Source organism: Planktothrix prolifica NIVA-CYA 540 (assembly GCF_963864145.1).
Classification (GTDB): domain Bacteria; phylum Cyanobacteriota; class Cyanobacteriia; order Cyanobacteriales; family Microcoleaceae; genus Planktothrix; species Planktothrix agardhii.
The window spans coordinates 3208957-3292975 of record NZ_CAWLTW010000001.1 but is presented as its reverse complement, the minus strand read 5'-3'; the positions used below and the strand labels follow the sequence as shown (position 1 = coordinate 3292975).

Here is an 84019-nt window from a genome sequence, read left to right as displayed (position 1 = left end):
AGGGCTAGGGTGGGGTTCTATATTCTGATCGCAAATCATTTAAGATTGCTATATAATCAAAATATACTCTTGAAAATCTAAGCCTGAGAAGCGCGTAATTGTCCACAAGCTGCATCCGCTTCTAACCCCCTGGAATATCTCACACTCACGGCGATATGACGCTCTTTTAAGATATCCATAAAATCATTAATTCCTTGGGTATTCGGTCGTTTATAATCAACTTCGTGAATGGGGTTATAGGGAATCAAATTAACATGACTTTGAAATCCTCTTAACTGACTGGCTAATTCTATGGCGTGTTCGGGTAAATCATTTAATCCCGCTAAAAGGATATATTCAAAACTAATTCTTCTTCCAGTTAATTTAACATAATCTCGACATTCTGCAAATAATTGGGATAGGGGATAAGTCTTGGCGCTGGGAATTAATTCTTCTCTAATATTTTGGTAGGAAGCGTGTAAACTAACGGCTAAAGTTACTTGTAAATCATATTCTGCAAATTCCCGAATTTTTCCCCGTAAACCAACCGTAGAAACGGTGATCATTCGTTGTCCAATTCCCACATCTTGATTCAAGGATTTAATCGCCGCAATCACGTTTTCTGTATTTAATAAAGGTTCTCCCATTCCCATAAATACAATATTACTAACTCGTCGTTGGAAATCCTCTTGGACTGTTAACACTTGGTCTATAATTTCATGGGGTTCTAAATTGCGAGTAAAGCCGCCTTTTCCCGTCGCACAAAAATCACACCCCATCGGACAACCAACTTGGGAAGAAACACAAACCGTTAAGCGTTTTTCGCTAGGAATTCCCACCGCTTCAATAATTTGACCATCGGCTAATTTTAATAAATATTTAATGGTTTTATCAGGAGCGATCGCTTTATAATGAATAGTAGAGCGACCAATATTAACATCACCAACTGTCTCCCGCCATTGTTTAGAAAATACCGTAATCTCCCCTAGGGATTTCGCGCCTTTGTGATAAATCCAATCATATAATTGCTTCCCTCGATAAGCAGGTTGTCCCTGCTGTTTTACCCAGTCGGTGAGTTGTTCCAAAGATAACCCTAGTAGGGGAATTGATGCGGAGTTTGTAGTAGTAATCATAACAGTTAATAATAACCAGTATAGGAAAATTAGACAGAAATAGATATCAGATATTATATCTGATCTTTTAATATTTGTTCGGGTGTTAGTTCCAGATTGGGAAAAGTTTTTGATTGAATTTGATCACCTCCAGTAAACTCCAAGCTATCATACCATTCATCAACTAATGTCAGAATTGTGACTTTATTTTCCAAAGGATCAACTATCCAATATTCAGAAATTTCCAAAACACTATATTCCGCTTTTTTGGCGCGGTAATCCGTTCGTTTAGTAGACTCACTCACCACTTCAACAATTAATAAAGGTACGGGTTGATTCAGTGTAATCACCGCTTCTTTATTTTGTAATTCTCGCCATTGTTCTAGTGGTAAAATAACAACATCAGGAATTCTAACTGTATCCCATCTTCCCCCACGGGGAGATTGAATACCAATAATCATTTGTTTAGAAACCCACGCTTGTTGATTGCGTTGGATTTCTGCTCGAAACACGCTGTTAAGAAAATCAGCAATTTCTCCGTGTTTTCCTGTTCCTAAACTCATGGGAATTAGTTCTCCGTTAACCAGTTCATAGCAAGTATCTGTACCATCGTTGTAATTGAGATATTCAGCTAGGTTTAGGGGTTTTGTGGTTAATTCAGACTTTACAGTTACCATAAAAGATTGTAATATGGATATGACTCATACAATTATGACATATTTTGACAATGACTGATCAACATATTCTACAAGAAACCTTCGATTCCCTTCCCAAATTAGATTATATTCCCTTATTAGATGCTATTCTAAAAGAACTTAAAACAACAAATACCCCTGTTTTTCAACTTTCTCCCGATCAAAATCGTCTCCTAATTCGTGCTTATGATTTTGCTGATAAAATAGCAACTGAAAATAAAACCCTCAATCCCTTAACCCAAACCACTGGAATTCGCGCCGCTACCGTTAATTTTGAGGATGCGGCTAAATTCTGTGATAAAATTAGACAAATTCAACAGTTATTAAAAGAAAAATTAAATCTAGCTTGTCAACCCGAATCTCCCGAAAATATCCTAGTTAAGATTTGTAGCGATCTGGGAGAATTTAATCATGAAAAAGATTCCCTTCCCTTTAACTATGATTTTAGCAAACAACCCCCATTTACCTCCAAACGCCTAACCCTTGAAAATAGTTTTACCCCCAATCGTAGCAGTGGAAGTGATGCGATTATTAAAGCACATCATTTTAATATTAGATTTACAGGATTAGCAGATTTTCAAGACAATTTATGCGCATATATTCGACATCATATTAATACTATTACCGATGAAAATTCATCAGAAAGACAGGATCTCAATGGGTTATTGAATGAACTATCAGATCGACCCGACTCCAGTTTAAATAACCTCAGAAGCATTATCGATCAAGAAGCGTTACCTCGTCTTTTACGCGATCTGAAAATCGACTATTTAGAGTATCTCAAAAAAGGATGGCAAAAAACTCATTCTAACGCAAATTCTCCTGATTTAATGCTATTACAAACCTTAATTAATCGCTTAAAAATAGTGATTGAATATATCAATGATCCCAATTTAGATAACGCCCATTATGACATTACTTATTTAGGAGAAACCGTTAATCTCAGAACCGTATTTTCTCAATCCGATGCGTTTGATAGTTTACCCATTATTCCTAATTATGAAGGAGTAATTGGTGAAAGTTATAACCGCAATAGTAATAATTTCAAAGAATTTAATTTGGGAATCCGTTTAAAGCTGAATGGTTCAGTTAGTGCTTATAATGAAAAATCTTCCTTAGATTATCATATCGCAGAAATCGATCCCACCAGTCCGCGACATCGAGAAGATTTACAAAATTCTAACAAAGCAAAAAGTTTTAAAACTAGAGTTTTAAAAAACGTTTGTTTGTATTATCTGATTTTTGCGATTGATGAAACAGGAAACACACCCGACGAAGAATATAACCCTATTGTTCAATTTGAACAGGAAGTTTTAAGAGGTTTTCAGTCCAATCAAACCAACCCAGAAGCAATTACTCAACTCTTATCGACCATCAAAAATAAAATTGCTGATTCTGCTTGGGAAGTCAATCGCAAAGTCAATCGTTTAAAATCATTTTTGAAAGATTTTTTAATCCAAAAAACAGTTTTAAATTATGAACAAAAAACAGTTAAATTGCGTTTACACAAGGATATTCTTCACCAAAAACCGATAGATATTATTAATAGTCAAAACTTTTTTAAAATTAACCTAGAAGATGATGATACCAGTCGTTCACGCTCATCAGCGAGGGAAGCATTAGCTTATTTAAAAGTCGGAGAAAATCAACTAAGTCAAGACTCTTTAGCATCTTTAGAAGTAACTTTTACCTTTGATGATGTTCGTTATTTTACCGTAGAGGAAGAACAGAAATTTGCTCTCAGGTATAATATTGATGGGATTAAAGCACTACCTGTGGTGTTTTATCCGATCCGAGAATTAAACGCTGAAGACATAAAAAAACCAGGCGAAAAATTCAAACCTCTTTCTCTATACGAGGAACATTTTAAAGAGAAAAAACTAATAGCAATTTATTATAATATTACCAAGCTGAGAGCAACTATATTTAAAGATAATCAATCTCCTGAAGCAAGAATTTATCGCCAAGTCTTTAGTTTATTAACCTATTTGTGTATTAGCGTTTGTCAAAATCCCCTCAAAGACCAAAATTTGTTTATTCCTATCTTACGATTTCATGTACAAAGTACTATTGATGATAGCGAAGATGAGAAATATTTAAGGACTTTAACTCGATCTTTAGCACATATTTTAAGACGAGATTGTTTAGCAAATGATCAGGGATTAAATACTAAGAATAGGGAGGATAAAGGTTTTAACTATCGAGTTAGAAATGCTTTATCTTCCCTCTATTCCCTACTTCCCAAACGGTTTAAATTTAATAGTGATTTTAAACCACAATTAGATAAATTAGCAATTGTTGTTGTTTCCAGTTGGGTGAGTGATGCGGTTTGGAATGAACCGGATAAAAACCAACGAATTTCTAATATTTACGGTGAGATTGTTTTAATTGAAAGAGATCCCGATAAATCCGATATCATTCAAATCAATAACTTTAAAACCTTTTCTAGTAACGAAAAACATGAACAATTGTATCAACAACCAACCGTAATTCGAGATGAAATCACTAAATTATATGAAGAAAAAGGATACCGACACTTCTTATATGTTGCGAAAGCACCCTACAGTAGACGTTTAGGATTAATTCGCTCAGAATCTGACCCTGATTCCCTATTTTTTATGTCGGAAACGGTGATTAAATACCTGAAAGATGGAAAACCCGATCTCAAACTGTATCCGATTTTTATGGATACCTATCCTGCTTTGAATTTAAAAACTAAAAATCAAGAATCTTTCTATATTCCCGATGTAGAAGAATTGAAAAAACTCTCTAATGATCCCAGTCAAAGGACTAAAGTATTTTTAAATTTGTTTACCGGAGTTACGGTTGATCAAAACCGAACCTTTTTTAATAGTGTAGTTTGCTATAGCACCCTGTTAAATATGTATGATGATGAACATACAAGAGATGTGATTTCAGGATTATTAGATGATTCTTCTCCTCTCCAAAAAACGATTTTAAACTATATTCTCTTGTTTCATTTTTCCCGTTATGAAAAAAGCTATAATAAAAATACTAATATCGTCTTAAAATTAAATCCTTATAGTAAACTCATCGGAGATGAAGGATTAGGAACACTTTCAAACTTTACTTACTCCCCCAAAAATATTAATTTTAATACTTTAGCATTTTTAACCGTTGTTAGAAGTGCGATCTATGATTCATAAACTATCAATAATTGAGGAATAATCAATGAAATCTTCATTGGGAATACAACTCGGAATACAATTAGGTCGAATCTTTGAAATTGGGTTTAATTTAGGAATTTTAACCTATTTTAAACAAAGACAATTTAAACAATCCTATCAGGATATTTATGTCACTCCCCTAAGTCAGATTTATCTCTATAAAATTAGTGAAAAATTAGCGAATGAAAATCATTATTTTGATCGATCAGATCGCCAAACGATTTCGACTTGGGTGAAATTATTTTTGCAAAAAGGTTGGACTTCCGGGGTGACTTTTATTCGAGAATATAGGGAAGCAACGGGATGGAAATATGATCGAGAAATTGAGATTGTCTATTTTCAGTGCGATTTTTATAATGATAACTGTCTTAATCTGATCGAAAAGACTGAAAATGATGCTTATCGAGATGTTTTAGAAACTCAAGGGTTTAATAATGTTGATATTATTCACTATAAACGCACAGGAGAGTTTTTAAGAGCAGATACGTTATTATTGACTCGCTATCGTGATCAATATCGAATTTTAGTGGTAGATTTATCAACTTTTACTACTTCTGCGATCTATGCGATTCAGGATATTAAAAATATTGATACTCTGAAAAATTTATTAAAAAAAGAGTTGAATTATATTCGCTCAAAATCTCAATTTTGTGGGTTAGAAATTGATATGGGAGAGAAAAATAACTATCAGGTTTTTTCTCAAAAGTTATACCAATATTTTTCTGCTTTTTCGACCAAAGATAAAGAAGGGGTAAAAGTTGTTCAATCTTGTAGTTATGCTTGGAGTTTTTATAATTTTTTGTTACAAAGTCGTTATTTAAAATCTAGTGATATCGTAAAATTTAACTGTTTTGGATATAGCGATCGCCTGATTAATGGAATTTCTCTGAATTCAGAATCATCATTAAAGATTTTAAAAACTTGTTATGATATCTACCGAGGTAAAGTAGAAGTCAATATTAAAGAAAACCGACTAAAGGTTTTGAATGTGATCAAAAGTAATGGGTCAAAAAGTTTTAAAAATGCTGGTGATTTTGTTAGAAAAATTATTGAAGCACAACCTAATCAAATTACCTCTATTGCTCATCAAGAAGTCTTAAAAGTTGGGGAATCAGACTTTTTTAATACTGCTGATAATATTCCTGAAACCTTACAGCGATCGCTTAATTTAACCCAACCAAACTTATCTCTAAGAGATGCTCATGCTGAGTTAATTCAGCGATCGCTCTCCGACCCCAAAATCCCCTATTTATTCCTAACTGGAAACCCAGGAATTGGTAAAACCACAGCTATTGCTAACTATATTTTACAGCATTTAGAAGCAGGAACACTATTATTTTATGTCAGTCCTCGGATTCAAGTAAATCGGGATATTATCGAAAAATTTTGCGACCCTGTTACCCATAAATTAAAAGATCACATTATTTGTTTAAATACCAATGCGATGATTTTAAATGATCAAAAAGGCGGTTGTGCGGTTGAATCTTATTATCATCTATTTTCCGAAGATGTACAAATCGGAAAAGTTAAGTTTTTAAATGCTAGTTTAGAGCGAGATTATCAGTATAAATCCTCTCAACGATTTGGGCGAAATTCCGAAGAAGTTTTAGAAGTAAAACCGCGAAATCAAGCGGGAGTTTTAGCGAGTTTATCGGAAGCAATTCATACTTGTTTTATTCATCCCGATCAATTTCCTAATAATATTATTGCGACCGCATCAATTCAAGCGTTAAAAGAAACAAGATCAGGAAATACCTTAAAACATTTAAAACGAATTTTTAGCAGTGTTTATAATTCTTCTACCCGTCGTGTCATTCCTGAAAAAATCAAAGCATTATCGCAACGGTTGAGAAATATTTTTATTATGATTGATGAAATTACCGGATCATCAGAAGGGGTTGCTTTTTTACATGGAATTAAAACTTTTATCGAAGAATACGACTTATTAAATCCTGATTATGGGTTTAATATTAAAGTGATTACTGCGGATGCTTCTTTAACCCTAAAAGATGTTGTTGAAAGTCATTTATCCGATCAAAACGTCCAAGCAGATAAAATTTTTGTTCGACAGGTTTCCGAAACCCAACAACAGTGTTTATGGGTGGATCAGTTTAAATTTTTAAATCAATACCCAGCAACTTTAATTAATGCAAATTCCTATCCCGCTTCCCAATTAACAATAGATTATCAGGTTTTGATTCACTCAGTAAATGACCAAGAGAATAACGAAGATGATTCAACGTTAATTAATCAAATGATCGATAGGATTAAAACCGATATTTTGCAACGGTTAAATCAAAATCAAGGTCAAATTATTGTCTATATTCAAAATAAGGATAAACTCAAACAACTGATTGATCTAATTGCGAAGCAACTCCCTACGTTTGAAGTAAAAAAAGATTATTTAGAAATTCATGCGAGTCTTTCCGAGGATGAAATCGCCAATATTCAAAAATATAAGGATAGCGTTAATGTCATTTTTATGACTGCTTCCGCATCTCGCGGTTTATCTTTCCCGAATACCCGATATATTTTAGTAGAAATTCCAGGGTTTCAAATCGAACAAAATTTAATGGAAATTATTCAAGTTATCTATAGAGGTCGCGGGGGAAATTTAGATCAAGGGGAAAAATTCATTAAGTTTTATCTATCGGATAAAGCAATCTATTTTACCCCTAAAGTTGATCAAGATAATCACCCTTTATCTCCAGCAGAATCTCAGGAATTAGCCAAAATTTCTTTACAAGAATCCTGTTTAAGTGCGTTAAATATTCTGATTATTTTAAAAGCATCAATTATGACTCGAATTGTGGGATTGGGTCAAATTGGATTTCAAAGTTATGTAATGATTCCGATTGGGGGAAAGTCGATTAAACAAGGAGGAGATAGTTTTTTAGGGTCAATGGTAACTCTATATCAGGAAGTCCAAAAAGAGTCTAAAAAGCGTCGTCAAGATCAACGCTTAAAGGAGATTTCCCAACGGTTATTAAATTTATTATCTGCTCAAAAAATAGAAATTTATCGTCCTCCTGTCACCTCTAAAACTCAACAGGAAGTTTCTTATTTATCTTTGGGATGGGAAATTTTATCTAAATTGGAAAAAAGTTTAGATCAATTTTTGGATCTTCCCCCATTAGAAAAAACCTATGTGCGCGGAAGTTTATTGATTATTCCGTTATCAGAAAAAACGGTTAGGGAAATTAATTATATTGATTTATCTCGGATTTTTACTTTAGAAAATAGCGATTTTCTTCAACAACTCTGGGGTTTAGCAAAGGGAAATTACCCCAAACAAATTAAGACACTGGTTGCTTCTGCTTTGGAATTAGTCTACAGTTTAGGGGAGGTTAAAGAGCGATCGCAACAAGTAATACAAACTTCTAAAAGTTGCGATCGCTATTATGCGTTTCCCATTCAAACTTTTTTAACTTTTACCGAATTAGAGGAGTATTTTTTAAGCGATCACAAATTGTTACCTCCATCCTTTCAGGATATTTTAAGACGCTTAGTTTATTTTCTCGCTTCTGCGGATAATATTCTACCTGCTGATGGTAATTATAAAAATCTTCCCTATGTGGTTTTTAATACTAACTCGATGGACAAACTGGGTAAAAATTTATTTAATGAAAATCAACTGTTTCACTCTAAAGAAATGAATATTTTAAACTTAATTTTGTCTCAAAGTGATTGACAATCCCAAAGACTTATGATATAACGATTAAAAATCGAACTTTCTCCAAGAAATGCTAACAATCAATTTTTCACAAACCCTTTAAATCCGAAACAGTAAGATAACCATGATTCAACAAATTACTATTAAAAACTTTAAATCCATTGATCAATTGAAACTTCCACTGGGAAGGGTAACGGTTTTGATTGGTGAAAATGGTTGTGGAAAAACGAATATTTTGGAAGCGATCGCATTAAGTTCAGCCGCAGCAAGTGATAAACTCGATCATGAGTTTTTAGCATCCAGAGGAATTAGAATAACGGAACCTCAATTCATGCGATCCGCTTTTAATTCTGATGATCTTAACAAAGAAATTGAAACATCTTTCCAGTTTCAAAACGATAAGATTATTACCTATAATTTACAACATGATGGTAAACCCTACTCTAGTTGGGTTAGTAAGATTTCTGAAATTTCAAAGGAAATCCCTGAAATTGAGAGGATGAGCGAGGGAATTTATCTAGCTTATGAACAAAATACCGATATTTTTTCAAGTTTATCAGAAGCAGATTTTGTTCAACAAAGCGTAAAACGGTATATTATCGAAAATCCTGATAATTTAACTTTAAAAAACTTTTTGATTTTTTCTCCAGAGAACTCAAGTTTACGAATTTTTAAAGAAGAAGGTCAAATCCAACCTTTGGGAATTCATGGAGAAGGATTATTGAAACTATTAACGGTTTTAAATGCAGAAAAAAATCAAGAAAAAATTCAAGAGATAAAAGAAAAAATGCAGCTTATAGATTGGTTTAAGGATTTCAGTATTCCTGATGAATTATCGCTGAATCAAAAAACCCTTAAAATTGCTGATCGATACCTTATTTCACGAAAACAAAAATACTTTGATCAAAATAGTTCTAATGAAGGATTTTTGTTTTTACTGTTTTACTTTTGTCTGTTTATCAGTGATAATACCCCTAAATTTTTTGCTGTAGATAATATTGATGTTTCCCTAAACCCCAGATTGGGACGTAGATTGGTTCAAGAATTAGTACAGTTAGCAAAAAAATATGAGCGACAAGTTATTTTTACCACTCATAATCCTGCTATCTTAGATGGATTAGATTTGGAGGATGATGAGCAAAGACTTTTTGTAATTTCCCGTAATCAATTAGGTTATACTAAAGCCAGAAGGATTTTATCTCCAAAACCTCTGGACGGACAGGAACCTGTGAGATTATCAGAAGCATTTTTACGCGGTTATATTGGGGGACTACCTAAAAATTTTTAGTTATGACTACTTTTGGATTAATTACTGAAGGACTTACAGATCAGATTGTCATTGAGAATATTTTAAGTGGGTATTTTAAAACAAATGATTTAATGGTTAATCCTCTTCAACCTGAAAGAGATAAGGATAATGATAATAAATCAGGTCATGGAGGTTGGACACTGGTTTTTAAATATTGTGAGTCCGAAGATTTTAAAGAAGCTTTTCAATTTAATGACTATGTGATTATTCAAATTGATACTGACCGTTCACCAGATACTAATTATAAGATTCTTCATCAAGACGAAAATGGTAAATTATTGAGTCCAGAACAATTAATAGAAAAAGTCCAAGAAAAATTCAAGAGTTTAATCGGGGAAGATTTTTATAGGGACTATTCTAATAGAATTATTTTTGCTATAGCTGTTCATTCTACTGAATGTTGGTTACTTCCTCTTTACTGTAACGAAAAAGCGCACAAGCAGAAAATAGTAAATTGTTTAGAGACGTTAAATCCAGCTATTAATAAGAAAAAAGGATTTACAATTGATGAGAACGCTAAAAATCCTGACTATTATAGAACCCTTTCTAAGCCTTACAGTAAACATAAAAAATTGATTAAAAATTACCAAAATAATCCTAGTTTTAAAATTTTTATCCAAGAAATTCAAACCAAAAATATTGTGATAGATTCTGATGATTAATCATACAATTACTGATTATGATTATCTAATTTATCACAATTATTTATGTTAGAGGTTTTAGGATTAGCAATTAAAGCCTTTTTATCGGTTTTATAACCAACTAAGTTTGGGGTTGATTTTTATTAACTAAAAAATCGCGTAACCGAATTAAATTGAGAGTTTGACCCAAATTTAAAGGTAATATAGAAATCCCTTCTAAGCGAGATTGTACCCAACCTTCCCCCCAATACCATTCATGAAATCCATCAATTCCCTGACTTAATAATAGTCTTAAACAATTAGGTTGGCTGACATCAACATAATGTTGAATTGTCACCGGGCCAAGGGAACTGGTAAAGGTTAATCCTGGTTGGAATTGTTCAGGAAGTCCGGGGTTAAACTGTTGAGGCCATAACCATTTTTGCAACTGACTCGGACGTAATAAACTGTCTCGAATATCAGCTTCTTTGGCGTTGACTTCAATACGGATACTGCTTTCTTGAAACGTACCGAGCATAATAATTTTACTTTAATAACGGTATATTTTTTTATTGTAACATTGGTTATGAAAAATCTGGGTAATTAGATCAAAAATTTTAGTTTCTATACACTTCCCGTCTATGACCTACTTCAACAATTAGAACAATGAGAAGGTCATCTTCAATTTGATAAATGATTCTATAATCGCCTGCTCGTAAACGTAACAATCCTTTTCTTCCTTGTAAGGCTTTTATCCCAAAAGGTCTAGGATTAATTGATAAAGCGTCAATTTTGGGTTGAAGCTGTTCTTGAACAAGTTGAGGCAAAGCCTTGAATTGACGCTGGGCTTTTTTAGAAAACTGTATTCTGTACATCGACACTTAATCCAGTCCGGCTTTAATATCTTCCCAAGAAACGGTTCCTTCTGTTTCTGCTGATAATAGTCCCTCTAATCCATCAATTGTATCTAACAAGTCTTCCAATTTTTCCACTTCAATCACAATCAATTGCTGGGAACTAATTTTTTCTAAAAGTTCAGGAACAGAAACTTCTAAACTTTCTGCAACAGACTGAACTCCTAACCAAACTTCATCATTGAGAATTAACGGATCACAACTGGGAAAGGAATTACTAATTTTTTGACTCATAATCCTTGGGATCTAAATTATCTTTAATGATAGATTTAAAGGTTTTGCTGGTCATAACTAACGCAATTATGATTATCCATTCTATCAAATCAAAATCAATTTTGACTGACCCCTAACACCTGATCCCAGAAAAAATTAAAATGGGAGCAGGTACAAATTGTTAAAAATTGTAAGCATGGCAGATCAACTGATTCGGGCAACGGCGGCAGAGGGCGGAATTCGGGCTGTAGGCGTGATTACCACCCGTTTGACGGAAGAAGCCAGACAACGACACAAACTCTCCTATGTGGCAACCGCAGCCCTAGGACGCACCATGGCCGCCGGGTTGCTCTTGGTATCGAGTATGAAACGGGCCACATCCAGAGTCAATATCCGCATCAACGGCGATGGGCCATTGGATGGGGTTTTGGTGGATGCGGGGTTAAATGGGACTGTCCGGGGTTATGTGGGCAACCCCGATGTGGAATTACCGCCCAATTCCCAGGGCAAATTGGATGTCGGTGGGGCTGTGGGCCAGAATGGTTATGTGCGAGTGGTGCGAGATGTGGGTTATGGCTATCCCTATACCAGCACAGTTGAATTAGTTTCTGGTGAAATTGGTGATGATATTACTAACTATTTAGCTAATTCTGAACAGACACCTTCGGCTTTAATCTTAGGGGTATTTGTTGATAAACAAGGAGTGCAAGCGGCGGGGGGTTTATTATTACAAGTATTACCAAAAGCCGCAACGGATGAAGAATTAATTACTAAATTAGAATCCCGGGTTGCTAGTTTATCTGGGTTTACTCCTTTATTGAGAGCCAATAAAACCTTACCGGATATTTTGCAAGAATTATTAGGAGATATAGGATTAGTAATTTTACCCGAATCTCAATTAGTTCGCTTTGATTGTAGTTGTTCTTTTGAACGGGTATTAGGGGCTTTAAAAATGTTCGGGACGGAAGAACTTCAAGATATGATTGAAAAAGATAACGGTGCGGAAGCAAAATGTGAATTTTGCGGGGAAATGTATCAGGCTAATTCCGATCATCTCCACCAACTGATTGAAGATTTACGCATAAAACCAGAACCGGAAGAAGTGCGGAAAAATTCGATTTTATTTTAAAAATGTTTCCTACACATTCTCCGGTAGAGACGTTGCATGGAACGTCTCTACTACTTATTTTATAGCTGATTTAAGCCGTGGCTTGTTGGGGGAAAAGTTGGCTGAGATTTTGACGGGATAATGGTTTAACCCAGGATAACCAATTGGCTACGGGTTGAAAACCAACGGATTCATAGAGTTTAGTTGCTCCGGTCAAACTATCGGCATCTACGCTCAGTTTTGCGGTAGTTGCTCCGGCTTTTTGGAGTTGGGATAAACCGGAAAAAAGCATAGCTTTTCCTAGGCCTAATTTCCGAAATCCTCGTCGGGTTCCTAACCATTCGATCCAACCGATTTGATCAGAATTTAACTGACATTTACAGAAGGCTGCAAAGTTGCCATTAGGCGCAATGGTAACTAAATCTAATTCCGGTTGATAGTTGGGTTGATTGTGCCAATATTGGGCTTGTTCCAGGGTTAATTCATGATGATCCCAATGGTCAATAAAGGACTCATTAAATAAATCTACCCAAGCCGAAATATCTTGTTTTCCTTGAATATGAGATAACCTAAAATCCGAAGGAAGTTGGGGAATAGATAAGGGAGATTCTAAGGATTTCGCCATGGTAATAAACTGACGATCAACTTTAAATCCTTGTTTTTTCAGGAGTTGATTTTGTTGGCTTTGATTTTCTAAAGTATAGGTTCGTAGTTGTACCATTTGTTGTTTTTGTTGTCCGATTTCTCGCAGGCGAGTTTCACACCAGCGCAACATTTCTTTTCCTAAATTGCTAGATCGGATACTCGGATGAATATATAGACCAAAATATCCATCAATTACCAGTTTAGAGGCTAGGGGTTCAATGCCAATTAACCCTAAAAGTTGATCCTCTGTGTCTGTCCACAGACGGATATCTTGTTGGGGATTAACATTAGGAGAAGATAGACCTAATTTTAAGTCGGCTAAACTTTCATCTTCGCTAAGATGATCAACGGTTTGACAGGCTTTAAATAAATTAGCGATCGCCGACCAATCTTTTTGACCTTCGTAGGATTTAATCATTAAGGTATTCATAATCAACTGTTCCGAATATTCGGAGGATTTTGACTTAATCTTGAACTGAAAAATTTGTAGCAAAAACTTGAGGTTGTTGTAGGAATACAACCTTTGATTCTTTTCCATTAATATTAATAACGGAAAGTTTTAAACTAAACCTAAGTGTCGCTGGAAACATCTCAATATTGAGGTTTACCGACTTCAATTGATATAGTTCTAGGGTTAAAAATTAATGCTGATGATAAAACTCTGCTCTGTGTGGGTAACACAGTAATAGTCAGGTTTTATCGAGTTAGACACTCATAAAAATGGGTTAATAAATTAATTAAATTTTGTTCTCTTAATCAACTTTATATACAGGTTAAATGGGTGTTGCCAGTTCGACCACTGGCCCTTGGAAAGTCACCAAACCCGATACAAAAGTCGCGATAATTAGACTAAAAAAGTGTTGTCCCGCTAGGTAAAGAAGAATTTCACCCCCAATGAGGTTTGATTTTGCTCTCCTCTGAGACCCGACAAAGACAGGCTGGATGATTCCATTTGAGAGCGAGAGACTGAGTACAGGTATTTGTGTCTCAATCATAGCTTATTACCCCAATCGGTTGTCAAGGTTTCCCAGGTTAAACTTTGGTTATGCTTTTGTAGTGAGGCGTTTACGCCTCAAATCTTGTAGTGAGGTGTTTACGCCTCAAATCTTGTAGTGAGGTGTTTACGCCTCAAAGCCCTGAAGGGCTTACTACGTTGGGATTAATTCTTAATGCGATAATCTGGGTGGTTTGTAAACTCATAAAGTTATTATCACTAATTAGAATTAGCGATCGCCCTCCTTCGGGTAAGGGAGAACCCCAAGTTAATCCTTCAATATTATCGATCAAAATATTTAAACTGTTTAAATTGAGTAATAACGTTTTTTCTGCGGGTACAATTTCTGAATTTGCTAGTTTTATACTCTCCAATTCTTGAATATTATCCGCTTGTTCTAAATTAACTAAAAATAATTTAATCGTATATCCTAAACCCAAGGAAAAAGACCGTTCTAAACTAATTAAATGCTCCTGATCAATTGCCAATAAATCAACTAAACCCTGTCTATTATACTGTTCTGCAATAAAAGAAGAATTAGCTAAGGTATCGGTAAAATATAAAAACTCTCGATCAGGTTGATTGGTTTGTAAATTATATCGCAAAATTCGACTAGGAGTTCCCCGATCTAAATTCGCTATTTCTCCATCCTGAATTAAGGCATTTTCACTAGCTGTAAACAAATAGTTTTTATCGGGCGTTATGGTTGAACTTTCTAAGGATAAATTAGAACGAACCCCTTGATTTTTACTCCAATTTTTATCTCTAAATTTTTCAGGAATAGGTAAAGAACGTAATAGTTTACCCTGCAAAGAAAACTCCTTAATAAAAGCTGGAATATTTCCATAAAAATTCCCTTCCGAAGCAATAAATACACTATTTCCAGAAAAAGCAATTCCTTCAGGATCAAGACTATCTTTAGTAAAGGTTTCTCCGGTTTCTGTTAATAACTGAGTCACACCAATTACACTTACTCCTGTTTCTGGGAGGGAACCGGAACTTAAATCAATCTTCAGGGTGTAAAATCGAGCTTTATTTTTATTGCTGGAGTCATCGGATATGGCGTAGTAAACCTGTTGTTCAGGGTTATAGGTAATTCCTGATAAACCGCCGACTTCTGTGTTATTATAGAGTAATTCTGTGGGTAAATTAGCTTGTCCCATAAAGTCAATAATCGTTGAAATTGCCACACTAGAAGTGCTGAAGATAAAAAATAAAGTCAAGATTAAAATTACCTCAAAAATTGATAAAAAAATTCGCATTTAATTGACCTATACTTTGATTTTTGCGAGATAATCTAAGGGTTATAAAATCAATATCTAAACCAAACTAAAAAACTAAATCTAATCATTAAGAAATTCCGTTAACCATTCTTTAATATGAAATGTAGCCCGACAGTCATCCTCATTATATTGAACAATGGCATCTAATAAACTGCGATCGCCTGTTTTTAACCATTGTTCGTACCAACAAACAGATTGAGCACCATTAGCTGTCGGATCACGCCATTCAAACCCCAGCCATTTCGCCACGGGTTTCAGGGCATAACTTTCCACCGGAAGGGTCACAGTTTCTATCATTTTAGCATGAAGATCAATAAATCGGTTTAATACAGGTTTCCACAAATAATCAGGGGTATGATAGACCATAGCTAATCTTTTAATGGTCTTAGGTTCATAGTCACAAAAATGAAAAATAGGAGCGATAGGATACATCCAAACCAATTCTAAAAACTGTTTCCAAATTAATTCTTCTTGGGTCTGATTTTCTGCTAAAAATGGATAAAATTTTTGTTGATTTGAACGGTGATCGATGACCAATATTCCATGAAGATAATCCAAGTTTAATTCTGGTTGGGCTTCAATATCAAAATAAATTTCAACGGGAAATTTTTTTAATTTATTTTGATAATTGTCTTGAAAAATTTTAATCCATTCGCTAGAATTAAAATGTTTTTCAAAACTGATAAATTCTTCCCAACGTTTAATGGCTTTATTATCTGAATTTGACTCAGCTTGCTTAATAATTTGTAAGGCAATTCCTTCAGCAAATTCGGGATAAACTTCTAATTGTTCTGGGGTGGCTTTAGCTAAGGTTTGAACAGTGGTTAAATTAATTTCTTGTAACCGCAAATAACGAGTTGGAGTCACCCCTGGAATTAAAGAAATATGATTTTGCGATCGCGCTACATCCAAACAATAACTATGCCATTGACATAAATTACATTTTTGTCTAGCAATAAAAACCTCCGGTTCTTGACGAGATAAAACCATGTTTAAATAATTATTTAAAACATCGTGCATTTTCGGAAGACGTTGTTCTAAATCAACTGAATAAGGCGCTTTACCGCGTAAAATCAACCAACTTGTTTCCGGCTGTATTCCTTGAATATCTGCTAATAAATAAGCATGAAACGCAGAAATAATTTGATAATCAAGTTTAGGACGTTTTCCTAATTTAATATCCTGGGAAACATAAACCCAATCACCAAATTTAGAAAATCCAGGTTGTTTAACTAATAATTCAGGACTACTAAGTAATTTAATTTCAATTATTTGATCAGATTCTGATAAATTATCCCTATTCCCTAAAATTTCAGATTGATTAATTACCTCTATTTTTAACAAAATCCCTTGATAAATTCGCTCAACTCCTTGCTGCATTAACTCTAGGGTTTGTTTCGCGCCTAAGTCCCAATTTCCAAAAAAAGAACTCAGTTTAGAATAGGGATATTGAGATAAAATATATTTCTGATAAGCCGAACTATCGCGGATCAATTTCAGTAAAAAATCACTGGGAGGATCTTGTTGAGAAATATCGCCATAACGGTCTAAAAATGCCCGCCTCTGACAGCGTTGATAAAGTAACAGTTGTTTATCGGTGATTAACATGATTCTTTAGTGTCAATGATTAATTGTACATCAGATATCCTATTCAGATTAAACTAATTAGAGTAAAGACGTTCCATGGAACGTCTCTACTTAACGAAAAATAACTAACCTTCAATATTATGACAATTTCTTCCCTAAAAACCCATCGCCAACAGTTTCCCGCCTTAACCAATAAAGCCTATTTTAATTATGGCGGACAAGGGCCATTAGCACAAATATCCATGGATGCTATTTTTGAAGGGTATAAATATATGCAATCCCATGGCCCTTTTTCGGGGAAAGTCAACCAATGGCAAAACCAAGAAACCCAATTAACTCGTCATTTACTGGCTACGGAATTAGGAATCTCACCGGAAACCCTCACCTTCACCGAAAATGTTACTGTAGGCTGTAATATTGCCCTCTGGGGAATTGATTGGCAACCCGGAGATCATCTGTTAATTTCCGATTGTGAACACCCAGGAATTTTAGCAATTATTCAAGAAATTCAACGTCGTTTTCATCTGGAAGTTTCATTTTTTCCCTTAAGAGAAACCTTAAACCAAAGCGATCCCGTAGGGATGATTTCTGAATATTTAAAACCCCATACTCGTCTATTAGTGATCAGTCATATTTTATGGAATACGGGTCAAGTATTACCTTTGACAGAAATTGTTAATCTTTGCCACAATAATTATAACACAAAAGTATTAGTAGATGCGGCTCAATCCGTAGGAGTTTTACCCCTAAACTTAACAGAAACCGAGGTTGATTTTTATGCCTTTACAGGTCATAAATGGTTTTGTGGGCCAGATGGATTAGGGGGGTTATATGTTAGCGCTGAATCTCGATCAGAATTATCCCCAACCTTTATCGGATGGCGCAGTATTATCGGTGATGAACAGGGAAAACCTATCTCTTGGACACCGGATGGAAAACGCTATGAAGTGGCAACTTCCGCCTATCCATTATATGCGGCTTTACGCCATGCGATCGCTCTCCATCATCAATGGGGAACGGCAATAGAACGTTATCAACAAATTTGTCAAAATAGTCAATATTTATGGCAAAAATTATCAGAAATTCCTCAAATTCAATGTTTAAAAACCTCTCCCCCGGAAGCGGGTTTAGTTTCCTTTCAACTCACTAATGGCAAATCCCATAAATCCTTAGTCAATACTTTAGAAAATCAAGGCATTTTCCTGAGAACTCTCCTCGATCCTAATTGCGTTAGAGCTTGTGTTCATTACTTTACCCTCTCCTCAGAAATTGATCAACTTATAGACGCCATTAACCAGTTTATTGCTGTTTCTTAAACCTCCAGGGTGCGTCACTATCAAAGAAACCGGGTTTCTGCTTAAAGACTGTTGGGGAAAACTAGATATTGATAGAAACCCGGTTTCTGACTTTTGGGGCGATTCAGTTGCGGATGATAAGTTATAATAGAAGCCAAAGTCAGCCCAAAAATCAACTTGAACAAAAATAATAACTCAAAATGGTAACTACCTATCGTTTAAAAGCTAGTGAACTCGATCAGAGCTTTTTAGAAAGATTAAAAGCCACTTATGGAGATCAAGAAATAGAAATCAGTGTTTCTAACTTAACAACACAACTAGAAGCAATGGCAAACGATCCATTCATTCAAGCTGAGATTCAGCAAATAGAACAGGAATTTAAAATTACTGAAATGGATGGTTTAAGTGATTTATGACCATTCAAAGAGGCGAGATTTATTTTGTTAATCTTAATCCTGTTCAGGGACGAGAACAAGCAGGACAAAGACCTGTGTTAATTTTATCATAAAAATGGGTTTAAAACCCCGTCGTTCCACGACGGCTTTTTATTCAATTGTAGTGTATAGTGAAGAAGAAGATTTTAAGCGCAAAGAATGAAGTTAAGGTATCGCTACCGAATCTATCCAACAGACCAACAAAAGGGGCTAGTATCCCGATTGTTTGGTTGTTGTCGGGTGGTTTTTAACGATGCCTTAGCCTATTGTCAAGAGCAATATCGTGCTGGTAATAAAAAACCTTCCAGTAATGAACTTTCCAAAAGACTTACGGAACTCAAGAAAACCCAGGAAAAAGAATGGTTAACAGAAGTGTCTGCTATCCCCTTACAACAAAGTTTAAGGGATTTAGAGCAGGCTTATTCAAACTTTTTTAAATCCTGTAAAGGGCAAAGAAAAGGTAAGAAAGTTAAGCCACCTAAATTTAAGAAACGTAAGTCTAAACAGTCTGCTAAGTTCACTGATAATGGTTTTAAAATCTATCCCAATTCTGATTACATTTACTTAGCCAAAATTGGTGAAATTAAAGTAATCTGGAGTAGAGAATTACCGGCAATTCCTTCTAGTGTTACCTTAATTAAAGACAGTGCTGATCGATACTTTGTTAGTTTTGTAGTTGAGTTTAATCCTCAACAATTACCTAAAAACGGACGAAGTGTTGGAATTGATTTAGGAATCACTGATTTTGCTACATTAAGTAACGGTGAAAAAATTAAATCTCCTAAACCTTTAAAGAAACAATTAAAGCGTTTAAGGAGATTACAGCAAAATTTGTCAAGAAAACAGAAAGGGAGTAAAAGAAGGGAAGTTGTTAGAAAGAAACTAGCTAGACTTCATGCTAAGATTTCTGATACCCGAAACGATTTTCTTCATAAACTGTCAACTAAGATTATTCGTGAGAATCAAACAATAGTCTTGGAAGACTTGAATATTTCAGGGATGGTTAAGAACCGAAAGTTGTCTCGCGCTATTTCTGATTTAGGTTGGCGGTATTTCAGAACTATGCTAGAGGCTAAGTCAGTCATGTACGGACGTGATTTTCGAGTAATTGATAGATGGACTCCAACTTCTCAAACTTGCTCTTGTTGTGGTTTTCGCGGTGGCAAAAAAGAGCTAAATATTAGAGAGTGGATTTGTCTTAATTGTGGCATTTCTCACGACCGAGATATTAACGCCGCAGTAAATATTTTAGTCGCCGGAGGGCATTCGGAGACTCTAAACGGACGTGGAGAGAAGGTAAGACTTTCTGCAAAGAGAGCATCGTCTCGGCGAAGCGTCAACCCTTCCAGAATTTCAACAATTGTCAATCTTTGATTTGTTGAAATAGATGGAATCCCCGCCCGTTTTACGGCGGGGTGGATGTCAACTCGCCTAAAATCGCTAGAACAAGAATTAAACAATTGTACATCATTAACGATGATAGCTCATCCAAACTGGACACAACACCCGCAGAAGAACTCCAGAGGTTCCCGAATTGTGCAATAATGATCCCGCAGTCTCCCAACCCAACGTGCGTCCAATGGCCGACAGTCCCCAAATCCCCGATGAACTGATCCAGGTTTTAGCAGAATTTCAGGATCTGCATTTTGAACTCCCTGATCCAGAAGCGGAAATTACTGAATTGGATTTTGAACAGCAAATTGATGTCGCTTGGAAAGTTTGCGATCGCTTCGACTTGCAAACCGAAATCTGGCGCGGCAGAATATTAAGAGTTGTCCGAGATCGAGAAAAAAAAGGCGGCGAAGGACGGGGTACAGGCTTTTTAAATTGGTTAAAAGAACGGGAAATTAGCAAAAGTCAGGCCTATGCTTTAATTGAATTAGCTAATAGTGCTGATGCCCTATTACTTCAAGGTCATCTTAATCCCGATGCGATTAATAATTTTAGTAAAAGGGCGTTTATAGAAACGGCAAAAGCACCCGCAGAAGTGCAACAAATGGTTAGTGATGCGGCTTGTAACGGCGATCGAATTACTCGCCGTGAAGTCCGACAACTGAATGATGAATGGACGGCGATGAGTTCCGATTTAATTCCTGATAGCATTCGAGAAAAAGCCACGGAAGGGGCTATGCCGCCTCGTTATTTAGCGCCATTAGTGCGGGAAATGGAAAAATTACCCGAAGCACATATTACGGAATTAAAACGGGAAATGATCGAAAATCCCGATGTTGATACGATTAAACAGTTAACATCGGAAGCCAAAAATTTATCGAAATATTTGGATGCGGCGGGTCAAGTTCAAGCCTTAAATCAGTCTTCTGTAGATATGGAAATGGCGTTAGAAGAAGCGCTGCGGGTGGGATGTTTAAATACGGCTTCTGATTTAGTTAAACAAGCCACTGTCCTCGAACAAACGATGGTTAAACTCCATAGTAGTTGGAAACGAGTTGGCAGTTTGGCTGATAGATTATATGTGGATACGGGGGCAAGTACCCCCCATTTGCGATCGCTTTTAGGCTGTTTAGAACAGTTAGCAGGTCAAATTATTGAAGTGCAATTAGGCGATGGTAGCGAGGGCAAAATTCGCTTACAAATTCTATCGGATAACGATTAATTAAAACAAAGCAGTGCGTTGGGGTCAGCCCTGTGGTAGCAGCCCCTCCTCGCTCGCTATCACTTCCTAACCTTATCCAAGCTATTTATTTCCCAAAAGCTATCATTTCCCAAGCTGTAACTGCATTTAAACCATACGTCCTAGCGAGCGAGGACACTCCCACCACCGCAAATATTGCATCAAAAACTTAGTTATTATAGAAGGTAACTGATCTGATACAGGATTCTATATAATTGAATCAATCAGGAACATCATATCTTTACAAACAAAATGAAAATTGTATGCTAAGTTCCAACCGATTTGAGCTATATAACCTTTGTTCTAACTCTACTTCTATCCCCTATTCTGATTTATCACCAACCCTTGAAGATCAATTCTTATATGATTGTCAAGTCGATATTTCAGAAAGGGGAGAAGTTGTGGGTAAATTTTTCAACTCTAACCCTTTATTACCGGGAGTCATTCTAACAGAAAATCAAGAGTTTTTTGGCATGATTTCTCGACAACGATTTTTACAAAGGTTAAGTCGCCCCTATGGAATTGAACTGTTCTCAAAACGTTCTTTAAAAGTATTATATCGCTGGGAAAATAAAGAAATTTTAATTCTCGAGGGTTCTACGCCAATTTTAGAAGCGACTCAAACCGCCTTACAACGCTTACCAGATTTAGTTTATGAACCGATTGTAGTTAAGTTTGAACCCCATATTTATCGATTAATTGATATGTACCAACTGTTACTAGCTCAGTCAAAAATTCATCAATTATGGAATAAAATTCTACAGCAATTATATCAGGAATTGCAAATTCAAGCCAGCTTAGATGGATTAACTCAAGTCGCTAACCGTCGTTTTTTCGACCAATATTTTGATCAACAATGGTCAGAACTGAAATCTACTAAATTTTCCCTGTCTCTGATTTTTATTGATGTCGATTACTTCAAAGGCTATAATGATACCTACGGACATCAAGCTGGAGATGATTGTCTTAAACAAGTAGCTCAAGTCATCGCTCAAACTTTGACATCAGAACAGGGTTTAGTAGCTCGATATGGTGGGGAAGAATTTGTCGTTATTTTACCCAAAATTGATCAAGAACAAGCGATTAAAATCGCTGAAAAAATTCGAGATAATCTCAAATCCCTTCAAATTGATCATAAAAGTTCTTTGGTCAGTTCCTATATCACCCTAAGTTTAGGAATTGCTACCGCAGAATTTGGAAATCCAGAAACTATAAAAACGATTAAAACACCCGGAGATTTAATTGTTCTAGCGGATCAAGCCTTATATCAAGCAAAAAATCAAGGACGAGATCGGGTGGTTTGTTCGAGTTTCAAACATCCCTATCTTTGGGTAACAAATCCCCCAGTTCTATTTAAAAATTCCTAGGAAAACAGCTAAAATCACGAAGTTATTCTCTATTTTTTTCAGCCTGTATTTTGGTTGATAGGAGTATCTATCCCAAATAAGTTTAACAATAGGTAAACAGATTAATAATAGGTTAAATTTAAAATTTTGCTTCAAATTATAAATTATAGAATAGAATAGAATCAAGACTTTTCAGGGTGAAACGGTATCCTTTAAGCTGTTAAGCACTTGAAAGACACTACCCCAGTTATTAATATAGCAACCGCCAAGGCAGTTAGGACACCAGACGGATATTGGAACCCAGACGGTGAAGTATTTCCCCCCCAGATCCGGCGTTCCCTGTTCCCTGCTATATGACTGAATTACAAGGATTTGACGGTTTTTGAATAGGTAATTTAGATGCACTAACAGCTATCCGGTCAATTAAACTTCACAATCTATTTATTTTGGCATAATTATGCTCAATACTTACTCTATGAAAACGTCATCCTTAATGCTTCCTTTTTCATCCATTAATCAATTAAATTTAGAGTCAACCCTTAAAGATTTATCTTTGTATGATGATCAAGTTGATATCAACCAACCTGGGATAATTCTGACTCAAAAGTTAGAAGAAAATCCCCTGATTCCTGGGGTGATGCTAACTCAAAATGGTCGGTTTAGTGGGATGATTTCTCGACGAATATTTTTAGAATGTTTAAGTCGTCCCTATGGACGAGAATTGTTTTTACAACGTTCTATTCGTTCATTACAAAGGTTTGCTCAAAGCCAATTATTGGTTTTATCAGGAGATACGTTAATTGTAGAAGCAGCCCATCGAGTTGTCAAGCGATCGCCTGAATTATTATATGAACCAATTATCGTTCAGTTAACAGAAAACCAGCATCAACTTCTCGATATTCAACAGTTATTATTTGCTCAATCTTCTATTCATCAATTAGCAACTGAATTATTACGTCAACAGACTCAATCTCAATTAATTCAAACTGAGAAATTAGCCAGTTTAGGAAAAATGGTCGCTGGAGTTGCCCATGAAATCCGAAATCCTGTCAGTTGTATTTTAGGAAATTCTAGCTGTCTCTTAAATTATTATCAAGATTTAATCAAGTTGATTCAAACCTATGAAGAAAATATCGAAAAACCTTGTCCTGCGATTGATGATGTTAAAGCTGAAATTGATTTTGAATTTTTACAACAAGACTTAGGAGAAGCAGTTAAAAGTATTTTAGTCAGTTCAGAACGTCTGAGTCAACTGGTTAATAGTTTGCATAGTTTTTCTCACATGGATGGTAGTCAACGGCGAGAAATTAATATCCATGATTGTCTGGATGGAACATTATTAATTTTAAAAAATCGTCTAAAACATGGAATTGAAGTTGTTAAAAACTATGGTGATATTCCTTTACTCAAGTGTTATTCTGGGCAACTGAGTCAAGTGTTTATGAACCTAATTTCAAATGCTATTGATGCCTTAGAAGAAAGGGAAGAAAACGGTCAACAATTCCCAAAAATTGAAATTAATACCCAGGTTAAAATTCTATCTCAAGATCAAATATATCCGGCGCAGTTAGCCCAATTTTCTCAAGGAAATCGGTTATTATATTGTTTACCAAATGACCAAAAATCCTTATCTTTAGTTGAGCAAGATATTTTTGATATTGATGTGGAATCAGAATGGCTATCAATTTCTATTCGGGATAATGGAATGGGCATTCCCCAAGAAATTCAAACTCAAATTTTTGATACTTTTTTTACAACTAAACCCGCCGGAAAAGGAACTGGATTAGGATTAGCTATTAGCTACCAAATTATTAGCGAAAAACATGGGGGTCAACTGAACTTTATTTCTAATTTAGGGGTGGGGACGGAATTTGAGATTTTACTCCCAATTCTTTAAAAACTGATCAGTACCTAAACAAAATTAATTACACATCCTCTACCCTGTTCCCTCCCCCCCTAGCCCCCCGTGCACGGGCGGGGGCTGTTCCCTCTCTCAACTAGGTAATTTATTTTGTGCAACTACTTAACTGATTGTTTCAGGGTCTCTAATAAACTCAGAGGTAAATTAAACTGATTTATTTCTCCGATTCCATGATAATCACTCCCTCCCGTTTTTAATAGATTATGTTCTTCACAAAGTTTTTCTAACCGTTGAATTTGTGATAAACTATGATGGGGATGATAAACTTCTAACCCCATTAATCCAGCTTCTAATAATTCTTGAAAAACCGTTTCAATCTTTCCCCCTTGATATAAATAAGGATGAGCCCAAACGGGAATTGCACCACAGGATTTTAATAATTTAATCCCATCAATACTCGAAAATCTGTCATACTGAACAAATGCGGGTTTATGTTCTCCTAACCAGCGATCAAAAGCTTCTTTAGTAGACTTAACATAACCCGCTTTTAACATCGCCATGGCAATATGAGGACGTGCCACCGCCATTCCTTCCCCCATAGGTTCTAACTCAATTGGATAACCAAGTTCAGCCAGTTTTGCTATGATTTCATTGGCTCTATTTTTGCGTCCATTTAAACGTTCTTTAAGAGGATTTTCTAATTTATTTCTATCAGGATAAAACCCTAAAATATGTAATGATCTTTCGTTATGAACTGTTGATAATTCCACACCTGGGACAATTTCTATATCATAGAATTGCGCCGCCTGAAATGCTTCTTCCCAACCGGATAAAGTATCATGATCTGTAATTGCTAATGCCTTAACTCCAGCCTCGGCGGCGACCTTTACCAGTTCCGTTGGAGTCAGTTGACCATCGGAGTAAGTGGTATGACAGTGCAGTTCTAACATGGGTTAATAAAATCTTCAGGGGACTGTTTTCTTAGAGTATACTCCGATGAATCCTGAATTGGATATTAATCATACTATAGTTTTAAGATTAAGGTGTAGATAATGTCAATAAAAATGCTAAATTAGACTCTGCTTTTAAGGCATGGGGGGCATTAGCATCCATGACAATAAAAATTCCTGGTTCTAATCTAATATCTTCCCCATTTAAGGTTAAAATTCCTGCTCCTTCTAATACCTGAACCGTTGCATTTCGACTAGAGGTATGTTCAGAAATATCAGTTCCTTTTGCTAAACAAAATAGGGTATATTGGCAAATTTCATTTTTCCAAAGCACTGAACTAAAAATCCCAGCGTCCGAATATTGAATTTTATCCTTTAAATTTAAAATAATTTGAGTCATTGTTAAATCCTTTTACCAAATTTTATGGGTTTGTAAAAAATCCTGAATGGTTTGATAGAGTAAATGAGCTTGTTCTGGAGAAAATCCCCCATGACCTGCCCCTGGTATAGTTAATAATTGATTAGATACACCTAATTCATCTAGCTTTAGATGGAGTTTAACCGCTTGTTGGTGGGGAACTAACCCATCTTGATCACCATGAATGGTTAAAATTGGAGGTAGTCCGGGGCGAACATAATTAATCGGGGAAATTTTAGTAGCTAATTCCTGAATATTAGGTTGTTGACCAAACCACATCAGAGCATAATCTTGGCGGTTAACTCCAAATAAAACATCATTAACATCCATAATCCCAAATAGATTAATAATCGCTGCAACTTTTAATTCAGGTAGATTTTTATCATCAGCCGTTTCTGTCAATAAATCAAATCCGGCAGAATTTGGTAAAATACTACATAAAGTTGCTAAATGTCCCCCGGCTGAACCGCCAATAACTACAATTTTATTTAGATCAAATTGATATTCAGAACCATGGGAAAAGACCCAACGCAAAGCACACCTAACATCTTCAACCGCCGCCGGAGCTAAAGCCACATTCCCTAAACGATACTCAACATTAACAATCGACCATCCTTGAGTCAAAAATGGGAACAGTTGGGGCAGAACTTCCTCTTTGCTTCCCGATATCCAACCCCCTCCATGAACCGCAACCAAAGTTTTATTTACTCTTTTTAGGTTCCGAGGTTTATAGATGTCCAGATATACCACAATATCATTAATCTGACGATAGGGAATATTGGGGAAAACTTCGATTCCTTCAAATAAGAAACGTCCGAGGTCAGCAAAATTGGACATAAATTTAGTTAGGCTTTGAGGCCGTGATCAGGGGACAACAATCCGATACAATAAACCTTAACTATCATAAATGGAGTTGTAATACATGACTGGCGAAATTTTCTCAACCGCGTTCCTGTGCTTCTCTCTGATTCTTTTGGGTTTGGGGGGTGGCTTTCTGTTACTGAAAATCTAAGGCGGGGAATAGGGAGAACTGGAGGCAGGAGCAGGGGTGCAGGGATCAAACTTTTATATTCCTTTATTTTTCTTGGTCTTTGGCTTGTACGTTTGTTTCCTCTGTTTCCTCTGAATCTGCAACAGTTAACAGTCTAACTGGAATAGTGAGCATTGTTCGGTGGGTGGAAAATGTCTTGATAAAACCTCCCACCCAATCAATAACCTCGCACACTTCAGCAATTATCGCCTTTGCTGCGTCTAAATCTTCTGCCTGAGACGCATGATAGTGCGCTCTGATTAGTGGTTTAATATCCTCAATATTTTGCCACTCAGATTTAGGTTTGAGCGGGATATTGATATAATAATTATAGGCTTGATGATGGGCTATGCTAACATTTTCAGGATTTTGATTTAACAAGCGATCGCCTTTTTCTTGGACTAGGGGATGCAATTGATAGGATTCGCGTTGGTAATCATAATATAGCAATTGCCGACGCTTGAGAGCCAGGATAATATTTTCTTTGAGTTCATATTTACTCACTTCCGGCATTTGAGTAGCAATTGCAGCAAAAGATAGGGGATATTCTAAAGTTTGATAGACAGAAATTCGGCCCAGACAAGTTTGCTCTATTTCACTAAGACGCGCTATCATTTCATCAATTAACTTTTCAATATCTCGGATTAATAACCAGTCTCTATCCTGCAAAAATTTCCCTACATTTCCTTGAAATTCAGCATGATCTCGAATCAAGACGGCTACCAATTGCAAGGCTTTAGGATATCCTTGATAGCGTGCTGATAATTCGGCTAATTCTTCTTCATTCCCTGTTAGATTAAAAGATTGTAATAGGCTAATTGCTGCATCTTGATTGAGTCCATTTAGCTGGATTTCACGGGTAAGAGTTGGCGGTAATTCCGCTAAACTTTCACGACTGGTAAATAGGATTTTGCTTTGATGTTCTGTTTCTAATAGTTGTTTGAATAACCAAGCATATTCGGCACAATTGTCGGCGAAATAACCAGCAGCTTTTGCCTCTCCGGTTTTCAAAAGTGTTTCGGCGCGATCGAAAACGAGCAAGCAAGGTTTTTCTCTGAGGATTTTGAGCAGATTTTCAGTTTTTTTACCACAGTCATTTTACTCATTCAATTTGCTGTTGGAATTTGACTTTTCACCCACTTACGAAATAAGCCAATCCAAGCATTTTCCCTAGTCGTTTTCTTGAGTTCCAAAAAGTGCATAATGTCACTTTTAGAAAGAAAGGGAAAAGTAGGAGAGTTATCGGTTTCTCGGTAAGCTTCTCCTTCTAATTGATAGAATATTATATTTTTTCCATCATACCGCCAAACTTCCGGCACACGAAAAGCTTTATAAAGTTCTAATTGATTAATAGAGCTACTGGTAATATCAATTTCAATAATTAAATCAGGTGGTGGGTCTTGTTGCAGGTCAATTTGCTCTTTATCCCAGACTAAAGATTCATTTTGAATGTAGTAACATTGATCGGGTTCAAAACCTCTGTTTAAATCTTGACGTTGGCAAGTTCTCGAACCCAAACTCCTGACTTCAATATTTAATTCTTCAGTCAGAGTTTCTACCAAACGGCCTAATAGTTTTTTGTTACCTTCGTGGGGATCTAAAGGTGTCATAATTTCTAGTAAACCTCGGTCATAAATCAAGCGAATCCCCGGCTGTTCCGCTAAATCTTCTAACAGCAATTGATAGGTTTGCCAACTAATATTTTTCAAAAGAACATGATCCGCAAGGGGACTTTGTTTCTCTTGGGGTGGCTGGATCAGGGTGGCTGTCATCTTGGATACCTGCCCGATAATGAGCGATCGCCCTTGATTATATCATGCTTTGGTGGCAAAAATGAACCAAATGATCTAAATGAGCCAAAAGAGCCTTTTATATTGAGCCAAATGGTGAGCCATTGAGCCGATACAGTGTAGGGATTATAGATTATTTTTATGGATAAGTTTGTTTTTTATCTACAGCTTAAGGGTGAAGCCAAGCTGCATAAGCATTTACCTTGCCGTTAGGTGTCGCTTTCTCGGTTGTTGGGTAAAGGGTAGTTATTGATACTGTTTCCCCTGTAAGAGATGAGATCCCGATCCAGTTTAGTTATCAGTTTTTTCAATAGCTTAGTTCAATATTGATATTCAGAAGGAGTTGAAATCATGCCACAGGCTAGTTTTGGAGAAGTTAACTTTAATACATGGGGTAATAACGGTTTCCAGTCACGACCCATTGATCCCAATCAGAATACTCATGTAATCATTCATGGATGGAATAATACAGGTGGTAACGCAGCCAATAATTTTACACCTGCTGATTGGATACCAGACATGGCTCAGGCGATCAGAGATAATGATCCTAATGCTAATATTGTCGTGATGGACTGGGAAAGTGGTGCTAAGAAAAACTTCAATAATATTAATTACTTTTCTGCGGCAGAAAAAACGAAAGAAGCAGGCCAAAAGCTCGGTGAGTACCTGAAAGAAATTGGTGTTAACCCTAACAAAACCGAACTAATAGGTGACAGTTTAGGGGGTCATGTTGCTGGTTCTGCTGGAGCTAAGTATCGAGAACTAACAGGTAATCTGATCAATCTTATCATTGGTCCAGACGCTGCTGGGCCTGGATTTACATTTAGAGACATTGTACGAACAGTTACAGATGAACTGCCATCAGGTGGAATGTTTGGTTCAACTGTGAGTAAGGAGCCTGTCCCTCCAAGCGATCGCCTAGATCCGACTGATGCTAAACAAGTAATTCCGTTGCATGCCAGTATATTAGGACACCCAGATCCCATAGGAACAAAGGACATTTTTCTTAACTCCAAGTCATTTACGCAACCAGGAAAAACACCTATTAGTAGTCATGGCACCCCTCACGAATTGTATACAGATCTTCTAAAGGGAGCCTCTTTTCCTCAATCAGATGGAAGTAAATTCGATTTGAATCGGTTGCTATCTCCAGAAACAGGTCGTATTGATATTGATACTACCAATCCAACTTTCACTGGATCAATAACTGGTACTTTTGGAGGTGGCAGCAATAAATTCAGTTTAGGAACACCAGAATTTGCAAGCTTTGTCCAGTTTGACGGTAATACTTTTAGTACAGGAACAGACGCTCGTTTTGAGCTTGGTACATTGACTTATAGGAATGGAGAAACTGAAGCAGGTTCTGAACCCACAGGAGATATTCCTCTTGAAATTACTCTGTCAGTTACCCAACCAGAAAGCAGCCCCCAAACCTTTAATTTTGCAATCAAAAATCAAGTAACAGAGAACACAACTGACAATGCAGTTTTGGATGCAGATCGACTTCTTTTTTCAGATGCAGGATTATCTAAAGAGAGAATTAAAGTTGCAGGTGCTGAATATACCCTCGATTTGTTTGGTTTTACTTCAGACGATGGTAAAAGCACTATAGGTCAATTTGACTCACCAGAAAATACCATTGCTACCGCTGCTTTACTTGGTATAATTTTCCCTGTGAGTATTTTTACCTCTGATATAGAGGTTGATAGATTTACTAGCAATAAGTTTAAAGAGGCTGTTAATGGCTTTAGAAACACAATTGCTGATGCAGGAAATGGAATTTTGAGAGATCTAGTTTACCCGTTGGCAGAGGCTGTAGTAGGTGTTCCAATAGGCGCTCCAGAAATAAGAAGTGCCAGGCAAGTTAATTCCCCAACAGATACAGAAACTATATTTCAGATTACTGAAGCAATAATGGCTGAAAATCCGGGGGGTGTGCTAGGTTCTGATAACAATGAGAAAATCTTAGGATCGCCCGTAGCTGATGTAGTATTCGCAGCCGGAGGTGCTGATACTATCGAAAGTGCTGTCGGCAATGATTATCTACGAGGCGGAAAAGGAATTGATCGCATTTTAGGTGAGGATGGTAACGACATTATTAACGGTAATGAAGGTGATGATTTCATCTCAGGAGGCCCTGGCAATGATTTAGTGCGGGGTGGACAAGACAATGATGAAATTTTTGGCAATGACGGAGATGATATTTTAATCGGTGAAAAAGGAACTGATCGCCTGACTGGTGGAGTTGGAAGCGATGTTTTTATCCTGAGAACAGATACAGGTATAGAAGAAACCAATGCTGCTACTGCTGATTGGTTACTTGACTTCAATGCGAGTGAAGGCGATCTAATTGGCATCAATGGAGGCGTACCGATAGACATTCTTACCTTCACTCCTACTGATGTCAATCAAGATGGTATTGCTGACACGATTATTCAATACACAGAAACCAACGAAATTATAGGTGTCTATACAAACATCTTTGGTGTCGTCATCAACACGCAGCCAGACATTGTGAAAAATGCCTTATTTACTATTCCTTTGAACGATCCAATCGTTCAGATAGGATGACGCTGTGGCCTAGTTATCTATTGTTCCGTCTTAGTAATATTCAGGAGTGCGATCGCCTTTTCTCCAAAAAGAGCGATCGCCCTTTATTCATCCACGTCGATCTGTTGTTAAAAAAGCGCGATCGCGCTCCATAAACTTTTGGCTACTTTTGCTAATAATTTTACAATTCTGCTGTTGAGTTATTGAGCGATCGCCTGACTCGCTTCAATCTTTGTTCGCGAAGCTGTTCTGCCAGCATCGCATTAATTTCTCCTAATTCTAAATTCACTTCTTGAACCTCCATCCGAGATCGGCGGAGGTTAGCAAGCAAGCGTTTAGATGTTTCTGGATCGGGGATATGGGGTTGTTTATTCATGGCAAGTTATATTCCATTTTAACTTCTTCAATACTACGCTCCAACGCCGGAATCCTTGCTTGGGTTCGTGCTATAGCTCGTTCTAGTAATTGTAGCATATCAGGAGAGGCCTGATGTTGAGCTTTGGCAATTTGAAGCTGGATATTAGACAGTTGAGAGTAGGAAGATTCAGCATCTTCGGCGGCACTTTTCATTTCATCTAGTGCCGGAATCGTTACCTCTGTCTCTCCAAATAGCTCAAAAATAGTTAATTCCAAGGCTGAATCTTCATTAACAATGTCTAACGCCTGCTGTTTTAATTGATTGATAGTTTCAGTTGTTCTTGATGGTAAATTAGCCATAATTACACTATTTTATAAGTTATTACAATTGAAATTTAACATAAAATAGTACAATTTTTTGACAAGTATCGCCCTTTCCCCATCCATCTCTATTTGTGGTTAAAAAAGCGCATAGGCTTTGCCAGCCAAAGGTATCGCCTTTGCTCCATCCATTTCTATCTGCGTAAATTTGCCGTTAAAAAGCTATTAATTAGTAAACAAACTCGGCTCCACATAAAAAAAACTACCCAGAATCAAGGCCTGCTCTTTGCTGATATCTCGCTGGCCATTAACCAATTCATAAACTCCGGCTTCATCGCCAATAATTCCCACCAAATCCGCCGGTTTTAGCGCTCGCTGTTCCATCAAAAATAGTAACAATGAATGAGGCGTAGCTGTAACTCCAGGTGCATAATATTCTTGCTCAAAATCTAATGTGTTACAATTGAGTAAAACTCTATCCCAGGGAGTTTTACCTAACTTTATAATAGCTGAAAGATATGTTTTGGATTCTGAAAAACTTAATCAGCACAGATCCACAAGGATGCCTCAGTTTAAACCTCGAACCCAAGTCAACAGAGTATCGCGTTCTGGTCAACGAAGCCGGACAAATTTTATTAGACCCAATAACCAACATACCTGATTGCGAACAGTGGTTGTGGCAAAACCCCCAAGCATTAGCCTCAGTCAAGTGCGGCCTCGCCCAAGCAGCTAAAGGTGAAGTACATGACTTGGGTGACTTTTCTGAATATGCTGATTTGGAGATTGAAGAGGAATGAATTTTCGGATAGAATTTTCTTCATCAGCTAGAGATAGCTTAATTAATCTTCAAGAACTCGATGCCAAAAAATACAATAAAGTGCTGAAAACACTTGGATTAATGGCAACTAATTTACGCCATCCCAGCTTGAAAACTCATAAATACGACACATTATCAGGCCCTAATCAAGAAGAAATATTTGAGGCTTACGTCGAAAACAAAACCCCAGCAGCGTTTCGAGTTTTTTGGTATTATGGCCCGGACAAAGGTGTAATCACAGTTATTGCAATTACGCCTCATCCCTAAAGTGCGATCGCTACCGGAATAGTAATATTAAGAAGTGCGATCGCTCTTTCCCCAAAAAGCGCGATCGCACTTCATCTATCCGTATCCATTTGCGATTTAAAAATTTCTATACAACCCTTACATCTCTAACTATGCTACCATTAACCTCAGCTATTATTATTGACTAAAGCCATAAACATTGACAAACCTATCCGACGAAAAAAATACTCTCATTGCTGAACTTAGAAAAGCTGGAATTAAACATACACCTGAAGAAATTTTGCGAATATCCCAACTCCCTAATGGCAAAATAGTTTTCTTAGAAAGGGGAAATGCTAGTTCTGGACTGCAACATATATTAGAAAATCACAAAGATGAATTTGCCGAAAAAGGAATTTATGAAGCCGAGGTTCCCGATGCAGTCTTCCTAGCCGTTATTCAGGGGACTGTAGTAGGTTATCAAAAACCCAATTGCCCTATTTATCAAATTATCTTTAATGGCAAAACTCAGTTAATTGCTGTTACAGTAGGTAGTAACGGTTATATAGTCTGTGCCAATCCTCGCTCTACTTCACAATAACTGAAAAAAGGAGAAATCAAATGACAATCAACATCAAGTTAATGCCAGATTATTGCTCGTACTCTTTGTGGGGACTCGATCCTGATAATATTGGAGATATCAATCCCGCATTATTACCCTTGAGTAAAAAGACAATCAAGCGTTTGGAAAAATGGGCTGCCACCTACGATCAAATTTTGAAGTGGGACGATCCAGCTTCATCAGGTTTTGCAACTGTTGAAGAAGCTGAAAAATTTGAACGAGAAGGAGTTGATTTATGGCATCAGTTACGAGAAGAATTGGCTCCTAATTATGAAGTGCGTTACTTTAGTCAAAAATTGCGAAAAGTTATAAATAACCCAGATGAATTAATGGTTAGTGCCTAATTATATCAAGACTTACGCAATTGGCACAACCTGTAGGAAAATCTTCGATATTGCCCCCCTTTCTCCAAAAAGCGCGATCGTCTTTCATCCTAAAATTTACTCTTTTGACAACTGATGCTATAATTAAATAACAGTATTTGTAACTACTAACTACTAAGATGGCGCAAGCTAAAGAAATTTTAATTTCCTTACCAACATCGCTAGTAAAATTTATTGAAAGCTACAAAATTACCAAGGGATGCCAATCGCCTTCCCAAGTAATTGAATTAGCCTTAGAATTATTGCAAAACCAAGACCTAGAAGAATCTTATAGACAAGCATCTAGTGAAATTGACTCCGCACTGGAATAGTGAGCATTGCTCGGTGGGTGGCAAACATCTTGATAAAACCCCCCACCCAATCAATAACCTCCGAGCGTGAAAACGCAATTTTCTATACAGAGCTACGCTACGCATAGAAAATTGCGTAAGTCCTGAATCAATTCAAAACTGATAACTGCTAGAGACGCGCCATGGCAGGTTTCTACTGATGACTGATGAGTGATGACTGATTCAAATATCGTTCAATTAATACGATCGCCACAATATCATCAATCGGACGAGGTGGGGTTCGCATTCCTTTGGGAATTAAACGAGTTAAACCTTTAGGGGGATAAATTTGCCAATAGCGATCGCGCGCTTCTAAGGTAGAATATCGTTCATTCACTTGAATAATAGAAAGGGATTCTGGCAAAATTTCAGTTAGTTTTTGTTTCCACATTTTTGAAGTGGTTTGATCTCCCATTACCACCGTTTCAATAGTAAATTGTTGACACAAAGATTCAATAATTTTAGGAACATCCGGCGATAAAATCACCTCATGATAATATAACTGGGAACCGTCACCCATCACCGCAATTCCACATTTTTCTCGACCGGGATCAAACCCTAAAATCATTTTATTTTTTATCATCGTATTGAGTATAATTAGATTGAGAATCTGGATATCCTATATTATTCTGTCTCTGGGTGGATGGATTTTCTAGTGGATTAGAATTATTAGGCTGTTCCTGTTGTCGTCGGGTACTAAAGATCACTTTTCCATTGCGAAGCGCCAATAAATCCAGTCGCAATGGCCCAATAGTATAGGCATCTTCAGCAGCAATGGCTTGAATTTCCAAGGGTTGATTATGTTCTTGAACTTGTTGGAAAAAACGAATTAATGTATCCATTCTATCATTCCCAATTTGGACTGTTCCACCCACAACTCCAACAAAACGCGCCCGAAAACTGGACGCATCTAAAAGTTGTTGCATTTGCTTTCTCAATTGATCATCAGATAAAACAGAAGGATTCAACGTTGTTCTCGCAATAATTTCCCCTGTTGTAAATAATAATCGATTCGGTTCAGCTTTAGTAAAAACCGATACTTTTGTTTCCCCAACTAAATAATTAGCCGCCGAAATCACTTGTACCACATAATCTCGACCATCATCAATTTGATTAATTAAATCTTCAACCTCTACTTTTGTAATTTGAATTACTTGAACTTGACCCGCTTTTATATTGCCTAATTGTATAGACTCAACGGCATAATTATTCGCTTCTTTTAAAAGGGTATTAACCGCCTGAATTGCAGTTTTTGGATCACTAATTCTGACTAAACTGCTAGATAGAACCTGTCCTCGTTCTAAAACAACACTTCCTTCTCGTAATAATTGAAAATCCCGTCCAATCAGTTCAACCTGTTGACTTAAAACTTGTTTTTGCTGTTCTAATTTTTTCTGTTCTGTTTCCAATTCTTCCAACCGAGATTCCCGTTTAGCAATAATTTGATCCTGTTCTTTGATCTGTTGCTCCTGTTGTTCAAGTTCTTGATCCTGCTGTTTCATTTCTTGATCTCGTTTGCCAATTTCCTGATCCCGTTTCACAATTTCCCGATCGCGATTTTGAATTTGAGCTTTGACCTGTTCTTGTTGCCGAATCAAATTTTGACGTTCAGTTCTGAGTTTTTGAATTTCTAATTGTAAACTTTTTTTTGTTTAAATACCTCTTGAAGTCGATTTTCTCTATTTTTAAGTTCGGCTTCCGTTGCTTTTCTTTCTATTTGAATATCTTGTAGTTGTTTCCGAAGATCTCCTAATTGATTCTGAGTTTTTTCTAATTCTTCTGCTGTTTTGACAGCTTGAGATTGAGCCGTTTGTAGGGATTGATTAATCATATTTAACTGTGCCATAGCGGTGTTAATTTCCGTTTTGGCTCTGGTTAAATCCTTTTCTACTCGCCTTTTTTCATCTTCCGTCCGAGTTAAATCCTTCCGAGCATCATTCAATCTACTTTGAATTTGATCAATTTGAAACACACCCCGACGCAGGGGTTTACTCGAAGCAAATAAAACCCCCAAGGTCAATGCCGAAAGCACACTGCCAGTTAAAATAGTCACAACCATAGCAGTGTTGCGGGGGCGAAGATTAAACAAACTCAGCCTGGCTTTTCCAACTTTAGTTCCCAGGCGATCGCTAACCGTCGCAATCACGCCACCCAAAACTAAGATGGATATAACCAGGATAATTCCTGCGGTCATAAAGTAAGAAAAATCTGGGAGAGTGGAAACTCAGGACTTTAAAACCTGAGAATCTAAAAATTTAATAATCTAGTTAATGCAGTTTGCCCAATTTTCTCTAATTATATCTAACAGCAAGTTTCCTAGATCTTTTCTGGGTTAATCTAGGAAACCTAACCGTAGATTAAGTAAATTGTTGACCTAGGGTAACGGGATTATGGACTGTGATCTTTTTCTTATAAATTGAGATCATGTTTTTTTGTCGTAAATCTCCTAATAAACGGGTAACGGTAACTCGCGTGGAACCAATCGCTTCTGCGATCGCCTGATGGGAAAGTTTCAAATCAATCCGAATTCCGTCTCTACCCGGTACGCCAAAATCTCGACAAAGAATCAGGAGAAAACTAACTAATCTCGATCCCATATCTCGGTGAGCTAAGGTTTCAATCATCATCTCTGTTTGTAAAATCCGAGACGATAATCCGCGCAACATCACCATCGGCAGTTCGGGATCGCTTTTCAGGGCTTTCTCCACCTGTTCAATCGGAACTGAGAGTAATTCTACAGAGGTAAAGGCAACGGCATGATAAAACCGATCTGACCGATGACCTGTAATTAACGATAAAACACCAAATACACTATTTTCTCGAAGTAAAGCGACGGTAATTTCTTCTCCAGCTTCATAGACTCTGGACAATTTCACCGCCCCTTTGATCAGAACATAGACGCGCTCCGCCGGATCGCCGGGAAAGAAGATCGTCTTACTCCGTTCAAAGCTTTCCACGACAGGAGGGAACGCCCCTCCGCCGATACTGCGGAACACTTCTGCTAACGGTCTATCATACGTCACAACCCGATCCCTTGCACTAATAATGCTCTAATATATCTTCCGTATTTCAGTTTACGCTAATTGCATCATTTATCTGTTTAATCGACGGATGATTGTCTGATCAATGTTTTATCCCCGGTAGAAATCGGCAAATCCATGGCTTTGATTAGGATACCAATTACTTATAGAATAATCTATTATGCTGAATTTGAACGGAAAAAACGCACTTGTTACCGGCATTGCCAATAATCGCTCCATTGCGTGGGGCATTGCCCAACAACTTCACCAAGCTGGAGCTAATCTTGGAATCACCTACCTTCCTGATGAGAAAGGTCGTTTTGAAAAAAAGGTGCAAGAATTGGTTGAACCCCTTAACCCTAGTTTGTTTCTGCCCTGTGATGTCCAGAATGATACTCAAATCGAGGAGTTATTTACGGCCATCCGTGACCAATGGGGACGAATTGATATTCTGATCCATTGTCTGGCCTTCGCGGGAAAGGAGGAACTGTCTGGGGACTTTAGCAATGTATCCAGGGCTGGATTTACTCGCGCCCTAGATATTAGTGCCTATTCTCTAGTTCAACTGAGTGGGGCTGCTAAACCTTTGATGACCCAAGGGGGTAGCATTATTACCCTGACCTATCTGGGTGGGGTGCGGGTGATTCCTAATTACAATGTCATGGGAATTGCTAAAGCAGCCTTGGAAATGAATGTTCGTTACCTGGCGGCGGAATTGGGGCCATTGGGAGTTCGGGTGAATGGCATTTCGGCTGGCCCGATTCGGACTTTGGCATCTTCGGCCGTGGGTGGGATTTTAGACATGATTCATCACGTCGAAGAAATCGCCCCCCTAAAACGGACGGTGACTCAAACGGAAGTCGGTAATGCAGCGGCTTTCCTGAGTAGCGATTTATCCAGCGGCATTACAGGCCAAATTCTGTATGTCGATTCGGGTTATTGCATCATGGGAATGTAATTAATCAGTCATCAGTTAACAGTTAACAGTTATCAGTTTAAGAGTTGTCAGTTTAAGAGTTAATCAACTGTTAGCTTATTAACTAATAACTAATAACTGATGACTGATGACTGATGACTGATAACTGTTGAATGACAACTGTTAACTAAAAACTGTTAACTGATAACTGATAATTGATAACTGATAATTGTTAACTAAAAACTGTTAACTATTAACTGTTAACTGACAACTGAAAACTATTAACTGATAACTGATAACTGATGACTGATGACTGATTTAAATATGCTTCCTAGAATTGCAACGGTACACCGAAAAACGGGGGAAACGGAGGTTAATGTAACTGTTAATTTAGATGGAACAGGAATCTGTAAGGTTTCTACAGGAGTTCCATTTTTAGATCATATGTTGCATCAAATTTCGTCCCATGGCTTAATTGATTTAGAAATTCAAGCCACCGGAGATATTGAAATTGATGATCACCATACCAATGAAGATGTGGGAATTACATTAGGTTTGGCTTTAGCTAAAGCATTAGGCGATCGCAAAGGAATTGTCCGGTTTGGTCATTTTATTGCCCCTTTAGATGAAGCCTTAGTCCAAGTGGCCTTAGATTTTTCCGGTCGTCCTCACCTGACTTATGGTTTAGAAATTCCGACCCAACGAGTGGGAACCTATGATACTCAATTAGTGCGAGAATTTTTTGTAGCTATTGTTAATAATAGTCAACTAACATTGCATTTACGTCAGTTAGATGGAATCAATTCCCATCATATTATTGAAGCCGGGTTTAAAGCCTTTGCTAGAGCCCTAAGAATGGCAGTTGAAATTGATTCTCGTCGGGCAAATACTATCCCCAGTTCCAAAGGGGTTTTGTAATTTTTTCTCATAAATAAAGTAACAGCCTCGTTGTTGCGCTTTAGCGCATCTACCCAGAGTGATCTCAGCGCAACAATGAACTTTTTTACAAAGCCAGGGTGGGATCGTGAAAGCCCACTGGCTTCAGCCGTGGGATTAAACGCGACGCAGGCACTTTTAAGTGCCGTCATCTACCAATTAATTTGTACCCAGTTATTAGATATTTATGTTATCATATTTTCCATGATCAAAGTAACTCGGACGATTAAATTAAAATTCGCAAAACTCAACCGTTGTAAAGCTCAAATGTTTGAGCAAATGACGGAAGAAAACACGCAGATTGCTAATAAGCTGTTGTCATTGCCAATTAAAGAACGGCGAAAAATGACAACAGCTAAAATCATGTCCGAGTTAAAATCTGCTCTGGTCAATCAAGTTATTCGACATACCACATCCCCAACGGGTCGTAAAACCAAGCAATATAAAGTTCTTCCTGTAGAAGTTAACAATCAAAATTGGAAATTAACTCAAAAAGGGAGTACCTATTCAATTAGCTTCCCGACCCTCAAAGGTGAAAAAAGAATCCCCATTGAAGTAGCATCTCCTCATTGGCAACCCGTTTTAGATGGATTGTTAGAGGGAACAATTCAAGGGGGATCTTTTAAGTTAATTAAACATCGAAATAAGTGGTATGTCTATCTGTCGATAACAGAGGATGTTCCAGAAGTTGAGACAGAGAAAAGATTGGGGTGTGACCGAGGGCAGAATAATTTAGCGGTAGTTGCACCAAAAGAAGGTTTCGGCAAGTTCTTTAATGGTCAAAGTGTTAAGCATCGGAAACGTTATTTTCAACAACGAAGAAAACAACTTCAAGAAGCTAAAAAGTTTCGAGCTTTAAAGAAATGGAACAAAAAAGAGCAACGATGGATGGAAGCTATTAACCATACAGTCAGTCGCCGAATTGTTCGTTTTGCTGAATACCATAACGCCGATATTGTTATAGAGGATTTGGAAGGATGTCGTAAAACCATGAAACAGAGCAAAAAATCTCGTTCTGATTCTGGTCAATCTCGACACACTTGGTCTTATTATTCTTTGGAGCAAAAACTTAATTATAAGTTGGCTTTGAAAGGATTGAAATTAATCAAAAGACCTGCACCATATACCTCAAAATCTTGTTCAACTTGCGGTGTTATTGGCAAAAGAAATCGGCATGATTTTAATTGCCCTAATGGTCACTACCACAATTCTGATTTGAATGCTGCACGAAATCTGTCTCAATGGGATGGTTTCGCTTGTGATTTAAACCTAAAGAGAGATGCTTCTGTAATGGATTCATCCGGTTTAAATTATGGGGTGTTTGGCGCACCCCCGAACTCGGTGAAAAACAATCAAAAAGAGTATATTCAACTGTCTTTATTTGATTGGGCTAGATACGAGAATCCCACCCCTTTAGCGTAGCGTAGGGGTGGGAGTGTCAACTACAAATACTTCTGTAACATTTGTTCCAACTGTATAACCGACATTCGAGGTGAAGGACGGGGAATAGGTTCGTCTGGTTCACCGGATTTAAACAGGACAGGAATAGAATATTGATAGGCTTCAAACCAATCTTCCCGGGTAGTAATGTCTCGAATTTCTAATTGAAATTTTCCTAATGTTTGGGATGATGCTTGAATTTTCTCCAATTTTTCTTGCAGTCCTTCGCATAAATGACAGCCCGGTTTACTGTATAAAATCAGTGTGATCATGAGATTTCTTTAGCCTCCGATAGTAATAGTTTGGTTGCTTGTTCAGCTTCTAGGGGTTTAGCGAATAAATAACCCTGTCCGAATGGACAACCCAACTCCTGTAAAATTCTCCTTTGTTCACGGGTTTCTATCCCTTCAGCCACAACATCTAAATCTAAATTTTGCGCTAAAGAAATAATAGCTTTGACAATTTGTAAAGGCTGGCTTTTTTTTCCTTGAAAGACACTACTTTTCTGATCTAAAGGGCTAATAAATGAACGATCAATTTTTAAACTATTTAAGGGGAATTGATGTAAATAACTCAAAGATGAATACCCCGTGCCAAAATCATCAATTGATAGATGAATTTTCCTAGATTTGATTTGAGCTAGAATCATAAACGAAGTGGATAAATTTTCCATAATCACACTTTCAGTAATTTCTAGTTTTAAATCACTAGGATTACAACCTGTCTCAGATAAGATTTGATCAATTTGTTCTAAGAGATTAACTTGACAAAGCTGTTTACTTGAGAGATTCACACTCATTGTCAAGGGATAAATATCACAATGAGACCGTTGTTTTCCAGGATAAATGTCTTCTGTAGAGGCAGTTTGAATAGAACTAAATTTTTGGGTTAATTGTTGTTTCCAAACTTGCAATTGCTGACAGGCTTCTCGTAAAACCCAAGCCCCTAGGGGAATAATTAATCCGGTTTCTTCAGCAACAGGAATAAACTCTACAGGTGATACTAACCCCCGGGTGGGATGGAACCAACGGACTAGAGCTTCAAAGCCAGTAATTCTACCACTGAATAAAGAAACAATTGGTTGATAATAGACTTTAAAACCCTTAATATTTGTGGGTTGATCACCGGAGCTTTCTAATAAGTATTCTGTAGTTTTTAAGGCCGTTGAATCATGACTTTCAAGGAGATTTGATAACTCTGATTTTTGTGGTTTGTCAATTATCATGCGTCCATAAATAGCTTGCCGTAAATCCGTTTCTAGCTGCAATATAGACAGGGTTTGACTATGTATACTTAAATCAAAAACTTCATATCGAGCTTTGCCTTTTGCCTTAGCCCGATACATCGCAATATCAGCATCTCGTAAAAAATCATCCGGGTTATTATACAATAAACACTGATGGATTTGACTATTATTTTCCGATGGTAGATAATGACCTCGACTGGGAACAATTCCAATACTAACGGTCGTAAAAATTTCATGTCCTTGGATATAAAAAGGTTGGGTTAATTCATAGTGAATTTTCTCCGCCATACTGGTTGCATCGCTGATTTTTTGAACCCGATTAATCAAGATTGTAAATTCATCTCCACCTAAACGGGCAACGGTATCTAAGGCACTGACACAATTTAAAAGACGATGGGAAATTTCAATTAATAGTTGATCTCCCATGAGATGTCCTAAACTATCATTAACCACTTTAAATCGATCTAGGTCTAAAAATAAAATAGCAAACTGATAATTGGGTTCTTGTTTTGAGCGTCTTAATGCTTGAGCCAAACGTTCATTGAAAAAGCTCCGATTCGGTAATTGAGTCAAGGCATCATGTAAGGCTTCATACATGAGTTGGGCTTCAAATCGTTTGCGTTCAGTAATATCCCGAATAATAATTTGAATTGCAGATTTACCTTGATAGGTTGCCGGAATGCCCACAATTTCTACATCAATTACTTCTCCATTTAACCGAGTTAGTTTTTGTTCAATCAACTCCAGAGATTGTTGTTCATTGTTATTATCTTGAATCAGAGTCTGAATGGAATTCAAATAATCAGTGGGAAGAAAATCAAAGATAGAGCGACCGATTAAGTCTTGAGGACGATTTGCTCCTAATAATTTAGCTCCGGCTATATTAATATAAACCAATTTTTCACTATCATGGATGGCAATAGTTTCTGGAGATAATTCCACTAAACGGCGATAGCGTTCTTCACTTTCTTTGAGAGCTAATTCAGCTTTTTGTCGTTGTTTTTCTGTTTGATTAGTAGTAATAAATCTACCAATACTTTGAGCCATTAACTCTAAAATTTCCACTTCATAGGATTTGTAATCTGCGGTTTTAAGCTCTAAAGCAGCAAAAGCTAATGTTCCATAAATTTCACCATTTACCCAAATCGGAGTTCCTAAACAGGTTTCCAACTGAGCTAAGGCTTGGGATTGTAAAACCAAGGCTTGTTCAGATTGTTTACGTTTAGTTATATCCGCTTGAATCCCAATAAAATGAGTCAAATATCCTTTGGAACTATATACTGGAGCAATGGAAAGTTCATTCCAGAAAAACTCCCCATCTTTACGATAATTCTGGAGTTCGACATGACATTCTTTTCCTTCTGCAATAGCATGACGAAGTTCATTAACGGCTGCATTTTGGGAATTATTCCCTTGTAAAAATCGACAATTTTTTCCTAAAATATCTTCCCTGCTATATCCCGTAATTCGTTCAAACCCATTATTCACAAAAATAATCGGATTATCCGGTTGGGTGGCATCGGTAATCACAATCCCATTACTACTACTATTAATAGCTCGTTCCATCAATTGTAAACGTTCTTGGGCGCGATGACTTTCAATCGCCGCCCCTAAGACATTCGCGATCGCTTCTAAAAAATGTGCATCTTCTGGGGTAAATTGACGATGGCGAGTGCTATGAACACTTAAAACCCCCCACCCCCCCTGCCCCCCGTACACGGGGGGTTGGAGGGGTGGAGAATCTACCTGGGTTTTGCTCAAGTCCGAATCCTGTCCCCAACGGGCAATAACCATACTCATACCACTAATCACCCGATGATTATGTAGCAGGGGAGTTCCAGAAAATCGAGTTTCCACCCGTAAATCATCTACCACAATGGTTTCATTCTTGAGTAAGGTATACCCGGCTTGAGAGTTAATATGGGCACTTACCCGAGCATTACCGACCAGTCCCTTTTGCCAACCGACCCCCGCCCTCAACCAAAAAGCATGACCTCCGGGCATAAGTTCCAAAAGTTTACAGTATTCCACATCCAGGGTTTTCGCTACAACACAGACCGCTTCATCTATTAAAGCTGATAGGTCAGAATGAATTAGAGCCTGTTGACCGAGGTAAGCAACCATGGCTTGCTGACTAATCTTAGACTGCAAGGTGGCTAAAAGCGGGTCTAACGGGGCAAGGACGGGAACTTTTTCTGTTGGTAAGGGTTGAGTGGGGGGATGGGGAAGGAGTTCGGAGTAGGTGGACAGGATTAACTTTTCCCCACTTACTGTTAGCAAACGCATGGATACTAATGTCCACCAGAGCGTTCCATCTAACCGTTTTACTTGTAGAGGTTGTTGTATGGAATTCTGTTCTTGCAATTTCTCCAGCAGAATTTCTCTATCCGTGGAATCAGCAAAGATATCAGATTCAGCAAAGTTCGACATTTCCGAGGGAGGCAATCCAAAGGTATTTTGGAAGCGAGAATTACAATAAAAAACCCGACCATCACCCCTATGACTGACAATCAAGGCAACTTGCAGTAGGTCTGCAATCATCTGAATCAGTATGGGGCTATCTAGTAATCCAACTTCTTGATTCCCATCTATGTCCCATTCCTGATCAATGGATGCAATAGGATAAAGTTGGTCTTGATCTGCCTGTGTCCCGTGTTTGTTGAGCATCAACTAGGTTCTGTGCATTGTCTATCCGATTACTCGTAGTTATCGTACTTTTTGCAGAGTGTTTGACACACCAAGAGTTTTCTGTTTGTCCCTCCCTATACATTTTACGATCATCACCCTCAAATTTTGACATTTTTTAATAAAAATTAAAAAAAGGTTAATAAACCCCCTACAGAGATTTTCGATGGATGTCAGTTTAGGAAAAAAATTGATGTCATAGGGAATATCCTCAAGACAAGGATATTTATTTTCTAAAAAAGAATATTATCAATATTATAATAGAGTTTACCCAATCTGTTATCGGAGAGCAACTGACTCGAATTCGAGTAGGATCGGATTGATCTGCAAGGGGATCAATCTGATTAAGGGCTTTTGGCTGGTTCAAAACATGGATTACAGCTATCATAATTTTCACTCTATCCCTAAAATCAGCACTCTTTTTTTGAAGTTTGATAATAATTATTTATTTATTATTGACTTATATACTAAGTTTAACTATGTAAAAATATTCTTGATTATAACTTGACAAATTGCCTCTGATAATGATATAATGGGTAGAATATTATTTATTATTACAATAAAACTACATTAATAATACAATTAATAATTACTGATTAAATCCGTTTTGGCAATTTTCGATGAATCATAAAAAAAGAGTCTTGATTTTGGGAGGAACCACCGAAGCGGTAGCAATAGCAACTCAAATTAATCAAATTCCAGATGTGGAGGCGATCACTTCTTTGGCGGGTCGAACCCAACAACCCGTGACTCAAACTAACCCGGTTTCTTTTCGGATCGGAGGGTTTGGGGGAGTGGCTGGATTAGCAGACTATCTACGCCAGGAACACATTGATTTAGTAATTGATGCTACCCATCCCTTTGCCGCCCAAATTTCCTTTAATGCTGCTCAAGCCGCCTCCAAATCTGGTATTCCCCGATTAATGCTAATTCGTCCCGCTTGGAAACCAGTATTAGGAGATGATTGGATTGAAGTAAACACAAATCAAGCTGCCGCCAAGACTTTACCAGGGTTAGCTGAACGCATATTTCTTACTATTGGTCGGCAAGAACTCCCCACCTATTCCTATGTAAAAAATATCTGGTTTTTGATGCGAATGATTGACCCTCCTGAACCAGATTTACCCATCCCCCCCGGACAATTAATTTTGCAACGGGGGCCCTTTTCTTTAGAGTTGGAGCGATCGCTTTTACAACAGCATAAAATTGGGGCAATTGTTAGTAAAAATAGCGGGGGTGATGCCACTTATGCTAAAATTATCGCCGCCCGGGAGTTAGGAATTACGGTAGTAATGGTGCAACGTCCCCCGGTTCCTGAAGGGGAGATCGTTACGGATGTAGAAAGTGTGATCTCCTGGGTAAAAAACCAATAATCAGACTCAATTAAATTATCATTTTCAATAACGTTCGTGAATCGATTTACATTCCCAAAAAAGTCCAGGCCCAACCGTTAAAACTTGCTCAGTTGGCATGAACAATTCCCAATAGGCAAGCCCAGAATTATCTTGCAAATCTGGCTCTAAAATAAGTTGATAATTACCCTCAAATAAGAGGGTGAGACTAATATTTTGAGCATCAATTACAAGATTAATCAATTCTTTGTTTTCCAATTGCTGCAAAAGTTTTTTGACAGTATCTATTTCTGCATCTATATTAACTTGTAACGTAGAAGTTAAAACTTGATCTCCTTGCTGGAAAATCCAAGGTGTTGCCCTTGTACCAAATTGCCAACTTCCTTTGCGTAAATGTTTCAATTTAGGGTGAGTATAGGCAGACATTTCACCAAAATCTAGCCGTAATTCATCCCCATAACTAAATGTAACCTGATGACAAGTTTCTCCAATAATGGGTTTTGTAATCACTGAAATAATTTGCTCTATATTGGGCTGTGAATTAGCAAGAGATGTCTGAGTAACCATTTAGATATCCTCTAAAAATTCTTTAGCTTTTTGGCGCAGTTCTTCATAGGTAAAATCGCTTCTAAGGTTGAGAGTTCCACCATAACCATTTCTCTTTTCTTCCTCAAGAAATATGCCAAAAGCATTCCTTAATTCCCCCGTAAGATGAAACTCTTTAGCGATCGCATCAACCTGTTTAAGATCCCTTTTTCTGCCCATGAATACATAGAAACCAGAATTATTCCCAATTTAGGATATATACAATTTAAAATAATTATAGCATTTTCTTCAGTTAATTAAAATAACAAACCAAAAAGGTGTCAATAAGGTTTTAAAACAACCCATTGAGTTACGGGAGCCATGGCTTTCCAGCCTAAAAATTTACCTACAGGTTCAGCCCTTTGAATCCCAATGCGGATCAATTCTCCCCCTAATTGACTGTACCACTGAAACATCATTAATTCGCTTTCTACAGTAACAGCATTGGCAACCAAACGACCGCCCGATGGTAAGGCTTGCCAACAGGTTTCTAAAAGTTCGGGGACTGTGATTCCGCCCCCAATAAAAATAGCATTGGGTTGGGGTAAATCTTGGAGGGCAATCGGCGCTTTTCCCGCCACAATTTTGAGGTTAGGAGTTCCCAAGGCCGTTGCATTATCAGCAATATATTGTAAGCGGGTGGGGTGCTGTTCGATCGCAATACTTTGGCAACGGCGATCGCTCCGCATCCACTCAATCCCAATGGAGCCACAACCCGCCCCCACATCCCACAGCAGTTGTCCGGGTAGGGGAGCTAGGGCCGCCAGGGTAATCGCTCGCACTTCTCTTTTAGTTAATTGTCCATCATGGCGATAGGCAAGATCGGGCAGTCCGGGGAGACGAGGGGGGAGGGGGACGGGTTGGGAGGAAATACAGGTAATCGCGATCGCATTCAAATCCGCGATATCCGTGGCATTCCAAGCCCGGGCAGTCCCCTCAATTCGGCGTTCTTGGGTTCCTCCTAGATGTTCTAATACCACCATCTGACTCTCCCCAAAACCCTGTTTGGTTAGCAGTTGGGCGACAATTGCGGGGGTTTGTCGATTAGCACTGAGTACCAATAATTTAGCTCTCGGATAAAGTACCGCATTTAACAAAGCTGGCGGGCGGCCACATAAACTTAATGTTTCTACCTCCGTGAGCGACCAACCTAAACGACTACAGGCGAGGCTAAAGGTAGACGTAGAGGGAATAATTATTATTTCGTTGATCGGAATTTGACGAGTTAGGGTAACACCAATGCCATAACACATCGGATCACCACTGGCTAAAACACAAACAGCTTGACCGCGACGGCGAATAATCTCATTAATTGAATCTTCAATTGGAGAATGCCAAAGGAGTTTTTCTCGCTTATCTTCTGCGGGTAGCATTGCTAAATGACGTTCACCCCCAACAATTACGGAGGCAAGGGAGAGGAGACTCCGCCCTACGGAGGTTAAGTCCTCTAGCCCATTGTCCCCAATTCCCACAATTGATAGCCATGGATGTGGCTGATCCTGATCGCTCATAATTAAAAAAATTATTGTCAACTATAGTCTATGGTATAATTTCCTAGCTTGTTGTTGGGAAAGTCCGGTGAGATTCCGTTACTGTGCCGCAACTGTAATCAAGGAAAAAATAATTGGATTTTACCTTTTTAGCTTTTCTCTTGCGAGTCAGAATGCCAATTTCAAGCGGTTCAAGATTGGATAGAAATACGGTTTTCAAGTAATAGCAAAAAAAACCTTGTTTCTAACTAATTCTCTGCGTCGCATGGAGAAAAAAATAATTGTGAATTGGTTAGTTAAAGCAAATGTTTGTCCGGGGTTATTTTATGGGACTCCCGCCCAAGATGGGTTTTTAATTCGCATCCGCACCCCCGGGGGATGGCTGAATGCTCAACAGGGAGAATTAATCGCCCAATTACTCAAAGCATGGGGAAGTGAAACCCTACAAGTCACAAATCGAGGTAATTTGCAAATTCGGGGGGTACAAACTTCGCCTAGTTTGGAAGTATTTCAGACCTTACAAAACCTCGGGTTAGCCGCATCTGATCCTCGAATAGATCATCTGCGGAATATTATGGCTAGTCCCACCGCCGGAATTGATAGTCAAGAATTAATTGATACTCGTCCATTGGTTCAAAAATTAGATTATTTTATTCAAAATCATCCCTCAATTATTGAACTTAGTCCTAAATTTAGTATTGGCATTGATGGCGGGGGAAAAGTAGGAATTGGAACTCGCTCACCGATAGCTTGGGAACACCGTTATAATGAAATTCAACTCTTAGCAATTGCTATTGATGATCCTATAAATTCAACCTCCGATCTTTACTTCCAGTTAGCCCTCGGCGGTGATAAAAATTTATCTCATACTTCAATATTAATTAAGCCAGAAAACTGTTTATCTGTGGTGGCTGCGCTGGTTAAAGTTTATATTGATTATGTTCAACAAAATCCATCACAAACGGGTAAAAAGCCCCGGATGAAACACTTACTTAAAGATTGGGGTGTAGAAAAGTATCTCGAAGCAGTTAAGGCTGAGTTAGAGTATCCTTTAGAGCAAATTTTTGATCCAGAAAAGACGGTTTTAAAAACTTTAAATCCCTTACCCAGCCAACCCTATGCCCATTTAGGAATTCATCCCCAAAAACAAGCCGGATTATCCTATCTGGGTTTATCCTTGAAATTAGGAAAATTGAGTGCTGATCAACTCTTGGAATTAGTAGAAATATCGGAAACTTTTGGGAGTGGTCAGTTACGTTTAACTCCTTGGCAGACTATTTTAATTCCCGATATTCCCAATCAAAAAATACCCGAATTATTACCCAAACTCGCCTCATTCGGATTATCGAATTGTTTAGTCGATGCGGGAATTGTTGCCTGTGCGGGCAAACCTGGATGTGCGGCGGCTGCAACTGAAACTCAAATCCATGCTTTAATATTAGCAGATGATCTCAAGGAACAGTTAACGCTGAATTCCCCCGTGAATATTCATTTGACCGGTTGTGATAAATTATGCGCCCAACCGAGTCCGGCAGAAATTACACTTTTAGGAACAATAATTGAACAAAATGGCAAAAAAGTTGAGGGTTATCAAGTTTATATTGGCAAGGGTCAAGACTCGTTAAACTATCAAGTTGGTGAGGGAAAACTGGTTGATATTCTTCCATTAATTAAAAAAGTTTGTGTTGATATCAATAAAACTAAACCAGAATAATTTTTTAAATATCAAACAATTAATATGCTGGACTATTTGCGAAATGGTGATGATATTTATAGAAAATCCTTTGCGATGATTCGCGCTGAAACTCCCTTAGAAAATCTATCGGAGGATTTAGCTCATGTAGCGGTACGTTTAATTCATTCCTGTGGAATGACCGATATTGTTCAGGATTTAGAAGCCTCATCCAATGCGGTAAAAATCGGACGGGATGCCCTTACAAAAGGTGCTAAAATTCTTTGTGATTCTCAGATGGTTGCGAATGGGATTACCCGCAAGAGATTACCTCAAAATAACTCAATTATTTGCACCCTGAATCACCCAGAGGTTCCTGAAATAGCCCGTCAAATTAATAATACCAGATCAGCCGCGGCTTTGGAATTATGGCGACCGGATTTGGCCGGGGCTGTAGTTGCCATTGGGAATGCCCCAACTGCCTTATTTCACTTACTAGAATTACTAGATTTGGGCATAGCAAAACCCGCCCTAATTTTAGGTTTTCCCGTGGGGTTTGTAGGGGCAGAAGAATCAAAAGCCGAATTAGCAGCCCATAGTCGCGGTGTTCCCTTTATCACCCTGCACGGGAGGCGGGGGGGAAGTGCGATCGCAGCAGCAGCAGTCAACGCCTTAGCAAAGGAAAACGAATTATGAGCCCATTAGGACGACTTTATGGATTGGGTATTGGCCCCGGAGATCCCGAATTACTCACCCTCAAGGCCCACCGGATACTAACCACTGTCCCGGTAATTGCCTATCCGACCTTAGAAAATGGCAAGGTTTTGGCCAGGGCGATCGTGGCCGATTTTATTCGCCCCGATCAGATTGAAATTCCCATGCCCCTGCCCTTCAGTGTGGAGCGCAGTTCCCAACCCTATTATGATATCGCGGCCGAAAAGATTGCCGAACAGTTGAGTTTGGGGCGAGATGTGGCGGTGCTCTGTGTGGGCGATCCGATGCTGTATGGCAGTTTTATGTATATCTTGAATCGCCTAGCTGGGCGGTTTGCGATTGAAGTTGTCCCCGGAATTTCTTCGGTGATGGCCAGCGCAGCTATGTTGGGCGTGCCGATCACCTATCGAAATGATGTTTTTAGTATTATGCCTGGGACATTGGAAGCGGAAATATTGCGCGATCGCCTTTCCCAAGTTGATGCCGCGGCTATTATTAAATTAGGCCGACATTTTGCGAAAGTTCGGGATATTTTGGCGGAATTAGGATTATTAAATCGCGCCCTTTATATCGAAAGAGCTACTTTACCAAATCAGAAAATTATTCCGATTACTGAAGTTGATCCTGAAGCCGTCACCTATTGGTCATTAATTTTAGTTCCGAGTACCACCCAACCGCAATGAAACCACCCGCTATTATTATTCTAACAGAAACCAGCATAAAAGTTGCTCGGAAAATTCAAGAGAGCATCGGTTCAGGGATGATTTATGGTTTAATTAATCGTACCCAATCGGCGGATTTAACCTATAATAATTTTGGGGAAACGGTACGACAATTCTACCAAACTGGAACACCGATAATTGGAGTTTGTGCGGCGGGAATATTGATTCGGACAATTGCTCCTTTATTAATTAATAAAAATACCGAACCTCCGGTATTAGCGATCGCGGAAGATGGTAGTGCTGTAGTCCCTTTATTGGGCGGTTTACAAGGTGTTAATGATTTAGCTCGTCAAATTGCGATCGCGCTGCAAATTTCCCCTGCAATTACCACCAGTGGCGAGATTAGATTTAAAACCACATTATTATCTCCCCCGGCGGGTTATCAATTAGTTAATCCCGATGATGCTAAAACTTTTATTTCCGATTTGTTAGCGGGGGAAACAGTAAAATTAATTGGTGAAGCCGACTGGTTAGAAAATAGTCAGTTACCCTTTTCAGCCGAGGGAAAATTAACTATTGAGATTCGAGATCATAATAATTTAGAATTAGCAAAACCGAGTTTAAATTGTTTGGTTTATCTCTTGGATCAGGGCAACTCAAAGGATTTCTACCGAACTACCCTAGGGGAAGAAAGCCCTATTTCCCCGCCAGAAACCGGGCTAAATCCTGGCAAGTTAGCGATTGTGGGAACGGGGCCGGGTGCAGCCCGTTGGATGTCTCCAGAAGTGCGAGAGGTGCTGGAAACCGCAACGGATTGGGTGGGTTATAAAACCTATTTAGATTTAGTAGAATCCCTACGGAAACCGGAAATTATTCGCCATGAATCGGATAATCGGGTGGAATTAGATCGGGCGGAAATAGCTTTAGATTTAGCCTCCGGTGGTGCGTCGGTGGTGTTAGTTTCTTCCGGTGATCCGGGGATTTATGCTATGGCATCGGCGGTGTTTGAGGTATTAGAAAAAAAGGCAAAACCGGAATGGGAAAACCTAGATATTCAGGTATGTCCTGGGATTTCAGCTATGCAAGCGGCGGCCGCCAGTGTGGGAGCCCCGTTAGGCCATGATTTTTGTGCGATTTCCTTATCTGATATTCTCAAATCTTGGGAAACAATTGCTGGGCGAATTGAGTTGGCGGCAAAAGCGGATTTAGCGATCGCATTTTATAACCCAGTTTCTAAGGATCGGACTTGGCAACTTTCCCAGGCTAAAGAGATTTTATTAAAGTGGCGATCGCCCCAAACCCCTATTATTTTAGCCCATAATTTAGGACGCAAAGGGCAGACCGTAACGATCAAATTCCTAGCAGAATTAACCGTTGAAGATGCCGATATGCGAACGGTAATTTTAATCGGATCGAGTAAAACTCGAATTATTCAGCAAGGAGATAAAAAACAATGGGTTTATACCCCGCGTCACTATTAGAAAATAGGTTTTTTAATCTGGTTCAAGGATAAACTTATTTTTTCGAGAAAACCTTATCGCTATTCTGAGGAAATAAAGAATATTTAAACCTCTCCGGTTTTTCCTAAATATTGAGTTAAATAGGGAGAAAAGACTTCATAAATTAGGGTTAAGGGTTTGCCATGATGCCAGAATAAATAATGACGTCCCCAAAACGGCCCCGATTCTCCAAAGGCTAATTCTAAGGCTTTGCTATCCCCATAATAAATTCCTTGCACATCTCGATACAGTTCCGTTCGCAACCTTGCCAAACTTGCCCAAATAGGTAAAGACCGATTTTGTAAATATTCATCAACATGACTGGCTTCCCACCAGGATGTCGCGTAGGCTAACCGTTGTCCTGATGCGGTTCTTAACCAGACTTGACGGCGGACACGGGGGCCAGGAACGGCTAAAATCTGTTCTGGGGCGTTATCCGTACTCAGACCAATGGCTGACATATCAATCACATCGACCTCTGTGGGTTCCCCAGTTAATAATTGTAGATGTCGAGTTGGAGAACCATCCCCTAGCATTAAAATTTGCCAGGGGGGAGACAGTTGACTATGGGGTAGTCCTTGTTTCACAATGGCTTCATCCCCCTGCCACTGACACCTAAGACGATGCCAAGCAGTTGGTTGAGTAACGGGTTCGAGTTTTCTAATACTGGCAGTCAAGGGTATGCAACAAAACTTAACGTCATTTGTCTATGATAGCGCAACGGGTGTCAGGTATCAGGTTTTGAGTATGGGATTATGAACGACAATTTAAAAAAAGTTACAATTTATACCGATGGAGCTTGTAGTGGGAATCCAGGGCCAGGAGGATATGGCGTGGTGTTGATGTTTGGCCCTCACCGCAAGGAATTATCAGGGGGATATCAACTTACTACTAATAATCGCATGGAATTAATCGCGGCTATTATAGGATTAGAAGCCTTAAAGTTTCCTTGTGCTGTTAATTTATATACGGATTCTCGCTATTTAGTTGATGCCATGAATAAAGGATGGGCGAAGAAATGGCAGAAAAATAATTGGCAACGTAGTCAAAAAGAATCGGCTAAAAATCCTGATTTGTGGGAAAGATTACTCACTATATCCGAACAACATCAAGTTCAATTTCTTTGGGTTAAAGGTCATTCGGGAGATGAAGAAAATGAATGTTGCGATCGCTTGGCTGTCAAGGCTTCACATCAACCGGATTTACTCCCAGATTTGGGTTATTCCCAAGAGAATTAATTTCGTTAATTTAGATTGAATTAGATCGGGATAGGATGACATTATATCCAGATTTGATATAATAATATTTGTCAGTCCTGCAAAGGCGAATCAATGAATATGGCGATCGCAACTTTAACCGAAACAGAAACCTTTTCCCTAGAAGATTTTATGGCGAATCCCCCCGAACATCAAGAGTGGGTGGACGGACAACTACTGGAGACAACCGGAATGACAATCAAACATAGTAGGATTCAATCGAGATTAGACTTTTACTGGAGAAATTATATCAATGAGTCGGGACAGGGAGGAGAAACAATGGTTGAACTTCCCTGTCGCACCTTAAAACAAGGGCGACGTCCTGATGTTTCCTATCTCACGCCAGAATTACTGACAGAATTTGGGGAGTTTCCCACATTACCCCAAAGTCCTCCACTCCTAGCTGAAATTGCTTCTCCCAGTGATGCGGCGGAGGATTTATTTGCTAAAGCTAGTGAATATTTAGAGTCCGGTTGTCGAGAAGTGTGGTTGGTTTTTCCTGAGAATCATCGCATTTTAATTATTACTGAAAATCAAACCTTGGCGTTTAAAGCTGGTGATATTATTAATACACAAATTGTTTTATTAGGATTTAGGATTACTATTGATGAATTATTTGGTTAGTTGAGCTATAATGTTTCTTGTCCACAAACTTAAGGTTCGTTTATTACTAGCCTCCTCCAGAAAGGGATTACATTACCAGAGGAATACAGTACAGTTTTAACCGAAACTGAAACCTTTTCCCTAGAAGATTTTATGGCGAATCCCCCCGAGCATCAAGAGTGGGTGGATGGACAATTGGTGGAGAAAACCGGAATGACGATTAAACATATTGTTTTACAAAAATAGAAATAACTCTGCCAAAATCCAGCCTAAAAATAAAGGGTACAGTTTATCTGCGCCCTTTATTTTAGTGATTCTATATTCAGACTATTATCCGGCTTTTTTGTCAATTCCCAAATGTTGTTTGCTCTCTCGAAGTTTTTCCCACAAGGTTTCGATTTGTACATAAGATTCTTCTGGTGAAAGTTTTCCCCCGGTTTGCAAGCCAACAATAAAGTCTACCTTTTGAGCAAATTCCTGCAAATTAGCATTAAACAGGATATTCTCAGGTTTGCCATTGCCCCGATAACGAGAGCCAGAATAAAAGGAACTTAGGTTGGTCATCAGTTTCAGACTCCAATTTACATGATTGTTTATTTTTACATAGAATGCCAAATTCTGAATCGGCTAATAAAGTATATCTTGATACTTTAATTATAGCCCGATCAATTCCATCCAGTATTTGTTAAAAAGAATACAATTCTATTAACAAGTATACAACCTCTCTTAATCACAATCCTGATGAGAGGTTAAAATGGGACTCGAATGGTGATAGTTGGCTAAATAGGCTTCCAGAACTCCAAACTGGCTGAGGTTTAGACGATAGTAAATCCAACGTCCCTCTTGCCGACTTTCCAATAATCCGGCTTCCTTCAAAATTTTTAAGTGAAAAGATAGCTTAGACTGATTGACGGCTAACTGTTCGCAAAGTTCACAAACACATAACTCTTTTTCTCGTAACAGATTGATGACCTGCAAACGCAGGGGGTCAGATAGGGCATGAAACCCAGCCAGAAAGGTTTTGACGGCAGTAACCGCAGAAATCTCTATTACATCGTTTGCCACCATCAAAGCTCTCCTAAATCGAGGTTAATAGATCTAGCTTATCATTTTATTTTTGTGATCTGTAAAGGGCAAACCAAAATTTATTTTATTTAAAAAAACAAAGTAAACACAAAGGTACTAAGACACTAAGAAAGGAATAAAGATTAAAGTGTTACTCCTTCTAAGTCTGCTTCTGTTAACTCATACAAAGATTTTAATTTCTCTAAAGTTTCAGTATCGGTTTGCCAAAATCCCCGACCATTCGCTTCTAACATTCGACCGACAATATTGCGAAAGGCTTCCGGGTTGGCTTGTCTTAATTGGGTTGCCATTTTTTCATCTAAAGCATAGGTTTTAGATGCTTGATCATAAACCCAATTTTCTTGGAAATTTGTTGTTCCTCCCCAACCTATTAATGCTGTCATTCGTTGAGAAATTTCATAGGCCCCACCACTTCCTTGATTCACCATTGCTGCTGCCCATTTTGGGTTTAATAATTTAGTCCGATATTCAATTCTTAATAGGTCTTCTAACTGTCGGGGAGTGGTATCTTTAGAAAAACTTTCGATAAAACTGGCTTTCACTTTTTGACCTTTTTGTTTTTCTGCCGCCCGTTTTAATCCGCCCGTATTGGCATAATATTCTTGAATATCGGTTAATCCATATTCTACGGAATCAATTTCTTGAACAATATTATCCATTGTTTTTAATAATTGTGTCATCACTTCCGGTCTAGCTTTTCCTTGATCTTTGCGTCCATAACTAAATACATTTCTTCCTTTCCAAGTGTCTGCTAATTCGTCTCCTGATTCCCAATTACCATCAACAATTTGATCATTAACTAATGATCCAAAATCCCCCGATGGGTTGGAAAATAAACGGGCGGATGGGTTTTCTACTCCTTGCGATCGCAACTTCAAAGCGTGTTTTCTAATAAAGTTTTGCTCCTCGGATTCTTCCGCATCAGCCGCCCGCACAAATAAATCATCTAATAATTCGATAATATTAGCAAAACTATCTCTAAAAATTCCTGATAAATTTGCTAATATATCAATTCGAGGATGTCCGACCTGTTCTAAAGGTTGTAATTCATAACGCACAATTCGCCCGGTTCCTTCTTTAATTGGTTCGGCTCCCACTAATTCTAAGATAATTCCTAACGACTCTCCACGGGTTTTAATTGCATCTAAACCCCATAACATTACCGCAACAGTTTCAGGATAATTACCTGTTTCTGCTAACTGTTGATTGATGATTTTTTGAGCAATTTCTTTTCCTCTCAAATAGGCCGCCGCCGATGGCATTCGATAGGGATCTAAGGCATGAATATTGCGTCCGGTGGGCAGAACTCCTGGCCCATCTCTGAGTAAATCCCCGCCCGGTGCTGGAGGAATATATTCCCCGTTTAATCCTCTTAATAAATTGGTTAATTCATCGGATGTTTGTAATAATAAGTCTCGAATTTGAGTTTCAGTTTCCGAGGTTAAATCATTCATTGATTCGGTGGAATAAGCATTCAAATAAGTAGTTAATTCTTCTTCGGTTGGGTTCTCGCCAAAGGTATGTAATCCCGATGAAAATAAACGCTGTTCTAGGACTTGTAAATAATCATAAATTTTGATAAAATAGTTATAGAGAACTTCCACACTAAATAATCGAGCATTTTCGGTTGTAAAGGCAATGCCTAATTTTTTTCCCTCCTGAAAGGGACAATCTACCTCTAAACCCATATCAACAATTTGCTGACTAATTGATTCTTGAAGGGTAGAATTTTTCTTCGGATCTTCTCGATATTCGGCAATTAATTCCCGTAGAGATACTAATTGTTTATACAGTCCAGCCCGACCATAAGGAGGTACATTATAGGAAATTAACACCCCATAACCTCGACGTTTTGCTAACATTGATTCCGAGGGGTTATTAGCTGCATAAAGATACAAATTTGGTAAGTTTCCTAATAAAATATCTGACCAAGAATAGCCCGTATTTCCTAATGGTGATCCGGGCAACCATTCTACCGTGCCGTGCATCCCAAAATGAACAATAGCATCGGCTTGAAATTCCTTTTGTAACCATTGATAAAAAGCCACATATTGGGGATGGGGGGTTAAATCTCGTTCAAACATTAACCGCATCGGATCACCGGATAACCCTAAAGGCGGTTGCACTCCTACCCAAATATTTCCTAATTGAATTCCACCAATATGATAATCCTCTCCAAAGGTTTTAATTCCTGTTTCTGTTAAGGATTTCCATTGTTTTTTAATCCGACTTCGTTGTAAATAGCCTAACCATTTCTCTAATTTATTGACATTAACTTGATTAGAAATAACAGAATTTTCTGCAAAAATAAAGTTCTGTTGAGCTTCTAATTTTTCATCGGCTATTTTAACTTTTTGAATTAATATATCTCCCGTTTCTGGTAGCTCTCCAACGGTGTATCCTTGGGCTTGTACGGCTTGTAAAACCTTTAATAAACTCTGGGGTACATTTAATAAAGCGGCGGTTCCTGTGGCTCCATATCCGGGGGGAAATCCATATAAAATAATTGCAATTTTTCGCTTTTCTGGCGGTGTTTGTCGCAGTTGAATCCAACTTTTTACCCGTCCGGTTAAACGTTTAACTCGTTCAGGAATTAAATAAATATCTTCTCCAACTAAACCCCCTAAAGGTACGGTATCAATAGCACCATCGAGTTCAGGTAAAGCATATAAAACTACACTTTGTAAACCGCCAATTCCTTGACGAGTCCATGATAATAAATCTTGAATTAATAAAGGTGCAGCGATAAAATAGGGAATATTTTTTATCGTTAAAATTTGTTTGGCAATTTCCACTTGTCGTCCGGCTTCCATCGATCCGGCTGGCCCTCCAACTAAAGGAAATCCAATGGTAGAAACAATCGCATCAACAGTTACAGCCTCTTTTGATAGGGATAGGGTTTGAATATTTCCCTGTTGTCTGTTGTTAAATTCATCCGTTGTTGTGATCCAATCTCTAACAGCTACATGACCTTCAACGCCATTAATAAAAATCGGTAAAGGGATTAAATTTTCCTGTTGAAAATAATGAATTAATTGGGGGATATAAGTTTGTTTAGTAATAACGTGCTTACGATAGAGTAATATTCCCACAACGCGATTATTAACTGCATTAGGATATTGGGTTTTATACCAATCTAAATAGGCTTTTGGTGATTCAAAATAACCGTTATAATCGGGGTGTAATAATCCCATGTTAGGGGTTTCTAGTGGAGGGGGAATTTCGCCAACGGTTAACCCTAAATAATTAGTAGCAATTGTCCAAAACATTGCTGCGACATTTTCTGTACCTCCCGCATTCCAATACCCATAAATAATTAACCAGTTACGGAGGTCTTGAACTTTTTGAACGGGGATAAATTTTAATAATTTTGGCCCAGTTTTCAGAAAACTAATATAACCAGCAAGTTTATCTTCTTCTTTCCCACTAGAAAATTTACTCAGAATAAATTGTACAGGTTTGGGCATTCCTTTCGGTTTATCCCCAATTTTAAAGCCTCCAATTTTGGTTAAACTCATTAATTCTAAAGCTGATTCAAAAACCAAACGAATGGGAATATTTTGTACTCTTTCTCGTAACCATAATACTTGATCATAATCAAATACTAAACTGGCAAAAAATACATCTGCATTTTCTAGGGCGGTGGCGAGGATATCCGGTTGATTTGAAATAGCGCGATCGCTAAATACACAAATCTCTAATTCTGGACAACGAGCGCTGGCTAACTTTGCTGCTGTACGATATAACTCAGCATTAAAAGACTCAAACCCAGCAATTAAAACAATTTTTTTCATAAACTCTATTTTTAAAATATTGGTTTTCATCTATTATGTATAATTATATAGCAATTCTAAATTAAACTTAAATGACAGAATATCAGACTCCAACTTGTATTGTAATTGCGGGAGTGGATGAAGTGGGTCGGGGTGCTTTATTTGGCCCTGTGGTAGCGGCGGCGGTGATTTTGTCGGAGGATAGTATTGCTCAATTAACCAGCGCTGGAGTTAAAGATAGTAAAAAATTAACTCCAGGGGTTCGTTCTCGGTTAGCGATTGAAATTAAAGCGATCGCAATTGATTGTAAAATCGGTTGGGCGACCGTTAAAGAAATTGATCGCTTGAATATTTTACAAGCCACATTATTAGCGATGAAACGAGCAATTATCAGGTTAAATCCTGAACCAGAACTCTGTTTAATTGACGGAAATCAAAAGATTCCAAAACTATTAATTCCGCAACAAACTATTATTAAAGGAGATAGTACATCTATTGCAATTGCAGCCGCTAGTATTGTCGCAAAAGTTTGGCGAGATGAATTAATCACCCGTTTAGCTAAAAAATATCCTGAATATGATTTAAAACAAAACAAAGGTTACGGAACCGCAAAACACCGTCAAGCGATACAAGAGTATGGTATTACTTACCAACATCGTCAATCTTTCAGGTGTTGTCAATTATCCTTACCTTTATAAAATTAGGAACAATTTTCAGCTAACCAATTTAACAAATCTGACTCCATTTCAAAATCTAATAATGCTTCTCCTAGTTCCTCAACTAATTCAATCGGAAGACTGCGGATTTGTTCTTGAATTTCGTGGTTAATTGTTCCTAAACGACGATTTAGTAAACGCAAAATAAATGTTATTTCTCGTTGCAAACCCTGTTCAATTCCCTGTTCAATTCCCTGTTCAATTCCTTGCTCAATTCCCTGTTCCATCCAACTTGTAACAATTTCCATAAATCTTTCCTCCTGAATTAGTCCTAAGCGATTTAGTTCTTCGGTAAAAACGACTTTTTCGCTAGAATTTAAGCGTAAATATGAGTCAATAAACCCCGAAATTAATTGATTTCTAGCTGGATCTAACCGTAATGTTACTAACAAGCGTAAACACTCCGCTTTAACTTGGGGTCGATCCTGGGGTTCTATTTTCATTTTAGCCATTAATGCAGCCGCCACTGGATTTTGCTGACGTAAAAAATCTCGCCAGTTTAAACGATTTAGTTGGATCGCTGCATAACTAAATTCTAATACCTTCCGGTCGGGAAATTCAACTTGATAGTTATTGGGTTCCAGACGTTGGGGGGTATCGAAAGAAAAGAGTGCGATCGGATAAACCGGAAGTGCATATTTTTCATCTAGTCTAGCAAAATAATGGAACATCCGCCGGGCAAAATCCGCTTGAGCGTAGGATTGAGTTTCGGTATGGATGAGGAAAAAACTTTCTTGTTCTCGAAACCGAACTTTTGCTAATAGATCGACCTCTCGACGATTCCCCGATGTAATATCAATAAATACCTCTTGGGGTAAAAAGGTAATAGAGGATTGATCAATATAGGGAATCAGATCGGGAAAAAATAACTCTAAAAATTCCCAAAAAAACGTCGAAATTAACTCTTTAAATAATCGATCATGTTCAATTACCCGTTCTAAATTTTCAGTCATTTTAATCTAATTTAACCCCTAACATTCAGCACTGGAAACCTGAATAACAGATGGCGTTTGTGGAACTAAAACCCCTAATTGTTCCGCAGACCAATGGGCATAATCCGATAATAAATTATGAACTAATCGGTGTCTAACGGTCATTAACACACTTTTTAATAGTCCGTTTCCGGTTGTTTCTAAAATTGGTTGCGGTGTTAACCATAAGGGCGGGGGAAGTTCGACTTTAACTTTTAAATCAGCTTGACCTTTTAAATGGGTAATTCCTTGCAATTCAACCGGATATAATTTTCCAACTAAATCTAGTGAAAACCGTTGATTAATATATTCAATTCCGCGAATTTCACACCCGACAGATTTTAAGTTGAGAGTACCATCGGAATGTATCCATAGTTTCAAGTCTACCGTTGGTTGTAAACTAAACATCATAAACTGCAAAGGACGCATTTTTAAGCGGTAAATATCCTCTGTTAAGGCATCTAAACGGGTCGGATCAACTATTGCTTTAACCAAGCGTTTCGGTTGACGCAGATAATGGTGAATTAAAGTTGGCTCCGGTACAGCCATTTCAACGGTTTGGGAGGCTTGAAAGTGGGTATACATATAGAAAGTTATAAAAGTCTACTAATTTTGACTTATCTTAATATAATTTAAGAATTATTCAAACTATTTTCATCAATCAAGAGTCACCGATCAAGAATAATGACCTGTACTCCCTGAAAAATAGGTAGTCGCTTGATCATAAGGGTAACGTTGATGAGAATAATATAAATAATTGTAACGTCCCTTTCTATCCATTTATTATCTACGGAACTAAAATTATGACTGTTTCTATTGCCCATCTTGGCCCATCGGGGACTTATGCAGAAGCCGCCGCCTTAGCTTATGCTCAATATCTTACCCAAAAAACTGGGGAAGAAGCGATGTTATGCCCCTGTTCAAGTATTAGTCAAACTTTATGGACAGTTGCCAAAGGAGATGCAAATATTGGGGTAGTTCCTGTTGAAAATTCCATTGAGGGTAGTGTTACTATGACCCTAGATACATTATGGCAAATTGGCTGTCTTCAAATTCAACAGGCGTTAATTCTTCCGATTGCCCATGCGTTGATTTCTCAAGCTAAAGATTTTGCTAATATTCAAGTAGTTTATTCCCATCCTCAAGCCCTAGCTCAGTGTCAAGGATGGTTAGAAAAACATCTTTCTGATGTGCCATTAATTGCCAAAAATTCAACTACAGAAGCCTTACAATATGTCAGAGATGAATCCCATGCAGCCGCGATCGCATCTTTAAGAGCAGCAGAACTTTATCAATTACCTGTTCTTGCCCATCCTATTAATGATTATCCCGATAATTGTACCAAGTTTTTGGTAGTTAGTTTACAACCTTCAGGATCGGGAAAATATACATCTTTAGGCTTTAGTGTTCCGGCAAATGTTCCGGGTGCATTGGCAAAACCTTTAGCAATTTTTGCCGATAGGGGGATTAATTTAAGTCGAATTGAATCCCGTCCTAGCAAGCGCTCACTGGGAGATTATCTATTTTTTATGGATTTAGAAGCAGATAGTGATCAACCTTCCGTACAATTAGCTCTAGCTGAATTAAAAACCTTTACCGAAACCTTGAAAGTTTTTGGCAGTTACACCCTATTAAATCTGGATTAATTTTGATTCGGAAAATTGATCATCTTTTTCTGGTAATTATAGCAACCGCCAAGGCAGTTAGGACACCAGACGGATCTTAGAACCCAGACGGTGAAGTATTTCCCCCCAGATCCCTCCCCCTCTAGCCCCCCGTGCACGGGGGGTTTGGGGGCTGTTCCCTGTTCCCCGCTATACAGACTGTACTACTTGATCAGAAAATATTTCTGATAACACATGAAGATAGGGAGAAAAGACAGCAAAATTTTCAGGTAGTAACCGCTTTTCCAATTCATCTGACATGGCATCTAACATATCCTGAATTAATTTCCAACTGATATGGAGTCGAGGATATAAAATCACACACATGGGGAATAATTCCCGTTGTATGGGACGTAAACTATTCTCTAAGACACACCAACATAGATAAATCTGAAATAACTCAATATCACGGGTACTTGAGTATTGCAGGATATGATTTTTGAGATTCCCGCTAATACTGCGATAGCCAGGATTCAAATCCTGTACTTGACGGTAAACTTGATGGGCAATAGTTGTGAAGATGGGGAGTAATTGTTGAACTGCAATTAAAGCAGGAGAATCCGATAAATGTTTTCCAGCTAAATCATTAACTTCCCCTAGGGGAGAGTATAAATAATCCTCCAAAGTTTTGAAGTAAAGAAAGAAAACTGTTCTTTCTTTCATTGACATCCATTCTAACAACATTCGACCCATGTAGTGGAATTGCAACTGGACTAAAACCAACATTAAGGGTTCAATTTGGGAGTATTTTCGACGCAGTTTTACTGTCTCTTTCCCTAGAGAGACGGATAAACGGAAGGGGTATTCATATTGAGCAAAAACTTCTAAGGCTTGATGATATAAATTAGACACATCTTGAATCAGCGTATCTGTGTCCTGTAAATGCAGTTTATTCATGGGATAACGATTCCAGTCAATCCCTAAAATGGTTCCTACTTTGTTCCAAGCCAGGGTTCCTAATAGGCTTAGATTCTTCATTAAGTCTGCAACAGTCCTAGAACGATCTTGATCAAATTCGGTGACATCAACTTCATGATCTAAAAGGAAATGATTGGAAGTGCGGGGGCTATTAGCAGCAGCTTTGGCATAGTATTTCTGTGCCCATTGCACCGCCATCCGTGTCATTTCAGTTCTATCAACAGAATTAGGTAAGGATCTCTGTTGTTCTTGAGATTGGGAGAACATCATAAAAGTTTAGTTCCTTGGCAGCTAGGTTCATCAGAGGATTTAGGAATAGATTAGCAAAAGTAGAATTGTGATAATTGTAATTAACCCAATTCTACAGTTTCAAGTCTGTCCCAAGTGTAATCAACTTAACCGAAAATTTAAGCAAACTTTTATAAAGACTTTCTATACTTTTTTGAAAAATTTTAAATTTATTAAATTTTTGTTAAAATCTGGTATTTTCAGATACAAAACTCAGTATTCTTATCCAAGAAGTTTAACCTAAATTTAAGATAATTGTGTATTTCTAATTAGCTGTAACAATTAATACATTTTTGTTCTATATTATCGTGAAATTACAGCATTTTCTAGCATTAAAATTGTTCCTGGTTGCGTATCAATTTTTACTTCTATTCCTAAAGGAATAGTAAACTGATCTCGAATATGGCCGATCATCGAACCATACCAAGCCGGAATTCTTAACGGTTGAATTAAATCCGTTAATACCTGGGATAAGGTTAAAGATGGTTCATTTCCCTCGCCTTTAGTGCAGGCGGTACATTGACTAAAAATAAACCCGGAAATTTGATCTAAAATTCCGGCTAATTTCAAATGGGTTAACATTCGATCAACTCGGTAAATATCCTCGCCAATATCTTCTACAAATAGGATTTTATCCTGCCAATTGGGTAAATATTTAGAACCGACTAAAGCAGATAAAACCGATAAATTTCCTCCGATTAATCTCCCTTGGGCTTGACCCGGATAAATGGTTTCAACCCGAACACTGGCGGGATTTTGAAAGGTTACGGCTTGTCCTTCAAATAGGATTTTTTTCAGCCAACTTACCGAATAGGGATTCCAGAGGGAAGTTCCTAATAATCCATGAAATGTTACTAATCCGGTTTGACTATATAATCCTAATAATAAAGCGGTAATATCACTATAACCGAGAAAAATTTTAGGGTTTTTACGAATTAAATCATAATCTAATAAGGGTAAAATTCTACTACTTCCCCAACCGCCACCCGTAGCAATAATTCCCTTAATATTAGGGTCAGCAAACATTTGATTAATGTCTGATGCTCGTTGTTGATCGGTTCCGGCTAAATAGCCATATTCACTCATGACATGGGGAGCAACTTTAACGACAAGATCCTGTTGTCCTAATTGTAGTTGAATCCACTTTAAATGTTCTTTTAAAATAGGGCTGGCGGGAGTCACTAACCCCACCGTATCTCCTGGTTTTAAAGCAGGTGGTTTCAGTAACCTTTGAGCCGATGAAGATTGAGCAAAAACAGGAAACTGAGTGGCAATTCCTGTTAAAGTTAATCCAGTTAAAAAATCACGACGATTCATAATCAGTTATCAGTTGTCAGTTATCACATGACTTACGCATCACCGCTATCAATAGTAGGGGTAATTCATGAATTACCCCTACATTTAGGGTTTGTCTGTACTCGCTCAATAATAATTGAACTTAACAAGGAAATTCAATCATAAAAGTGGTAAGATTTTGGTTGCTTTCCACTTGAATTGTCCCGTTTAATTGTGCCACTAATTTTTGAACTAAAGCTAATCCTAACCCCGTTCCTCCCTGTTTCCATGGGTCAGCATTCGGAATCCGATAAAACTTCTCAAAGATTCGGGGAAGTTCTTGTTCTGGAATTTCGGCTGGGTTGCGAATCACAATTTGTAAGGGGTCAGAAATGGAGGGAGAAGGTAAAGAAATATTCTGTTTCTTTGTTTTACGCTTATTTTTAGCTGTTGAAGTTAATTCTAGCCAATTAGATACAGAACGATAATGGATTTTCAAGAAAATTTCTCCTCTATTGGGTGTATATTTACAGGCATTATTTAACAATTCGGCTAGAATTCTTTCTAAACTATTGGGGTTAGTTCTAATAGGTTGTAAATAGGGATAATACTCTACATTTAGAACCTGATTCCGTTCTTTGGTGCGAGAGTAAAAGGGATTAATAATATTAGGTAACCATTCTAATAAATCTAAATTTTCCAGGGGAATAGGTGTGGCGGAAGATTCTAAACGTTGCAAATCTAATAAATCATTAATTAAATTAGTTTCTCGCAGACATTCCGATTCTAATATTTCTAAATATTTTGGACTTCGCTCTGAGTTGGGGGCAATTTTTAACATATAAATCGCCATTTTCATATTTGCTAAAGGAGTACGAAGTTCATGAGAAACCGTACTCAAAAAATCATCTTTGAGAATATTTAACTGTTGCAGTTCTTTAACCTTAGACGTGCGTTCTTCAACTTGTTTTTCTAGTTCAGCATTCCGGCTTTTTAACAGTTCTAATTTTTCCGTTTGTAGTTGATGTACCGATTGCTGAAGTTGTTTAACTACCCGATACATTTCCGTCGGGTCAAGCATTCTTAATAAACTAACCTGTGTAATTATTCCTAATAACTCTCCTTCATCACCACAGACTACTAACCGTTGTACCTGTTGCTTTTGCATTTCTTGATGTGCCATCCATAAAGAATCATTAGTTTTTAAATAAAAGGATAAATTTTTCATTACTGTTATTGCAGTAATAACCTTTAAATCTAATTCTAAAAATTGCGCCTCCACAATATCCTGTTCTGTAACTAATCCAATGGGGGTTAATTTTTTCTCGGTTCCGGCTTGAAAAATAACTACATAACTCGCTTGATTAGCCGTCATCATTTGGGCTAAACTTAATACGGATGTTGTGACTGGAGCCGTAATCACTTGGGTAATCATTTCATCTCCGACTCGTCGTAATCTTAAAATATTAGCAGGTTGTAAAACCCGACAAATTCTTTCTGGAGTAATCACTCCTACCAATTGTCCCCGACTATCTAAAACAGGTAAATGTAGAATTTGATGTTGTCGAAATAAAGATAAAGCCGTAAAAACATCTTGATCATCAGATTCTGTTAAACTAACAGAAATAGGAGACATAATTTCAGCGACTCTGATTATATTGAGAGTTTTTTTTCTAGCAGGATCTAAAATTTCTGTTGCTATTAACTTAACAATATCTCGTTCAGTGATAATTCCTAAAACTGAAGCCGTGTGAGGTTGTTCATTGCGAAGTACAGTAATAATTTTTTCTGAATTTTGAGCAATGACTAAAACACAGCTTTCCGGGGATTCTTCCACTAAAGAACTACCGGAATTTAAAAGACAATGATTCTGAGATTGACCCAGTATTTTAATCACATCCGCTAAACAGGTTTCTGGTGTTACAATAAATGGATTCCGATCAATGGCTTGTTCTAAAGCAGATGAATAACGCACAGATTGGTAAAATTCCATAATAATACTCTAAAAAGGTTCGTGAGAAGATCAAATAGATTTTTTACTGTTAACAATCAGCAAGTCTGTAATTAGTTTAACTTAATTCAACAATAGAATGGTTATGATTGTATCTGTTAATGAACGCAATTTTTGGGAAGAACGCTATCAACAGGGAACCACCGCCTGGGACTTAGGAGAACCCGCCCCACCGTTTATTACGTTTTTGCAATCTTCTGAGGCTTCACCCCCAGGGAAAACGGCGGTTTTAGGCTGTGGACGGGGTTATGATGCCCTATTATTTGCCAGTTATGGTTTTGAGGTTATTGGGTTTGATTTTGCGGATTCTGCGATTCAAGACGCATTAAACTATCAACAATTATTAATCAATCAATCGTCAATTATCAAGGGATATGGAGAATATTTACCGACTTCAGCAAAATTTTTAAAACATGATATTTTTGACTTACCCCAGGAGTTTTTGGGACAGTTTGATTATGTAATTGAACATACTTGTTTTTGTGCAATTTCCCCAGATCAACGCCCTAATTATGTCAATTTAGTTGAGTCAATTATGAAACCCAATGGGCAATTATTCGGGTTGTTTTTTACCCATTCCCGTGCCGGAGGGCCACCTTTTGGGATTACTCCGGCGGAGATTCGACAGTATTTTCAAGGGAAATTTCAGATTCTTTCCCTGCATCCGGTGACTGAATCAACCCCCAGCCGTCAAGGAGAAGAACATTGGGGACATTTTATGGCACATCAAAAATTCTAGCAATTAATTCTGCAAATTTTTTCTAACCTGGCTATAATAAGTAAAGATTTAGTTAAACCTGATTTACAAATGAGTCAACCGTTGAATTTAGAAAATATTGCCGATCAGCTAGATAGCAAAAATTTACGAGATCGTCTATTAGCCTTAGCTTCTTTGCGAAATGTTCCTCCAGAAGATGCTGTTCCTTTAATTAAAAGAGTGCTCAATGATGAAAGTTTACAAGTGCGATCAATGGCAATTTTTGCCCTGGGAATTAAACCTACAGAAGAATGCTATTTCCTGTTGGTAAAAATATTAGAAAATGACCCTGATTATGGGGCGAGAGCCGATGCAGCAGGTGCCTTGGGTTATTTGGGAGATATTCGGGCATTTGAACCTTTAGTTAGAGCTTTTTATGAGGATACAGATTGGCTAGTTAGATTTAGTGCAGCCGTCTCCCTCGGAAACCTCAAAGATATTCGCGCCCGGGATGTTTTGTTAGCTGCATTAGAGAGTGATGAAGTGATTTTACATCAAGCTGCAATTGCTGCGATCGGAGAAATTAAAGATGTTGAATCTATTGATAAAATTCTGCGATTTGCCCAAGCTGAAGATTGGTTAGTTCGGCAAAGATTAGCCGAAGCCTTGGGGAATTTAGTCACACCCAAAAGCCTTTCTGCTTTAAATTATTTAGCCAAAGATAATCATTCCCATGTAGCTGAATCCGCTAAAATTTCTATAGAGCGGCTACAGGAAGCGGGATTAAAACCTTAAGAATTTGATCAATAGGGTATGGAGAATATCAGAGTTGATTCAATTGTCTTGACAAATTAACCTAACTGTTAGACGATAGGGTTTTAGTTTCTGGGTTTCAATAAAAAGCTATCCCTAAATCAGCATGACTTCTCCCTTCCCTTCGCGTAAAAAGCCTAAAGTTCTGCAACTATTATTTTTTAGTTTTATTGTTTTATTCTTAGCAAGTACCTCGGCAATTTTAGGCGCGGTGACGGCTTTATTAGCTCCTGAAAAATTTGATTTTACTGAGCCAGAATCAAATATTTTAGATGGACTCTGGCAACATCGGTTTAAATATAGTTTGTCTCGTCCGGTTAATATTTTAGTCCTGGGAATTGATGGAAGTCCCCACAGTTCTACCTCCTCTCCCGATCTATTTAAAGGTCGTAGTGATACGGTTTTATTTGTCAATTTTCAACCTCAAGATAAATCAGTTAGTTTGTTATCTATTCCCCGAGATACTCAAGTCCAAATTCCAGGTTATGGTACGGGAAAAATTAATGAAGCTAACTATTGGGGTGGCCCTAAATTAGCAAAGGAAGTGGTTCAAACTATTTTAAATAAAGTTGAAATTAACCGTTATGTGCGGGTGAGTAGTGGTGCTTTTCGAGAACTAGTTAATTTTTTAGGAGGAGTGGAAGTATATATTCCTCAACCTATGTCTTATCAGGATAAAACTCAAAAATTAGAGATTAATTTGGCTCCCGGTTGGCAAACTATTAATGGTGAACAAGCGGATCAATTTGTGCGGTTTCGAGGCGATGGTTATGGAGATTTAGGGCGGGTACAGCGTCAACAAGCCTTAATGGAAGCAATTTTAGTTCGACTGAAAGATCCGACGGTTTTACCCCGTGTTCCTGAAATTATTCGGATTATGCAAAAATATATTGATACTAATTTAAGTTTTGAAGAAATTTTAACCTTAGTTAATTTTGGGTTAAATCTGGAATCTCAAAATTTTAAAATGGTAATGTTACCCGGTCGTTCTAGTTCGGAGGAATATTCTAATAGTAGTTACTGGTTAGTGGATGAACGGGGACGCGATCGGGTCATGTATCAATATTTTCGGTTGGATTCCACCGGATATACCTTAAAAAGTGCCTATGAACCTTCTGCTTATGAAACTTTATCTAAGGATTTAAAAATTGCGATTCAAAATACTTCTAGTCATCCCAAAGCAGCGGAGAAAATGCTAGATTTTCTATATAATCAAGGGTTTAATCAAGTTTATTTAGCCCCGATTGAAAAAACTCAACAACTAAAAACAGAAATTATTATTCAAGGCGGAGATTTAGGGGCAGCTAAACTGATGCAAAAAAACCTCGGTTTAGGTGAGCTTAAATCCTCAGCAACGGGTGATATGGGGTCGGATTTAACTATTAGAGTTGGAGAAGATTGGATCAAATAAAATTATCCAAGGGAGATTTTTAAATTCAATTCTCCCCTGAAATTACCCTATCTTAAACGGTTTGTAATTGACACAAAATCAAACCAAACCATTGATTTTCGTCCGTCCAATTCTTGATGGAAACTAAGCCTAAATCCTCTAATTCCGCTTGAATTTTTTCCAGTTCAAACTTGCGAGAGATTTCCGTATGAATAGTTTCTCCTTGGGTAAATTCAATGGCTAAATTGAGCTTTTTGAGTTCAACAGTTTGCGATCGCAAACTTTTTAAGTGCATTTCAATTTGATGTTCGGTTTGATTGTAAAATGCCAAATGTTCAAATTGCTCTAAGTTAAAATTCCCTTCAAACAGATGGTTTAAATGTCGTAACATATTCAAGTTGAATGCCGCCGTTACCCCTTGACTATCATCATAAGCGGGTTCTAAAATTGATTTAGATTTGTGTAAATCAACCCCCAATAAAAAATAATCTCCAGGTTGCAAAGCTTCGACAATATGGGAAAAGAAAACATGGCATTCTTCCGGTTTCAAATTTCCCAAGCTACTGCCAATAAACCCAATCATTCGAGCAGGTAAGGGGGAAGGATTGAGATGTTTTAAAGCTGTCTCATAGGTGCTAACAATTCCATGAATATTCAGCTTCGGGTAATCTTTGAGCAGATTATAGGCACTTTCTTCTAAAATTCCGCCACTAATATCAATGGGTAAATAATGAAGTGGATGACCTAATTCTTGATAAGCGTCTAATAGAATTCGAGTTTTTGTAGAACTCCCACTTCCTAATTCTACAAGTTCGCAATAGCCTGTTAAATTGGCAATTTCTGAGGCATAATCTTGTAAAATCTTTGCTTCTGTGCGGGTTACATAATATTCGGGTAACTCACAAATTTTTTCAAACAATAATGATCCTCGATCATCATAAAAATATTTAGGTGGTAAGGTTTTTGGGGTTTGGGTTAACCCATTAATCACATCATCTCCCGCAGCAACGGGACATTTTTCTCGAAAAGTGTCAATCTTTAACCGAGGGCTAACCCTCGTGTACTTGTCTGGTGATAAGACGGTAGAATTAGAAATTACCATGATCAAACATACAAATTCAGCTTAAGATAGACATCATACTGTGTCTTGTTTGGATAAAATATTACAATTTGTTTAAGATTGCGATACAATAGAGGATAGTTGTTGAAAAAATTCTGATGGATGTCTATGACTGCTACTGCAAATGTTAAAACGGAGTACGAAGCGATTATTGGGTTAGAAACCCATTGTCAATTGAATACCGAAACCAAGATTTTCTCGAATTCTTCCACGAAATTTGGGGCTGATCCTAATATGAATATTGATCCGATTTGTATGGGATTACCCGGTGTCCTCCCGGTATTAAATGAAAAAGTCTTAGAATATGCCGTAAAAGCCGGGTTAGCCCTGAATTGTGCAATTGCTCCTTACAGTAAATTTGATCGCAAACAATATTTTTATCCTGATTTGCCTAAAAATTATCAAATTTCTCAATATGATTTACCCATTGCCATAAATGGTCATTTAGAAATAGAAATTGTCGATGAAGATGGCAGTGCAACTCGCAAAACTATTGGAATTACTCGCTTACATATCGAAGAAGATGCCGGAAAATTAGTTCATGGTGGAAGCGATCGCCTTTCCGGTTCCACCTATTCTATGGTTGATTATAATCGGGCGGGAATTGCTTTAGCTGAAATTGTCTCTGAACCCGATATTCGTTCGGGACAAGAAGCGGCCGAATATGCCCAAGAAGTGCGTCGAATTGTGCGTTATTTGGGCGTGAGTGATGGCAATATGCAGGAAGGTTCGCTACGATGTGATGTGAATATTTCCGTGCGTCCGGTGGGACAAAAAGAGTTCGGAACTAAAGTTGAAATCAAAAATATGAACTCTTTTAGTGCGATCCAACGGGCGATTGATCATGAAATCGAACGGCAAATTAAGGCAATTGAAACCGGGGAAAAAATTGTTCAAGAAACCCGGTTATGGGAAGAAGGAAGTCAACGGACAATTAGTATGCGAAAAAAAGAAGGAGCAAGCGATTATCGCTATTTTCCTGAACCCGATCTTCCACCGATTCAAGTATCTGCTGAACAACTCAAAACCTGGAAATCTCAATTACCTGAACTTCCAGTAGAAAAACGTCATCGCTATGAATCAGAATTAGGATTATCCCCCTACGATACTCGTATATTAACGGATGATCACCCGATTTCTGAATATTTTGAAGCCACAATTGCCGCCGGAGCTAATATTAAACAAGCGGTAAATTGGATTATTGGTGATATTACAGCCCATCTCAAAAATGAAAAATGCAGTGTTACTGAGGTCGCTTTAAAACCGGAAGGATTAGCGGAATTAATTGGTTTAATTGAATCTGGAACAATTAGCGGTAAAATTGCTAAGGATTTATTACCAGAATTGTTAACTCAAGGCGGATCTCCTAAAGCATTAGTTGAAATAAAAGGATTAATTCAATTATCCGATCCTAAAGCATTAGCAGAAATTATTGATCAAGTTTTGGTAGAAAATCCCAAGGAATTAGAACAATATCACGCCGGAAAAACCAAACTCCAAGGATTTTTTGTTGGTCAAATTATGAAAAAAACCGGAGGACGGGCTGACCCTAAACTCACGAATCAACTATTAGGAGAAAAACTCAAAAAATAAATATATTCCTCTGGTTCCAATGCTCTGCATTGGAATCCTAATTTTGAGGCTCTGCCTCAAATAATAGGAGGCGGAGCCTCCATTAAGAGCATTTCTAGGTAGAACCTAGAAACGAGATCAACGAGATAATTTATTCAGGTTGGGTTTTACGAATTATGAACCCAACCTGAATTGTCAGATTAATCAGATTTAGGACTAAAAAATAATTGGTTAACCTTACTAATTACCCAACTCAAAATCGCCCCACCCATTAAAATTCCAATCGCTGGAGTAAATACAGGTTCCCAAAGTTTATACCATAAATCCAAACCCAGATTGAGTTTAAAAGAATTGCCTAAAACCGCAACGACCAACCAAAAAAAACTGAATAATACAAAAAAAACATTTGCCACTAAAACTAGATTTAACCATTTAATCAACTGTTCTTTCATAGTTCAAACTCAATAAAAATTATGTCAATCTATTTGATCTTGATTATATTTTAAGGGTTAGCGGGATTTTTTTGCAAATATTAACTCAAAATTTGTAGACAAACTTAACCTAATCTTTGTTACAATAGATCCTAGCAGTTATAGTAGGCAGTCTGTGTTAATATGGTTCGCTACACCCTAGCTCAAAGTCCCGAAATCGTTCTTACTGTCCGAGGCAAAGATTCATCTCAAGCCCGGGAGAAAGCGATGGACAAACTGATGGAATTGATGGATACTGGGAAACTACCAACGGAATTAGAAGAAGGCTTTAGTCCCCAACAGTTTATCGAAGTTAAAGAACCCGATGATAGTCCCTTAGAAGAAGAAGATGCCATTTCCGAGGCGGTGCAAATTCTGAGTAATTTGGCTTCTTTGAAATTGAAGGTGATGGAATCAAAAGAAGAAGCCCTAAAAGTGCGAGAATCTATTGATATTCTGTTCACAGATCAACCAGTGACGGTGGAAGAAATCACCGATTTAAAAGACGGCTTTAAGGTATTAAAAAATTTCGCTGTTTCTAATCTTAGATATCGAGAAGCTAGGGGCAAAGCAGAAGAAGCTAGAGCCATTTTAGATGAAGCATTAAAGTCTTCTGAACCCGAACCAAAACCAGATAATTCTCAGGGAAAAAAAGATAAAAAATAACTTTAAAATAGGTAATGGGGAATAGGCAATGGGCAATGGTGATGAATTTTTCGAGTATTTTAATAAGAGCAGTAATCATTATTCCCTCTTTTCCTAAAACCCATTACCTATCAAGGATTAAACAGGATTACGCAGATTAAAATCCGTGAAATCCGTGAAATCCTCTTAAATCCGCATCACGGATTAAACGGATTACGCAGATTAACGCAGATTAAAATCCGTGAAATCCGTGAAATCCTCTTAAATCCGTGATCCCTATTACCTCTTTTCCTTATGAAATTACCTCTAACTTGGAATCTTCCCGTCACAATTTCTAATCGCTTAGGTCAAAAAAGTTTTGGTAAACAACGGGCAATTGTAGCAGAAGATCATTTATTATTAGTATTACACAAAGCTCCAGAAACAGGCGATCGCGATCGAGATGCCGTATTATTTTGGCGAAAACCCGATGGTCGTTGGGAATGTAGTAAGGGCGGTGTGGCACTGCAACAATTAACCAATCATATTAAAGAGTATAATTCCGCCGAAGAAGAATTAAATCAATTCTATAAAATTGCTAAAACTGCCGAAGATTATTTTACACTCTTAGAAGCGATTACCCCCCTACAGTTAGCAATAGAAAACCTGCACGCTACCTTACAAACTGCTAGAGAAGCCATCCCTCAAGATCGAGATTTAATTGATTTCAGAGATGGGGCCTATGAAATTGAACGCACTTTAGATATTCTTTATACTAACACAAAAAATGCTCTGGATTTCAAAGTTGCTAAAGAAACAGAATCCGCAACTAAAGCCGCCCATCGCCTGAATACTTTAGCCTCAATTTTCTTACCCCTAACGGCGATTTCCTGTGTATTTGGAATGAACTTAACCAGTGGTCTTGAATCCCAATCTATCCTAATATTTTGGGTGATTTCTTTAGCAGGAATCTGGTTAGGATTAATAGTCAGACAATGGGTGCTTACCGGAAGAATTTCTAAATTAAGTTTTAATAAATTAGCAATAGATTTAAAACGAGGATTGCCAGATTAGACCGATGTTTCCACACCAACCCCTGACTGTGATCCCAAAATGGTGTTACCGCTTGCGATCAGTTTTTATGATAAGATGGAAGTTTTGTATACACAAGCAATAAGCACCAAAGGAGAAGCCAGATGGCTCGAATGTATTATGATGCCGATGCCAATTTAGATATTTTGGCGGACAAAACTATTGCAATTATTGGTTATGGCTCCCAAGGTCATGCCCATGCCCTGAATTTAAAAGATAGTGGCTTGAATGTAATTGTCGGGCTATATCCTGGCAGTAAATCAGCTATCAAAGCCAAAGACGCAGGTTTAACCGTGCATAGTGTGGAAGACGCGGCGAAGGCTGCTGATTTCATTATGATTCTGCTACCTGATGAAGTACAAAAAACTGTTTATAAAAACGAAATTGAACCCTATTTAACCGAAGGCAAAACCTTAGCATTTGCCCATGGTTTTAATATTCACTTTGGTCAAGTTGTCCCCCCTTCTAATGTCGATGTGGTGATGGTAGCACCCAAAGGCCCAGGGCATTTAGTCCGTCGCACCTACGAACAGGGCCAAGGAGTTCCCGCCCTATTTGCAGTATATCAAGATGCCTCTGGACAGGCCCGTGACCGGGCAATGGCCTATGCTAAAGGTATTGGTGGCACACGCGGTGGCGTTTTAGAAACTACATTCCGTGAAGAAACCGAAACCGACCTATTTGGTGAACAGGCGGTTTTATGTGGTGGTTTAAGTGCTTTAATTAAAGCTGGATTTGAAACCTTAGTTGAAGCGGGTTATCAACCGGAATTGGCTTATTTTGAATGTTTACACGAAGTTAAATTAATCGTAGATTTAGTCGTGGAAGGCGGTTTAGCCAAAATGCGCGATAGTATTTCTAATACGGCTGAATATGGAGATTATACCCGCGGCCCTCGGATTGTTACCGACGAAACCCGCGCCGAAATGCGGAAAATTCTCAGCGAAATTCAGTCCGGTCAATTTGCTAGAGATTTTGTCTTAGAAAATCAAGCTGGAAAACCCGGTTTCATCGCCATGCGTCGTCAAGAAGCCGAACATCCCATCGAAGAAGTGGGTAAAGACTTACGCGCTATGTTTAGTTGGATGAAGAAGGATTAGTGCTGTGTAGAGACGTGCCATGGCACGTCTCTACGCCATGGCTATTTTGTCCCCTGACCTGGCTGATCAAGTTTTTGAATTTCCTTCTCTCGTTCTTGGTTAGTATCTTTAGGCTTTAACCATTTTGGCCATAAACCCACAACAAATTGACGACTGGTTTTACTCGCTTCTCTGGCGGGTTTGGGTAAAAATTTGAACGTATCACCAGAGGAAATAAACAGAACAATTAAGGCGACGGCGCCCCAGCCTAGAATTTTTTTAGGAGTCATAAGCGATTTTTAAGATAGAGATATTATGGGATTTTATTGTAATCAGACTTGAAAGGTTTGTACATCTAAATCAATCAATATCAAGAAATCCCTTAATTGTTGCTGCTAAGGCCATAACACCCTAATAAGAGTGCGCTCAAGCGCAACAACGGAGTTTTTCAACTTAATTACAATTATACCCGTTAATACTGAGTTTTTAATAGTTCCTCAATGAAAACTTGAGTTTCCGGGGGAATATCCTTAATTAAACGCACGGGAAAAGCAGGAGTTGAGATATATCGATAATATTCTGGAGTCAGGAATACCTGATATTTTTCGGCTTCGGGAGTTAGTTGGGCTGCGGTTGCTAAAACAATAGTTTTAGCGTAATTCTTAACATCTTTTGAGGCATCTCCGATGACTTCACCGCCGGAAATGGGAGTTACAGGAATCCAGCTTTGATCCCCAATAGTTCCAGGATCTCTAACGCTTAAATGGGTTGCACCGACCACCCCTAATAATAATTTTTCCGTGGGAATTTGGGGAAAAATAGCAATTTGTTCGGGTAAAGCAGGAGTAACTTTATCGGATGATTGTGTTAAAATTACAGTAGGAACTTGAACTTTATTTAATCCTGTTTTTCCGAATATAACTGAAGCAGTGGGGGCAAAGGCTATCGCCCGTTTAATTCGCGGATCACTAAATCTATAGCGATCATTCGGGAGTTCTGCGGCTAAACATTGGGTGGCTTTTCCTAAACTAAAGGTGATAAAACTCTGATCACAATTTTTCCTTAATTGATCAATTTGGAACTCTCCCCCAGCTAAAGCTAAAGCCGTTGCTCCTCCAAAAGAATATCCAAATACTAAAGTATTATTAGTATTAAATTTACCTTTAAATCTGGGATCACTAAGATTTAATTTTTCTAATTCATTTAAGGTAAAAATCAAATCTTGGGGACGTTCGATAACTTCTGTAGGAGATAAAAACAAATTTTTATTTACAAAAGTCGCATTACTCCCAGGATGTTCAGGAACAATAACAGTATAGCCATGGGAGGCTAAATGTTCCATTAAATAGCGTAATTCTTGATAATCTGAACCCCGACCGTGAGAATAAAGAATTAAAGGTTTATCGGGTGTAGCGGTTGAGGAGGAATAAATATAAACGGGAATATTGCGATCGCGTTGTTTATCGAATAATTCTATGCGAGTAATTTCCACTTTTCCTGGCCCGGGTTGACTCGGATCAAGGGGAATTTTTGGAGCTTGAGGTATGTCACTGGGTAGTTTAGGTAAGACTTCTAAAAGTAACCTTTGAGTTTGCCAAAATCCTTGATTTAATCGTGTTAAAACCGCAAAGGAGCGAGGAAGATCAATCTCAATGGTCGGTAAAGGATAGTTTTCTAAAAAATTAATAACTGATAACCCTTGTTCAGATTTAGCTGAAGATATAATCGCTGTTTTAATGGCGACTCCTCCTTGGGATTTGTCCGCAGAAATAATCGTATCAATATCAGTTAATAATCTAGTTCCCACTTGACTATTAACAATTTCTTCAACGGTTTCATCCTTGATTTTAATTTTAATATTTAATGCCCCCAAAGCCTGTTGCTTTTGTTCGGGCTTTAAAAAGCTAAAATAACCTAATAATCCCACGGGAACTTTCCCCGTTTCCGCAAATTCTTTTAAGTCTTTGACCGAAACCGTCGCATAAATAAATCCCTGTCTAATCACAACGGATTCCGCCGCCCGAAGGGGAAGGGTAAACACAGGAAAACCACTTAAAATAGTAGTTGCGAAAAGACTCAGGGGAAACAACAATTTTTTCCACTGGCGTTTGACGCGCTGTGCAGAAGCAGAAAGTGGAATTTGAACCATAATAATCTAGGTTAAACAATCCCAAAAGTTTAGCATCGAATTATCCGATCGCCATCGGGGGGCGGTGGTGGGAAAAAGGTTGTGCCGATTCAAGTTGGGCAGCTAAAGCGATTAAAGTGGCTTCCGAGGCAGGTTTTCCCACTAACTGCACCCCCAGGGGTAAACCTTCTGGGGTAAATCCGGTGGGAATTGCGATCGCCGGTTGGCCACTAACATTAAACCCGGGACAGGGAGAAATCCATTCCGTAATCCGTTGTAAGGTTTCTGGGGGGGAAAGTTGGGCATATTCTCCCACCCGAATTGCTGGGTGCGTATACGTCGGTAAAACCACCACATCAAAGGCGCTTAAGGTTGCCACAATTTGACGACCGCCGACCTGCATTTTAGATACCGCTTGCAAATATTGTCCGGCGGTAATTTCGCTTGACATTAACCATTGATTCACTGAGCCTAAATACTCCTGGGGAATTCCAGCCGCGGCTACTCCCGATTTCCAAACGGCAATAAACGGTTCCAGAATATCACTAAAATTAAGGTTAATTGGTTCGATTTGATGACCCAATTGTTCAAGGAGATTCACGGTATTTGTCAAGGCTTGTTCACATTCCGGGGAGAGTAAACTGCCGGGTAAAATAGAAGGAGCGATCGCAATTTTTAAAGATTTTGGAGGCTGTTGGGTTGCTGCTAAAAACGAAGGATTCGGATCGCTTATCCAATAGGGATCACCCAAAATATATCCCGACATAATATCAAGTAAAGCCGCGGCATCGGCCACGGTACGGGCCAGGGGGCCATCGGTAGAAATCCCACTTTGGAAGTCCCCCACCGGAGCATGGGAAACTCGCCCCCGAGTCGGTTTAATCCCCACCAAACCACAACAAAAAGCGGGGCCCCGCACCGACCCCCCACCATCTGACCCATGGGCGACCGGGGACAACCCGGCTGCAACAGCCGCCGCAGCCCCTCCACTGGAACCTCCGGGGGTGTAGTCTAAATTCCAAGGGTTACGGGCGGGAGGAAAGCCATCGGGTTCGGTATAGGGTAGGGAACCGATTTCTGAGGTCGCTGTTTTCCCTAAAATATTAAATCCGGCTTGACGAATTCGGCTCACCACTCCATCATCATAGGTGGCAATTCTATCAACTAAAGCTCGTGAACCGTAGGTACAAGCAATTCCAGCAACGGGGTTTAAATCTTTAATCGAAATTGGCACTCCAAAAAAAGGCGGTAAATTGTTAATATCTGAAATCTGGAATAATTGTTCCGTTTGGGTTTTAGCCAATATTAAAGCCCTATCCGCCATCACGGTAAAATAACAACCCAACAGAGGATTTAACCGTTGAATTCGATCTAAATAAAAATTAACTAACTCTAAAGGCGAGATAACTTTGGTGCGAATTAATTGGGCTTGTTCTAAGGCAGAAGTAAAAGCTAAATCCACTGAATTCATAATTATTAACTCAATTAAACTATTGATAAACAACCATTGATTCTGGTTGAAGTTTATCATTATTAAGGAAAAAACCAACAAGAATAGAGCCGAAACACTGTCACGATCAAACTTTTGTGAATATTCTTTGCTGCAATAGAGGATTGGGGGGTAAACTAGGAATATGGGATTTTAATATTTCAGCTAGAATTAATTGTTTCTATTCAAGGTCACGGGATATGACACAATCAGAGCGTCCACCTGTTCCTCGTCCGCCAGTACCAGGCGTTCCACCTCGTCCACCCGCACCCAAAGCACCTCCACCTCCAGGCGCGACCGTTGCTACGGCTCTTTCTGCACCTGCTCAGGCTACGGTGGCGACAACCAGGGTGATGGTCGCACCCAGAAACAAGGGCCCTAGCCCCGGAAATCCTACATTAGTGGATATTGTCAAACTAGCTAATGAGGAGGGAGCTTCGGACGTTCACTTAGGGGTGAATGAGCCACCGCGTTTGCGTAAACGGGGGGATATTGTCCCTTTAGATTGGCCGAACACCGACTTGAATACCTTTATGAGTTGGTTGATGGAGGTATTAAGCGATGAGGAAATTCAGCAATTTCAAGAAAACTTAGACTTTGACGGCGCGGCGGATTTAGGTTTTGTCCGAATTCGGATTAGCATTTTTGACGCTCTCAATGGCCCTTCATTGGTGTTGCGGTTAATTGGTTCGTCGATTTTGACTTTGGAACAGTTGAAGTTACCAGAGGTATTTAAAAAAATCTGTAACTATCACAAAGGATTAATTTTAGTTACTGGGCCAACGGGTTCGGGTAAGTCTACTACCCTAGCGGCAATGATTGACTACATGAACCGGAACTATGCCTATAATATTATTACTATTGAAGACCCGGTAGAATTTGTTCACGAAAGTAAAAAATCCCTGATTAAACACCGAGAAGTCGGACGTCATACCTTGAAGTTTTTTAATGCCCTTAAAGGAGCTTTGCGTCAAGACCCCGATGTCTTACTTGTGGGAGAAATTCGGGATAAAGAATCAATGCAAATCGCCTTAAAAGCAGCACAAACAGGTCACTTAGTCTCTGGAACCTTACACACTAATAGTGCGGTAAAAACCATAACTCGGATTTTAGATATGTTTACCGCCGAGGAACAATCTTCGATTAAAGTCTCTATTTCCGAATCTTTGGTGGCAATTATTGCTCAATTATTATGTAAAACCACCGATGGTAAACGGGCGGCTTTTCACGATGTTCTGATCAATACCGATGTGATTAAGGAATATATCGTGAAAGACAAGTTTGAAGACATCAACCAAATTATGCTTAAAGATACCTATGAAGGGATGACGACTATGAACAAATCTCTTTATAATCTCTACCAAGAAGGACGAATTACTGAGGAGATTTGTTTAGATGTATCTCCCTTCCCCAACGAGATGAGCCAAATGTTGCGCGGACGGGTCTAATAAGATCAGTCATCAGTTATCAGTCATCAGTCATCAGTTATTAGTCATCAGTTATTAGTCTATTACCGTTTACCTACAAATGGAATGATACCTTGAATTTATTTCAATCTACGGTCAATCATTCATTTAAAGCGATCGCTTTATTCACCCCCGGGGGAGATTTAGTCTATTGTATCGATCCGAATAAACAGCGTCGTTGGCATTCTGATCTTTGTATTTATTTACAAGAATTCCTGAGTTTACCTGAACCACCTCATTTTTTAATTCCTTGCTATACCGCTACCTATGATCAATGGGTCAACCCCCAAACCCAGGAGATTCAGTTTTCTGCAGAAGCCTATCCCCCAGTTCTGCAATACCAAACCTTATTAAATACCCTGTTTGATACCGGGGATTTAGTTTGGCAACCTATAAAAAATTCCGAAGAAGTTTGTAACCCTTTAATTATTGCGACTTACTATGAGCAGTTTCCCAAATTGTGGGAAAATCATGATCTAATTGTTCAGGTCAAAAAAAACAATTTGAGTCATGATTTCCCAAGTACCGAAAACCTGTCGGAACCCCAACCTTATACTGTTACACTCAATTTGTCTCCTCAACCCGAACTGAATCAAACTAAAGGCTATATTTTACGGTTATTTGTCTCCGGTCATAGTCTGGTGACAGAAAAAACCCTAAAAACCCTACATCAACTTTTAGAAGGTTCGATTAGTCATCCTTACACTTTAAAAGTGATTGATGTTTTAAAACATCCCGACTTAGCAGAAGCCGACCAAATTTCCGCCACCCCCACCTTAATTAAAGTCTGGCCGAAACCCATCCGTCGAATTGTTGGAGAGTTAAATAATGTTGAGACTATTCTTAAATTATTAGGAAATCCTGCGGATGACTTTCCCGATGAATTTTAACTTTCTGGCTTTTGATTCAAAACCCCAATTAAATTTTTGTCAAAATCAGTAACAATGATGACTAATAAACGAGAGCTTTCAGAACAGGATATTTGTACACAGTATATTTTACCTGCTTTGGTTCGAGCGGGGTGGGATATTAGTAAGCAAGTCCGAGAACAGGTTTATTTTACCGATGGTCGAATTTATGTTAAAGGGAATCTAACCAAAAGGGGTGAGGCTAAAAAGGCTGATTATATTCTTTATTATAAACCGAATATACCGATTGCTGTAATTGAAGCTAAAAAAAATATTTATCCTCTTGGTGCTGGTATGCAGCAGGCTTTAAACTATGCAGATATTTTAGATTTACCTGTCGCTTTTAGTTCTAATGGAGATGGTTTTTTAGAACATGATAAATCGGGATTTTCTAGTTTGATTGAGCGAGAATTAAGCCTTGATAATTTTCCGAGTCCTGATCAACTTTGGCAAAAATACAAGAAATTTAAGCAGCTTGAAACCCCAGAAGCCGAAGAAATAGCCAGCTTTGATTACTTTTTTGATTCTCAAGGTCGCCAACCGCGCTATTATCAGCAGATTGCGATTAATCGGACTGTAGAAGCGATCGCAAAAGGTCAGAATCGCTTACTATTAGTGATGGCAACTGGTTCAGGTAAGACTTACACAGCTTTCCAGATTATTTATCGGCTATGGAAAAATGGCATCAAAAAACGAATTTTATTTTTAGCCGATCGCACATCTTTAATTAGTCAGACAAAACGCGGTGATTTTAAGCATTTTAAAAATAAAATGACAGTAATTAAAAATAAAGTAATTGATACCGCGTTTGAAATCTATTTATCCTTGTATCAGGGTTTGGTTAATTATGATGATGAAGATGCTGATGCTTATCGAGAATTTAGCCGCGATTTTTTTGATTTAGTTATAGTTGATGAATGTCATCGAGGTAGCGCCGCCGATGATAGTAAATGGCGAGAGATTTTAGAGTATTTTAGTTCAGCAACTCAAATCGGATTAACGGCTACCCCAAAGGAAACTAAGGAAGTTTCTAATATTGAATATTTTGCCGATCCGATTTATACTTATTCTCTCAAACAAGGAATTGATGATGGTTTTCTCGCACCCTATAAGGTGATTCGCGTGGGTTTAAATATTGATTTAGAAGGATATCGCCCCGAAGCGGGTAAGCTAGATAAATCAGGGTATTTAGTCGAGGATCGGATTTATAATTCCAAGGATTTTGACCGGAATTTAGTCATTGATGAAAGGACGCAAACTGTGGCTAAAAGAGTGATGGATTTTTTGCGACTAACAGATGTTTACTCAAAGACAATTATTTTTTGTGTTGATGTAGAACACGCGGAGAGAATGCGACAAGCTATTAGTAATGAAGCCGGAGATTTAGTTAGAGAAAATTATAAATATGTTATGCGAATTACTGGAGAAGATAAGGAAGGTAAACTGGAATTAGATAACTTTATTAATCCAGAAGAACGTTATCCGGTGATTGCGACAACTTCTAAATTAATGACGACGGGGGTTGATGCTCAAACCTGTAAATTGATTGTACTAGATTCTAATATTCAATCACCCACAGAGTTTAAACAAATTATTGGACGTGGAACCAGAATTAATGAACAATTTGATAAGCGATTTTTCACTATTATGGATTTTAGAAATGTGACGGATCTATTTTCGGATCGTACCTTTGATGGCGATCCGGTGATGATT

At 38.1% G+C, this 84019-nt stretch carries 80 protein-coding genes; 41 read left to right on the top strand and 39 right to left on the bottom strand.

What is annotated here, in order from left to right; genetic code table 11:
- Positions 1-77: 77 nt before the first annotated feature.
- A complete protein-coding gene (gene rlmN / locus AC559H_RS14670; protein WP_036833796.1) occupies positions 78-1112 on the bottom strand; it encodes a dual-specificity RNA methyltransferase RlmN in 1035 nt (344 codons plus the stop codon).
- A 53-nt stretch (positions 1113-1165) separates the two neighbouring features.
- Positions 1166-1768 (bottom strand): Uma2 family endonuclease, encoded by a 603-nt coding sequence (locus tag AC559H_RS14665; protein ID WP_026795853.1) that lies wholly within the window; start codon positions 1766-1768, stop codon positions 1166-1168.
- Positions 1769-1818: 50 nt separating this feature from the next.
- On the opposite strand from AC559H_RS14665, the gene AC559H_RS14660 reads away from it, so the two are divergent.
- The 4 genes from AC559H_RS14660 to AC559H_RS14645 all read left to right on the top strand — a co-directional run bounded on the left by AC559H_RS14660 (position 1819) and on the right by AC559H_RS14645 (position 10618).
- The gene (locus AC559H_RS14660) at positions 1819-4953 is read left to right on the top strand and encodes a hypothetical protein (RefSeq protein ID WP_026795852.1); all 3135 of its coding nucleotides are present in this window, start codon (positions 1819-1821) and stop codon (positions 4951-4953) included.
- A gap of 25 nt (positions 4954-4978) precedes the next feature.
- A complete protein-coding gene (locus AC559H_RS14655) occupies positions 4979-8665 on the top strand; it encodes a helicase-related protein (protein WP_036833334.1) in 3687 nt (1228 codons plus the stop codon).
- Positions 8666-8771: 106 nt separating this feature from the next.
- The gene (locus AC559H_RS14650; RefSeq protein ID WP_026795851.1) at positions 8772-9935 is read left to right on the top strand and encodes an AAA family ATPase; all 1164 of its coding nucleotides are present in this window, start codon (positions 8772-8774) and stop codon (positions 9933-9935) included.
- Between the two features lie 2 nt (positions 9936-9937).
- Entirely contained in the window at positions 9938-10618 is a 681-nt protein-coding gene (locus AC559H_RS14645) for a hypothetical protein (protein WP_026795850.1), read from the top strand.
- A gap of 100 nt (positions 10619-10718) precedes the next feature.
- Here the strand turns inward: AC559H_RS14645 and AC559H_RS14640 are convergent, their stop codons facing one another.
- The 3 genes from AC559H_RS14640 to AC559H_RS14630 all read right to left on the bottom strand — a co-directional run bounded on the left by AC559H_RS14640 (position 10719) and on the right by AC559H_RS14630 (position 11724).
- The gene (locus tag AC559H_RS14640; protein ID WP_026795849.1) at positions 10719-11114 is read right to left on the bottom strand and encodes a hypothetical protein; all 396 of its coding nucleotides are present in this window, start codon (positions 11112-11114) and stop codon (positions 10719-10721) included.
- A 79-nt stretch (positions 11115-11193) separates the two neighbouring features.
- On the bottom strand, positions 11194-11451 hold the full coding sequence (locus tag AC559H_RS14635) for a type II toxin-antitoxin system RelE family toxin (RefSeq protein ID WP_026785535.1): 258 nt from the start codon (positions 11449-11451) through the stop codon (positions 11194-11196).
- 6 nt (positions 11452-11457) lie between these two features.
- Positions 11458-11724, bottom strand: coding sequence for a hypothetical protein (locus AC559H_RS14630; protein WP_051319731.1), 267 nt, complete (start codon positions 11722-11724; stop codon positions 11458-11460).
- A 175-nt stretch (positions 11725-11899) separates the two neighbouring features.
- On the opposite strand from AC559H_RS14630, the gene hslO reads away from it, so the two are divergent.
- Positions 11900-12832, top strand: a complete 933-nt coding sequence (gene hslO, locus AC559H_RS14625) for an Hsp33 family molecular chaperone HslO (RefSeq protein ID WP_026795847.1) — start codon at positions 11900-11902, stop codon at positions 12830-12832.
- A 70-nt stretch (positions 12833-12902) separates the two neighbouring features.
- Here the strand turns inward: hslO and AC559H_RS14620 are convergent, their stop codons facing one another.
- The 3 genes from AC559H_RS14620 to AC559H_RS14610 form a co-directional block, all read right to left on the bottom strand.
- Positions 12903-13886: a GNAT family N-acetyltransferase gene (locus tag AC559H_RS14620; protein ID WP_042153801.1), complete on the bottom strand. Its 984-nt coding sequence runs from the start codon at positions 13884-13886 to the stop codon at positions 12903-12905.
- A gap of 698 nt (positions 13887-14584) precedes the next feature.
- Positions 14585-15712 (bottom strand): esterase-like activity of phytase family protein, encoded by a 1128-nt coding sequence (locus AC559H_RS14615; protein ID WP_026795845.1) that lies wholly within the window; start codon positions 15710-15712, stop codon positions 14585-14587.
- 81 nt (positions 15713-15793) lie between these two features.
- Positions 15794-17341: a TM0106 family RecB-like putative nuclease gene (locus AC559H_RS14610; RefSeq protein WP_026795844.1), complete on the bottom strand. Its 1548-nt coding sequence runs from the start codon at positions 17339-17341 to the stop codon at positions 15794-15796.
- A 119-nt stretch (positions 17342-17460) separates the two neighbouring features.
- Here AC559H_RS14610 and AC559H_RS14605 point away from each other — a divergent pair, with 119 nt between their 5' ends.
- The 7 genes from AC559H_RS14605 to AC559H_RS14575 all read left to right on the top strand — a co-directional run bounded on the left by AC559H_RS14605 (position 17461) and on the right by AC559H_RS14575 (position 24924).
- The gene (locus AC559H_RS14605) at positions 17461-18636 is read left to right on the top strand and encodes an aminotransferase class V-fold PLP-dependent enzyme (RefSeq protein ID WP_026795843.1); all 1176 of its coding nucleotides are present in this window, start codon (positions 17461-17463) and stop codon (positions 18634-18636) included.
- Positions 18637-18815: 179 nt separating this feature from the next.
- Positions 18816-19031 (top strand): hypothetical protein, encoded by a 216-nt coding sequence (locus AC559H_RS14600; protein WP_026785541.1) that lies wholly within the window; start codon positions 18816-18818, stop codon positions 19029-19031.
- Complete coding sequence (locus tag AC559H_RS14595) at positions 19028-19123, top strand: type II toxin-antitoxin system PemK/MazF family toxin (RefSeq protein WP_233422916.1); 96 nt, start codon at positions 19028-19030, stop codon at positions 19121-19123. The genes AC559H_RS14600 and AC559H_RS14595 overlap by 4 nt, the downstream gene beginning before the upstream one ends.
- An 85-nt stretch (positions 19124-19208) precedes the next feature.
- The gene (locus tag AC559H_RS14590; protein ID WP_233422917.1) at positions 19209-20423 is read left to right on the top strand and encodes an RNA-guided endonuclease InsQ/TnpB family protein; all 1215 of its coding nucleotides are present in this window, start codon (positions 19209-19211) and stop codon (positions 20421-20423) included.
- A 205-nt stretch (positions 20424-20628) separates the two neighbouring features.
- Positions 20629-21663, top strand: a complete 1035-nt coding sequence (locus AC559H_RS14585) for a hypothetical protein (protein ID WP_026795842.1) — start codon at positions 20629-20631, stop codon at positions 21661-21663.
- Between the two features lie 281 nt (positions 21664-21944).
- Positions 21945-23048, top strand: coding sequence for a GGDEF domain-containing protein (locus AC559H_RS14580; RefSeq protein WP_051319730.1), 1104 nt, complete (start codon positions 21945-21947; stop codon positions 23046-23048).
- A gap of 454 nt (positions 23049-23502) precedes the next feature.
- Positions 23503-24924 carry a sensor histidine kinase gene (locus tag AC559H_RS14575; RefSeq protein ID WP_036833331.1) on the top strand — a complete coding sequence of 474 codons (1422 nt, stop codon included), beginning with the start codon at positions 23503-23505 and terminating at the stop codon, positions 24922-24924.
- 122 nt (positions 24925-25046) lie between these two features.
- Here AC559H_RS14575 and AC559H_RS14570 read toward each other — a convergent pair whose 3' ends face one another.
- The 3 genes from AC559H_RS14570 to AC559H_RS14560 form a co-directional block, all read right to left on the bottom strand.
- Positions 25047-25838 (bottom strand): PHP domain-containing protein, encoded by a 792-nt coding sequence (locus AC559H_RS14570; protein WP_026795840.1) that lies wholly within the window; start codon positions 25836-25838, stop codon positions 25047-25049.
- An 88-nt stretch (positions 25839-25926) separates the two neighbouring features.
- The gene (locus tag AC559H_RS14565) at positions 25927-26238 is read right to left on the bottom strand and encodes a cupin domain-containing protein (RefSeq protein ID WP_026795839.1); all 312 of its coding nucleotides are present in this window, start codon (positions 26236-26238) and stop codon (positions 25927-25929) included.
- 12 nt (positions 26239-26250) lie between these two features.
- A complete protein-coding gene (locus AC559H_RS14560; RefSeq protein ID WP_051319729.1) occupies positions 26251-27093 on the bottom strand; it encodes an alpha/beta hydrolase in 843 nt (280 codons plus the stop codon).
- A gap of 85 nt (positions 27094-27178) precedes the next feature.
- On the opposite strand from AC559H_RS14560, the gene petM reads away from it, so the two are divergent.
- The gene (petM, locus tag AC559H_RS14555) at positions 27179-27268 is read left to right on the top strand and encodes a cytochrome b6-f complex subunit PetM (RefSeq protein WP_071782609.1); all 90 of its coding nucleotides are present in this window, start codon (positions 27179-27181) and stop codon (positions 27266-27268) included.
- Positions 27269-27331: 63 nt separating this feature from the next.
- Here petM and AC559H_RS14550 read toward each other — a convergent pair whose 3' ends face one another.
- Both AC559H_RS14550 and AC559H_RS14545 read right to left on the bottom strand, forming a co-directional pair.
- The gene (locus tag AC559H_RS14550; RefSeq protein WP_081694813.1) at positions 27332-28327 is read right to left on the bottom strand and encodes a hypothetical protein; all 996 of its coding nucleotides are present in this window, start codon (positions 28325-28327) and stop codon (positions 27332-27334) included.
- A 65-nt stretch (positions 28328-28392) separates the two neighbouring features.
- On the bottom strand, positions 28393-29058 hold the full coding sequence (locus AC559H_RS14545) for a Uma2 family endonuclease (protein ID WP_026795838.1): 666 nt from the start codon (positions 29056-29058) through the stop codon (positions 28393-28395).
- Positions 29059-29427: 369 nt separating this feature from the next.
- Here AC559H_RS14545 and AC559H_RS14540 point away from each other — a divergent pair, with 369 nt between their 5' ends.
- Positions 29428-31647 (top strand): choice-of-anchor K domain-containing protein, encoded by a 2220-nt coding sequence (locus AC559H_RS14540; RefSeq protein WP_081694812.1) that lies wholly within the window; start codon positions 29428-29430, stop codon positions 31645-31647.
- 160 nt (positions 31648-31807) lie between these two features.
- On the opposite strand, the gene AC559H_RS14535 is transcribed toward AC559H_RS14540, so the two are convergent.
- From AC559H_RS14535 to AC559H_RS14525, 3 genes are all read right to left on the bottom strand, one after another.
- A complete protein-coding gene (locus AC559H_RS14535) occupies positions 31808-32002 on the bottom strand; it encodes a hypothetical protein (protein WP_026785549.1) in 195 nt (64 codons plus the stop codon).
- Positions 31999-32343: a hypothetical protein gene (locus AC559H_RS14530; RefSeq protein WP_026795836.1), complete on the bottom strand. Its 345-nt coding sequence runs from the start codon at positions 32341-32343 to the stop codon at positions 31999-32001. The genes AC559H_RS14535 and AC559H_RS14530 overlap by 4 nt, the downstream gene beginning before the upstream one ends.
- Before the next feature lie 186 nt (positions 32344-32529).
- Complete coding sequence (locus AC559H_RS14525) at positions 32530-32688, bottom strand: hypothetical protein (RefSeq protein WP_007356573.1); 159 nt, start codon at positions 32686-32688, stop codon at positions 32530-32532.
- Between the two features lie 134 nt (positions 32689-32822).
- On the opposite strand from AC559H_RS14525, the gene AC559H_RS14520 reads away from it, so the two are divergent.
- From AC559H_RS14520 to AC559H_RS14500, 5 genes are all read left to right on the top strand, one after another.
- A complete protein-coding gene (locus AC559H_RS14520; protein WP_026795835.1) occupies positions 32823-33101 on the top strand; it encodes a hypothetical protein in 279 nt (92 codons plus the stop codon).
- Positions 33098-33388, top strand: coding sequence for a type II toxin-antitoxin system RelE family toxin (locus AC559H_RS14515; RefSeq protein WP_026795834.1), 291 nt, complete (start codon positions 33098-33100; stop codon positions 33386-33388). The genes AC559H_RS14520 and AC559H_RS14515 overlap by 4 nt, the downstream gene beginning before the upstream one ends.
- Positions 33389-33566: 178 nt before the next feature.
- A complete protein-coding gene (locus AC559H_RS14510; protein WP_026785553.1) occupies positions 33567-33947 on the top strand; it encodes a hypothetical protein in 381 nt (126 codons plus the stop codon).
- Between the two features lie 20 nt (positions 33948-33967).
- A complete protein-coding gene (locus tag AC559H_RS14505; protein WP_026785554.1) occupies positions 33968-34312 on the top strand; it encodes an immunity protein CdiI family protein in 345 nt (114 codons plus the stop codon).
- A 158-nt stretch (positions 34313-34470) separates the two neighbouring features.
- The gene (locus AC559H_RS14500) at positions 34471-34662 is read left to right on the top strand and encodes a hypothetical protein (RefSeq protein WP_036833336.1); all 192 of its coding nucleotides are present in this window, start codon (positions 34471-34473) and stop codon (positions 34660-34662) included.
- A 172-nt stretch (positions 34663-34834) separates the two neighbouring features.
- On the opposite strand, the gene AC559H_RS14495 is transcribed toward AC559H_RS14500, so the two are convergent.
- The 4 genes from AC559H_RS14495 to ntcA all read right to left on the bottom strand — a co-directional run bounded on the left by AC559H_RS14495 (position 34835) and on the right by ntcA (position 37703).
- Positions 34835-35248 (bottom strand): pre-16S rRNA-processing nuclease YqgF, encoded by a 414-nt coding sequence (locus AC559H_RS14495; RefSeq protein WP_026785555.1) that lies wholly within the window; start codon positions 35246-35248, stop codon positions 34835-34837.
- A gap of 1 nt (position 35249) precedes the next feature.
- Positions 35250-36278 (bottom strand): DUF3084 family protein, encoded by a 1029-nt coding sequence (locus AC559H_RS14490; RefSeq protein ID WP_071782749.1) that lies wholly within the window; start codon positions 36276-36278, stop codon positions 35250-35252.
- A 32-nt stretch (positions 36279-36310) separates the two neighbouring features.
- A complete protein-coding gene (locus AC559H_RS14485) occupies positions 36311-36874 on the bottom strand; it encodes a DUF3084 domain-containing protein (protein ID WP_071782607.1) in 564 nt (187 codons plus the stop codon).
- 163 nt (positions 36875-37037) lie between these two features.
- On the bottom strand, positions 37038-37703 hold the full coding sequence (gene ntcA / locus AC559H_RS14480; protein ID WP_026795833.1) for a global nitrogen regulator NtcA: 666 nt from the start codon (positions 37701-37703) through the stop codon (positions 37038-37040).
- A gap of 178 nt (positions 37704-37881) precedes the next feature.
- On the opposite strand from ntcA, the gene fabI reads away from it, so the two are divergent.
- The 3 genes from fabI (at position 37882) to AC559H_RS14465 (ending at position 40974) form a co-directional block, all read left to right on the top strand.
- Entirely contained in the window at positions 37882-38658 is a 777-nt protein-coding gene (fabI, locus tag AC559H_RS14475) for an enoyl-ACP reductase FabI (protein WP_026785557.1), read from the top strand.
- 267 nt (positions 38659-38925) lie between these two features.
- On the top strand, positions 38926-39534 hold the full coding sequence (gene hisB / locus AC559H_RS14470; RefSeq protein WP_026785558.1) for an imidazoleglycerol-phosphate dehydratase HisB: 609 nt from the start codon (positions 38926-38928) through the stop codon (positions 39532-39534).
- Positions 39535-39609: 75 nt separating this feature from the next.
- Positions 39610-40974 carry an RNA-guided endonuclease InsQ/TnpB family protein gene (locus AC559H_RS14465; RefSeq protein ID WP_202806353.1) on the top strand — a complete coding sequence of 455 codons (1365 nt, stop codon included), beginning with the start codon at positions 39610-39612 and terminating at the stop codon, positions 40972-40974.
- A gap of 20 nt (positions 40975-40994) precedes the next feature.
- Here the strand turns inward: AC559H_RS14465 and AC559H_RS14460 are convergent, their stop codons facing one another.
- Together AC559H_RS14460 and AC559H_RS14455 are read right to left on the bottom strand one after the other, a co-directional pair.
- Positions 40995-41261: a glutaredoxin family protein gene (locus AC559H_RS14460; protein WP_026795832.1), complete on the bottom strand. Its 267-nt coding sequence runs from the start codon at positions 41259-41261 to the stop codon at positions 40995-40997.
- Positions 41261-44905 (bottom strand): EAL domain-containing protein, encoded by a 3645-nt coding sequence (locus AC559H_RS14455; protein WP_026795831.1) that lies wholly within the window; start codon positions 44903-44905, stop codon positions 41261-41263. The genes AC559H_RS14460 and AC559H_RS14455 overlap by 1 nt, the downstream gene beginning before the upstream one ends.
- 638 nt (positions 44906-45543) lie before the next feature.
- On the opposite strand from AC559H_RS14455, the gene AC559H_RS14450 reads away from it, so the two are divergent.
- Positions 45544-46296, top strand: coding sequence for a cobalt-precorrin-6A reductase (locus AC559H_RS14450; RefSeq protein WP_026795830.1), 753 nt, complete (start codon positions 45544-45546; stop codon positions 46294-46296).
- A 24-nt stretch (positions 46297-46320) separates the two neighbouring features.
- On the opposite strand, the gene AC559H_RS14445 is transcribed toward AC559H_RS14450, so the two are convergent.
- From AC559H_RS14445 to AC559H_RS14435, 3 genes are all read right to left on the bottom strand, one after another.
- Positions 46321-46842: a hypothetical protein gene (locus AC559H_RS14445; protein WP_026795829.1), complete on the bottom strand. Its 522-nt coding sequence runs from the start codon at positions 46840-46842 to the stop codon at positions 46321-46323.
- Positions 46843-47040 (bottom strand): hypothetical protein, encoded by a 198-nt coding sequence (locus AC559H_RS14440; RefSeq protein ID WP_026795828.1) that lies wholly within the window; start codon positions 47038-47040, stop codon positions 46843-46845.
- Positions 47041-47141: 101 nt separating this feature from the next.
- Positions 47142-48371, bottom strand: coding sequence for a bifunctional cobalt-precorrin-7 (C(5))-methyltransferase/cobalt-precorrin-6B (C(15))-methyltransferase (locus AC559H_RS14435; protein ID WP_026795827.1), 1230 nt, complete (start codon positions 48369-48371; stop codon positions 47142-47144).
- 217 nt (positions 48372-48588) lie between these two features.
- Between AC559H_RS14435 and cobG the strand changes: the two genes are divergently transcribed.
- Genes cobG through cobJ form a run of 4 tightly spaced genes read left to right on the top strand, consistent with a single transcriptional unit; the run spans position 48589 to position 52879 of the window.
- A complete protein-coding gene (cobG, locus tag AC559H_RS14430; protein ID WP_237745612.1) occupies positions 48589-50064 on the top strand; it encodes a precorrin-3B synthase in 1476 nt (491 codons plus the stop codon).
- Between the two features lie 24 nt (positions 50065-50088).
- Positions 50089-50718, top strand: a complete 630-nt coding sequence (locus tag AC559H_RS14425) for a precorrin-8X methylmutase (protein WP_036833638.1) — start codon at positions 50089-50091, stop codon at positions 50716-50718.
- Positions 50715-51419 (top strand): precorrin-2 C(20)-methyltransferase, encoded by a 705-nt coding sequence (cobI, locus tag AC559H_RS14420; protein ID WP_026795824.1) that lies wholly within the window; start codon positions 50715-50717, stop codon positions 51417-51419. Before AC559H_RS14425 ends, cobI begins: the two co-directional genes overlap by 4 nt.
- The gene (gene cobJ / locus AC559H_RS14415; RefSeq protein ID WP_026795823.1) at positions 51416-52879 is read left to right on the top strand and encodes a precorrin-3B C(17)-methyltransferase; all 1464 of its coding nucleotides are present in this window, start codon (positions 51416-51418) and stop codon (positions 52877-52879) included. Before cobI ends, cobJ begins: the two co-directional genes overlap by 4 nt.
- 83 nt (positions 52880-52962) lie before the next feature.
- On the opposite strand, the gene AC559H_RS14410 is transcribed toward cobJ, so the two are convergent.
- A complete protein-coding gene (locus tag AC559H_RS14410) occupies positions 52963-53562 on the bottom strand; it encodes a chorismate lyase (RefSeq protein WP_227351486.1) in 600 nt (199 codons plus the stop codon).
- 90 nt (positions 53563-53652) lie between these two features.
- Here AC559H_RS14410 and rnhA point away from each other — a divergent pair, with 90 nt between their 5' ends.
- Both rnhA and AC559H_RS14400 read left to right on the top strand, forming a co-directional pair.
- Complete coding sequence (rnhA, locus tag AC559H_RS14405) at positions 53653-54135, top strand: ribonuclease HI (RefSeq protein WP_026795822.1); 483 nt, start codon at positions 53653-53655, stop codon at positions 54133-54135.
- A gap of 99 nt (positions 54136-54234) precedes the next feature.
- The gene (locus AC559H_RS14400; RefSeq protein WP_026795821.1) at positions 54235-54777 is read left to right on the top strand and encodes a Uma2 family endonuclease; all 543 of its coding nucleotides are present in this window, start codon (positions 54235-54237) and stop codon (positions 54775-54777) included.
- A 309-nt stretch (positions 54778-55086) separates the two neighbouring features.
- Here AC559H_RS14400 and AC559H_RS14395 read toward each other — a convergent pair whose 3' ends face one another.
- The 3 genes from AC559H_RS14395 to bchH form a co-directional block, all read right to left on the bottom strand.
- Positions 55087-55320, bottom strand: a complete 234-nt coding sequence (locus AC559H_RS14395) for a DUF7219 family protein (protein WP_036833641.1) — start codon at positions 55318-55320, stop codon at positions 55087-55089.
- Positions 55321-55482: 162 nt separating this feature from the next.
- Positions 55483-55824: an ArsR/SmtB family transcription factor gene (locus AC559H_RS14390; protein ID WP_026795819.1), complete on the bottom strand. Its 342-nt coding sequence runs from the start codon at positions 55822-55824 to the stop codon at positions 55483-55485.
- 140 nt (positions 55825-55964) lie between these two features.
- The gene (gene bchH / locus AC559H_RS14385) at positions 55965-59636 is read right to left on the bottom strand and encodes a magnesium chelatase subunit H (RefSeq protein WP_026795818.1); all 3672 of its coding nucleotides are present in this window, start codon (positions 59634-59636) and stop codon (positions 55965-55967) included.
- A 71-nt stretch (positions 59637-59707) separates the two neighbouring features.
- On the opposite strand from bchH, the gene AC559H_RS14380 reads away from it, so the two are divergent.
- On the top strand, positions 59708-60313 hold the full coding sequence (locus tag AC559H_RS14380) for a ribonuclease HII (protein WP_036833643.1): 606 nt from the start codon (positions 59708-59710) through the stop codon (positions 60311-60313).
- A gap of 2 nt (positions 60314-60315) precedes the next feature.
- Here AC559H_RS14380 and AC559H_RS14375 read toward each other — a convergent pair whose 3' ends face one another.
- Both AC559H_RS14375 and AC559H_RS14370 read right to left on the bottom strand, forming a co-directional pair.
- Entirely contained in the window at positions 60316-61284 is a 969-nt protein-coding gene (locus AC559H_RS14375; RefSeq protein WP_026795817.1) for a DUF4351 domain-containing protein, read from the bottom strand.
- Between the two features lie 18 nt (positions 61285-61302).
- Entirely contained in the window at positions 61303-61887 is a 585-nt protein-coding gene (locus AC559H_RS14370) for a DUF1997 domain-containing protein (RefSeq protein ID WP_026795816.1), read from the bottom strand.
- A gap of 218 nt (positions 61888-62105) precedes the next feature.
- Here AC559H_RS14370 and pheA point away from each other — a divergent pair, with 218 nt between their 5' ends.
- A complete protein-coding gene (gene pheA, locus AC559H_RS14365) occupies positions 62106-62948 on the top strand; it encodes a prephenate dehydratase (protein ID WP_026785578.1) in 843 nt (280 codons plus the stop codon).
- Between the two features lie 168 nt (positions 62949-63116).
- Here pheA and AC559H_RS14360 read toward each other — a convergent pair whose 3' ends face one another.
- From AC559H_RS14360 to AC559H_RS14350, 3 genes are all read right to left on the bottom strand, one after another.
- Positions 63117-64154 carry a hypothetical protein gene (locus AC559H_RS14360; protein ID WP_148292276.1) on the bottom strand — a complete coding sequence of 346 codons (1038 nt, stop codon included), beginning with the start codon at positions 64152-64154 and terminating at the stop codon, positions 63117-63119.
- Between the two features lie 321 nt (positions 64155-64475).
- Positions 64476-65489 carry a S66 peptidase family protein gene (locus AC559H_RS14355; RefSeq protein WP_193372578.1) on the bottom strand — a complete coding sequence of 338 codons (1014 nt, stop codon included), beginning with the start codon at positions 65487-65489 and terminating at the stop codon, positions 64476-64478.
- A 121-nt stretch (positions 65490-65610) separates the two neighbouring features.
- On the bottom strand, positions 65611-67440 hold the full coding sequence (locus tag AC559H_RS14350; RefSeq protein ID WP_026795814.1) for a CBS domain-containing protein: 1830 nt from the start codon (positions 67438-67440) through the stop codon (positions 65611-65613).
- A gap of 97 nt (positions 67441-67537) precedes the next feature.
- Between AC559H_RS14350 and AC559H_RS14345 the strand changes: the two genes are divergently transcribed.
- From AC559H_RS14345 to AC559H_RS14335, 3 genes are all read left to right on the top strand, one after another.
- Positions 67538-68197 carry a methyltransferase domain-containing protein gene (locus AC559H_RS14345; RefSeq protein WP_237746365.1) on the top strand — a complete coding sequence of 220 codons (660 nt, stop codon included), beginning with the start codon at positions 67538-67540 and terminating at the stop codon, positions 68195-68197.
- A 69-nt stretch (positions 68198-68266) separates the two neighbouring features.
- The gene (locus AC559H_RS14340) at positions 68267-68950 is read left to right on the top strand and encodes a HEAT repeat domain-containing protein (protein ID WP_026795812.1); all 684 of its coding nucleotides are present in this window, start codon (positions 68267-68269) and stop codon (positions 68948-68950) included.
- Positions 68951-69074: 124 nt separating this feature from the next.
- On the top strand, positions 69075-70379 hold the full coding sequence (locus AC559H_RS14335; protein WP_026795811.1) for an LCP family protein: 1305 nt from the start codon (positions 69075-69077) through the stop codon (positions 70377-70379).
- Positions 70380-70431: 52 nt separating this feature from the next.
- Here AC559H_RS14335 and egtD read toward each other — a convergent pair whose 3' ends face one another.
- On the bottom strand, positions 70432-71460 hold the full coding sequence (gene egtD, locus AC559H_RS14330) for an L-histidine N(alpha)-methyltransferase (protein ID WP_026785584.1): 1029 nt from the start codon (positions 71458-71460) through the stop codon (positions 70432-70434).
- A 126-nt stretch (positions 71461-71586) separates the two neighbouring features.
- Between egtD and gatB the strand changes: the two genes are divergently transcribed.
- Positions 71587-73071 carry an Asp-tRNA(Asn)/Glu-tRNA(Gln) amidotransferase subunit GatB gene (gene gatB / locus AC559H_RS14325; protein ID WP_026785585.1) on the top strand — a complete coding sequence of 495 codons (1485 nt, stop codon included), beginning with the start codon at positions 71587-71589 and terminating at the stop codon, positions 73069-73071.
- Positions 73072-73250: 179 nt separating this feature from the next.
- On the opposite strand, the gene AC559H_RS14320 is transcribed toward gatB, so the two are convergent.
- Complete coding sequence (locus AC559H_RS14320) at positions 73251-73502, bottom strand: DUF8620 family protein (protein WP_026785586.1); 252 nt, start codon at positions 73500-73502, stop codon at positions 73251-73253.
- Between the two features lie 162 nt (positions 73503-73664).
- Between AC559H_RS14320 and AC559H_RS14315 the strand changes: the two genes are divergently transcribed.
- The 3 genes from AC559H_RS14315 (at position 73665) to ilvC (ending at position 76336) form a co-directional block, all read left to right on the top strand.
- A complete protein-coding gene (locus AC559H_RS14315; RefSeq protein WP_026785587.1) occupies positions 73665-74186 on the top strand; it encodes a hypothetical protein in 522 nt (173 codons plus the stop codon).
- A 273-nt stretch (positions 74187-74459) separates the two neighbouring features.
- Complete coding sequence (locus AC559H_RS14310; protein WP_051319852.1) at positions 74460-75218, top strand: CorA family divalent cation transporter; 759 nt, start codon at positions 74460-74462, stop codon at positions 75216-75218.
- 122 nt (positions 75219-75340) lie between these two features.
- Complete coding sequence (gene ilvC, locus AC559H_RS14305) at positions 75341-76336, top strand: ketol-acid reductoisomerase (protein ID WP_026795810.1); 996 nt, start codon at positions 75341-75343, stop codon at positions 76334-76336.
- 41 nt (positions 76337-76377) lie between these two features.
- Here the strand turns inward: ilvC and AC559H_RS14300 are convergent, their stop codons facing one another.
- The 3 genes from AC559H_RS14300 to AC559H_RS14290 all read right to left on the bottom strand — a co-directional run bounded on the left by AC559H_RS14300 (position 76378) and on the right by AC559H_RS14290 (position 79914).
- Positions 76378-76605, bottom strand: a complete 228-nt coding sequence (locus AC559H_RS14300; RefSeq protein ID WP_026795809.1) for a hypothetical protein — start codon at positions 76603-76605, stop codon at positions 76378-76380.
- A 182-nt stretch (positions 76606-76787) separates the two neighbouring features.
- Positions 76788-78464: an alpha/beta hydrolase gene (locus AC559H_RS14295; RefSeq protein WP_051319853.1), complete on the bottom strand. Its 1677-nt coding sequence runs from the start codon at positions 78462-78464 to the stop codon at positions 76788-76790.
- Positions 78465-78504: 40 nt separating this feature from the next.
- Positions 78505-79914 carry an amidase gene (locus tag AC559H_RS14290; protein WP_026795807.1) on the bottom strand — a complete coding sequence of 470 codons (1410 nt, stop codon included), beginning with the start codon at positions 79912-79914 and terminating at the stop codon, positions 78505-78507.
- 218 nt (positions 79915-80132) lie between these two features.
- Between AC559H_RS14290 and AC559H_RS14285 the strand changes: the two genes are divergently transcribed.
- The 3 genes from AC559H_RS14285 to hsdR form a co-directional block, all read left to right on the top strand.
- Positions 80133-81380: a type IV pilus twitching motility protein PilT gene (locus tag AC559H_RS14285; protein WP_026785592.1), complete on the top strand. Its 1248-nt coding sequence runs from the start codon at positions 80133-80135 to the stop codon at positions 81378-81380.
- A gap of 92 nt (positions 81381-81472) precedes the next feature.
- Positions 81473-82288, top strand: a complete 816-nt coding sequence (locus AC559H_RS14280) for a circadian clock KaiB family protein (protein WP_026795806.1) — start codon at positions 81473-81475, stop codon at positions 82286-82288.
- Positions 82289-82342: 54 nt separating this feature from the next.
- A partial coding sequence (hsdR, locus tag AC559H_RS14275; RefSeq protein WP_202806340.1) for an EcoAI/FtnUII family type I restriction enzme subunit R occupies positions 82343-84019 on the top strand: 1677 nt, incomplete at its 3' end.

What these genes read in the sequence shown, in the direction of transcription:
- AC559H_RS14645 (WP_026795850.1), top strand. Translation starts at nt 9,938, where the DNA reads ATGACTACTTTTGGATTAATTACTGAAGGACTTACAGATCAGATTGTC.
- AC559H_RS14320 (WP_026785586.1), bottom strand. Translation starts at nt 73,502, where the DNA reads ATGAAAGAACAGTTGATTAAATGGTTAAATCTAGTTTTAGTGGCAAAT.
- AC559H_RS14450 (WP_026795830.1), top strand. Translation starts at nt 45,544, where the DNA reads ATGAATCATAAAAAAAGAGTCTTGATTTTGGGAGGAACCACCGAAGCG.
- AC559H_RS14310 (WP_051319852.1), top strand. Translation starts at nt 74,460, where the DNA reads ATGAAATTACCTCTAACTTGGAATCTTCCCGTCACAATTTCTAATCGC.
- ilvC (WP_026795810.1), top strand. Translation starts at nt 75,341, where the DNA reads ATGGCTCGAATGTATTATGATGCCGATGCCAATTTAGATATTTTGGCG.
- AC559H_RS14570 (WP_026795840.1), bottom strand. Translation starts at nt 25,838, where the DNA reads ATGTTAGAACTGCACTGTCATACCACTTACTCCGATGGTCAACTGACT.
- AC559H_RS14360 (WP_148292276.1), bottom strand. Translation starts at nt 64,154, where the DNA reads ATGATGTTCTCCCAATCTCAAGAACAACAGAGATCCTTACCTAATTCT.
- AC559H_RS14455 (WP_026795831.1), bottom strand. Translation starts at nt 44,905, where the DNA reads ATGCTCAACAAACACGGGACACAGGCAGATCAAGACCAACTTTATCCT.
- AC559H_RS14565 (WP_026795839.1), bottom strand. Translation starts at nt 26,238, where the DNA reads ATGACTCAAATTATTTTAAATTTAAAGGATAAAATTCAATATTCGGAC.
- AC559H_RS14525 (WP_007356573.1), bottom strand. Translation starts at nt 32,688, where the DNA reads ATGGAACAGCGAGCGCTAAAACCGGCGGATTTGGTGGGAATTATTGGC.
- AC559H_RS14655 (WP_036833334.1), top strand. Translation starts at nt 4,979, where the DNA reads ATGAAATCTTCATTGGGAATACAACTCGGAATACAATTAGGTCGAATC.
- AC559H_RS14300 (WP_026795809.1), bottom strand. Translation starts at nt 76,605, where the DNA reads ATGACTCCTAAAAAAATTCTAGGCTGGGGCGCCGTCGCCTTAATTGTT.
- cobJ (WP_026795823.1), top strand. Translation starts at nt 51,416, where the DNA reads ATGAAACCACCCGCTATTATTATTCTAACAGAAACCAGCATAAAAGTT.
- AC559H_RS14610 (WP_026795844.1), bottom strand. Translation starts at nt 17,341, where the DNA reads ATGTTAATCACCGATAAACAACTGTTACTTTATCAACGCTGTCAGAGG.
- AC559H_RS14290 (WP_026795807.1), bottom strand. Translation starts at nt 79,914, where the DNA reads ATGAATTCAGTGGATTTAGCTTTTACTTCTGCCTTAGAACAAGCCCAA.
- AC559H_RS14640 (WP_026795849.1), bottom strand. Translation starts at nt 11,114, where the DNA reads ATGCTCGGTACGTTTCAAGAAAGCAGTATCCGTATTGAAGTCAACGCC.
- AC559H_RS14515 (WP_026795834.1), top strand. Translation starts at nt 33,098, where the DNA reads ATGAATTTTCGGATAGAATTTTCTTCATCAGCTAGAGATAGCTTAATT.
- AC559H_RS14400 (WP_026795821.1), top strand. Translation starts at nt 54,235, where the DNA reads ATGGCGATCGCAACTTTAACCGAAACAGAAACCTTTTCCCTAGAAGAT.
- pheA (WP_026785578.1), top strand. Translation starts at nt 62,106, where the DNA reads ATGACTGTTTCTATTGCCCATCTTGGCCCATCGGGGACTTATGCAGAA.
- AC559H_RS14600 (WP_026785541.1), top strand. Translation starts at nt 18,816, where the DNA reads ATGGTAACTACCTATCGTTTAAAAGCTAGTGAACTCGATCAGAGCTTT.
- AC559H_RS14295 (WP_051319853.1), bottom strand. Translation starts at nt 78,464, where the DNA reads ATGGTTCAAATTCCACTTTCTGCTTCTGCACAGCGCGTCAAACGCCAG.
- bchH (WP_026795818.1), bottom strand. Translation starts at nt 59,636, where the DNA reads ATGAAAAAAATTGTTTTAATTGCTGGGTTTGAGTCTTTTAATGCTGAG.
- AC559H_RS14530 (WP_026795836.1), bottom strand. Translation starts at nt 32,343, where the DNA reads ATGGCTAATTTACCATCAAGAACAACTGAAACTATCAATCAATTAAAA.
- AC559H_RS14580 (WP_051319730.1), top strand. Translation starts at nt 21,945, where the DNA reads ATGCTAAGTTCCAACCGATTTGAGCTATATAACCTTTGTTCTAACTCT.
- AC559H_RS14370 (WP_026795816.1), bottom strand. Translation starts at nt 61,887, where the DNA reads ATGTATACCCACTTTCAAGCCTCCCAAACCGTTGAAATGGCTGTACCG.
- AC559H_RS14425 (WP_036833638.1), top strand. Translation starts at nt 50,089, where the DNA reads ATGCTGGACTATTTGCGAAATGGTGATGATATTTATAGAAAATCCTTT.
- hslO (WP_026795847.1), top strand. Translation starts at nt 11,900, where the DNA reads ATGGCAGATCAACTGATTCGGGCAACGGCGGCAGAGGGCGGAATTCGG.
- AC559H_RS14495 (WP_026785555.1), bottom strand. Translation starts at nt 35,248, where the DNA reads ATGATTTTAGGGTTTGATCCCGGTCGAGAAAAATGTGGAATTGCGGTG.
- AC559H_RS14340 (WP_026795812.1), top strand. Translation starts at nt 68,267, where the DNA reads ATGAGTCAACCGTTGAATTTAGAAAATATTGCCGATCAGCTAGATAGC.
- AC559H_RS14665 (WP_026795853.1), bottom strand. Translation starts at nt 1,768, where the DNA reads ATGGTAACTGTAAAGTCTGAATTAACCACAAAACCCCTAAACCTAGCT.
- AC559H_RS14545 (WP_026795838.1), bottom strand. Translation starts at nt 29,058, where the DNA reads ATGACAGCCACCCTGATCCAGCCACCCCAAGAGAAACAAAGTCCCCTT.
- AC559H_RS14350 (WP_026795814.1), bottom strand. Translation starts at nt 67,440, where the DNA reads ATGGAATTTTACCAATCTGTGCGTTATTCATCTGCTTTAGAACAAGCC.
- AC559H_RS14285 (WP_026785592.1), top strand. Translation starts at nt 80,133, where the DNA reads ATGACACAATCAGAGCGTCCACCTGTTCCTCGTCCGCCAGTACCAGGC.
- AC559H_RS14650 (WP_026795851.1), top strand. Translation starts at nt 8,772, where the DNA reads ATGATTCAACAAATTACTATTAAAAACTTTAAATCCATTGATCAATTG.
- AC559H_RS14535 (WP_026785549.1), bottom strand. Translation starts at nt 32,002, where the DNA reads ATGAATAAACAACCCCATATCCCCGATCCAGAAACATCTAAACGCTTG.
- AC559H_RS14355 (WP_193372578.1), bottom strand. Translation starts at nt 65,489, where the DNA reads ATGAATCGTCGTGATTTTTTAACTGGATTAACTTTAACAGGAATTGCC.
- egtD (WP_026785584.1), bottom strand. Translation starts at nt 71,460, where the DNA reads ATGGTAATTTCTAATTCTACCGTCTTATCACCAGACAAGTACACGAGG.
- AC559H_RS14380 (WP_036833643.1), top strand. Translation starts at nt 59,708, where the DNA reads ATGACAGAATATCAGACTCCAACTTGTATTGTAATTGCGGGAGTGGAT.
- AC559H_RS14560 (WP_051319729.1), bottom strand. Translation starts at nt 27,093, where the DNA reads ATGTCCAATTTTGCTGACCTCGGACGTTTCTTATTTGAAGGAATCGAA.
- rlmN (WP_036833796.1), bottom strand. Translation starts at nt 1,112, where the DNA reads ATGATTACTACTACAAACTCCGCATCAATTCCCCTACTAGGGTTATCT.
- AC559H_RS14590 (WP_233422917.1), top strand. Translation starts at nt 19,209, where the DNA reads ATGAAGTTAAGGTATCGCTACCGAATCTATCCAACAGACCAACAAAAG.
- AC559H_RS14630 (WP_051319731.1), bottom strand. Translation starts at nt 11,724, where the DNA reads ATGAGTCAAAAAATTAGTAATTCCTTTCCCAGTTGTGATCCGTTAATT.
- rnhA (WP_026795822.1), top strand. Translation starts at nt 53,653, where the DNA reads ATGAACGACAATTTAAAAAAAGTTACAATTTATACCGATGGAGCTTGT.
- AC559H_RS14520 (WP_026795835.1), top strand. Translation starts at nt 32,823, where the DNA reads ATGTTTTGGATTCTGAAAAACTTAATCAGCACAGATCCACAAGGATGC.
- AC559H_RS14315 (WP_026785587.1), top strand. Translation starts at nt 73,665, where the DNA reads ATGGTTCGCTACACCCTAGCTCAAAGTCCCGAAATCGTTCTTACTGTC.
- AC559H_RS14390 (WP_026795819.1), bottom strand. Translation starts at nt 55,824, where the DNA reads ATGGTGGCAAACGATGTAATAGAGATTTCTGCGGTTACTGCCGTCAAA.
- AC559H_RS14335 (WP_026795811.1), top strand. Translation starts at nt 69,075, where the DNA reads ATGACTTCTCCCTTCCCTTCGCGTAAAAAGCCTAAAGTTCTGCAACTA.
- AC559H_RS14585 (WP_026795842.1), top strand. Translation starts at nt 20,629, where the DNA reads ATGGCCGACAGTCCCCAAATCCCCGATGAACTGATCCAGGTTTTAGCA.
- AC559H_RS14345 (WP_237746365.1), top strand. Translation starts at nt 67,538, where the DNA reads ATGGTTATGATTGTATCTGTTAATGAACGCAATTTTTGGGAAGAACGC.
- AC559H_RS14635 (WP_026785535.1), bottom strand. Translation starts at nt 11,451, where the DNA reads ATGTACAGAATACAGTTTTCTAAAAAAGCCCAGCGTCAATTCAAGGCT.
- AC559H_RS14375 (WP_026795817.1), bottom strand. Translation starts at nt 61,284, where the DNA reads ATGACTGAAAATTTAGAACGGGTAATTGAACATGATCGATTATTTAAA.
- AC559H_RS14605 (WP_026795843.1), top strand. Translation starts at nt 17,461, where the DNA reads ATGACAATTTCTTCCCTAAAAACCCATCGCCAACAGTTTCCCGCCTTA.
- AC559H_RS14660 (WP_026795852.1), top strand. Translation starts at nt 1,819, where the DNA reads ATGACTGATCAACATATTCTACAAGAAACCTTCGATTCCCTTCCCAAA.
- AC559H_RS14575 (WP_036833331.1), top strand. Translation starts at nt 23,503, where the DNA reads ATGAAAACGTCATCCTTAATGCTTCCTTTTTCATCCATTAATCAATTA.
- cobI (WP_026795824.1), top strand. Translation starts at nt 50,715, where the DNA reads ATGAGCCCATTAGGACGACTTTATGGATTGGGTATTGGCCCCGGAGAT.
- AC559H_RS14595 (WP_233422916.1), top strand. Translation starts at nt 19,028, where the DNA reads ATGACCATTCAAAGAGGCGAGATTTATTTTGTTAATCTTAATCCTGTT.
- fabI (WP_026785557.1), top strand. Translation starts at nt 37,882, where the DNA reads ATGCTGAATTTGAACGGAAAAAACGCACTTGTTACCGGCATTGCCAAT.
- AC559H_RS14395 (WP_036833641.1), bottom strand. Translation starts at nt 55,320, where the DNA reads ATGACCAACCTAAGTTCCTTTTATTCTGGCTCTCGTTATCGGGGCAAT.
- AC559H_RS14540 (WP_081694812.1), top strand. Translation starts at nt 29,428, where the DNA reads ATGCCACAGGCTAGTTTTGGAGAAGTTAACTTTAATACATGGGGTAAT.
- AC559H_RS14620 (WP_042153801.1), bottom strand. Translation starts at nt 13,886, where the DNA reads ATGAATACCTTAATGATTAAATCCTACGAAGGTCAAAAAGATTGGTCG.
- hisB (WP_026785558.1), top strand. Translation starts at nt 38,926, where the DNA reads ATGACTGATTTAAATATGCTTCCTAGAATTGCAACGGTACACCGAAAA.
- AC559H_RS14435 (WP_026795827.1), bottom strand. Translation starts at nt 48,371, where the DNA reads ATGAGCGATCAGGATCAGCCACATCCATGGCTATCAATTGTGGGAATT.
- AC559H_RS14465 (WP_202806353.1), top strand. Translation starts at nt 39,610, where the DNA reads ATGAACTTTTTTACAAAGCCAGGGTGGGATCGTGAAAGCCCACTGGCT.
- AC559H_RS14445 (WP_026795829.1), bottom strand. Translation starts at nt 46,842, where the DNA reads ATGGTTACTCAGACATCTCTTGCTAATTCACAGCCCAATATAGAGCAA.
- AC559H_RS14485 (WP_071782607.1), bottom strand. Translation starts at nt 36,874, where the DNA reads ATGACCGCAGGAATTATCCTGGTTATATCCATCTTAGTTTTGGGTGGC.
- AC559H_RS14505 (WP_026785554.1), top strand. Translation starts at nt 33,968, where the DNA reads ATGACAATCAACATCAAGTTAATGCCAGATTATTGCTCGTACTCTTTG.
- petM (WP_071782609.1), top strand. Translation starts at nt 27,179, where the DNA reads ATGACTGGCGAAATTTTCTCAACCGCGTTCCTGTGCTTCTCTCTGATT.
- gatB (WP_026785585.1), top strand. Translation starts at nt 71,587, where the DNA reads ATGACTGCTACTGCAAATGTTAAAACGGAGTACGAAGCGATTATTGGG.
- AC559H_RS14500 (WP_036833336.1), top strand. Translation starts at nt 34,471, where the DNA reads ATGGCGCAAGCTAAAGAAATTTTAATTTCCTTACCAACATCGCTAGTA.
- AC559H_RS14615 (WP_026795845.1), bottom strand. Translation starts at nt 15,712, where the DNA reads ATGCGAATTTTTTTATCAATTTTTGAGGTAATTTTAATCTTGACTTTA.
- AC559H_RS14440 (WP_026795828.1), bottom strand. Translation starts at nt 47,040, where the DNA reads ATGGGCAGAAAAAGGGATCTTAAACAGGTTGATGCGATCGCTAAAGAG.